This is a genomic window from Marinomonas sp. 63XJN7_9_ISO-PGPR-S23-217 (assembly GCF_056173515.1).
In genome coordinates this window covers 1,032,501-1,147,843 of the sequence record NZ_CM149678.1, presented here as the reverse complement: position 1 = coordinate 1,147,843, position 115,343 = coordinate 1,032,501, and the positions used below count along the sequence as shown (strand labels likewise).

Genomic DNA, 115,343 nt, shown 5'->3' with positions numbered 1-115,343 from the left:
AGCTGGTGGCAGCGGCTGCCACCAGCCCTGAAATCACCCCAGCCAAACAGGCCGCGACGGTAGCCGCTAGAGCAACACCTATAGTATAGGGGGTGCCAGCTAAAACCCGACTAAACATATCCCGTCCCAAATAATCTGTCCCAAAAAAGTGCTTCATACTCATCGGGCCAAACACCGTATTACTAACAAAATCATTAGGGGGATAAGGCGAAAGCATCGGACCAATAACCGAAATCACTAACCAGAACCCGACTAAGATCAGGCCGATCAAACCACTGATCGAACGAACATGAAAACGTGAGGAAAAAGAGGCTTTCTGTGTCGGTTCAGCTGCCGTAACAGAAGAAGTATGTGTATTCATTTTCGTAACCTCGGATTGGAAACAATTTCGCTAATATCCGCCATCAGCACCATGACCAGATACCCAAAACAGAACAACATGGCACAGGCTTGAATCAATGGCATATCCCTTGAGCTCACAGCATTGAGCATCAGAGTGGCAATACCAGGGTAATTAAAAATGGACTCAACAATGATAACGCCACCTAAAAGGTAGGACAGACTCAAGGCGATAGCATTTGCAATGGGTCCAATGGCATTAGGCAAGGCATGCCGTAGTACCATACGAATGGGACTCGCCCCCTTTAACAATGCCATTTCAACATATGACGAACTTAACTGATCAATTACTGCTGCACGGGTCATACGTGCCATCTGAGCAACCAAGACACTGCACAGAGTCAACACAGGCATGGCAAAGACTTTCAGCATTTCACCAAAGGTATGCGCATTCTCTATATGAGACAAAGCCGATAACCAGCCAAGTTTTACCGCAAAAATAAGCACTGCGATGGTCGCAATTAAAAACTCGGGCACAGAGACAGCACATACCGCCAGAATATTGATATAACGATCAAACCACGAGCCGCGATACATGGCAGAAACAATACCAATGAACATGGCGACAGGCACAGATACCAAGGTTACAAAGGCCGCTAAAAGAAGCGTATTGGGTAAACGAGACCAAATTAACTGCGAGATAGGAATACCGTTGACCATTGATGTCCCCGCATCCCCTACCAGCATCCCGCCTAACCAGTGAAAATAACGCACGTAGAGGGGGAGATCTAACCCCAATTTGGCCCTTAAAGCATCCAGAGTCTGTACTGTCGATGCTTGACCTAATAGCTCTTGGGCGGCATCACCGGGTAATAAATTGGTAATAAAAAAGACCACTAATGAGACGATCCATAAGGTTAATATCCCCAATCCAATTCGATTAATGATAAGCCTTAAAACGGTTTTATTCATGGTTCACCTTTTGAGCAGAGCGTTGCGGCCTATTGCCGCAACGCTAGTGTGGTTAAGAAGGAATCGAAACTTACGCTTCCAGCCAAACATGCTCGGCAAACATGTACGCCATCAAGCCACCCAAAGGATGAGGTTTATAACCGCCTATCTTGCGGCTAGCCGCATCATTAATGCTGCTAAAGATTGGGATACCAATACCACTCTGATCATGGATGAGTGTCTCCATCTCACCGTACATTTGCTTACGCTTAGCATCATCAGTTTCACCACGTGCGGCCACCAGCAACTTATCAAACTGCGCATTTTTCCAACCCGATTCGTTCCAAGCGGCATTCGATTGAAAAAACAAAGTAAACATTAAATCTGCCGTTGGCCGAGGGTTAATATTCCCAAATCCTAAGGTGTCTTTCATCCAGTGATTTGACCAATAGCCATCTGCGGGCACGCGTTTCACTTGCAAATTAAGCCCCACGCCTTGCGCTGTTAATTGGATCAACTGAGCCATCTCAACCGAGTTATCGGCAGCAGAAGAGGCCACCATGGGAATACTGCTTCCCAGCACACCCGCCTTTTTGAAGTGATATTTGGCTTTATCTGGATCGTAAGTTGTCTGTGGCAGCGCGCTATTATAATAACGATGTCCTTTGGGAATGGGCTGATCGTTGCCAATTCGTCCAAAACCACGACAAGCCACATTAAGAATTTGCTCACGATTCATGATGTATTTCATGCCCTTCACAAAATCAGGGTTTTTCATTGGACCAAGCTGATCACGCATAATCAAGTCCGTATAACCCCCAGAGTCCGCGTGGTAAACCTTCACCAATGGACTGGCATTCAATGTGTCAATGGCCCGTGGGTTCACCGAATTAATAAGCTGCACATCCCCGGCTAACAAGGCATTCACACGAGCGGATTGATCTGGAATCGAAAAGAGTTCTACAGTGTCCAAATACGGAAGACCTTTTTTCCAATAATTTGGGTTGCGCGTAGCGATGGAATGAACGCCAGGTTGAAATACAGTACATAGGAAAGGTCCTGTCCCATTCCCTTTACTGAAATCTGTCGTGCCATCACGTACGATAAGAAAATGAACCACCCCCAAAATGGCAGGCAAATCCGCATTTTTAGCGGCTAGGGTAATATGTACTTCATGGGGACCTTTGGCGGTAATCTCGACCATTTGTTTGGCGACAGCCGCCACTTTAGAGCTGGTTTTTGGGTCTTTATGACGATTCAAAGTGAATAGAACATCAGCAGACGTAAAAGGCTTTCCATCATGAAACAGGACATCTTTACGGAGCTTTATCACCCAATATTGAGCATCTTTTGTCTCAAACGACTCAGCCAGTTCCATTTGCGGAGTAAGCGTTCTATCCAAAACGGTTAGACCGTTATAGAACATATATTGACGGGTATAATCTGAGGACCCTGAGCCATGGGCAGGATCTAATGTATCAGAAGTGGAACCCGATTGAGTGGCCACTTTAATATTGCCACCATATTTAGGCTCATCAGTATTTGCATATGCCAAAGAAGAGCCTGGTGTCAAAAGACCAGATCCTGCGGCAACGACCCCCGAGGTCACCATACCTCGCAGCACCTGACGCCGTGAAACCCCTTGTGTTAATATATTTGAACTCTGTTGATCCACTAACGAACGCTTTTTGTCTTCTTTCATTTTATGGTTCCTTTTGTGAGTTGTTCTGTCTTGGTTGTTTGCTCTTCTTGTTTTATAGGCTTGTATTACTTTTTTTTATTGCCATTTGAGTGTCTTTTAGCAGTATTTAAGACTCTCTTTGCGATACATTCATATCGGTTTTTCTCTATCCTTACGTTTGATTATTCTTTCCATGTTTCTTTGATCCCCAACTCTTAAAAAGCATCAGTGAATCAAATCCTGAAAACGGTAATAGGCGCCTACGAAGGGCAAGAACCAAGGTTTACCAAAGTGGCCCGGCACTGGCGCCCAATCCAGATCACGCCATGGATTGACGATCTCATTCCCCATCATCACTTGAGCCATTACATTCCCCATATGCGTTGACATCTGAACCCCATGTCCACTGTAGCCGAGCGAGTAATACATGCCCTTGTGTTGACCCGCTCTTGGTAAGCGGTCGGCCGTCATGTCCACCAAACCACCCCAGCAGTAGTCGATACGCACCTTGCTAAGCGCCGGAAATACTTGTGCCATTGACGCCTGTAAAATATGACCGCTTTTTTCATCTGAACGTGGATTAGACATTGCAAAACGAGCACGTCCACCAAAGAGCAAGCGATTATCGGGAGTGACTCGAAAGTAGTTACCGATGTTTTTTGAGGTCACATAACCACGTCGCTTGACTAAGAGACGCGCCAAAAGTTCTGGTGCTAACGGTTCCGTAACAATGATAAAACTGCCCACGGAAACCAAGCGTCGACGAAAATAACTAAAAGGTCCTTTAGCAGAACTTCCCGTCGCCAGTAATACTTTATCAGCAATGACCGTGCCACGACTGGAGGTCACTTGATAACGGTCGGCAGAAATGTGCTCAATCCCTGTTACTGCTGCGGATTCATAAAGTTTCGCGCCATATTTCACCGCAGTATCCGCTAGCCCTAGACCAAACTTTCCGATGTGCATTTGTGCACTGGTCGTTTGCAACAGACCACCATAAAACCGCTCAGAGCCGACTTCATCACGCACCTGATTCGCGCTCAGTAAGACAACGTTAGAGTCAACCTCGTTGACTAACCGTTCATGAGCCCGAACCAGCTTGTCATAATGCGCAGGTTTCGCCGCCAATTTCAGTCGACCATGGCGCGTAAAATCACAGTCAATCTCTTCCTCTTTCACCATCTCCGCAACCGTGTCCACCGCGTCCATATAGGAAAGGTAAAAAGCACGTGCTTTCTCCATACCAATACGCTGCGCCAGAGAGCCATAATCATGCGCTAGACCTGCATTACACTGACCACCGTTACGACCTGATGCTTCACCAACAACACGACCTGCTTCAAGCAACACAACTGAAAGCCCTTGCTTAGAAAGGGCAATGGCCGCCGACAAACCAGTAAAGCCACCGCCAACAATCGCCACATCATACTGACCTGATGCGTGGCCCTGCTCCCCTTTCGTAAAAGCGGATACAGTGTCTAGCCAATAGGACTCTAGCTTCATGATGATTCCTTCTAGTGAATAAAAAACTAAACGCCTAACAAATCCGCCAAACCAGCCAAACTGCTAACTTCATGATATTCGTAGTAAGGCGTTGAAGGTTCATGGCCACGGTTAATGAACACCTTATTTTTAATGCCCATATCGTGAGCGGACATCAAGTCATAACGCAGACTTGAGGAAACATGCAGAATGTCTTCTGGGCCACAGCCCAATTTCTCCAACATATACTCAAAGCCTTTTAAACGAGGTTTATAAGACTGAATTTCTTCTGCGGTGTAGACCGCATGAAAAGGCGCCCCTAATTTCTCGATGTTATGGGGAATTTGCTCATTCATGGCATTGGTCAATCCCACTAACTTAAATTTTGTAGCTAAACGCGCTAGCGCCTCTGGCACATCAGGATGAGGCCCCCAAGTCGGCACCGCGTTATAAAAAATCATGCCTTCATTATCACGGTACTCAATGCCCCAACGTTTACACGTACGTTTCACGGCGTTGCACAAGACTTGATCATAAGGCTTCCAATCACCAAGCACTTCATCAAAACGGTAGGCAGAAAAGTCTGCAATAAACTGATCCATGTCTTCTTCTGCGATACGGTCCTTAAATACACGACGCGCAGTCGGCGCCATTTCGAAATAAACTAAAGTGCCGTAGCAATCAAACGTAATGTACTTTGGGTTCAGGGTAGTCATATTGGTTTTCTCCATTTAGCGATACGGTGCTTCATTTTTTATTTCAATAAAACAGCGGTTATTTGTGCAAAAACTATTCAATAGATTTATTACAACACTAAAACGAAGCCTATTTGGCCCGATTTTGTTTTGCTGTAACGAATTTTCAACGGAATTGCCCCCCCACCTCGGCACAATCTACCGGATAAAAATAGAATGTCGTTAATGGGCAATTTTTTATTCTTCCCGCGCAATTAGGCTTCGTCATTGGTAAAATCGATTAACACACTTTTCACTTTTTGATTAGCTTCATAGGCATAGCGCCCAAGATCCTTACCGATACCAGAGCCTTTGAAACCTCCTGTGGGTATAGCAAAATCCCAACTACGGCCATAACGATTCACCCACACAGTCCCAGCTTCAAGCTCATTCACCATACGCATGGCACGATTTAAATCTGCAGTATGCACACCAGCGGATAGGCCATAAGAAGGGTGACAAGCTAACTGCAAAGCATCATCATCTGTTTCAAAGGTTTCCACACAAAGGACAGGACCAAAGATTTCATCTCGCACTCCTTCCATGCCCATATTGACCTTGGTTAAAATCGTCGGTTGATAGAAAGCGCTCTGATCTTGCTCAGGTAAGCGACAACCGCCCACTAAAATTTCACCGCCTTGCTGCACGGTACGCTTTACCACACCGTCAATGCGTTCCAATTCTCGCGTTGAAATAATCGGGGATAGTGTGGTGCTATCTTGCCAGGTTGGCCCCGAAACCAGCTCAGAAAAGAGCTCGGAAATGCGCGTCACTAACTGATCCGCAATCCCTTTTTGCACCAAGAGACGAGAACCTGCGACGCAGACCTGACCCGCATTGGTGGTAATGGCTCCGGCAATGCGGCGCGCCACTTTATCGATATTTTTTATATCGTCGAATACCAACTGCGGGCTTTTCCCCCCTAATTCTAGCGTGACAGGTTTCGTACCGGTTTGTGCACAAGCCGTCATAATGAGTGCACCGGTTTTGGTGGAACCAGTAAAGGTCACTTTCGAAATTCGAGGATGACGACAAATAGCATCCCCCACGCGACCATCCCCTTGAACGACATTAAAAATACCAGGGGGGATACCCGCTTCTATGGCTAACTCAGCCAAACGCACTACACTAAACGGCGTCATTTCCGATGGTTTCAATACCACAGCATTACCTGCTGCCATTGCTGGCGCTACTTTCCAGGACGCCATAACCAACGGAAAGTTCCAGGGTGCAATGGCACCAATAACCCCATAGGGTTCAGTAATCGTCATGCCTAAACTACCATTTGCCGTCGGGATCACCTCCCCACCGCACTTATCAGCATACTCGGCAAAAAAACGGATACCTTCGGCACAAAAGGGAATATCCCACTGCGCAGCGGCGGCAATCGGACGCGTCGACCCTACGGCTTCTAAGGGCGCCAAGGTATTCACATCCGCTTCAATCAAAGCCGCCCAACGCTTCATCGCTTTAGCCCTATCACGAGGTGACCGAGAGGCCCAGTCGCTTTGTTTGAACGCTTGCCATGCATTTTCTACGGCCTGATCGACCAAATTAGAATCCGCTATGGAAAGAGAGGCGTAAACCTGACCATCTGACGGACGCCAAACATCGATTGTTTCGCGACTGTTAATGGCTTTACCACCAATGAAATGACTATTAGGAATCCTCACATCCTTTGGATTAAACGAGGCCATACATTTATCTCCCAGTGTCTTCGTACCCAATTAAGGAACTGACCTTGCTATAATGCAGGTCTTCGTAAGCAGAAAATTGGCTGCTTTTTCTATTCTAAGCGCGGGAGAAAAGCGTTTTATGCTGATAAAAGAGAGGTGACGATATAAAGCAAGCTTTATATCAAGACGATTAGCTAATTGATGCCGAATCCGCTGCTCACGCCTTTCCTTATAGATATTAGGCAAGAACGTCCTAGTATTTAGAGGGATGCAATGACAAACTAATACAAGTATTGATAATCTGCGTTTTGTAGAAAAAATAGAGGTGGCAGACGTGCCTTGTGAGACATCAAAGCGATTAAAAACCTACGAGCTGACCATTAGGGCTATGACGCCTGATGACATAGACAAGCTTCATGAGCTTTCTATTACCGTGCTCTGGCCCCATCGCCCTTCCGATTGGCGCGTGTTATTAACCTTAGGTAAGGGCGTTGTTGGCTGCGACCCCATTGGCCGAGTAGTTGCTTCTGGTATGTGGTTCCCCATGGGAGAGCACTACGCTACCATCGGCATGGTGATCACCTCACCTCGACTGCAAGCATTAGGCGGTGGACGCTGGATCATGAAGCATATTATGGCGCAATGTGAAAATCGCGACATTTTGCTCACCTCCACCAGAGCGGGATACCGCCTTTATCAATCGTTAGATTTTCAAATGGTTGCCCCGGTTTTCCAACATCAGGGCATTGCCGCTGCCGTTGATCGATCCAAGCTTTCGGTCACCGAAGGTATTAGAGAACTCGACGCCAATGATTGGCAAAGTGTTCTACAACTGGATAAAAGTGCGTTTGGCATTGATAGAAAACACATCATCGAAACCGTATTAGGGAAATCCCAAGGCTCGGTATTGGTTCGTGACAATCGTATTATTGGCTTTGCCCTGTGTAGAAAGTTTGGTCGTGGCCACGTCATTGGCCCAGTTGTTGCTCAAAACGGTGACGATGCCATGGCGCTGATCGCCCCCCATATCAATCAACATACAGGGCATTTCCTGCGCATCGATACGGCCCAACAAGACAACACCTTTAAGGCCTTTTTGATCGCAGCTGGCATGCCTGAATTTGATACGGTCACCTCTATGAGAAGGCCATCGTTCAAAAAAGAAGACAGTGAGTTTCATAGCTTTGCTTTAGTCAGCCATACCCTTGCCTAATCCGTCACATTATTGCTTGGTTAGAGTGATGCAAACACAGTTTTGTATGGAATTATGTTTGCCACTCGCCATGCTTGAAGGCTGCCCATTTCGGTCTACTGTCATCTAATGCCGTCGTATTCATCCCATTTTTTTGATTGGTGGCTGTTCGCTACATCGCCCCATCACAATATTATGCTGTTATAAAATAGGCTTTCAGCAGATTTATCACCCTGATAAAGCATTATTAGCGCTTGCTGCCGTATTTAGATCAATTCTCATTTAACGGCAAGAATGTCCTAGTAATTACGCCTATCTCTCCCCAAAATATAGTCATTATTTTGAGGAGAACATGATGACTTTAACAAAAGAGCCCCTTCAGATTTGTTATCGCCCCATGACGGAAGATGACCTAACAGCCGCTTATTCATTATCTCAATTAGTCAAATGGCCACATCGTATTGACGACTGGAAACTGGTTCACCATCTCGGCACTGGGTTTATTGCCGAATATAACCAAGAATCCATAGGAACGGTTTTATGTTGGAATCATGGTGACCATTACGCCTCTCTTGGCATGGTGATTGTGTCACCAGAAAAACAAGGTAACGGCATTGGTAGAAAACTAATGGAGCGGGTCTTGGAGAAAATCGGTGATCACAAAAATGTGCTTTTATTCGCCACACCATCTGGTCAACCTTTATATGAAAGCTTCGGCTTTCGTGCCGCCAGCAAAGTCTACCAACACCAAGCCATAGTAGAAGCAAGCAACAGTGTTGATGCTAATCTCACAAAAATGCAACGTCAGATAGTCCAAGCAGATCATGCGAAAATAGTTGAACTCGCTGAAAAATCATGCGGTCTAGCAAGGGAAGCCGCTCTCAATGAAATACTGAAATCAGCGACAGGTATCGTAACGGAAAGCCAAGGTGAGATCACAGGTTTTGCCATCATACGTAAATTTGGCCGTGGTTACGCCATTGGCCCTGTCATCGCCTCCTCACAAGAACAAGCGAAGGCCATGATCCAATCCTTGATCAATCAGCATATCAATGAGTTTGTACGGATCGATGTGCCACAAAGCAGTCAGCTCAGTACTTGGCTAGAGGAAATAGGCTTGCCTCAAGTGGATACGGTGGTCGAAATGATACGTGGTGACATGCCACAAAGAGACAATACACTACGTCAATATGCATTAATCAACCAAGCACTTGGTTAGATAAGCAAAAGAGACCCATGAATAAGTCTCGAGCAAATGTCCCTAAGAATAACGATAGAAGTGGAGAAAGGCATGCAAAAAGTCAAAATCGCCGTCATTGCAGGTGATGGTATTGGAACAGAAGTCATTCCCGAAGGCATTCGTGCCTTAGAAGCTGCAGGACGACAGTGCCATCTAGAATACGAATGGACGCATTTTGATTGGTCATGCGAAACCTACCACAAAACTGGACGCATGATGCCAGAAGATGGCCTAGAGCAACTCAAGGCATTCGACGCGATTTATCTCGGTGCCGTTGGCTTTCCTGGGGTACCTGACCACATTTCGTTATGGGGATTATTGTTACCTATACGCCGCGCGTTTGATCAATATGTCAATCTGCGTCCTGTGCGTCTGTTTGATGGCGTCCCTTGCCCATTAGCAAACAAACACCCCGGCGACATTGACTTCTATGTAGTACGTGAAAACGTCGAAGGGGAATATTCCGCCATTGGTGGTATTCAATACGAAGGCACAGAACGAGAGATTGTTTCCCAACAAAGCATCTTCACCCGTCATGGGACAGATCGTATCTTAAAATACGCGTTCGAGTTAGCACAAAGTCGGGAGAAAAAACACCTTAGCTCCGCGACAAAATCTAACGGTGTCTATCACTCTATGCCGTACTGGGATAAGCGTGTCGCCCTAATGGCGCAACAATACCCTGAGGTCAAAGTAGATCAATACCATATTGACATTCTCACAGCGAATTTTGTCCGGATGCCAGAGCATTTCGATGTGGTGGTTGGCTCCAACTTGTTTGGTGACATTCTTTCCGACCTCGGCCCTGCCTGTACTGGCACCATCGCCATTGCACCATCGGCCAACATCAACCCTGAAAAAACCTTTCCTTCCATGTTTGAGCCCGTTCATGGTTCAGCCCCCGATATTGCTGGGAAAAATATTGCCAATCCACTGGGGACCATCTGGGCAGGCGCGATGATGATGCAACACCTTGGCTACCCAGAGATTCATGATACTCTGCTCAATGCAATGGAAAGTATATTACGCAATAAAAATAGTCTAACCCGTGACATGGGAGGGACAGCAAGCACTCAAGAACTGGGAACGGCCATTGTCGAACAAATAAACTCAATGGCACAGTGATAACCTAATAGTGTTCCCTCATTATGCCTTCTTCAGGTCATACTGATAGAAGGCATTTTTTTATTTCTTCTATTGATCAGAGGTTTGCTCACCCATCGAACTAAGCGCCTGGGTGAGTCTTCTAAACAGCAAATAAGTGGTAAGTTAAGAAGTAAATTAGTCGACTTATTTGTAAATCTCGGCAAGATCACTTAAGTCCCAATTCCCGCCCGTCAGTACCACACACACCTTTTCATCCGGCTTAACCTTGACTGCGCCAGAGAGCAAGGCACCAATACCAATGGAAGCCGCGGGTTCAGCAATTAATTTGGCATCTTTAGCAAGGCTACGCATCCCAGCGATAATATACTCATCCTCCACCAAAATAATTTCATCAACATATTTTTCAATAATCGGATAGGGATTTTGCCCTGGCACACTGATTCTTAGTCCATCAGCAATGGTATTTTTCAGCGGCAGCGACGTCCGTTGTTTGTTGATTCTACTGTGATAGTATTTCGGTGTTAACGCAGGCTCAGCACCGATAACCCGTACCGATGGTTTGATTTCTTTGAGCGCCGTCGCGATCCCTGAAATAAGGCCACCGCCCCCCATAGGGATAATAACAGTGTCCACATCCTCTAAATCCTGCAATATTTCACAGCCTATGGTTCCCTGACCCGCCATCACCAGAGGGTCTTCAAAGGCATGAACGGGGACATATTGGTTTTCTTCGGCAATTTCATACACTCTTTTCCATCTAGCCGCCGTATCCCCATCAAAAAGAACCACCTCAGCGCCGAGTGCTTTGGTATTCTCGATTTTAATTTTGGGCGTGGTAACGGGAAGCACCAATATTGCTTTTACTCCCAGCATTCTGGCTGCGTATGCCAGCCCTTGAGCATGATTTCCTGAAGAGGTTGCGATGATACCGTTGGCAATGTCTTCTTTCGGCAACGAGAGCGTCTTGTTGAGTGCGCCTCGAATTTTAAATGCCCCCGTGATTTGCAAATTTTCCGGCTTTAAATAAAGCTGGCACCCAAGGCCTAGCTCTATTTTTTCAGCACGTAACAAGGGGGTATGTTTGATATGAGGCTGCAGCCGTTTTTGGGCCTCTCGAATGTCCTCAATCGTTGGGTAATTGCGCATAGTGCTGATCTCCTTTGAACGTCTGACCCTAAATTCTTTAAAACAGTAAAATAAAGCTGTACCCATGGTTAATATTTAGGCCAATGTCCTATGCGTGAAGGCATATACATGCTAAGACCAAAGGACTTGTTCACACCTTTTTTAACCCGCTTTTTTAACTAAGTATCACTTAAAAAACTCAAAACTTGTGCCAATGTTTTGCTCTATTGCATTACGGTAAATTTTGCTTGCTGACGTATTGTCTTGTATTGCCATTCCGGTGGAGTCGAAAATAGTAATTTCGTGATCATTTTCTCTTCCAGTTTTGTTACCCAGCAATATCTCACCTATTTCTGCGTGAATGTCCGCTTTGGTAATAATATTTTGATTCAGCGGATGCCATGTTTCACCTTTCTCGGTGCACTGCTCCATGGAGTCATTCACTATTTTGGCATGCCTAAAGATTTCGGGGTCTAGCTCTTGTTTCCCCTGCTGATCACTGCCAATAGCGATAATATGCGTGCCAGGTTTTACCCAATCCGCTTCTACCAGAGAGCCCGTTCCCCGAGTGGTCGTAATTAAAATATCGGCTTGTTCAACCGCTTCTTTTTTAGAGTTCGCAATGATAACCGGAATACCGAATTCACGTTCGATATCAGCTTTATATTGGCGAAGAGCCTCCGGTGTTCTACTCCAAGCATGAATTTCTTCAATTTTGATGACTTCATTGATCGCTCGAATTTGCATTCTTGCTTGGTTGCCTGTGCCGATGGAGGTCACCTTTTGGGCATTTTTTCTTGCCAGAACTTTCACCGATACCGCGCCAGATGCGCCCGTTCTTAGGCCTGTCAGTAAACTACCGTCCATAACGCATATCAGCGCACACGTTTGTGCATCAAATAAAAGAATACTCCCCATGTTCTTAGGGAGTTTATGGTCGGTAGGGTTATTAATAAAGCCACCCGAAGAGGCTTTCATCGAGATCATTTCATCGGGCTCAAAATAGCTAAGCTTAAAGTCAATCTCACCACGAGGGGAAGGCAAATGTATTCCTATATAATCCGGTTGAACAACTTGATGACGGTTAAAAGCCTTATATGCCTCTTCCACCGTGACTATGACTTCCGGCATCGATATTAACGTGCTTACCTGCTCTTTGTTGAGCAATAGTGTTTTCATTTACCTTCCCTCTCTATTTTTGACATTCAGGGCAAAGCTGTGCTCGCTACCAAAGCGATCGATAAGCGACTTTTGCTTATCTAAACCACCAAACATTACCCTACTGAGACATAAATTTTCTTAACCGTTTCAATCGTACGCCACACGCCCTTATATCCAGGCTTTAATACAAAGCAATCGCCAGCTTTATAGATTACTGGGTCACCCCCTTCAGGGGTTAACTCAACAACACCTTCCAGTAAATAACAAAACTCGAAGCTATCGCCTTTTAGAGACCGACTTGTCCCTGGAGTGGCTTGCCATATACCTGTATTAACCTCTCCATCGCGGGACAAATCTGCAACCCAAGTTTTTAATAAAGGATTCCCCTCTATCAACCGCTCTGGCAGCACACGAGATTCTCTGGGTAACTCTACCGGATTCTGTTCAATGGTTTTAAGTAACGATGACATATACAGTCTCTTTGTTGTGGTGCAAATACTGAAAATAAGGACCAAGGCCATTATGGTGAGGTAACCATTATAAAAGACCCCGTAAGGTACGTTACCTTGAACCCTCACCACGATTTAGCACAAAATGCTGTAATCCTTTAGCCAACTTACTTAAAACGCTATGCATCTGATTGAAGCTCTATCTAAGTTAACAGGCACTCGCTCAACACCGTCCACCATGGTATAAGACGTGCTCGCGAACTAAATACATTAAGGGAAACTATTGTTGAATACAGGCAATAAGTCAGAGCAACAGGGTACAGGAAAGGGACAAAACGAGGCGATTCCCGCTATGCTATCTGGTAACAAAACGCACTTCGGCGCAGGCTTAAAAACCTTTCTAGCATTTTTACGGCCTTATCGCCTTCAGGTTATTTTTGCGCTTATCGCTTTAGTGATTACCGCTGGCGCCATGTTGAGTCTCGGTAAAGGCATACAGTTTTTAATTGATCGAGGCTTAGCCTCCGGTTCAGAAGCGGATTTGACCAAAGCCTTAGTGGTTTTTCTGAGTTTGGTACTGCTATTAGGCGTTGGCAGTTTCTGCCGATTCTTCCTTGTGTCATGGATTGGAGAACGAGTGGTTGCGGATATACGTAAAGCCGTCTTTGCTCATTTGCTGACCCTATCCCCTTCTTTTTTCGAGGATAACTCACCAAGCGAAATTCAATCACGCATTACCTCAGATACCACTCTCTTACAGAGTGTCATTGGCTCTTCTTTATCCATTGCCTTGCGCAGCAGCTTAATGCTGCTCGGCGGTATTATTTTTCTGTTGGTGATGCATTTTAAGTTAACCCTGATTTTACTCGTCTGTGTGCCTTTTGTCGTAGCGCCCGTGTTGTATTTTGGTCGACGAGTACGTCGATTATCTCGCAATAGCCAAGATGAAATCGCCAATGTTGGGCGCTATTTGTCACAGGCGTTACGCCATATCAAAGTGGTTCAAGCATATACCCATGAAAACCACGATGAACAACGCTTTGCTGGAGCAGTAGAACAAGCCTTCCGTGTCAGTGTAAAACGTATTTTACAGCGCTCTTGGCTCGCCTTGATGGCTATTTTACTCTCCATGGGCGGCATTGGTGTCATGCTTTGGTTTGGTGGCAAAGACGTTATTTCTGGTGCAATAAGCGCTGGCGACTTAGCCAGTTTCTTGTTCTACGCCATTATTGTTGCTGGCTCCATTACGGCATTATCTGAAGTCATGGGAGAATTGCAACGGGCCTCAGGAGCCGCCGAGCGCATTATGGAATTGCTCAACGAAAAGAGCGATATAATCAGTGGCAAACAACCTATTCCACCATTTTTTGAACAAAGCACTAGGCCTCAACATACCTCAGATCAACAGCAGGCCGCCATAAACAACACTCTATTAGCCTTAAAAGACATTACTTTTTGCTACCCAACGCGTCCAACAACGCCTGTCCTAAAACATCTTAGTTTTACCATTAAGCAAGGTGAAACCATTGCCCTCGTTGGCCCATCTGGCGCGGGGAAATCGACCATTTTTGAACTCTTGTTAAGGTTTTATGATCCTCAACAGGGGCAAATATGTTTTGCAGGTCACAATATCAAAGACTATGACTTGAGTGCTTGGCGTCACCAACTGGCCTTGGTGCCCCAAGAAACGGCCCTGTTTGATCAAAGCGTCGCGGATAACCTAGGTTATGCCAATCGCAATGCCACCGAACAAGCCATTCAAGAGGCCGCAAAAAAAGCCAATGCCGATGAGTTTATTCAACGCTTGGACAAAGCCTATGAGACTCGACTCGGGGAAGATGGTGTGCGCCTATCCGGCGGTCAACGACAACGAATTGCTATAGCTCGAGCCATCTTAAAAGACGCGCCAATATTGCTACTCGACGAAGCCACCAGTGCCCTCGATGCACAAAGTGAAAACAAGGTACAAGCAGCACTCTCATTATTGATGGCAGATAGAACCACCCTTGTCATCGCCCACCGGCTCGCCACTGTATTAAACGCAGACCGCATTATCGTCATGGATCAAGGGGAAATCATCGCCCAAGGCACCCACCCTGAACTACTAAAAAGCTGTACTTTATATAAGCGCTTGGCAGACTTACAATTTGGTGAACAGTAATCTTTCAGTCGTGCAATTACTTAATAAAAAGATAGGTTAATTAAGGTTGTTCTGGTTCATAGTAGAGATTAGTGCCTTGGATAACTACCACACAAAAAATTATCTCATGCACATGACTTAATCAAATATTTTCTTCGTGAAAAGAGAATGAATATTGATATTAGATACAATATACCGTATCTTAGCGATGATAAGACAAGTTCAAGATGAAAACTTAAGGATATAAGCATGGATCGCTCTGATAAGCTAGCTAAAGAAGAACTGAAAAAGTCGATTGAGAATAACAGTCAAACTCTATACATATTATCTGTAGACCAACTAACAGAACTATATAATAAATTATCCCTAGATGATGTAATTAATGTAACAAAAAATGTCTCTGGTTACGTACCAACAGTTATGGACATTAAAACTGTAACTAAAATAGCTCGTGACATAGGTGCTCTAGGAAGGGTTTATGAAAAAAACATAAAAGGAAAACAGTATGTTATTTTTAAAGGTCATGCAGGCCTTAGGTCAATATTTACTGGCACAAAATATTTAGACTCTAATGCCAAAGTGGTTGACATGGTGATAGGAAAAACAGCCTTAAGAAATTCAATTCGCTCTGGCGCAAGACTGACAATTTTTCTAACCGTACCTCTTATAATCCTTCAACATATTCTCAAAGATGAAGTATTACTTACTGATTTAGTAGCAGATTTAGCAGTATCCATGGTAAAGGTTGGCATTAGTAGTATTGTAGCAGCAATAGCAGGAACAGCTATAGGCTCATTAACAACTGTAGCAGCGGCTCCTTTAGTTGCAGCAATTTTCGTTGGAATTGCAGTCGGATATACTTTAAATAGTATTGATGAAAGGTTTTTTATTACTGACAAGCTAAGTCAAGTATTAAGCGAAATAGAAGATAATACTATTGGAGAACTCTCAAGGGGCATGTGGGAATTAGAAAAAAAGCTTCGCTGGCAAATAATAAATGGAATAAGCCCTGGAAAAGGGATTTTTTATCCATAGGGATATGGGAGTGTCAATTATGAAAATAAAAAATTCATCCATCACAGTTTTAATTTTATTCTTTGTATTTACCAGCACTGCATACTCAAAGAGCTTCCCTTTAAATAAAGTAGGTTGCTTTATTGTAAATGAAAACTTTTTCCCTAACCAACCTACTATACTAAAAAGCAATATTATCAATTTATCTAGAGATACAACAAAAACTCAATCACTATATCATAACAAAAATATCACTATGGAAATAAAATCTGCCACAGTAATTAATGCTGAATTGAAGCGTCCGTGGATAAGCTCATTTGAGCTAGTTTTGCTAAAGAACAACAGTCAAATTAATATAAGAAGTCAAGCAAGAAATAGCGAAAAAGACCCTATGAGCATCCATGTAACCATGAGTAAGGTTGTTCAATCAGAAAAAACTGGTAAACTAACTATAGAGTGTAATGCACGCGAGTAGTGTTAAATATGGAGAAAAAGGCATTTAAGATTCTATTTATAATAATAACTCTAACAGCATTAGCTCTTATTAGTCGAACAACGATTAATTTCATATTGACTATTATTGTTAGTTTATTAAATATTGCCTGTTATTATAGTATTTATTACCTTATCAGGACTCATCGAGAGCCATTAGCACAGCCTCCACCTAGTTTTTTGTTTAAAATATCAGCTTATTTTTTCTTATCTTTTATTGCTTTAATACTTGGGTATTTTTCTTATTGGACCTTTCGTTATAGCCCTTTGGATGTACTATGTCGGTATGAAAGCAGTCAGTGCGATATTGGTCCATATGGCTGGTCTGTTGCATTGCTTTGTTCTGGAGCATCTGTATTACTGATCGTAATCGTTTTTTTGCTTATGAAAAAATCTTCACTTAAAAACCACTTAAAAAAACCAAAATGATTCTATTTTAAATTAGACATTCTTAGCGACTCAAAGCTGGAACTTCATTAATATGCTATTTTGCTTTAACTAAATCGGTTATGACTCATTAGGCCCCAAATGTTCCGTTATTATTTGCCAGCACCCGTTTTCATTGATCAGTACAGTGGTACCTCTGCCACTTCCTGAGCAGTGCTCTCCCTCAATAATTCCTTTCCAGCTGAAACAATACAGACACACGGCTTCTGTTTCAGAAATGTGAGCCCAGTGTGCCTTTGATATTGAATACTGCTCGTCTTTTATAGAGGAAAAGTTTTCTTCAAAAACCGTCCGAACTTCTTCAATGCCTTTAAAAGTCCCGTTTGAAAATGTCACACAAACATTCTTATGCATTAAAGGTTCCACCAAACACCAATCTTGGCTAGCCAAAGCTAACTCATAGTTCTTCAATACTTGCTGTGGTTCCATTTCATTTACCTGAGAACATTTATAGAAGTAAAACAGACTTTAAATGACTAATATCATCTTATCCATCTGCATGTCACGGTATTATTGGAAGTTAGCCAGATATTTGCGTTAGTGACTTTGACAAGCGGCGAAGATAGGTAACGATCACACTTAACGCTTTCAAGCATGGCTGTTATCGTTGAAATCAAAGCAAAAAATCGCAGATTCAGTGTCGTGAAAAAACCGAACCAAGGATGACTCACCTTCTATTTTAGATTGACCTCCTAATGACATAGTTACACACTAGAGAAAAACAATAAGGAAGCATGAAGCATGATATTGTATTTACAGTTAGGGAGCGTATTGGGGCTTATAGCGATCTGCGTTATTAACTATTTACAAGACATTATGCCTTTACCCTATGCTCTTGTCGGTATACTACTTTGCTGTTTTCTTGTCTTATCAAAATTCTTATCGGCACCCCATAAGCATAAGAAAAAGCCCAATCAGCCCTCTCTTGTGAAAGAGGACTTAGGCTCCTCTCAAGTCAGTAAAACCGTGACCAGCGCCACATCAAAAATGGCTATGGGAGCTGCTGAAGTATCCCATTTCGTTGACACTCTCAGCAAAGACATCCACATTACCCGTGATGATAGTGAGCAAATTACTCAAGCGGTAGAAAGTCTCTCAGATACGGGCTTAACGCTTTCTAACAACCTGACTCAATTGACTCACACCATGATCGATACCGCTGAATCAAGCCGCATCGCTCAGCAGATGCTTACGCAAAGTTCCGAGCAAATAAATGAGTTAACGCAAAAGGTGCAAGCGGCCAGTGATCAATTAGCATTGTTAATTAAAAGTGCCGACGACATCGATACCATTACCACTGTTATCAAAGGGGTTTCTGAGCAGACCAATTTATTAGCTTTAAATGCCGCAATAGAAGCCGCACGTGCGGGGGAGCAAGGTCGAGGTTTTGCGGTGGTGGCTGATGAAGTCCGTGCGCTTGCTGCAAAAAGCGCGACGGCATCCGAGCAAATTTCTGGCTTACTGACAGATGTGCGCCGTAACAGTGAGGCCACAAATCACGAAATGTCCTCGCTAAAAGAGCTATCCGAAACCCTGTCTACTGCGCTCTTGGGGGAAACTCAGCGCTTTGTTTCTTTAACCAAAGAAGTACAAAACGCCTCCGTTGTTCTTTCTCAGGTGGAGAGTGCAGGGGAAGTATTAGGTTCCACCAGCAGTCAAATTAGCGGCTCTATTTCTCGCATTGGCACGTCATTAAACGATATATCCCAACGAAGTGACCGCTTAGCCCAAGAAGCGTCCGGCTTAAGTAATGGTGCTGAAGTGGTCTTTAGAGAGTTAGATAAAGTCGATAAATCCCTGTTTTTCTCAGATTTACTCAACACAGCACACACTTCGGCACAGGCCATTGCTAAGGTCTTTGAAGAGGCCATTGAAAAAGGTGAGCTCACCCAAGAAGCAGTTTTTTCTAGAGATTATCGACCCATTCCAGGGAGTAATCCGGAGAAATTTAACACGGCCTACGATTCATTTAGTGATCGGGCTTTTCCGCCTATTCAAGAAGTCGTGTTAGAAAAACATAGCGAAGTCATGTTTGCTGGCGCGGTAGATATCAATGGTTATTTCCCGACCCATAACAAAAAGTTCAGTCAGCCCTTAAGCGGTGACTATGAAAAAGACCTGATCAATAATCGCACCAAACGCATTTTTAACGATCCAACAGGACGTCGCTGTGGCGCACATACCGATACTTTTTTATTGCAAACCTATAAACGAGACACTGGTGAGATCTTACATGATCTCTCCGTGCCGATTTTTGTAAAGGGCAAGCACTGGGGTGGTTTCCGTATGGGCTTCCAATCAAACGCTTAGTTTTAGTTTTTTCATCATGCCTTTTAAACCATCCAGTCACTCGCACTAAACAGTAAGACCCGTTTAGTGCGAGTTAACTTCAAATCTAGCTCTGAGGCACACGCCATCACCCACAAACAGTATGAATCAAGACAATGAAAGAAGCCTAATAAGTCGAATTCGGCGCAATATCGGCATTCACTTCGCCATCCACTTCATCAGGGTCGATACCGTGAATAAGCAGAGCTTCCCTGACTGTTTCCACATGATTGAGCACCAACTGATATCGCTCACCGTATTCGTACTTGTTCACTTCTATCGCTTTTGGCATATAAGTGAACGCAATTTTTAACGCCTCTAATGCAGTTTGTTTGTCTTCCTCCGTCATAGGAATCTCCTCAATAAAACTAACTTATAAAAATACCACTTGGCTATTGCTACCAAATTGCGAGAAAAACGTTTTAACGATACCAACACCATTATTCACCATCTGTTAAGGGGTTAGCTTAGGCATAAAACGCGCTACAATCTTGGCCATATCAATGCCACTGTCTAAACAACCATATTGGTGAAAACCATGGTCACTGAAGCGTGCGGTTACAAAAGCATCCGCGATATCCTCATCGCCGTAGATCAGTAAGCTGGCGGCTTGCCAAAGCTGTGCTAAGGTCTCGATCACTCGTCTTGCCTGAACCTCTAAATGAGCTTTGTCTTCTAACAAGCGATAGGCTGAATCGAGTTTTTTTGCATACAAAGGGTTGGCCTGACGGGCAAGCTCAAGCTCTTCTAAAAAGACCTTCAATGTGTCAGGTTCTCGGTTGAAGACTCGTAACAAGTCGAGGCATTGCACATTACCAGAACCTTCCCATATCGCATTGACTGGCGCTTCTTTATATAAACGGCTTAAGACATTATCCTGTACATACCCCACACCGCCAACACACTCCATCGCTTCATAAGTATGCTGAACGGCACGTTTACAGATCCAATATTTACCGATCGCCGTGGCGCTGCGCACTAATGCGGCCTGCTTCTCATCGGCCATATTATCCAGGGCATGGGCAATGCGCATCGAAATAGCAAGCGCCGCTTCTGCTTCAAGAGCAAGGTCAGCAAGCACATTCAGCATCAATGGTTGTTGATGGAGATTTTTACCGAAAACGCTCCGTCCTGATGTATGCCAAATGGCTTCTTTAGCCGCTTGCATCATCAACGCCGATGATCCCAACATACAGTCATAACGAGTCAGCGCCACCATTTGAATAATGGTCGCAATGCCTCGGCCAGGTTCCCCTAGTAACCAACCTTGAGCCCCCCTAAATTCAATTTCAGAGCTAGCGTTTGATTGATTTCCTAATTTATCTTTTAAACGTTGAAGGTAAATAGCATTTTTTTGGCCATCCTCACACCAACGAGGCACTAAAAAACAAGACAACTTAGTGTCATCCGTCTTTGCCAGAACCAGAAAGGCATCGCTCATGGGGGCCGAACAAAACCATTTGTGCCCTACTAACGAATACAACTCACCTGGCCCACTTGCCTTGAGAAGTGTTGCAGTGGTGGTATTTGCCCGTACATCAGAACCACCCTGCTTTTCTGTCATAGCCATACCTATGGTCACCCCTTGTTTTTCAAACCAAGGTTTATTATCACCATCGTAATGATTGGCGAAAATTTTCGGCAACCAGTGTTTGGCGACACTTGGTTGAACAGAAATCGCAGGCACACTGGCAAATGTCATAGTAAGTGGGCAACCCGATCCAGGATCAGCATGGGTATGCAACACTGCCAAGGCGGCACGCACTACATGACTCCCAGCCTGCGGTTTTTGCCAAGGCAAAGAACAGTGCCCATGTTCGATAGCATGCTGCATTAATTGATGATAGCTTGGATGGTACTCAACCTGATCAATGCGCTCACCAAAACGATTGTGTGTATGCAGTTCCGGCAAATATTTATTGGCAAGAAAACCCGCTTGTTGCAAGTCACAGCCGACTCTAGCACCAAAATCTGTCAAAAGCTCAGTTCCCCAACCGCCATCAAAGCGCTTCTGCCAATACTGCAGCACCCTATCAGCAAGGTAAGCGTTATAGTGTTCAAGCGCTTTGGGTTGATTAAAAACCTGATGTGTTTCACCGTTCATGAATGTCATTTTCACACCCTATTCTTGTTTTTTCTCACTATAACAGCTCAAGTCTATTTGTCTAATACCTACCACACTTAGCATTTAGTAAGACTTTCCTCCTATTTGATAGGGTAATCTCTGTACATTGCATCCAAAAAGATATAAACAATTAGTGGAATAACGATTTTCAAGCTTTCACAAAGCAACAGGATAAAAATTATTTTAATAAAAGCTAAACACAATCGACATAGTATTCAGCTAACGATTTAACAGGAGTAATCAAATGCAAACGCAAGAAGTCGAAGTTTTTAATTTTAATTTCGGAGAGTCTGTTCATAATCATGTACCAGAAAATGGCAACTACTATAAGATGCCAGAATATATCGATTTTATGAAATCGATTGAAGAAGACAATTCATCAGTGGACACTGACACCAACCTGATGTTAACCAAATTTCGAAAAATTTATTACGACTCATTTGGTTGGAATAAACTCCTCATCCCCGAAACAGCAAACATCACGCCTTTCCCTGCCAGTGATTACACTCAAAAAATGCAACATAGCCATGAGGTTGTGCTGTCTAATAACGACCTATACGATGTCGCACATATCTTTGCCATTTTAGACGCTAACAACCATAATGGCCCACTCACCCCCGTACCAGAAAGCATTATTGAAAAGCCAGAAATTTGGGATAAGATAAAAGATATAGTGCCTGTTGTTGAAGACCGATTGATGGCCTCTGGATGGCTTGGTGATTTATCAGAAATCACCGGGGAGTTTTTACTACAACATAAAATAACGGATCACCTTCTATCAAAAGCCAAACAACATGAGAAAAAACAAGGCATCATTGATCAATTTGGTGCGTATTATAAAAACTTAGCCAATGTCGATGGTATGATCCTGGCAGGTAATGCCAGTAGTAATAAATATAATGGCCAGACTGTCTCTGACATATTTGAAAGTTTTTATGGTAATGGCACTCAACCTGGAGAGCGAGAACAACTAAAATCGTCAATTTATTTACGTTTTGGTGAATCGATTGGCCTAGAAGGTTGGGATGGTAGCACATTCAAAAACAGTGAAGATTGGCTGAATAAACAAACAAAGAACCTACAAACCTGTACCGCTTTCTATTTTATAAAAATGAAAGGGTTGAGTTTAGACATTCCTGCCATTACTCAAGAAAAACTGAAATCCGATCTAGAAAATTTTGTGACAAATTTAAAAGAAGACGATATCAGACAAGATTTCGCCACCTATGGTTTGAATATACTAAAAGACGAAAGTAAGTCTTTAGATCAAGATTTAAAAACGTTAATTACTTGCTTTTTAATCTGGAATGGCTGGTACAAAAACATATTATCCATAGATGCTGTACTTACCTCTTATCTAAATGGACTCTCTCAGGCCATTATTAAAACACAAACAAATTAGCCTAGTAACTTTGAGAAACTTTAATGGGTTTTATAAAGACATATTGCCTTTAGTAAAGCCCAACATTTTCTTTTAGATAAAAGCATGCTGATAAACCTGACAAACATCTATCTTTTTGGCAGGAATAGATTGATATAGCTGATCAAAATTAGTCTTAGTAGAATCGATTTCAATATCAGCTAATACTATGTGGTTGTTAAGAGAAATTTGCGTAAGGTGCGATAATAAAACAGTCTGCAAATAATCACTAGTTTTAATATCTGAATACAACCACCAGATGTTTAATGTCGAAGAAGTAACACAGCTAGCAACACAAGCCTTAATTGCCTTACCATCATGGATAACAAAACTAAAGTTTGGGTCAAATTTTGATAGTTGTTGTATCCATAACACACTATCGTTTGACACAGGTGTCGACCAATAATGATCACGAGTATAAGCGTTAATTAAAAACGCATTGGTATCCAACGATAATTCCAACGCTTTTTCAAAATCACAAAGATAAAACCCATTTTCTTCAAGCACTGAATAATCTGGTTGCTGCATTTGATCACAATCAAACACCATAGAATAACAATCAAGCCGTCTTTTAAAACCAACTGACTCGATAAAAGCTCTTAATCCAGTATTTTGCACATCGGCACCAAATTGAAAACCAAGCACATTGTTAGGCAATGGCTCTACAAGAAGTCGACGATAAAGCATTGAGCCAACAGCTTTTCGACGCTGGGCGTCAGCTACATAAACAAAAGGACGAGCCCAATGGGGATGAAAATTGTTAAAACCAACAAATGCAAGTCCAATAGGAACTTCATCAAAGCAAGCATAAAAAACCGTTTGCTCAAGTTCGAAAGCCTGCCTTATCTTTTTCTCCACAGACTCACACTGTAACAACCGCTCAACCTGAGCAATATCCTTAGCCACTTCAATTTGGCACATAAGATTCTGCATATAAGCAACTTATCCTTCTTGTTCCAGCGTTAGACAGTAATCATAAAAACCAACTGAACGCCAAAAACTTAGTCCTTTCAGGTTATTTATTAAAACATCTAAACGTAGTTTTTCTTGGCCCCAATAGCGCTTTTTCGCTAGCTCAAAGGCCTTTTTGCCGTTCCCTTTACCTCGAAATGATTGTGCAATAAAAAACTGTCTAATATAAATAAAGTCAGTGTCCTTGCGCCACAGTGTATAACCAATAACCTCATCGTTGATCTCGAAAAGTGCTGCTGAATATTCCGATACAAGCCAGCAAGCCATTCGAGCTCTTAACGCTTTGACTGACATTGGATTGCTATGTCCTTCGTCTTTTATAAGCTGGCAATTTAGTTCTGCCAGAATGTCTAAATCCTCTTCTTTTGATATACGAACCTTCATTTTTTGTCCTATTTACAATGTCTTTTATGAGGGATGTTATAGACTTGATGCTAGCGTGAAAACCAAGATGCTAATCAACGATACCCGTTCCCGACTTTACGCCTTATAAACATTAGGCAAATACCTATTGCTTCATGCTCTGACCCCCTCTTGGAATTACTTGATAATTGTCATTAACAAGCAAGTTTTTCATCATAGAGTTTGACTGCACTCGATGTGCTGAGTAGCTTGATTTAGTAGAGACCTTTGCTCGACTGCGGTGCGTTAAAAGGACTCTACTCATCTCTATTAGTCAAACACAAGGAAAGCAAAATGAAAGCTGCTCGTTTTTATGACAGAGGGGATATTCGCATTGAAGATATTCCTGAACCTAGTGTTGAGCCAGGTACAGTGGGCATTGATGTTGCGTGGTGTGGCATCTGCGGTACCGATTTACATGAATTTATGGAAGGGCCGATTTTTATTCCACCTTGCGGCCATCCACACCCTATTTCAGGAGAATCCGCCCCTGTTACCATGGGACACGAGTTTTCGGGTGTGGTTTACGCGGTGGGAGAAGGTGTTGACGATATTCAAGTCGGTCAACACGTTGTCGTTGAACCTTATATTATTGCCGATGAAGTACCAACTGGGCCGGGTGAAAATTATCACCTATCGAAGAATATGAACTTTATTGGTCTTGGTGGATGCGGTGGTGGGTTATCCGAAAAAATTGCCGTAAAACGCCGTTGGGTTCATCCTATTTCGAATGACATTCCTTTGGATCAAGCCGCCTTAGTTGAACCCTTAGCCGTCGGTTATCATGCATTTGTTCGCAGCGCGGCAAAAGCGGGTGATGTGGCGTTAGTCGGTGGCGGTGGCCCTATCGGTTTGTTATTGTCTGCCGTTTTAAAAGCTAAGGGCATCACGGTTATCCTGACTGAGCTAAGCGCTAAACGTAAAGAAAAGGCTCATGATACTGGTGTAGCAGATTATATTTTAGATCCAACCGAGGTCAACGTCACAGAAGAGGTGATGAAGATTACAAAAGACCGAGGTGTGGATGTAGCTTTCGAGTGCACCAGCAATAACAAGGTATTAGACACTTTAGTTGAAAGCACAAAAGCAAAAGGGGCAATCGTTATTGTCTCCATTTGGAGCCATCCGGCAACTGTGAACGTTCACAGTGTTGTCATGAAGGAATTGGACGTTCGCGGCACCATTGCTTATGTTAACAACCATAAAGAAACCATTAAACTCGTGGAGGAAGGCAAGGTTAATTTAGAGCCCTTTATCACCCAGCGAATCGAATTAGATGACCTGATTTCCCAAGGCTTTGATACATTAATTCACAATAATGAATCAGCTGTAAAAATTATTGTTCGTCCATCAAAAGCATAAATAACATCACTATAAAGCCAGCAAGGCCTCAACAAGGTTGATCCTTACTGGCTTTTTTATCAAAAAAACAACCTAAATTAAGTATAGAATACAGTATCTAATTTAAAAAATGCATCTATGCATTTGATTAATATGGATTTTCTATAAAGCATTCTCAATTTTCACTTCACAAAATACAACATCAGAATGTAAACAGTGTGTAATGTTCTGGCTTTTTATGACACGAACATTTTACCTATGCTAAATTTGCTCTACATCTCTCCCAATATCAATGACTAGAGCTCACAACCCTATTCATTAGGGAAATGAAACGATTAGACAGAACGTTATTATCTGACCTTTCAGCTTATTCTTGAGATAAACTTTTAGCATAGAGACAATTAATATTTAACAGTACGATCTAATGAACAATAAAACTAGAGTTTTTGCAGCTGTATCTCTTTCTTTTATCATGGTATACATAGATATATCAGGGATATCTGTAGCTTTACCGACATTAGAGAATGTATTTAACACCACACCCTCCACTATTATGTGGGTAGTTAATATTTATATATTAACTCGATCCGCACTTGTTTTTGCTTCGGGAAAAATTAGTGACATTTTTTCACACAAAAGATGTTTTTTATTTGGGTTGGCTTTATTCTGTATTGCTTCACTAATATGTGGTTCATCACCAAATAGCATTACACTTATTACTTTTAGATTATTCCAAGCTATTGGAGCAACATTTCTTTTCACCTCTGGAATGAGTATGGTGACATTAGCCTACTCTAAAGAGCAACGTGGAAAAATGATTGGCTTGTTATTAAGTACCTCTTTGATTAGCATGGCCTTCGCTCCCATTGTAGGAGGCTTATTTATAAAGTACTTAAGCTGGCGCTGGATTTTTTACATTAATCTCATTGTTGGTGTTATTGTTTACTTATTGTTAGCCCGGTCGACTAATATAGAAGCATCAGGCATTTCAAAAAAAGGCTTTGATTGGCAAGGATTTTTATCGATTTCGCTATCGACAACCTTATTGAGTTTAGTTTTTATCAATAGCTCAATATGGGGATGGAGATCATGGAGTTTTATTTTCTGTATCGCCTTTGCGATAGTTTTCTTATTTTTATTTATTTACTATGAAAAACGTTCTCTTCACCCAGTTATTGATCTTAGTATTTTTAAAATTACAAACTTTGCTTCTGGGTCATTAATTTCTACCATTAACCAAATCACTACTTGGCTTATTTTTTTCACAACTATTTTTCTACAAAAAGCCTTCCATTACTCTCCATTAACAACAGGACTCTTATTAATTCCATTATTTTTCTTTGGTATCATATCAGCAAACCTAGGTGGTTTTTTAGTTGATAAATTTAATGTTAAGCTCCCATTAACCCTTGGCTCTGGGGCAAGCCTTTTGGGTGTCATGATAACGTTAGTCTTATATCCTCATATCACCTATCTTAAAATGATCCCCATGTTAATATTGACTGGAATTGGTATGTTTATGATCAATGGTCCTGTTAGAACGTCGATACTCAATCAGATTACAAAGGATAAGTATGGAATGGTTAACTCAACACTAAATGGGTTACGTGCCATTGGAGGAACTGTCGGCTTTACCTTCTTAACGGCAGTTTTGATGAACACGGAGCTGTCTTCGGTAAGGTCGAAATTGGTTCAGATAATCCCTTCTATTTCTAGTGATGACATCCATAAATTAATTGGTCTACTTTCCAACACCCCTGAAAGCTTAAATATAGTAAGTAAATACGATTCAACGGCACAGCATACTATATATAATGCAGTTTCCTCTAGTTATTTGCATGGCTTCTATTGGATGTTAGTAGTGATACTGATAATCATGCTTATTAACTTTATTTTATCAATCTTTTTTATAAAATCTTCCTCAAAATAGAAGGACAATTCAAATATAAAAACTCATTGATACAATCAAATTCCCTAAAAAAGCGTCCCTATTAATATGAACGGCATGACGGCTAACGTCGCTCAGATAGAGCAAGCCCAATAGAAGGCCTAGCATTTGAATGCAGGCCCTCTCAAATCATATAATTAAGCTTTATCCAATGCTTGTGAAACGTCAGCAATAATATCGTCGATATGCTCAATACCCACCGAGATGCGCACTAGATCAGCACTCACACCAGCTTTTTTAAGCTCTTCGTCATTCAATTGACGGTGCGTAGTAGAAGCCGGATGACATGCCAATGATTTTGCATCGCCAATATTGACCAAACGTAAAATCATATCGAGCGAATCAATAAACTTAGCACAGGCATCAATCCCCCCAGTAATACCAAAACTCAAAATACCAGAAGCTTTGCCCTTAGTAATTTTTTGGCAGGTTTCATAATACGGACTATCCGGTAAGGCCGCGTAGTTCACCCACTCTACTTTCGGGTGTTGCTGTAAATATTCCGCAAGGCGCTGGGCGTTTTCACAATGGCGATCCATCCGCAAACCCAATGTCTCCAGACCTTGTAAAATTTGAAACGCATTCATCGGCGAAATGGCAGAACCTGTATTACGCAGTGGCACGACTCGACAACGCCCTATATACGCAGCGGCACCTAAGGCTTCCGTGTAAACTACGCCGTGGTAGGAAGGGTCTGGTTCGTTAAGAATCGGAAAGCGTTTTTTGTTGGCAACCCAATCAAACTTGCCAGAATCGACAATGATACCGCCAATTGTTGTACCGTGGCCGCCGATATATTTAGTGAGCGAATGCACAACAATATCGGCCCCCAGCTCAAACGGGCGACACAAATAAGGCGTAGCGACCATATTATCCACAATCAAAGGAACACCGTGCTTGTGCGCTATCTCCGCCAGACGCGCAATATCAACAATATTACCGGCTGGATTACCAATAGATTCGCAAAATAACGCTTTGGTATTTTCGTCAATCGCGTTTTCAAACCCCTCAAAATCATCATGCGACACCATACGCACGTCCACACCTTGGCGCGGCAGTGAGTGCGCAAACAAATTATACGAACCGCCATACAACTGGCTGGTACTGACAATATTGTCACCCACTTGCGTAATACACTGAATCGCATAGGTAATAGCCGCCATGCCAGACGCCACCGCCAGCGCCGCAATACCACCTTCCATCGCAGCCACACGTTTTTCCAACACATCAGTAGTTGGGTTCATAATGCGGGTGTAAATATTACCTTGTACGGCTAAATTAAACAGATCAGCACCGTGCTGAGTATCATCAAAGGTATACGATGTGGTTTGATAAATAGGAACAGCGGCCGCTTTGGTGGTTGCTTCAGACTTATAGCCTTCATGAAGTGCAATAGATTCGAGTTTCATAGTGTGTCTCGTTTAAAATTATTGTGGTTGTATGACTAAATAACAGCGGTATGTGTGATTAAAAACAACCGCCAAGATCGACAGAGTCTAGTGTAAACCTATCACAACAACCATAAAAACGTTAAGCCAAAAACAAACCTAATAAACTTTTCAGCATGTGCGGTTTGGAATGAAGACGTCACCGCAATACCGCTACCGCCGCAGTGGCTGGCCTTGTGAAGGTTGATGTCCAGAGGTTGCTAAGCCAGACCAAGCAGTTCACTGACTTCACCTTTTTTGTTAACGGCTACCATTCCTTGATCTCAAGGTTCGGCCACCTCTGCTTAAAGCTACGATTCATTGTGTCGTAGTTTTCTTTACTTATCGCCGTTTTATTTGGTCGAATTGTCATGTTGGCTTGGTCTTCTAAACCAAAGGGAGCAAAGACATCCAAAACATCATCGACTAAACGAATACCAACGGCAAAACAAGGAAGCCACATGCGTATTCCATCTTCAGATTCTTTCAGTGGCTCTATGTTATTTCCAAACTTTGCACCATACCATTGATGGACGTTAGCTTGGTTTTTTACATCAACAGGCATCAAGTGAGTTTTTCGAGAGTCGATTTCCGCTTCATATTCCTTCTCAGATCTCGACATTTTTTGATCAAAGTAAACCACATCAAGGTCTTTCACTTTATAAAGTGGATCATTCCCCAACTTTCGATTCCAGACGGCTTGCGTTACCGAGCCTCCTGCTAAATAATGATTTGGCAGCTTGATTTCATTTAGTATTGTTAACAATTCCATCATTTCTGGAATATTAGAAATGGTATCGACTAAGTACTTCTCTCTCATAGCCATTCCGTATTTTGTCTTTGTAAATTAATTTATTAGGCATTTGACTTTAAAAAGTCGCCATCAATGATCAACAAGTGAACACCATTCTCTGTTACCGAACGATGGGAGCTTAAATCATCTGACACAATATACGACATGCCTTTACGTAAAGTTGATCGGCTTCCATCTTGAAGCTCATTTACCACTTCACCTTCAAGACAGTACACTATGTGACCTTTTTCACACCAATGGTCTGCTTTATAATTTTTTGAATATTCTACGTATCTGACGCGTAAACCGTCGAATTGCATAGTTTGCCAATACGCAATTCCAGTTTCTCCCTTATGCTCTGTTCGAGGAACGTTTTTCCAGTCTATCGTTTGAAAAGGAATGCTTGAGTTTTCCATTATTACTCCGGTTTAAGGCTGCCTACAGCTTGTGGCATTGGAGAGGAACAAGCCTTGTATCCACACCAGTTTTATGCATTATCTAGTTGATTTGTTTGTAAAAGCCTAATAGGCTCGACCTTTTGCTTTACTAGGCTTTCCTTACCGCTAGTTTCACGATCAATGACGAAGATTGTTACTTCTGCCGATATTCTTACCTATTGATACTAAAAAGCGGATCATATGCTAGGGATGAAACCGCTTAAACACTTGGTATGCCTTGCCACTCGGTTGAAAGAACTGACATTAAAACCTTGTCAACGAACTCGCCGTTACGAAAGCCAGATTGACGCATTACACCTTCATGTTGGTAGCCAGCTTTTTCATACGCTTTTACCGCGCCAATATTTTGAGCACTTGCTGTCAGTTGCACTCGATGTAAACCTAGCGTCCGAATAGCATAATCAGTCACGACTTTTGTCACTAACGTTCCGATGCCTTTTCCCCAATACTCTTTTTCGCCGATAAGAATGAAGAATTCACCACTTCGGTTTAAGGAGCTTATGGCGGATATTCCTGCGTAACCAATGAGCTGATCACTCTTTTTACTACATAAACCAAATGAGACATTTTTAGCCGACGAATTAACGGTTGAAAGCCATTTTTCTATGTCTAATTTTGACTGTGGATACGCATAAGAAGAGAGGCTATATAACGTCACTTCACGGTCACAGGACCATTTGTAAAAAAACTCGCTGTCAGTTGGTTCAAGTGAACGTAAGTAATAATGTTCTAATTCTAACTTCATGATTTATCTTATAAGTTTCGACCAAGATATAACACCAAGCACACAGATAGCCTTTACAGAGAAGCAGCGTAAAGGCTATCTGTGTGCCGAAAGTTCAATGTACTATCTAGGTATATTGAACCTTTTGCTTAATGATCCGCAATAGCAACTATCGTTTTTTTCATTTTCGTCTTGGTCAAGACTCAGCACATTTTAGGTTTTGCTCTATGTTATGACACATTTTTAACCTCAATAAGGTTAGCGTCTTTCTTGGCAGCAGCATCAATTAATCCGTCAATTTTTCTCATGTTTTCGAGCTGGGCCTGGAGCTGCAATGAAAGCTCACTCAGTTCAGTGGCAGAGAGGGAAGTCTCTTCCGCAGACGCGGCCGTCGAGTGAATCACATCATCAATTTCTGACATCCCCTGATTGACCTGGCTCAATCCCATCGCCTGACTTTGCGATGCCCTATCTATTTCTTCGATGGTGTTGGAGATAGTTGATACGTGCTTAACAATCTCACTCAATGCACTCACACATTTTTGTGATATAGCATTTCCCTTTTCGACATTTTCTACTGATGACTGAATATACTGCGCCGACTCGCTAGCCGCGGTTGTACTACGCTCAGCAAGTTTTCTTACCTCATCCGCTACCACAGCAAAACCACGTCCCATTTCACCAGCTCGAGCCGCTTCAATGGAAGCATTAAGTGCCAGTAAATTCGTCTGAGAGGCAATATCATCAATGACATTAATAATGTCACTAATGGCTTCGCTTGAGCGATTAATTTCCTGCATCGCTTGCTCAAGTTCTCTTATTTCATCGGAGGCCGTGGTCGCAGCCCGCTGCGCTTCAGACGAAATGGCGCTGGCCTTTGAGGCACGCTCGGCATTGTCATTGGCCTGACTAAGAATCTCATTGAGCGAACTGCCGATTTGAGTAATTGACGCCGCTTGCTGAGTCGACCCGACGGTCAAAGCACGGCTGGCAACATTAAGGTCTTTTGCTCCTGCTGTGAGGTTTTCACTGATGGCATCCACATCTTTGTAAACGGCTTTTAGCGCAACCTTTTCTGATATTTCCTGTACATATTCAACATGACCTATCTTGTTGCCATCTAATCCATTGATGTAAAAAGTGTCGACACGAAAATATTTCCCCCACTGGTGAAAGGAAGTGACCGGCTTGTCTTTTCTTAAACAGTTCACTCCACAGTCTTCCGTATTACAGATGTTTGCTCCCCAATTTGAACAGTGTTGGCCGAGTACGTCCTCACGTTTGACACCCAGAGGATCGGTAGCCGCTCGATTGACAAACGTCCACTTCATATCCAGATCAGTGACTGAGAGTGGATTTGGTATCGTATCGAGAATTTGTACATAAAAGTTGAATCGCTCTTTTGCCAAACGCTCCATTTTTATCAGACATCCTAACACCCCCACCATAAGTACAACTACAATCAGCAGGTTTGTGTTTTCTATCGCAAATAGTAAGACAACAGCTATAGATACAATGTTAATACCTAGGGCTAGACGGTAATACTTGCTCATATATTTTCCTCTATTGACGGGTCTTATAATATTTACAGACCTATCTAATAGTAGGCTACATTTACGAGACTAATGAGTAATGATGAGTAATAATTAGTAATAGCTAGGTGAAAAGGTGCAATGCAATAGCGATTTAGCGAAGAATTTAAGAGGCCACTACGGACACGCCCTCGGGTTGGGTCGTTGGAAGTAGCTGTCAAAATAGCCTTAACATAGTCGTTACCTCATCTGCTCAGAGAGTTTGGAGGCAGATAAATAATCATTTTATTATGATCAAGCCCCTACATGCCCTTTAAGATATGAACCGCTTCATGTCTACAACGTCAAATGGTGAACCACTAGATAGCTCAGCTTTTTCCCTGCCAACTTCCTCGAATCCAAATTTTTTATAAAAAGGCAGGATATCTACACTAGGCTATCCAATTAAACAGGCCACAATATGTGGCCTTTGCAAAACTCAAAAACTTATTTTAACAGCTTTTCTAAAGCGGCGGTCAGCGCTGCCATTTCTGCGTCAGTGCCAATGGTAATCCTCAAGTGGTTACCAATTCTTGGCTTCTTACCAAAATAACGCACCAAAATCCCCTGCTCTTTTAATGACAGGTAAATCTCTTCTGCGTCTTTGTTTGGGTGAGTGGCAAACACAAAGTTGGTAGACGATGGCACGATTTCAAAGCCAAGGGCTTCTAGGTCTTTTACCGATTGCTCTCGGGTCGTGATGGTTTTCGCGCAAATTTCTTGCATATAGGCTTCGTCTTCCACCGAGGCGGTGGCACCAGCCAAGGCAATACGGTCAATGGGATAGGAGTTGAAGGAGTTCTTCAAACGTTCTAGCCCTTCGATCAAGTCTGGATGGCCCAACGCATAACCCACTCGAATCCCAGCCAAAGCACGAGATTTCGACAAGGTTTGCACGACTAACAGATTAGGATATTGGTTAATTAAGGTGGTCGCGCTTTGTGCCCCAAAGTCCACATAGGCCTCATCCACCAATACCACTACGTCTGTATTGGCTTTTAGAATATATTCAATATCCGATAGCGGCAGAGCCTTACCCGTTGGCGCATTGGGGTTGGTGACCACCACACCAGACACATCTAGATTGTCGTAATCTGCTGGGACAATATCAAATGTTTCGCTTAGAGGAATCAGTTTAGATTCGATGCCATATAAGCCCGCGTATACTTTGTAAAAACTGTAGGTAATATCCGCAAACGCTAAAGGTTTACCGTCTGCAAAGTAACCCATAAAGGCCAAGGCCAAGACCTCATCCGAACCGTTCCCAACAAACACTTGATTGGTATCAAGTTGGTAGTTTTTTGCTAAGGCATTTTTCAATGTCATGCAATTTGGGTCTGGGTAAAGACGTAAACGCTCACTGACTTCTATAGCCATGGCATCTAAGGCTTTTGGCGAGGGAGAGTATGGGCTCTCATTGGTGTTTAACTTGATGTACTTTTTGTCTTGCGGTTGTTCGCCTGGCACATAAGGGTCAAGAGAAGCAATTTTATCTGTCCAAAAACGACTCATATCAATAACTCTCCACTTCTTCTCATAAAGGGGTCAGAGCCCTTTAAAAGTAGATATTAGATAAGGCAAATCTTGTTATCAGTTAAAGGGCTCTGACATCTTCTAACCTCTAAGAATTCTTTAAGAGTTTTTTTAAGGGAACAGGGACATTCCCTCGCTCCTCTTCTTTGGAGTATATTTCACAAAGTCGACTTAGTTCGACTTCATACATATATTTGCATTCTTCATAGTCATCACTATCTGTCGTATCCGATTGAGCAAGCAAATCATAATACCGAATAGCGTCTTCTAAAGCCTGAATACAGACAAATATACTTCTAATATCAGCGTCTAACATTGCTCTGTACCTTTATTTTTATCTTAGCATTGATTGCTAGCTGATCTAGAGCAGACAGAAAACTAGATACAGTCATATCAAAGTTAGGGGATATTGAATAATGCCAACTCTTCTTTTTGGAAATATAATGATCTTTTGTGATAATAAGTTCATGAGGAACAACTGTACCTGCAGGAATGACGACATAATCCCAGTTTTTATGTCCAAAAAGGCCATTTTTGTCAGAAAGAGATGTCCCTCTACTCTCTTCAGACTTAACATACTCTATACCGTCTTTCATATATGTTGATACATCAGCTAACCGAATACGTCCGTTTGGTAAGATTTTTTCTTTTAAGTCAGGGTAAAGAGGATTTCCTACTTGAAGCTCTGATTTATTGACCGCTCTCCAAAGAGTAAGCGATACATCAGAACGATATATTTTTTCCAACTCACCTCGACCAATAATAATTTCTTACAAAGTAACCATATAAACTCCCTGTTTTGTTAAATATAAAAACCCTTAGTGAAACCAACCTTAATTTATGCAAAACCTCTGAGGAAAGTGTCCCGAGTATAATATAAAAAATAGCCAGTAACACAAGCTGCTATCGCTGGCTATTCAAACTTTCTTTGTGGCTGTTTAGATATATAACCTCGGATTAGTCCTGAGGCTTCATATGTGGGAACAACAATACATCACGGATAGAAGGTGCATCCGTGAACAACATGACTAAACGGTCGATACCAATCCCTTCACCAGCGGTGGGTGGCAAACCATATTCTAGTGCGTTGATGTAGTCCGCGTCGTAATGCATGGCTTCGTCATCACCGGCGTCTTTTTCCGCCACCTGACGCTTAAAGCGTTCTGCCTGATCTTCTGCGTCATTCAGCTCCGAGAAGCCGTTGGCGATTTCACGACCACCAACGAAGAATTCAAAACGGTCAGTAATAAACTCGTTATCATCGTTACGACGCGCCAGTGGAGAGACTTCCGCTGGGTATTCCGTGATGAAAGTTGGTTGATCCAATTTGTGTTCTGCGGTTTCTTCGAAGATTTCTGTCCAAAGTTTGCCTAAACCCCAAATAGGTTTCACATCGATTTTCAGTTTCTTCGCCACTTCTGTCGCTTTTTCAACGGTTTCCAGATCCGCAGCGGTTAGCTCTGGGTTGTAGTGAAGAATAGACTCAAGCATGGTCATACGAACAAATGGGGCTCCAAAGTCGTACTCAGCCCCCTGGTAGGTCACTTTTGTTGTACCCAAGACCTTCTCTGCCACGGTACGCAGCATGTCTTCCGTCAATCCATAAGATCTTTGTAGTCAGCGTACGCTTGATAGAATTCGATCATAGTGAATTCTGGGTTATGACGAGTCGACGTGCCTTCGTTACGGAAGTTACGGTTGATCTCAAACACACGTTCAAAGCCACCCACAACCAAACGCTTTAAGTAAAGCTCTGGAGCAATACGCAAGTACATGCTCATGTCCATCGCGTTATGATGGGTAATAAATGGACGAGCCGTTGCTCCACCAGGAATGGTTTGCAACATGGGCGTTTCCACTTCCATAAAACGACGATCTTCCAAGAAGCGACGAATGGTAGAAATGATTTTTGAACGCACTTGGAAAGTCTCACGGGACTCTTCGTTAACAATCAAATCCACATAACGCTGACGGTAGCGCATTTCCATATCAGACAAGCCATGATGCTTATCTGGTAATGGTCGTAGGGATTTGGTGAGTAATTGTGCTTCTTGCATATCGATATACAAATCACCTTTACCAGATTTGTGCACTGGGCCAGACACACCAATGATGTCACCCAAATCCCACGTTTTTTGCTCTGCTAAAAGCTCTGGACTGAGCGCCTTACGATTCACATAAGCTTGGATTTGACCTGTCATGTCTTGCAGCAACATAAAGGCACCACGGTTACGAACGATACGACCCGCGATGCTAACCTTATGATCCTTTTCTTCTAGATCTGCTTTTTCAAACTCGCCAAACTCTGCCTGAAGGTCAGCTGCGTAAGCATCGCGACGGAAAGAGTTAGGGAAAGCATTACGCTGTTCACGGATAGCCGCCAACTTGGCACGACGCTCCGCTACTAAACGGTTGTCATCAGTTGATGCGGTAGATTCTGTTGTCTTTTCGTTAGCCATGGTTTGATATTGCTCTTTATAAATGTTTAAAAATAAGTACTGGGCGCTTTATAGGCCTTGTTTTAAGCTTGCAACGATAAATTGATCTAGATTGCCATCTAGAACGGCACCTGTATTAGAGGTTTCCACCCCGGTACGCAAATCCTTAATACGTGACGCATCCAGTACATAAGAACGAATCTGACTGCCCCAGCCGATATCAGACTTACTGTCTTCTAGTGCTTGCGCCGCTTCGCTTCGCTTCATCATTTCCAACTCGTACAACTTCGCGCGCAATTGTTTCATCGCGAAGTCACGGTTAGCGTGCTGCGAACGTTGGTTTTGACACTGTACAACAATCCCCGTTGGCACGTGGGTAATACGCACCGCAGAATCAGTGGTGTTAACGTGCTGTCCACCCGCACCGGATGAACGGTAGGTATCGGTACGCAAGTCGGCTGGATTGATATCGATATCTACGTTATCGTCAATTTCAGGAGAGACGAACACAGACGCAAACGACGTATGGCGACGGTTACCCGAGTCAAACGGTGATTTACGCACCAGACGATGCACCCCCGTTTCTGTTCGCAACCAGCCAAAGGCGTATTCGCCTTCAAAACGAATTGTCGCGGATTTAATACCTGCAACATCGCCAGCGGAGACCTCCATTAACTCGACTTTGAAGCCTTTATCTTCGCCCCAGCGAAGATACATACGCAACAGCATATTTGCCCAATCTTGGGCCTCTGTACCGCCAGAACCAGCTTGAATGTCCAAAAAGGCACTGCTTTCATCCATTTCTTTGGAGAACATGCGGCGAAATTCCAACTTAGCCAGTAAAGTTTCTAACTCAGCCAGTTCTGATTGCACCGCGTCAACAGACTCGCTGTCGTCTTCTTCCACGGCGAGATCCAGAAGTTCTTTGGAATCGGCGATGCCACTTTCCATGTTATCAATGGTTTCCACCACGACTTCAAGGGCAGCACGCTCTTTACCGAGCTTTTGGGCATAATCTGGATCGTTCCAAACATTTGGATCTTCCAGTTCGCGGTTTACTTCTTCTAGTCGTTCTTTCTTTGACTCGTAGTCAAAGATACCCCCGAAGGGTTAAAGTACGTGCAGAAAGGTCTTTTATCTTAGAAAGTATTGGGTTGATTTCCATATTTGCGTCAATTTGCTATAAACAGAGTGGATAAATGTGATTCGCAATTGTAACGAATTTAACCGCAGCATAAAATGCCATTCGCTACCCAATGATGGAAAAACAGACCATTTTATGGTGGGCCTTGCTATCAAATGGAGTCAATATGGATAAACCAACGGTTTCAGTCAATATACTTGGGCAAACTTACAAAATAAATTGCCCAAAAGGACACGAAGCGGATCTGAAAGAAGCCGCTGAGTATCTCAATATGCAAATGCGCGAAATCAAAGCCAGCGGAAAAATCATTGGCCTTGAAAAAATTGCGGTGCTTGCTGCATTGAATATTACTCACGACATGCTTTCGGGCCGAAAATACGCACGCTCTAATGAGCAGCAGCTGCGAGAACTGACATCACAGCTTGATGCTGCGCTCACGCATCAAACGAAAGTAGGTTAAAGCGGCTTACTCTTTAATCAACTTTGCTTCATGCAAGAGCGAGAACACGAATTTTCCTCATACAGCCGAGGCAACAAGTGTGAGCATGGGATGATTTTCCTCATCGCTTACTCTATACTGCACTTGTTTCCTGGGTTGTTCGAGGCGGCTTAACGCCCTTGAGCCTATGAGTAATACCCCGGACGGAGACTGTGGGTTCGGTGAGCATGTCCGTGCGTCGGAAAGCCTAAAGAGCCTCAGATCCATCCACCTTGAACCACTGGGTTCAAGGCCAATAGTCGAAACGGCAACTTGGGAAACTCTTTTATGCCTTCAGCAGTAGATTTTAGACAAACGTTACGTCGTCAACTTCGTCAAGCACGAAGACATTTAAGCGCAACTGATCAGTCACTGGCCGCCGAGGCTTTAGTGGATGCTTATCAGGCGCTTTCTTCTGTTCTTAACATCAGCGGTGACAAACGCATTGCTTTGTACTTGACCAATGATGGTGAAATTTCCCCCCATTTATTATGCGAACATCTGTGGTCACTCGGTCATAACATTTACTTGCCCGTTGTCAAAGAGCAATCTCTGGATTTCGCTCACTATACCCAGCAACATATAGATGATAATACCCTGTGGCGTGAAAACCGTTTTGGCATTAAAGAGCCTGTTGACGTTTCTCAAAAATCTGGCTTTGAAATGGATTTAGTGTTTTTACCTTTGGTTGGCTTTGATGACCAAGGAGGTCGACTGGGTATGGGCGGTGGGTTTTACGATCGCACATTCGCCAATAAGTCAAAACAAGCGAAGCCCGTGTTAATAGGCCTCGCTCATGATTGTCAGCAAGTGGCGAGCTTGCCAATGGAAAGCTGGGATATTCCACTCGACGCCATCATGACTCCCACTCAATTAATTAGCATTACTAACCAGACACAGACAGATTAAAACGCCATATCGTAACCAATAGAAAAATAGGCACTTCGTGGTATGGAGTGCCCATTATATTCGGTTGTCCCCGTTGAAACAGCAACATCTAAATTTAAACGGCGAAAAAAGGTCAGGCCCCCTGTCACGTATTTTAATTGACTACCCGCGAGGTTCTCTCGATAACCCACTCGAAAACCTGGTGCGATCAGGTTATCGCTAAAGAAAGATAAAGACGCGACCGCCCAGCGATACTTATCGCCAACAGGATCTTTCACACTGTTTAAATCGTATGATCCTGCCAGTATCCACTGGCGATTTCGTGAGGTGATGGCACCATCAATAGTACTTTGTGTCTTCATTTGATAGGTTTCAGACAAATCCAACTTACCCTTTCCTGCAAACAACACAGCAGCATTACAACTCGTTAATGCCGAACCAGATAAATTGGCGCAGTCTCCAAGATCAGCATAATCAAATTTTGGTTGATTAATATTAGCAATAGTCGCCCCCAACTGATAATGGTCACTCACCCAGATAGCACCAACATCAATCCCCACATTGGAACTCGCATGTTGATCACTAAACAGAGAATCGGTAAATACTTTACTGGCATCGTCATTTTCATCAGTTAAAACAACCAATGAGCGACCTAAAGAAATTCTGTGTAGATTGGCTTTTACACCACCAATCAATTCACCGTAATTCGTTCTCAGTACACTCTGACTGTAACCCAAACCCAGTCTTAAATCCGTTGCTTTTTTGACATAAAACGAAGTGTCTGATTTGACCTTGTAAGTAGAGCCCGTTTGTTCAGCAACGATATCATCGGCTAACACATTTGCCCTGCCCAAAAAGGAGGCGCTGGCATCGACTATAAACGCACCACGGGTATTGGTTTTATAAATAAAGGGCATAAAAGGGATGTGGCTACTGCCCGCTACTTTTATGTAGGTTGTATTTGCTACGTCACTGACAATAGAGTTTGCTTTGGCTATTGCTGCATCAACCTCAGCTTGTGATTGATAGTCCGTACGATTTAACAGGCTCTCTAAGTCGTCGACTTTATCCGTCAAATTTCCGACTTCCCCCAGCTCGTAGGAAAGACCAACCGGACCAAGCAATCCCAAACGCACATTTTGCCCAGAGGACACACTGCCCATCAGATAAGGCGCAGCAGGATTTGATAACGACGTCGACAACGCACGAGGGTTGATCACCCCGCTCAAAGTATAACTTGACCCTACAGGTAAATAGACAGGCATAGCCGCTAATGTTAGCGAGCTAAACAAGGCCCCAAACATACTGATGTAAATTTTCATAGACCAACTCTTCTCAGACTAAATTCAAACAGACATGACAACAAGCAAAAAAAACAGCCTACCCCACTCTAAATATATACAATTTATTGACAATATAAGAGTTATTAGCTGGATTTCTATTTAATTTGTAAATAATACGCATTTATTAGTCATCGACACAAAACAGAGATGACTTTAGTAAGAAAATAAAAAAAGCCATCTAACGCATAGATAGCTTTCAAGGTGTCAATAAAATAGAGAGAACGAGTTCGTTACTTTCTAGAGGGAGACCTTTTAGAAAGTACGAATATAAGAGAAAGTCACTTAGAGGGAGGCAATATGCTTACGCAACGCATTAAGATCATCTTGCGTATCCACACCATGGGGCGGTAAGCCAGACGCTTGCGCCACTTGTACCTTGATCCCTTGATGAAGAAAGCGCAGCTGTTCCAGTTTTTCCCACTTTTCCAAAGGCGACATAGGCAAAGTAGCGTACTTCGCCAATAAGCTGGCACGGTACACATACAAGCCAATATGACGCATAGCAGGAAAGTCTTCCGCTAACGAACTTTCATTAGTAGCGTTATCCATAAAACCATTACGATCCCATGGCATAGGCGCGCGGCTAAAATATAAGGCTCGGCCTTGCTCATCACACACAACCTTTACCACATTGGGATTGAAAAAGTCTTCCCCATCATGAATTTTACACGCGATGGTGGCCATTTCAGACGCAGTGTCTTGTGCTAACGCAGCAACAGTCGAATGAATCAGCTCAACGGGTAATAGGGGCTCATCCCCTTGCACATTTACGATGATTTCATCTTGCTGCCAGCCCATTTTTTCCGCCACTTCCGCAAGACGTTCGGTACCATTTTCATGGTCATCCCGCGTCATCACAACAGGCGCGCCAAAGGACTGAGCCGCTTGATAAATCACTTCATGATCGGTGGCGATGGTGACGGTTCTTGCGCCAGCATTCAGGGCGAGCTCATATCCCCATTGTAAAACGGGCTTCCCTCCTAAATCCGCCATTAACTTTTTAGGGAACCGCTGAGACGCGTAACGGGCTGGAATCACGATATGAAATTCAGGTAACTCAGCGTGGCTCATTTTTTCTCAAACTCCGGTTGTTGTGCCCATTCATAGGCACTTTCTAACGACATTCGCGTAGCTAAAATCACGTCTGCTACTTCTCGCGCTACACCTTGACCAGCCGCTTTTGTCAGTACAAAGTCACTATGACGCTGAACAAGCACATGCGCATCCGCCGGACAAAACGCTACTCCCACTTTGGGCATGACTTGCAGATCGATCACATCATCCCCCACATAAGCCGCTTGCTCCGGTAACACACCAAGAGCTGAGGCAATCTCATCAAATGCCTCCGCCTTATTATGACAACCGGGGTAAAAGTGCGTCACACCAAGGTCGCTCATCCGCTTACGTAGGGGGGCTGAATCTTTCGCGGTAATCACCGCCACATCGATACCCCACTTAGGCAACAGCTTCATGGCCACGCCATCTTTGACATTAAAGCGTTTTACCTGCTCTCCAGCGTCTGCGTACCATAAGCCGCCATCGGTGAGGACCCCATCCACATCAAACACGACCAACTTCAGCCCTTGCAGCATATTCACAAGGGACTTGGCGTCCTGCAACGATGGATAACCTGCGAGAAAGTTCTCATCCATGATTAAGCGCTCGTATCTAACGTTTCAAAGGTTTTCACCAGCTCATCAAGCTGTTTCATTTGTTTTAAGAAGGGAGCCAATTTACCTAATAGCAAAGCACAAGGGCCGTCGCATTTTGCCTGATCTGGCGTAGGGTGAGTTTCTAGAAACAAGCTTGAAAGACCAAGCGACATACCCGCACGGGCCAGCTCGGTTACTTGAGCACGGCGACCATCAGCAGAGTCTTCACGACCACCAGGGCGCTGCAAAGCATGGGTCACATCGAACATCACGGGGTATTCGAATTTTTTCATCTCCCCAAAGCCCAACATATCCACAACTAGGTTGTTGTAACCCATCATAGTACCGCGTTCGCACAACATTAAATGACTGTTGCCCGCCTCTTCACATTTTTTCAGAATGTGCTTCATTTCATGAGGCGCCAGAAATTGCGCTTTCTTGATATTAATCACCGCGCCGGTTTGCGCCATGGCAACCACAAGATCTGTTTGACGAGATAAGAAAGCGGGCAGTTGAATGACATCCGCCACTTCCGCGACAGGTGCGCACTGGAAGGTTTCATGCACATCGGTAATCACAGGCACACCAAAGGTTTCTTTGATTTCTTGCAGAATTTTTAACCCTTCTTCCATACCTGGGCCACGGAAGGAATTGATGGAAGAACGGTTTGCCTTATCAAACGAGCCTTTGAACACATAAGGAATGCCCAAGGCCTCCGTTACCTTGACATGCTCTTCCGCAACACGCATGGCCATATCACGAGATTCCAGTACATTCATACCACTGAACAATACAAAAGGAAGATGGTTTGCGACTTCAATTTTGTCGCCGATTTTAATGATTTTGTTACCGTGAGACATAGTCATTTTCCTATAAATTCAATATGGACGTTCACATAAAACCGCTGCAAACACCAAACATTCATCAACAGCCACAAAGCTTATCGGTCGTAGATTTCCAACAACCCCGTCAAATTGCCCTGATCATTGACAACTACCAGCAAGGTGATTTTGTCACGCAGCATTTGTTCTTCTGCTTGGACAATCATAACGTTCTCATTAATGGTTTTCGGTTTTGCAGTCATCAATTCAGACATCGGCTTATGTATCATCCCTTCACTTTCTTTGAGCATAGCACGACGTAAATCCCCATCGGTGAAGATGCCGAGTAAATGGCCTTTGTCTTGAATAACCACCACCCCCATACGACCATGAGTCATCACCGAGATGGCTTCTTTTAACCTGGTCTCTGGCGCACAAACCGGCAAATTATCCTTGTGCATTAAGTCTTTTACACGGGTCAGTAATTTACGGCCTAAGCTGCCGCCTGGATGAAAACGTGCAAAATCTTGCGGCTGGAAGTTGCGACATTCCATCAAAGCCACCGCCAATGCATCCCCCATAGCGGTGGTCATGGTCGTCGACGTAGTTGGGGCAAGATTATTAGGGCAGGTTTCTCTGTCTACGGAAATATCCAGTACACAGTCACAATGTTTTGCCAACGTTGAGTCGAGATTACCCACCATCGCAATACATGGGTTACCAAAGTCTTTTAGGGAAGGCAGCAAGCGTATCAGTTCCTCAGTCTCCCCTGAAAAACTGATCAAGAGTAAGACATCTTGCGGCTGAATCATCCCTAAATCACCATGAAACGCTTCACTAGGATGAAGAAAAAAACTTGGGGTTCCGGTAGAAGCCAGAGTGGCCGCAATTTTTTTACCAATGTGACCGGATTTTCCCATACCACAAATGATGGCGCGCCCTTCGCTCGCAAGAATCATGCGAACGGCTTTGGCAAACTCCTCGGTCACTTGATTGGCAAGGTTTTGCAAGGATTGAGCTTGAGTCGATAAAGTGTGTCGAGCACTCTCGATGAGAGCGTCAGAGTGAATACTCTTAATAGAGGACGTATTGCTCATATGACTTCTCTGAATAATTAAGTGCATTGATTATACAGAGGTCAGAGTGAGTCGCCTACCATCGCAGACACTTTTCCCCAAGCACGGCGACAGCAGGCCAAGACGCCTAGAGCGATATCAAGAAATTCGTCTATTCATCGCCCCCCCAAGCCCCCTTTATTTAAGGCAACTTGAAAACTGATGACTCAGCGATTTTAAGAAATCAAAATAGGCATTTGGGCTTAATTTAATATCTGAACCCAGCGGATCCAACACTGCCGTATTAACCTTAGTACCACTTAGCAAGGTCTTCACAATCGCGGGGCTAAATTGTGGCTCACTGAACACACATTTCACCTTATGCTCGGTGATTTCTTCACGCAACTCCGCCACTTTTTTCGCGCCAGGCTGACGTTCAGGGCTAACCGTAATGGCGCCGGCATGATTCAATCCATAATGATGTTCAAAATACCCATAGCCATCGTGGAAAACGATGTAAGGCACGCCATGAACGGCTTGCATGGCTTTTTTAATTTGCGCATCCGTCGCCGCTAGCTTGGTTTCAAAGGCCTGTAAATTAGCCTGATAGTAACTGGCATTAGTGGCATCCAACTTAGACAAACGTTTTGTCACAGCTTCTGCTAACACTTTGGCATTATTGGGCGACATCCAGACATGAGGATTCACCCCTTCATGATGATGACCTTCATCGTGGTGGTGCTCCCCGTGGTCTTCATCATGATGATCGTCCTCATGGTGATCAACCTCTTCCATATGTTCATGATCTTCTTCGTCACCATGATCATGGTCTTTGGCAAAGTTCTCAAGCGTCATACCATTCAAGGTTAACCATTCAATGGAAGATTTTTCTTTACCTACATTTTCCAACGGTTTTTCCAGAAAACGTTCTAGAGACTCACCGACCCAAACCACCACATCCGCTTGACCTATTTTACGTAAATCAGAGGGGCGCATGGCAAAATCATGGGGGGAGGCGGTACTAGAGACAATTTGTTCAATATTCGCACGATCCCCAGCAATGGCTGCCACCACCATGGACACAGGCTTAATACTGGTCACGACCGTTGGTTTCGCCAACACCATAGGCGATAACATCGATACACTAAGCGCCATCAATAGCTTATTCATCACTTACCTCAGTCCTACTAGATATAAATTACGTTATAACGTAACAATATAGTAAAGAATGGTGATTTTCAAGTCACATCCATGTGCTATAACCTATTCCATCAAAATGACAAAAATAGTATTAGGAGGTTAATTCAAACGCTAAAGAATTAATAGCAATGGGACGCACAACCAAGCCAGCTCGTTGACCGATCGGCACCTTCGCATTCGGAAACACAATGGCATCACCTGTTTTCGCAATACGATAGCCACCAGCTGAAGAAGTCGCCAACTCATAGCCTTCATCAAAATCAGTGAAGTTTTCCTCATCTTCTGCAATGGTCAGCTGATAATCATCAGCATTTTTTACCAAAGCGTCTTGAACGGCAAAGACCTGAATCGACGATAAATCCCCCTGTGCTAACGTCGCGTTTTCTAGCAGGATGATTAGCGCCTTTTGTATTTGTGTAAAACTCGACAAGTCATTTTCACCAAAGGGATGCACTTTACCTAACTCAATCGTAAAGCTATTGGCACGGTGGGCGGCATAGGAATAATAAGAAAAGGTGGTGGTTGGCTGGTGCGACAAAAGGACCGCTTCAATCCCTGAGGCAACTAAGAATCCAAACTGAGCATGCTGATAGACGGGCTCTTCTAGAAAGGGATGCACTGCAAATTTTTCGTATTTAGAGGCACGGATGGCGGTGTGTAGATCGTAATGTAATCGTAATGTGCCATGAGAGTCTTGCCCATAAAAATCGCTCACGGCCTTTTCTAGTTGCTCTGCCCGGCGGGCTTCATTAAGTCCAAGCCCGGCTCCTTCATTCGTTAAATATGGTTGCCAAGCACCATTAAACAAACGGTTTAAATTCACTTCACAAAAGCGGGTAGCTTGATTAGCAGACACCGGATTACCAATCACCACCAATAGACGTATTGCTAAAGACAAATTACCCAACAAAATGTCTTTTACCAGTTGATTTACCAACTCTATCGGCCCCGTTTCATTGCCATGAATCCCTACTGACAAAACTAAGCTCACTGGATCATGAGATAACCGAGTAGACATCGGTTCAAAACGAAAAATCCCTGTATCCACAACAAACCCAACTCCTCCAGGAAAAGTAAATTCAAACGGATCGAGATGCGTTGGATTAGACAGCGTCAGGGCTAAAATATCGTTATCAGAAATCTGCACAGTATCATGTCCCATAATGATTAAAGGTTTCTAAGCACAATGCTTACATCGCTATGATAAGGCTTTCTTAATTCATGACTCAACCATTACAAGATCTGTACTGAGTCTTTCTCTCAAAAAGACACGTCTTTTTCCAACTTGAGATGATTATCCCGTTTCATTCCAGTACTTTTCCTGCAAATGCTTTTCTTTCACGTCAAATGCCGATACCCTTTAACGGGTGTGCTTTTTAATAGCCAATTCACTTTATTACCTGAGAGCCTTATGTCTGCCACCGATGAAATCATTACACTTGTTGATAAAAACAACACGGTTATTGGCGAAGTTGCGCGCCGTTTAATGAAATTTGGTGAAGATTACCACCGTGTTACCTATATCCTTGTTTTTAATACCAAGGGCAATTTACTCATTCAAAAACGCACAGATAATAAGGCCTTTTGCCCCGGTTTTTATGGTGTCGCAACAGGTGGAGTGGTCGAAACAGGGGAATCCTATATCGAGTCCGCTCATCGCGAACTAAAAGAAGAAATGGGCTTTGACGCTGACCTTACCTCCCATGGCATTTTTTACACGGAAGGCACAGGCTTCAAAATTTGGGGGAAAATTTACAGCTGTTGCTACGATGAAAGTATTCACGGTCCGCTGGTATTACAAGCCAAAGAAGTGGCTTCCGTGCACGAAATGAGTGTCGATGAGGTATTGAACAATCATAAGCAATTGCCCTTTACACCGGATTCATTGGACGCTTTATATCATTATGCCAATCAACTCACCGCCCCATCGTCGAGTGATCCAGAATAAATCCTTCCTAGGAAAAACACTCATTAAACACGCCTATTTGAGTGTTTTCTTAACTTTTTTTGGCCTGCCCGCCGTCGCTCAAGAACGCTGGCAAAATGACGCCTACATAACGCAGAGCTTTATCAAGATCGCCCTTGAGCGAGAATATAAGGAAACCAAACACCCTAAATTGGTGCGTTGGGAAAAACCGATTTCTGTTTATTTTGAAAGCGACACTGGCGATGCAAAGCTACAGCTTGACCTACTCACGGTTCAAATGCGCCACCTTGCCTATATTTCAGGCATGCCCATCTATTTTACCAAGCAAGCAAAGGGAGCGGGCATCCTTGTCATTTTTACTCGATACAAAAACATTGAAGACAAAGTCCGCCAATACATTGGTGATCCAGATAAAATACGCAAAGCGCTTAACGAAGCTGTCTGCTTAGGTAATTTTCGCATCAATCAACGCCATGAAATCACCAGCGGCATCATTATTATTCCCGTGGATTATGCCCGCGAGAAAGCACGCTTATTAGACTGCGTCGTCGAAGAAATTACTCAACTACTTGGTCTACCAAACGATTCCGATGAGGTTTTCCCCTCGGTCTTTAACGATCACAGTATCGATACCTATCTCAGTCCATTAGATTACATTCTGCTAAAAGCCCTTTATTCCCCTCATTTAAAACCTGGCATGACGGTAAAACAAGTCAAAGCCGTGTTTCCTAGCGTACTCAAAGACTTACATCAATCAGGTGATATTCAACACGCTTTACAGCGAGTACAAATCCACAGTTTGAGACGTTATGTAGGCGACTAATGCATGCGATAAATCAATGCAATTAGTCTTTATCCGACTATTTGGCATAAATTAGGTTTATTGAATCTGCTTTTCTAAATCAACTTAGGTAAAATGATACAACTTACAATTTCCAGTGGAGAGTCTGAATGTTTCCTGAGCTTAAAAATGATCGCTTTTTACGCGCCCTACTCAAACAGCCGGTCGATACCACCCCCGTTTGGATGATGCGCCAAGCTGGCCGCTATCTCCCAGAATACCGTGCAAGCAGGGCCACAGCAGGCGACTTTTTAAGTCTATGCAAAAATGACGCTTTTGCCTGCGAAGTGACATTACAGCCTTTGGAACGCTATGATCTAGACGCCGCGATTTTGTTTTCAGACATTTTAACCATTCCTGATGCCATGGGGTTAGGGCTATATTTTGAAACAGGTGAAGGCCCAAAATTCAAGCATACCGTTCGCTCTCAAGCGGACATGGAAGCGCTTCCCGTTACTTCAGCGGATGACCTAGATTACGTCATGAAAGCCGTCTCCACCATTCGTCACGCTTTAAATGGCCATGTGCCACTGATTGGCTTTTCTGGGAGCCCATGGACACTGGCAACCTATATGGTAGAAGGAGGCTCCAGCAAAGATTTTCGCCATATCAAAGGCATGATGTACCAAAACCCAGAGGTACTGCATGGCTTGCTGGACAAACTTGCCCAATCCGTGACCGCTTATTTGAATGGCCAGATCAAAGCGGGTGCACAAGCAGTACAAATTTTTGATACTTGGGGCGGCGCTCTAAGTGGCCCGATGTACCAACAGTTTTCTTTGCTTTACATGAAACAGATCTTAGACGGCTTGATTCGTGAACACGAAGGCAGACGCATTCCAGTGATCATGTTCACTAAAAATGGCGGACAATGGTTAGAAAACATGGCGGCAACCGGACCCGATGCGTTAGGCTTGGACTGGACAACCGATATCGCCGAAGCCCGTGCACGAGTGGGCGACAAAGTGGCGCTGCAAGGCAATATTGACCCTTGCGTTTTATACGCCGATAAAGATGTCATTGAACGGGAAGTGGAATTGGTATTATCTGGCTATGGTCACGGCACAGGCCATGTCTTTAACCTTGGCCATGGTATCCATCAATTTGTTCACCCAGATCATCCTAAGTATCTGATTGATGCGGTCCACGAATTAGGCAGAAAATATCACGAGCCGCTGTCTGAAGATTTGGATGCTCTGAATAATTTGGACTAACTTAGGCATTCTAACAAGTTAACGCCACTTATAAAAAATAGCCATCCTATTGAGCAACACGATGGCTATTTTATCTTATTGCTTTTCACTCAATTTCCTCTCGATCCACCCACTTACCCTTGTCCAATCAGGCGGCAAGCAGATCCAATAAGCGACGCGCACACAGATCATCAACCTTATGCTTTTGCTCACTCCATTTACCATTACGTTTACGTACAACACAGTGAAACGACTCATTCACATAACAGCAGACATGATCACAACCATTTTGATCCAGCCAAGATAAACGCCCTAAAGACTGATCATGGTCTACCGCTAGAACAACAAAACGCAACTGTAATGGACACTTACCCTGCTGCAAAAAAAGCGTAGCGAGATTTTGCGGTGTCGCGTGCTGGGACAATCGCACATTCGCTCGCTCATAAAGAACAGAGCGAATGTGCTTGATAAAGCCATCTATCCCCCTCTCAAACGCCATAACGCCCTCTAATTCATGCATACCTATCCCCTCTGATTCCAACTCCGCAAAATTAATATAGCGCATAATTCACGTGCAAGTGGCGACTTTTACAAGAGAGTGTTACTTTTAGCGTATAGAACCCGTTTTGTATGGAGAGAAAAATGAAGTTAATTACAGCGATTATTAAACCCTTCAAGTTAGATGAAGTACGTGAGGCCCTGTCTGAGATTGGCATTAGCGGTATAACGGTGACAGAAGTAAAAGGGTTTGGCCGCCAAAGAGGTCATACAGAACTATACCGTGGCGCAGAATACGTCGTCGACTTTCTACCAAAGGTGAAATTGGAATTGGCCGTTGATGACGGTGAGTTAGACAAAGCCATTGAAGCCATTAAAAACAGCGCCAACTCCGGTAAGATTGGGGATGGTAAAATATTTGTGTCTGAGCTTGAGCAAGTCATTCGAATCCGCACGGGCGAAACCGGCGCAGATGCCATTTAATACAAACTTTTGCTGGTAGCATCTTTCGCAACAGCGCCTTATTTAGGCGTTGTTTGTAGACTGTTGACGTTAAAAAAGAGGCCATATAAAGCCTCTTTTTATATTTTAAAACATCCTCCCCGTTGTATGTTAACCTTTATCTGGCACCTTAATCGACACCGTTCCAAGGTAACGGTTTTGACGTTTCTCTACCTGACGGAAGATGGCAATAATCACCATACTGATAACCAAATAAATCCCCCCCGCAGCGAGAAATATCTCAATCGGCGTATAAGTTCGAGCAATAATGGTTCTCGCCATCCCCGTTAAATCCAGTATCGTAATGGTACTCGCTAAGGCACTGCCTTTGAGCATTAAGATAATTTCATTACCATAAGCAGGCAAAACGATCCCAAATGCACGCGGCAATAGGACACGACGATACATCTGAGCCTTTGTCATCCCAACCACTTTACACGCTTCCACTTCTCCTTCAGGAATCGCTTGAATTGCGCCACGAAAGATTTCAGCGGTATACGCCGATGTATTCAAGGTAAAAGCGATAATGGCACACCAGTAAGGCTCACGAAGTATTGGCCATAAAATACTCTCACGAACCACATCGAATTGTGAAGCACCGTAGTAGACCAAAAAAATCTGTACCAACAGCGGTGTACCGCGAAAAAAGAAAATATAAGCGTAAGGGAACCCTTTAATCCACCAATTTTGAGAAATACGTGCCAGCGCGATCGGTAAGGCGACCAGCGCCCCCAACACAACAGACAATGCAACCAACTGCACACTGACCCAAGCACCTTCCAATAAACGAGGGAAATACTCGACTACCACAGAAAAATCCATCGTTTATCCTCTTCTCATGCCGCGACTCGCGCGTTTTTCTAACCATGTAACAACCACCATTGAAATAATGGTCAGTAGCAGATACATGACCGCTGCTGTGGCGTAAAACAAAAAAGGCTGCTTAGTACTGCTCACGGCAATATTGGCCTTCCGCATGATGTCATCCAAGCCAACAATCGATACCAGTGCCGTATCCTTTAACAAAACCAAAAACAAATTACCCAACCCAGGTAACGCAACGCGCCATACTTGCGGCAAGATAATTCGCTGGAACTTTCTAAACGCGCCCATACCTAGCGCCGTCGCCGCTTCGTGCTGACTTTTGGGAATCGACTGCAGAGCACCACGAAAGACTTCAGTAGCATAAGCCCCAAAGGTTAAACCTAAAGCGGTCACACCCGCCGCAAAGGGGCCAACTTCAATATAGTCGTCGTAACCAAACTGACTAGCGATAGCCATCAAAACAATGGTTGCCCCAAAGTAAATAATCAATACGGTGAGTAACTCTGGAATACCACGGACAATGGTGGTGTAAATGGTTGCAAGCCAACGTAATGGCGCAATGGATGACAGCTTGGCCGCTGCCCCTAACAAGCCCAAAACAAGGCCTACAGCCAAAGAAGCCATTGCCAGCTCCACGGTTATCAATGCACCTTGTAAAAGCTGATCACCGAATCCATGAAGATCAATCATATAAACATCTCAGAATAAGCTAGAAAATTAAAAACCTTTGGTGAAAACCACCAAAGGTTTTTTATCATCGCTATCTAGTTAGCTAACGCTTAGTAGATAGAGAACGGGAAGTACTTAGCATTGATTTTCTGGTAAGTACCGTTTTCGCGAATGTCTTTAATCGCTTTATTAAGCTGATCTTTCAACTTGGTATCACCTTTGCGAACCGCAATGCCGATTTGATCGGTTTTCAAGAAGGCTTTACCTTTAAATTCAAACTTACCGCCTTTTCCTGATGTTTTCAGCCAGTTGTAAGTAGGCAATTCATCAGACAATACGATGTCTAAACGACCAGATTCAAGGTCTAGATACACATTATCTTGGTTGTCGTATAGCTTAATATTAGCGGTTTTACCGTAATGATCTTCGAGGTACTGAGCCGCTACAGTCGCTCGCTGTGCACCGATGGTTTTACCCGATAGATCCTTAAGATCAAAGTTCTTACCAACTAACCCCATAAAACGCACACCACCAGAGTAATATTTATTCGTGAAAGCCACGACTTTCTCACGCTCTGGTGTAATCGACATGGAAGCAATGATGGCATCGTACTTATGGACTTTAAGGCCAGGAATCAAACCGTCCCAATCCTGAGTCACGATTACACATTTCGCTTTCAGGTCATTACATAGCGCATGAGCGATATCGACATCAAAACCAACTGGTTTGCCAGTGTTATCCATATAATTAAACGGAGCGAATGCCCCTTCTGTGGCAAAGCGAATGGTTTCTTGCGCTTGAACCATAACAGAAGACAGCAAGGCGCCAGTCACTAGCGCAGAACCCAATACGATTTTTTTAAATGTCATAATATTCCCCTTTTAAAACGCACAATGATTGCAGTACGCACAATGAATAGCGCGCCTACAACCGTCCTTTCACAACGAAAAAATAATTAATAGCAAGTACTTACTTCATATCTGCTAAGAGAGTCATCCCAAAGAGACAGATAAACTAATAAGTACTGGATAAGAACGCTCTACAGCGTTCAGAATCTGGCGAGTTAAACACCTTATCTGGTGTGCCTTTTTCCTCGACCACACCTTTATGCAGGAACACCACTTCACTAGAAACTTCTTTGGCGAAGCTCATTTCATGGGTGACGATAAGCATGGTTCGGCCCTCTTCAGCCAGTTTTCGCATGACACCCAATACTTCCCCAACTAACTCAGGGTCAAGGGCTGAAGTAGGCTCATCAAACAAAATGACCTGTGGATCCATGGCCAGGGTACGAGCAATAGCAACTCGTTGTTGCTGACCACCTGATAGTTGATTCGGATACATGTGTTTTTTATCCGCAATCCCAACTTTATTTAGTAAGTGTTCAGCATAGTCCATCACTTCCTGTTTCGGGCGCTTTAAGACATGAGCAGGCCCTTCCATAACATTCTGCAGCACTGTCATATGGGGCCATAAATTGAAGCTCTGAAAAACAAAACCAATCTGTTGACGCATTTTTGTCAACTGCTTCATATCGGCCGCTGCTAAATCACGACCACTTGATGCCAACTTTAATGACTCACCATTAAAGATAATTTCGCCTTTAGTTGGGTTCTCAAGCAGATTAATACAGCGCAAAAAGGTACTTTTACCTGAGCCACTGGAACCAAGAATGGATATAACATCCCCATCATAAGCTTTCAGACTAATGCCTTTGAGCACCTCTACATCCGTAAATGTCTTATGTATATCAATGAGCTCTAGCGCAGGGGCTTTTGACATTGTTTATTACCTTTTTAAATTTCCGCTTAACTTTTATTTTGGGTGTTAAAACACACACAGCGTCAACATCCAATTTTTACGCCATAGAAGAGCCATATAGGCAAGATCGAGGATCTCCAACATAACACCATGATGCAAAGGGGGCGTATTCTAAATTATTTTCGCCACAGTTGTCTTTTATTCCTGTCCGATTGAACAGGTGGATAAGCCTGAATCTGCAAATTTTTGCGTTCATCTCTGGGAGTGAGCCCAAAAAAGCCCTTATAAGTGGTACTAAAATGTGGCGCCGTGGTAAAACCGCATTCGAATCCCACCTCCATAATGGATTTGTCTGTTTTCATTAAAAGCTGCTTGGCGTGTTTAAGGCGTAACTCAAGATAGTAACGGGATGGCACAACGTCGAGGTTTTGTTTAAAAAGCCGTTCTAAATGGCGTCTCGAGACACCAACATGGTAGGCAATATCATCCGAAGAAAGAGGCTCACGAATATTCGCTTCCATCAACTGTACCGCTTCCACCAGTTTGGGTTGTCCGGTTCCAATTCTCGCCTGCAATGGGATTCTCTGTGGGTCGTCATGCATACGAATGCGCTCACAAACAAACTGTTCTGAAATACTACTGGCCAATGTCATTCCATGTTGCTTACCGATCAAAAACAGCATCATATCCATGGCGGCAGAGCCCCCACTACAGGTAAAGCGATCTCTATCAACCTCAAACAGGTGATTCGACACGATGATGTTAGGAAACTCATCGCGCAAATTCGCCATATCCCACCAATGAATGGTCGCACGATAATCACTTAACAGCCCCGATTTGGCTAATAAGTAACTTCCCGTACAAATTCCCCCGAGACTAACACCCTGCTTCGCTTGTTTCTTTAGCCAAATTTCTAAACTTTTACTTTCGTTTTGTGTCACAGGGGAAGCACCACACACAAAAATCGCATCTAAATCCCTTGGCGCGTCACTGGTTAAGTAGTCGGTAAGCGTGCTAATGCCCGTGTTAGAAGGAATTGACTGTTTCTCATGGCCAATCGTACAAAAGCCATAAAGCTCTTTTCCTGTCACCCAGTTCGCCATATGCAAGGTTTCAATGGCTGAAGAAAATCCCAGCATAGAATAGTTAGGCAACAGCAAAAAACCGTACTTTTGCGGTTTTTTGCTCGCCTGCATGATTTCTCGTGATGCGAATTCGTTCTTGTACAATTTATTATCCTGCGATAAGTAGATAAATTAGAGCATTATTTCGTTTAAAATGAATGTCGACATGATGATTTGCTAAAAACTCACTTTTTCTAGTGAATGATACCAGACACAGCAAACAAATGTCGCAATCACGAAATTAATATAGTTTTAATAGAGTATACTTTTATTAATAGACACTCGCATCAAAAACTAAAAGTTTCGTTATTTGCCAACTACAGCTAGCTTTATCAGAATCAGAACGCCAAATGAGGAAAAGTTCTAATGATCGACAACAAAAAAAGCGAAATAATAGATCGCATTGAAGCTGAAATCAGAGACAACTTTAGTGCGAGTGAAGCCCAATACATCAGCAATCTAACGCGCCTGTACTTTCGGGATGCTTTAGAAGAAGACATGATCAATGAGCCCATAGAGAATTTATACGGCACGATCATTTGCCTATGGGACTTCTTACAACTGCGCACCGGCCACCAACCTAAGGTTCGAGTTTATAACCCTAACTTCGAAGAGCACAGCTGGCAATCCACCCATACCGTTATCGAGATTTTAACCGATGACATGCCGTTTTTAGTGTCTTCCTTTAACATGGCATTGGTTCGCCTTGGACACACTATTCACTTAACGGCCCATCCTGTTATCCAGGTTAAACGAAATAAAAAAGGGGAATTGGAGGAAGTTGCCGAAAACATTCAAGGTGGCATCACCGAAGCCCTGATGCGCTTTGAAATTGATCGTCTGTCCGATACCAACCTGCTTGATGACATTAAAGAAGAGCTACTCAACAGTTTAGCCGACGTGAAAAAAACCGTCGAAGACTGGTCGATCATGCAAAAGAGACTCAACGAAGCCATTGCTGAGTCAGAAAAAATCTCACATTTAAAAGACAAAGATAATCATCAAGAAAATTTAGATTTTCTTCGCTGGGTCGGTAACAACCACTTCACTTTTATCGGCTTCCGCGCTTATGACTTGGTCAAAGAAAAAGAGGAAACACACCTTAAATTAGTCGATGGCTCCGGTCTTGGTACTTTCCGTGACACCAACGATAAGAAAGTGAAACGTGACATCGTCTTGAATGATGATCTCGCAGGGTTAGCTATAGACCCAGATAATATTCTGATCTTAACCAAATCAACCGCCATCTCCACGGTACACCGCCCGGTTCACCTTGATTACCTTGGCATTAAACGTTTTGACAAAAAAGGAGAAGTCATCGGCGAATGGCGTTTCTTCGGTTTGTACTCCTCTGCCGCTTACATCGCGCGCATGCAAGACGTTCCACTACTTCGCAAAAAATTGGCGCACATTATTGAAAAAGCCAATGTGGATCCAAACAGCCATAAAGGCAAAAATTTAAAACACATCCTCAACAGCTACCCACGTGACGAAATGCTACACGCCCCCGTGGAAGAGCTTTACGGTACCATTGAAAGAATTCTTGCGATTCAAGAGCGTCGTCAACTACGAGTATTTATCCGTAAAGACATTTATGGTCGTTTCTTAAACGCCTTAGTCTACGTACCGCGTGATCGTTACAACACTGAAATCCGCATCAAAATGCAAGATATCTTGATGACCGCTTGCAACGGCACCAGTGCTGAGTTCAATGTCCAATTCTCACAAATGGTATTGGCCCGTGTAAACTTCACCATCCAAATTGCCGACCCTAAAAACAGCCCAAATGTCGATGTAGACGACATTCAACGTAAAATGCAAGAAGCGATGAGCTCGTGGGATGATAAGTTGCTCACTGCATTACAAACCAGCAATGGAGAGGAAGGCGGTAATAAACTGTATGCTCAATACGCGCCTTACCTACCCGCTGCTTATCGCGAGGATTTCTCCCCCAATGCCGCCGTATTAGACATTGAACGGTTAAATTCATTGGCTGGCGAAGGCGATATTAGTACCCATCTATACCGCCAAGTAGGACAAAGCAAAAACCACTATTTCTTTAAAGTCTATGGCTCTGGCACCACACTAGTATTATCAGATGTACTCCCTATTTTAGAGTGCATGGGGCTACGCGTTTTAGAAGCACGTCCTTATGAGCTGGACAATCATGAAGAAAACATCAAAAACACATGGATTGTCGAATTCGCCATCAGTGTTGATGCCGATGTAAACCTTGAGAAAAACACACAACGTGAATCCTTCCAAGAAGCCTTTAGCCAAGTCTTCAGCCGCCGCGTTGAAAACGACCGCTTCAATGCCTTAGTGTTGGATGCTTCCCTATCATGGCGTCAAGTCACCATGTTACGTGCTTTAACTAAGTACTTGATGCAATTACAAGTCCCCTTCTCTGTGCAGTACATGCAACAAACGCTGGAAAAAAACGCCAACATTGCTCGTTTACTTGTGCAATTATTCGAACAGCGCTTTGATCCAAACCAAACCGCTAAGCGTGATGAGAAAGTTCAAAAACTGCTAGAGAAGATTGAAGCGGCCTTAGACCAAGTGGCCAACCTTGATGAAGACCGTATTTTGAAACATTACCTGTCTGTTGTGCAGGCGATGATTCGTACCAACTTCTACCAAGCCGATGAAAACGGCAACATCAAAGACTACGTGTCATTTAAGCTGGATCCATCCATGATTCCAGCGGTGCCACTACCGCGCCCTAAATTCGAAATCTTCGTTTATGCACCTTGGGTCGAAGGGGTCCATATGCGCGGGGGCAAAGTCGCTCGTGGGGGGTTACGCTGGTCTGACCGGATGGAAGACTTCCGCACCGAAGTGCTTGGTTTGGTCAAAGCACAAATGGTGAAAAACGCCGTAATCGTTCCGACGGGCGCAAAAGGTGGCTTCGTCGCCAAACAATTGAAGAAAAATGCCTCTCGTGAGGATATTCAGGCCGAAGTCGTCCGTTGTTACACCACCTTTATCAGTGGTTTACTCGATATCACCGACAATTTGGTTCAAAACGAATTAGTCCCACCCGCCTGCGTTGAACGTTATGACGAAGATGATCCATACCTAGTTGTTGCCGCTGATAAAGGCACCGCAACCTTCTCCGATTTGGCAAACAGCATTTCAGCAAAATACGGTTTCTGGTTAGGTGATGCCTTTGCTTCTGGTGGTTCTAACGGATACGACCATAAGAAAATGGGGATTACCGCCCGTGGTGCATGGGAATCCGTCAAACGTCAATTCAAAGAAATTGGCATCGATTGCCAGACCACCGACTTTACGGCTGTCGGCATTGGCGATATGGCAGGGGATGTATTTGGTAACGGTATGCTACTGTCCAAACACACCAAGTTAATAGCAGCCTTCAACCACATGCATATTTTCATTGACCCAACGCCGGACCCAGAAACCTCGTTCGCAGAACGTGAACGCATGTTCAAACTGCCACGGTCCTCTTGGGAAGATTATAATAAAGAGTTGATTTCTAAAGGCGGCGGCATTTTCAATCGTTCGGCAAAATCCATTCCAATCAATGCAGACATTCGTAAAGCCTTAGGAATCGAAGGCAACATGAAGTCCATGGCCCCTACGGATTTGATCAACGCTATTCTCAAAGCCCCTGTCGATTTGTTGTGGAACGGCGGCATCGGTACCTATGTAAAAGCGGAGAGTGAAACGCATGCGGATGTTGGCGATAGCGGAAACAACGCCCTCCGTGTCGATGGCAGAGAGCTTCGTTGTAAGATTGTTGGCGAAGGCGGTAACCTAGGGCTAACACAGCGTGGTCGTATTGAGTTTGCTCAGAATGGTGGTTTGATCAGCACAGACGCCATTGACAACTCTGCTGGTGTCGACAGCTCAGACCATGAAGTAAACATTAAGATTCTGCTAAACCGTGTGGTAGAAAACGGTGATATGACGGAGAAGCAACGTAACACCTTATTGGCCGAAATGACCGATGAAGTGGGCCGTTTGGTATTGCGCCATAACTTAGGGCAAAGCCATGTACTATCGCTTGCTAACTCGCAAGCAACGGAACGCTTAGCTGACCATTGGCGTCTAATTCAATCCTTAGTTCGCGAAGGTCGCCTAAATCGTGAAATCGAATTTTTACCAAGCGATGCGCAAATTAAGAAACGCATGAACAAAGGACAAGGCTTAACTCGCCCTGAAATTTCAGTGTTGCTGGCCTATTCTAAGATTAAGCTATCTGAGCAATTAGTTGAGGATGGTATTGGCGAAGACCCAGACTTGCTCACGCAAATCCACCAATACTTCCCTCCTCAATTGGGCAAACGCTTTGACAGTCAAATGGCATCTCACCCTTTGCTACAAGAGATCATTGCAGGTCATGTTACCAATAATATAGGCAACCGCATGGGCCCAACCTTCAGCACTTACGTGCAAGAAGAAACCAGTGCATCAGCCTTGAATTTAGTACGTGCCTACATGGCTGCAGAGGATATTTTTGGCATTCCAGCACTTTGGAATGCCATCAACAACCTTGATTTCAAAGTTGACAATAGCCTCTTAAATAAACTATTGATTCGTATTCAAAATTTGCTTGAACACGCAACGCTATGGTTACTGCGCAATACTCGAGAAAGCTTGTCTATTCAAAAACTGAAAGACACTTACAAGCCGGGTGTGGAAATCATTCGTGCCAATATGCAAGCCATTTTGACCGAGCCTAGCCAACAACACCTAACGGACATCACATTGGAACTGGTAGAACAAGAGATTCCTGAGGACATTGCCCATCAAATATCCTCGTTGCACTACCTGTTCTATGGATTGGACATTATTCGTGTTGCCGCTAACACTGATAAGGAAGTATTGGATGTAGCGCAAACCTACTTCGCCCTAGAAATGGACCTCGAACTACATTGGTTACGTCATAGTGTTAGCGAGCTGGTCGCAAGCGACATGTGGCAACGTCGTGCAAAAGCAGGCCTAGGGGATGAAGTTGATAATAGCTTAAGAACCCTCACTCAAGAAGTCATTCAATCCAGCCCTGATATCAAGGAACAGGAAGAAAGATTGGCCCATTGGCGCGAACAGAACAGCGATAACATTCAGCATTACAGAACGACCTTCGGAGAAATCAAATCCGAGTCGGATTTAACGCTTGCAATGATCACTGTTGCTATTCGTGAGCTGAGAAATCTGATATAAACCAAAGGGCGACTGGCCTAACAGTCGCCCATCTTAACGAGGTATATAAAAGTGACAGAACAAGTAACGAGAGCAACATTTGACGAAGTAATGTTTCCTAACTACGCCCCTTCTGCGATTATTCCAGTGCGCGGCGAAGGCTCTCGCGTATGGGATCAAGAAGGCAAAGAATATATCGATTTTGCAGGCGGTATTGCCGTTACTGCATTGGGTCATTCTCACCCAACATTGGTCAACGTCATGCGCGAACAAGCAGGGCAACTTTGGCATTTAGCCAATATCATGACTAATGAGCCAGCATTGCGATTAGCGAAAAAGCTAACCGAGAAAACCTTTGCTGATCGAGTATTCTTCTGCAACTCTGGGGCAGAAGCCAACGAAGCAGCGTTTAAATTGGCTCGTCGTTACGCGTTTGATCATTTTGGTCCAGAAAAGAACGAAATTATCTCTTTCTACCAATCTTTCCATGGACGTACCTTGTTTACCGTCTCTGTCGGTGGTCAACCTAAGTACAAAGAAGGCTTTGAACCAACACCAAAGGGCATCACTCACTGTCATTTCAACGATATTGAAGAACTCAAATCGCTGATTTCCGACAAGACCTGTGCCGTTGTCATGGAGCCTATTCAAGGGGAAGGAGGGATCATTCCTGCCGACAAAACCTTTGCCAAACAAGTACGCGAGTTGTGTGATCAACATAAAGCGCTACTAGTATACGATGAAGTACAATCTGGTGTAGGTCGTTCAGGTACTTTCTTCGCTTACGAGCAGCTTGGTGTCACGCCAGACATCCTAACCTCTGCAAAAGCGTTAGGTAACGGCTTCCCAGTTGCAGCAATGATTGCAAAAGACCATGTCGCACAAAGTTTTGTCTTTGGTACCCATGGTAGTACCTATGGCGGCAACCCAATGGCTTGCGCCATTGCCGAAGCAGTCATTGATATTATCACCACCCCAGAGGTGCTTGAAGGGGTTAAAAAACGCCACGACTTATTTGTTGAAGGCCTTAACGCCATCAATGAAAAGTACCATGTCTTCAAAGACATTCGTGGTATGGGCTTGTTAATGGGAGCGGAAGTTGTCGAGCAATTTGCGGGGAACGCTAAAGCCTTTTTAACCGCTGCGGCAGAAGAAGGTTTATTTGTACTGGTAGCAGGCCCCAACGTGATCCGTTTTGCCCCTTCTTTGATTATTCCCGAAGAAGACATCAAAGAAGGTTTGGCACGTCTTGAACGGGCAGTGGCGAAAGTACTCGAAGCCAATAAATAGCTTACTGGTTCTAAGGTTATCGCTCTCTAAAATCGGGCTAAGGCCCGATTTTTTTATTTAAAAAACCTTTAGCCAATATTGACTGTATACTCGCCTTTCAGATAAGCCATACCAGACACATGTACTTGCGCGATGTCGCCTTCCCTAAGACTTAATTCAGCCCAGAGGCGCGATGTTTTCCCAATTGCTCGTCCTTGCTCAAAGCTCATACGTGTCCAACCTAACTGTTTATACAAATAGCAGGCTAACGCCCCTGTCGCACTGCCTGTAGCAGACTCTTCGGCTATCCCAACCGCAGGCGCAAAATTACGACAATAAGCCGTCACCCCATCTTCTTCTGGATTTAATTCAAAAAGATGAAAGCCGATCACTTTTTCCTGTCGAGAAAAGTCCACTACCGCTTTTTCATCCATAACCACCTTGTCTAATTCACCTGTTGGTACGGGCACGATAATGTCCGGTAATCCAGTCGATAAGGCTTGAATCGGTAAAGCTAGCGAAGAAAGCGCCCTCTCTGACAAACCGAACAGCGGTGCGATAACGTCAGCAGAATAGACTTTCATCCAAGTTGGTGGAACCTGCTCCATGGTAACCAACCCTGTGGAATCTACTTCAACCGCTAACACACCCGCCTTTGTCTCTTGCATATAACGTCCCTCAGAGACAATACCTAGATGTTTTAACAGCCAAAAAGTCGCCACGGTAGCGTGCCCACAAAAATCCACTTCTTCCGTTGGCGTAAAAAACGCCACCGCAAAATTCGCTTTTTCACTTTGAGAAACAAACGCTGTTTCCGAGACGCCGACTTGTTTCGCTATGCTGAGACGATCCTCTCTAGACAAATTGTCTGCGTTCAACATCACCCCCGCCGTATTTCCACCCTTTTCAAGGTAGGAAAACGCCTCGACTAAATACACAGTGACAGGAGGCATGTTGTCTTCTACTTTTTCCATCGCTACTGAACCGACTTTCATGTTTATTCCAACCTCTCTTCATGACGAAGATTGTTCTTACAGTGCGACTAGTTTACTCTCTTAGAAAGCGTCGTTGGGCTAGTTTAGTAGATCAACGACTTATCTGTAAGTGAACTTTATAGAGAAACCAAATAGTGTTTTTATCCTTCTTTCCCAAACCCAAATTATTTTTTCTAAGTTTCGTCCTATGGGCCCTTGTTTGTGTCATTAGCTGGTATGCAAAAATTCAAGACCTAGGTCACCTATTAAGCTTAGGCTCGTTATTTGGCATGCACTTTCCTGATGCCTTAGCCAAAGGCGCAAACGCCGCCGCACAAGCCGCTTTCGCTAGTCAACAGCAAGACGCGTTAGATGTTTGGTTGTATCAATATATGACCGTTTGCTACGCTATTTTTATTGGTGGATGGATGGCGTTTGGTGGACAAAAATGGGCTAAATGGTCAGTGATAGGCTCGGGGTTAATTGTCTTTATTACTTGGTTCCAAGTGCAGATCAGCGTGATGATCAACCAATGGTACGGAAGCTTTTATGATCTGATTCAAAAAGCCTTAAGTGCCCCAGACAACATCACTGCAACGCAGTTCTATTCTCAACTTTCAACCTTTATTACCATTGCTTTGGTTGGCATTACTGTCGCTGTACTCAATAACTTTTTTGTTAGTCACTATGTCTTTCGTTGGCGTACAGCCATGACACAATACTACACATCTAAATGGCAACAAGTTCGCCATATAGAAGGGGCATCACAACGTATTCAAGAAGATACCATGCGTTTTGCCAGTATTATGGAGAGTCTAGGGGTGAGCTTTTTAAATTCTATTATGACGTTGTTAGCCTTTTTACCCGTGTTATGGATGTTATCTGCCCATGTTAAAGAGCTACCTCTTATTGGCGCTGTGCCACAATCCCTTATCTTTGTTGCGATATTATGGTCGATCATAGGAACCGCCTTATTAGCCATCGCAGGTATTCGTTTACCAGGCCTTGAGTTTAAAAATCAGCGAGTGGAGGCGGCTTATCGTAAGGAGCTGGTATATGGAGAAGACTATGAAGAAAGAGCTCAGCCTGTTACTTTGACAGAACTCTTCGCCAATGTGCGAAAAAACTATTTCCGCCTCTATGCAAACTACTTGTATTTCAACATCGTCCGATATGGTTATTTACAGGCAGGAGTCCTAGTGCCTCTTATTGCTTTAGGTCCTACCATTATTGCTGGCACAATTACTCTTGGTATCTTCCAGCGTATTAGCAATGCCTTTAACCAAGTAGAAAGTTCATTTCAGTTCTTAGTCGGCTCTTGGACAACGATTGTTGAATTGCTCTCTATTTACAAACGTCTAAAAGCCTTTGAAGCTGCCATAGATGATCAGCCTTTGCCCTCTATCGAAGAGACGCCAACCGCTTAATCGTCATTCATTTGTCTCTGTTGAGATAAAACAATTTCAGGACAGGACACAAAAACAAAAAAGCCAGCTAATTAAGCTGGCTTTTTTGGCATTGAGTTTTTGTTAATTACTTCGAAATTTTTGTAACCTAGAGCCTAACCTATTTTAGACATTAATATTAATATTCTGCCCAAGATTATCTGTTGTCATATGGCTGCCGCTGCTAGCGGCTGGCGTAGGATTGGCCTTTGGGTTACTGTCAGTGCTCGCTAACAGTTCAAGCGCCCGTTGACCCTGTTGCACTTGAGCATCCTGAGATAGCTTCGCAGTGTAGGCTTCTCTGGCATACGATGCGGTGGCACTTGCGCCACTGATACCATCCATAACAACCTCCCAAACGTCATTAAAAAAATACTTTCCGTTTCTTATATGACCATTATAGTCGAAAACTGTTCATTTTACGATCAATTTATTTTAACTAAGCGCTTTGCTTGTCTACTCGACTGATAATAAAAAGAAAATCTTCACTGAGTGACACTATAAACCAACGGCTCTATAAGCTCGCCTTGTTCACGAATTCATCCCAATGACGATTCACTAACGCCTGATTGCTCTCCAAGGTATCCCTTTGTACAACCCGCCCTTGCTTTTGAAGATTCAAACGATGGTTCAAAGCACGGTACAAAGTATACGTCTGCGTCATTTCTAGGGCCGTTTCATTGGCGATCAAACCGACATTGGCCGCCGCTTCTAGTTGGCGAACGTTATCCGAATAACGCATTAATTCTGGGTATTGATAGGACCAAGCCAGCACGAGATATTGCACCATAAACTCAATATCTATAATCCCACCGGCGCCTTGTTTCAAATCAAAGCCCTTCTCTTTCCCACCGGAATCCAGGTGAGCACGCATTTTTTCACGCATCTTGATGACTTCTTGTTTGAGCTCAACGCGATCTCGTTCACAGCCAATAATTAACTTACGACAAGCTTCGAACTTAGCCATCAAACCCTGATCACCCGCTAATGCTCTGGCACGGGTTAGTGCTTGATGTTCCCACACCCATGCCTCTTTTTGCTGATAGTCTTTAAAAGCTTCCAGGCTACTGACTAATAATCCCGAATTACCTGACGGACGTAAGCGCATATCCACTTCATACAATCGGCCTGCTGCGGTAAAGCTGGTCAGCATGTGAATAACACGCTGACAAAGCCGTGTGTAAAAGGTCAAATGATCGACACTTCTGTCGCCATTTGTGTAACCATTGGCTTGGGCATCGTGAACAAACACTAGATCTAAATCGGAATCATAACCTAGCTCCAAACCACCAGACTTCCCATAACCAATAATCGCCAATTGTGGTGAGCTGACCGGATCCCCATCCTGAACAGGAAAACCATGCTTGTGGGTCAAATGCCACCAGGATTGCTGCAATACTTGCTCTAACAGGACTTCTGCCAACCAAGTTAAGTGATCACTCACTTTCATAACAGGCAAGATTTCTGTGATATCACAGGCCGCAATCCGTAAAGTAATGGATCGTTTGAATCGTCTTAAAGCATCCATTTGTGCTTCTTCATCGTCTTCTGGAAGCCGCAGCAGAATTTGCTGTAACTCTTCTTTTAACATGGATTTGCTAGGAGGCGAGAATAAGGTATTTGCGTCTAGTAGTTCATCCAGTAACGCTGGGGAGCTGGAAATCACTTCACTAAACCAAGCACTTTCACGACATAAACGCATTAAATGGGTAATGGCCGTGGGATTTTCACACAATAGGACCAAATAGGCGGTACGGCGCAATACCGCATCCAGAATGGGGATAATCCGTTCTAAAATGATATCAAGAGCGCTTTCTTCTGCTAATGCCGATACAAAGGCGGCTAAAAAAACCGATAGACGCTCCTGCCCAATGGGCTGCATAAAGACCACGCCTTTTGAGCTTAAAAACACACTTAACCGATTCACGGCCGCTTCTCTATCCTGCCACTGTATATCAGCAATCGCATCAGCAATGGCTTCTTGATCCTTGGCATTTTTCAGCAACAAACGCCAGTTTTCTTGCTGTTTCACCTCTTCACTGCTTTCTTCGCCATCGTCAATCAGTTCAGAGAAAATTCCATTGACGAGATGGCGCAGGCGCCACAGTTCATCGTTTAATGCTTGCCAAGAATCAAAACCCACCATAATCGCTAGGCGAGTCCGTCCCATCTCATCCTCAGGTATAAGCTGTGTCTGCTCATCCCGATACGCTTGCAATGCATGTTCGGTACGACGCAATAAAAGATAGGCTTGTGTGAGCGTGGCAACATCGGTTGAGGAAAGATAACGATATTTTTCCAGATAAGGCAGAACAGACAATAAAGCAGGCTTTTGCAATCCATGATCTCGTCCACCATGGAGGATTTGCAAGGCTTGAGCAATAAACTCAACTTCTCGAATGCCGCCTTCTCCCAGCTTGATATTATGCTCAATCCCTTTGCGGCGCACTTCTTTGGCAATCATTTGCTTTAAATCACGCAAGGCACCAATCGCCCCAAAATCGAGATACTTTCGATACACAAACGGTTTGCGTAAGGCTTCGAACTCGGCAATATCTTGCTGGTCGCCAGCCATGACTCGCGCTTTGATCATGGCATAGCGTTCCCAATCACGCCCTTGATCTTGGTAATATTGCTCCAAGGAGTCCATATTTAGCACCAACGCCCCCGACTGACCAAATGGTCTCAAGCGCATATCGACACGAAAGACAAAACCATCAGCAGTGACCTGATCTAAGTGTTGAATTAACTTTTGCCCAAGTTTCGTGAAGTATTCCTGATGGGAGAGGCTCTTTTTCCCTCCTTGAGTCTCGCCGTGCTCACGAAAGGCAAAGATCAAATCAATGTCCGACGATAAATTAAGTTCATTACCTCCGAGTTTGCCCATGCCAATGACAATCATAGATTGTACTTTGCCTGTATGATCCAACGCGTGACCATAAAGTGCCTGATAATAGCCAACACTCCATGCTAAGCTGGTCTTGACCGTGGCATCGGCTAGAGCACTTAGCTTACTGGTTAAGTCCTTTAGAGAAATCTGCTGCTGAAGATCCAGCGCGATCAAACGCGTCATCCACCACTGTCGATAAAGGCGCAGGCGCTTCATTAACCCCGGCTCATCCAGCCCCGCTGACTCTTGTTCTTGCGGCAACGCCTCTTTAACCATGTCGGCATCGCGAGCAAAGTAGTCCTCTCCCGCCATCATGGCTTCATAGGATGGTTGCGGCAGGTACATTGTCTCGCATAAGTGATCGTCTAACCAATGAGGAAAGCGCACCCATTGCTGATGCAGATAGTCACTTAACAACCATAGCGGTTCTAAACGATCGATTTGCTCTTGATTAAGAAGAGTCAACCCGCGACGCTCTCTAGATTCTTGAATCGCCTCGTAAAGCGTCGATCGATTAGGATGTTGTTCACAATAAACAGGGTAAGCAGTGTTCTTCACAAGCGGGGTCAAAGGAGATTCCTTCTTTATGGTTTAAGCCTTTACACAATGTCTACGGGAGTACGTCATGTAAAAGTATCTATTTTTTATTATGGATAAAAGAATTAGCAAGCACTCTGCTGGATCAGCTGCATAGCAATCTAATGGACCGATACCTGATTGAGCCATTGACCTACTTTTAACATGACAATGCCAGTTTGCTTCATACCTCCAAAATGAGGGAGCAGATCCTCCTCATATTCCGAGGACGCTGCCAATAATACTTTCTCTAATTGCAGCACCTCTTGCTTCAATTCTGACGACAGATAATAAGCCAGTTGAACCAACGAATGACGAATGGGCTGAATCAATATGTCATCTTTCATATAAAACATGGCTTCCCAATAAACTAACCAGCATTCGTACCAATATACGGCTAAATCCAATTCCGTCATTGTACTGTTTGGCTTATCGGGAAATTGAATCTGTCCATGCTTAAGACGAACCCCTTTCTGTGCTTTTGACACTGTACTCACTTGCACAGGAACCTGTTGGGCTAACTTATTAGCGAATTCGTATAAGCCATTATCATCACCTGACTTTAATTCAAGCTCTAATTCGCAGATAGGTGCTTCACCAAAGGGGGAGGTGACAACCCCTTGATCGCACACCACTTCCATTTGCGTGCCTTGCTCTTCTATCAACCAGACTTGGCGCTCAAAATCCGTTCGATAGACCTCAATTAGATCTTTTCCCCAAGATAAGTCCACTAACGACTCTGGTAAAGGAACGGCTTTTAGCAAAGATAAATCTAACTGCCCATTAGGAACACGCCATTCCCATTCGCCACGGGCGTGCATGCCAATTCGGCTACTGCCTCGGGTTTTCAATGTCTGAATATATTCTTGATTCACTGACCGAATACGCAATGCCACCCCCGCTTCCATTAGGGTCTCCTCGGTCGTATCAAAATAGCCATTCATCAAAGAGAGTGTAGGTTGACGAGAGCTTGTCTCACTAGCGTGTTTGCAAATCTCATCAAGAAACTCACTCGCAGACTGGAGATACTCGGACTGAACCATTAGCTTAAGTTCTAGCTCGGTAGCCATATTTTCTTAACCTCATCTACTTCTGACGCCCCATCACATCAGAGACAACTTAATTTTTGTCTAAGTGTATCAGATGCCCAGCCTACAGTAGTAATATTAGCGTTATCACTTTGATCGAGGATAGTTTGTGAACACTCCACCGCCACTCATCACCATGATGTCTCAACTGATTGCATCGCCCTCTATCAGTTCTAGTCAAGCCAGCTGGGATCAGTCAAATAAAAAAGTTATTGAGCTGCTAGAAAGCTGGCTTTCTTCTTTGGGATTCTCTTGTGAGGTCATGGCAATTCCAAACCGGCCCAATAATGTCAACTTAATTGCCACCATTGGTCATGGCGAAGGCGGCTTAGTATTGTCAGGTCATACTGATACCGTTCCCTATGACCAAGGCCGCTGGCAATCCGATCCTTTTTCATTAGAAGAAAGGGATAACAAACTGTATGGGTTAGGCAGTTGCGATATGAAAGGCTTTTTTGCCGTGGTCATCGACACCCTTCGCGATATGGATTTGCGCCAATTGAAAGAGCCATTAATTATCCTCGCCACTGCGGATGAAGAATCCTCTATGTCCGGTGCTCGTGCGTTAGTCAACCAGCAGAAAATCAAAGCCCGTTATGCGGTGATCGGTGAGCCCACCCAGCTCAAACCCATTTATGCCCACAAAGGCATTATGATGGAACGTATTCAAATTAAAGGACAGTCTGGTCATTCATCCAATCCTGCTCTTGGTAATAACGCCATGGATGCCATGCATCTGGTCATGTCTGAACTGATGACCTTTCGTCAGCAATTGAAGAAAAAATATCGCGACGCCAGTTTTGTCATTGATTACCCAACCATGAACTTTGGCTGTATACATGGCGGCGACAGTGCAAATCGTATCTGTGGAAAATGTGAACTGGACTTTGACCTACGCGCTTTACCTGGAATGAGTAACCAATCCTTGATGGAAGAGATTCAAGCGATATTACCCAAAATCGAAGAAACAACGGGCACTACAATCGAAATGCACAGCTTGTTTGAAGACATTCCTTCGTTCTTAACGTCTACAGACTCAGATATTTTAAAAACCTGTGAAGCACTGACTCAACAAACAGGTGATAGTGTCGCTTTTTGTACCGAGGGCCCCTTTTTAAATCAACTTGGCATCGAGACCTTAATATTGGGTCCGGGCTCCATTGACCAAGCGCACCAGCCAAACGAGTTTATGGCGCTAGATCAGATAAAACCCATGCAACATATTCTAAAAGGATTAATTCATCGCTATTGCCTACAAACAGTCGATAACAAACTGGTTAAAGCAAACACACCACCTATCGACAAACACCATAAGCAAACTAAGATAGACCCATTTAACAACGTAGACGAGGAAGACCGTGTCTGAAGAACTCAATTACGTGGACTGGTTTCGCCACTCCTCTCCTTATATTAATGCCCATAGGGGAAAAACATTCGTTATTTTAATTCCAGGAGAAGCATTGGAATGTGATCATTTTTCCAGCATCATTCATGATTTAGCGCTGCTGGATTCATTAGGCATTCGCCTCGTACTCGTTCAAGGCGCTCGCCCCCAAATTGATAAAGCTTTAGCGCAAAAAAATGCAGTTAGCGTCTTTGAAGATGGCTATCGTATTACCCCACAAGAACAGTTGTTAGACATTATCCAAGCCTCAGCCGCCGTTCGTGTGCAGTTAGAAGCCCAATTGTCCATGGGCTTATCTAATACGCCTATGGCAGGGGCTCGTTTGAAAGTGTGCAGTGGCAATTATGTCATCGCACGTCCACTGGGCGTGGTAAACGGTATTGACCATGGCCATTCCGGAGAAGTACGCCGCATTGACTCCGACGCCATTTTTCGTCTGCTTGAAGACGATAACATGGTGCTGTTGCCTCACCTTGGTTTTTCACCAACAGGTGAAGTCTTTAATCTAAAAGCCGAAGACGTTGCCGTACAAGCAGCGATACAACTTAAAGCCGACAAGCTCATCATCTATTCGGAAGAAGAAGGGGTTTTCGACCTTGAGGGAGCACTCTACTCTGAATTAGTCGCCCATGATGCTGAAATCATTTTACAAAACAATACCCTACCACACTTCACTCAAGTCGCTTTAGAGGCCTGTGTCGCCGCCGTTCGTCAACATGTCCCAAGAGCCCACATGATCTCTTACAACGAAAACGGTGCCTTACTCAGAGAACTGTTCACCCGTGAAGGAGCAGGCACCATGATAGACGAAGACAGTTATGAGCAACTTCGTCCCGCTCACATTGATGATGTGGGTGGCATGATGGCTCTACTTGCCCCATTGGAAGAGAAAGGCGTTTTGGTTCGCCGTTCACGGGAATTACTGGAAAATGAAATTGATCGTTTTATCGTCATCGAACGAGATGGTGCCATTGTGGCTTGCGCGGCGCTCTATCCATTTGAGCAAGAAAATGCGGGGGAACTGGCCTGCCTAGCAGTATCGCCCGATTACCGTGGATTAAATCGCGGGGAGCGACTATTAAAAGGCATTGAACAGGCTGCAAAGCAACAAAACTTGAGCACCTTGTTTCTCTTAACGACACGAACCGCCCATTGGTTTATCGAGCGTGGCTTTAGTGAAACCTCAATAACGACATTACCAGCTAAAAAACAAGCACTGTATAATTACCAACGAAACTCAAAAATATTTGTGAAAACTATTCGTTAAGGAAAACGCTGATCGCAAAAGCAAAAAAACCGCTCTGATGATTCAGAGCGGTTTTTTTAGATCCTATTTTCGCGAATAGGGACTGGCTATTCGTTAGATAAATCGCCCAATTCGAGCTTACTTTTTCTGAGTCGCCTGAACAGGCCATGCCTTATCATCTAAATTTAACTCAGGAGATCCGCTGCAGAAAAAACAGGGCTCTCTACACCTTTTTTCAATTGATCCTCATAGTGTTTCAGAATGCGTAAGCCTTTTTTGAATAGCATAATCAATGCCGTCAAGTTGGCAACCGCAAGCAGCCCCATGGTTAAATCAGAAAAAGCAAAGACAGAGTTTAAGTCGGCCACCGCACCAAGACCACACAGTAAGATAACCGCTAAACGGAAGATCATGACAGCCAATGTCCCTTTTCCCCTACGGAATAAGAAGGCTAAGCTGTTTTCACCCAAATAGTAGTTATACAAAATCGTACTAAAGCCAAATAACAACAGCGCGATACTGACAAAAATACGGCCTGACTCGCCAAGATGGGTCGCTAAAGACGCCTGAGTTAACGCGACACCGCCAGCCCCAATATTAGTGCTAGAAGGATCGTAATTGGTGCCCAGTAGAATAATCAATGCCGTACAAGTACAAAGCAAAATGGTATCAATAAAGACAGAAAAGGACTGTACAATACCTTGGTTTACAGGATGAGGAACAAAAGCCGTCGCCGCCACGTTTGGCGCACTGCCTAAACCCGCTTCATTAGAAAACAAGCCACGTTTCATTCCCATCATTATGGCGGCGCCCATACCACCGCCGACAGCTGGGCCTAAACCAAACGCGCTTTGCACGATAAGTTCTAGAGCATGGGGAATAGCCGTCGCGTTCATTACTAAAACAATCAATGCCAACAATAAGTAACCAATGGCCATCACAGGCACAAGGATTTCAGCAATACGCGCAATACGCTTTACCCCACCAAAGATAATCAAAGCAATCACAACGGCTAAAGCCAATCCACTCACCTTTAGAGGAATATGAAAGGCATCTTGTAACGACGTAGCAACGGCATAGGATTGAACACCAGTAAAGGCCACACCAAATGTAATCAATAACAAGATAGAGTACACAATGGACAATGGACGCCAGTTCGCCCCAATACCGCGAGAAATGTATTGCGCTGGACCACCACGGAAAGAGCCGTCAGGTTCTGCCGTTTTATAAGCTTGTGCTAGGGTACATTCAAAAAAGCTGGTAGCCATTCCCATTAACCCCACCAGCCACATCCAGAAAATTGCTCCTGGACCTCCGATGGTAATAGCGACCGCCACACCCGCTATATTACCGCCACCTACTCGCCCAGCAACAGACAGAACGAGAGCTTGAAAAGACGTCAGCTGACCATTCTTAGCTGCTTCTTTTTTACTGAATAAGACAGAAAACATGCGGCCAAAAAAGCGGAATTGAACAAATCGGGACGACAGAGTAAAACCAAGGCCAACAGCAATGAGCAATGCGATCAGAACATAGCTCCACAGTAAATCAGTTATTTGTACAAGCAAAACAAAACTCCTAGAAATGGATAAAATTGCTGGCGAGGCGTTTATTGCCAGTTCAAGGGACGGTATTGAACCAAATAGGAAAGGCAAGTAGCAAGAAAAAATGCACTCAAATAGACGTTAAAATCAAAAAAACGCACTATTTTAGTTCATTTTTTAAGCAAAATAACACAGATACGGCTTATCACCTCTCGTTACAAGGGGCAAATCCTCTCTATTGGTGCTGACATCAAAAAGTGCCCCAGTGTACAACACACCATTTTTGAGCCTAAAAAAAACCCTCATATTGAATCAATATGAGGGCTTTTCTGTGAAAGCTATTCGCTTAAATAAGAACCTAATTAACGATTAGCCAAGCCTTTATTTGCCAATTTTAAATGGAATAAACATTGGATAACCTTGGCGAATCACACGCATTGGAACCGGACGATTATCTGGTATATTCTTCACAATGTCAGAGAAGCTTTGAGCATCTTTAATCTGTTTACCATCTAACATAGTGATCACATCACCTTGCTCTAACCCATTACGAGAAGCAGCACCGCCGATCACTTGTTCGACAACTACACCTTGCTTGATATCAAGCTTTTTCTCTAGATCTGTAGATAGATTACCAACCACCATGCCTAAACGGTTTTGTTCAGCAACAGACTCTGCTGTTTTGTGCTTATCGGCAGGACGTGACTCAAGCGTTAAAGAAATGGTTTTATTTTTTCCATCACGGAAAATCTCCATCGTCACTTTTTCACCCGCTTTTAGCTGACCAACCATGTAAGGCAGTGCACTGGAGTGATTAATTTCTTTGCCGTTGAAGGACAAAATAATATCGCCGGATTGTAGCCCTGCTTTTTCAGCAGGCGATTTTGGCATAACACGACTAATCAACGCACCATGTGGACGATCCAAACCAAAGGATTGTGCTAAATCCGAATTCACATCTTGAATCAATACACCCAACCAAGCACGAGACACTTTACCGTGCTCTTTTAATTGTTTAACAACAGACATGGCCACATTAGATGGGATCGCAAAGGACATCCCCATGAAACCACCAGAACGGGTATAAATTTGTGAGTTAATCCCCACAACTTGTCCATCTAAGTTGAACAGTGGACCACCTGAGTTACCTGGGTTAATGGCCACATCGGTTTGGATAAAGGGGACATAATTATCATCGGGGAGATTACGGCCTGTCGCACTCACAATACCAGCGGTAACAGTGTGATCAAAACCAAATGGTGAACCAATCGCCAGTACCCATTGACCTGCTTTTAAAGTATCAGAATTGCCCATTTTAACAGTTGGCAAATCTTTCGCATTAATTTTCAACAGGGCCAAATCAGTACGCGCATCGACACCAATCAATTTGGCTTTATACTCACGACGATCACTCAAGGTCACATGAATTACATCGGCGCCTTTCACAACATGATCGTTAGTTAAAATATAGCCATCAGGCGAAATAATGAACCCTGACCCTAGAGAGCTACGCTCTTCTTGTCTAGGAGCCTGTGGATCACCAGGTTGACCGGGGAAAGGTTGCTGGCCAAAAAAACGATGGAAAAACTCGTTCAGTGCTTGATTATTTGGATCAAGCTGCGGCCCATCTTGCGACGCAACGTTTGTCGATATCATCTGTTCAGTACTGATGTTAACGACAGCCGGAGCCGCCTTTTCCACTAGTTTCGTAAAATCAGGCAGCTCAGCAGCTTTGGCGAACATGGAAAACATCATCATAAACATGACGACACCGATGCTCGTTTGTTTAAGCAATCTGTTCATTGATTGGTCTCCTTAAGACATATCAAGTTGATTACAGTGCCAGGTGAAGAAGGTTCTACACTTAAGGCGTAAAAATTAATGGAATATGTTCGTCCTGTAAGGGTCTTTCTATCCGTAAAACGGTCGGGTAAAAATTAGGGTTATTTATTTCAGAGAGCGATTTTCTCTTTGCTAGCAATAACCCAAAAACAAACCCCATGATAGAACAAATTACCGATACATCATTGCTTGCCTGCCATAAAGAGGGAATCATGGCGCCACCCACTAATCCCAACAAAGGCATTAAGTACATCCAAAAAGACGCTTGCAACAAGGTATCTTCAGGAATACCAACCACAACGCGTTGCCCCACCTCAACTTCAAATGGGGCAGTCGCACGCATACGCATACGATTACTGGCAGACACCTGCGCAATCGCGTGGTGTCCACAACCGTGACGCGCTCGACAAGAGGTACAGCTGCTAGTACGAATGGTCTCCACCTCCGCATAACCCTCTTCAACGGACAGTACGGTTCCCGTTTCTTCTATCATTCTTTTACCTTTGGTTTATCTTTTGTCTTTGGTCTAAAAACGGACATGAGTTTCTCTATGGTTATACTTGGCACTTCACCAACCATCGTCACCAAATAAAGCTGATTGCCTACTTTGATTGTTTTTTCTCCTGCCATAGTCGCCCCCATACTCATCATCGTTGCTTTCTTGGGCTTATTCACAGCATCCACAAACACCGAAATGCTCGCCATTCCATCGGACAAGAGAAGCATCGTAGAGCCCTGATGAATGGCCCTAGCATTAGGCCAAACCAGAGCAAAGCCAGGAGGCAACCAATCAAATGTCCACTGACTTTTCACGGCGCGATACATGGGTTCTGTCAACTTTTCCGAGTATTCTCCTTTTTTAGGGATAAAATCAGACCTTTTCAAGTTTGGATGAAAGTTCACTGCGGTGAACTGTATCCGGTCTAATAATTTTCCACTAGCATCCGTAATATCATGTTTCAGAAGAAAATGATTTTTATTATCCAGCCAAAGCTCATGACCATATCGATAGTCATCTTTGGGTACCAATTTCAACACACGCGCATCTCGACCGGCAATCCGCCCCATTTTATCGCTCAGTTCTAATCGATAACCCTGTTTTAACCGATCAACATCCAACTGCTTAAAACGATCAAACGGTGCCTTCCCAAGGGTTAACTTATTAGAGTACGACTCATTGGGGTAAACACAAATTACTGTATCACCGATGCGCAGAACTTTGATCTTCTGACCATCAAGATCGACAAGACTTTCGTATTCTTTACCTTCTTTACGTTCGTGTTTCACCCGCATACTGTTCATTTGATTCTCTTCAGAATGCACAAAAATGCCATCATAACTGAGTTCTGAGAACGACTTAGACATGTCAATAAACAACTGAGCAGCATCAGGCTGAGTCACTTCTGCCTGAGCAAAAACGGGTACAAAACACACTAACAGTAGATAAACACGCCACATCCGTAATTGCTTCATGTTTACTCTTCCGTTGGATAGCTAACAAGACGCGCCATAGGAATGATACCTTGACCCGCACTGATCGTGGCTTGTTCTGCATGTTGACGTAGATAACTCTGCAAGCGCTGATTATCTGCATCAAGAGGCTGCTTATTTAGCTCAGACAAGGTCGTCACTGGCAGCGTCACATTGGTTTGCGGAGTCTCTACGGTTGCCACCTGCGTAGGAATATTATCGGGTGCCATGAAATAATTGCCAGTAAACACCACCACAACCGCCACACTGGCCGCTGTCGCCAAGGAAGACCATAAGGACCAAACGCTTTTTATCTTTGATGTGCTTTCATCTTCGATGGCGTCAGACGATGCCCCCTTCACAAGGGTCTGTTGCGATACCAAACTCCCCTGCTCAATCGAGGTAACAGTAGAGGTTTGCACGTTATAATCCAGCGTTGCTTGCTGATCTTCCTGTTCTATTTGCGCCCTTACTCGACTGACTAAGTTAACACTGACATCCGCACTAATCGCCAATTCTTGATGCAAAGATTGCTGAATCAAATGAAACGCTTGCATTGGTTTATCAAGGCTTTCATCCGCCTCAAGAAGGCGTTTTAAATCCTGCTCACTGGCTTCATCATCAAACATAGCCGAAAGACTGTCTAACATCACAGGATCAGTCTCTTTTGATGTCGTCATAAAGTGTCTCCTCCATTTAAAAATGGACGTATGTGTTTTTCTAGCACCTCGCGAGCACGAAATATTCTGGACCGCACCGTTCCAACAGGACATTCCATTATTTGTGCTATGTCTTCGTAGCTTAGTCCATCAAACTCCCTTAGGGTTAACGCGCTTCTCAGTTCTTCAGGCAAGGTCTTTAATGTTTCTCTAATAACCCTTTCTAATCGATCGCGATTGAGCACGGCCTCGGGAGTATCCGTATCCAATAATGCATCATGATGATGCTCAGTCTCGTCATCATCGAGTTCCATATCATAGTTTGGTGGACGGCGCGTCCGATTAACTAAATAATTCTTGGCCGTATTCACCGCAATTCGATAAAGCCATGTATAAAAAGCACTTTCGCCACGGAACGAATCGATCGCTCTATAGGCTTTCACAAAACTCTCTTGGGCAATATCTAACACGTCATTTTTATCTTGTACATAACGACCAATCAGCCCTATTACCTTGTATTGATATTTAGCGACTAATAAATCGAAGGCGCGTTTATCACCTTGCTGCACTTTTTCCACCAACGCCTGATCAGAGGACGTTTCACTCAGCATAGGCACCCCTAATTAATACTTCACATCTGTGCCTGTATACACATAAGAGACAACGCAACATGTTATGAGTTCCCATAAAAATTAGACTCGCCCCAAGCATTTTTAAAATGTGTATATTTTTGGAGAATAAAGCGCATTCTTAGAAAGTATTCACTATTTATGTTTAACAATAGTAACATTAAAACTTCAGACACTATTTTAGTAGAAGCCTACAATGAGTCGACACTTTAAACACGATATCGTTATCGTCGGTGCAGGTGCTGCAGGATTAACCTTGGCACTTGAACTGGCTAACACTCATAAAGTCGCCATTTTGACCAAAGCCGATATTCGCGAAGGGTCAACACTTTACGCACAGGGCGGTGTGGCTGCCGTATTATCCGAAAAAGACACCATAGAGTCCCATATTGCCGATACCATTGACGCTGGCGCGGAATTGGGCGACCCAGACGCCATTCGCTTTACCGTTGAACATTCCAAAGAAAGCATCGCTTGGTTGATTGACCAAGGTGTGCCTTTTACCCGCTATGGCAATAATGAAGAATACCACCTAACAAGAGAAGGTGGACACAGCCATCGACGTATTATTCACAGTGCCGATGCAACAGGTTTAGCCATTTCGCAAACGCTGATCAAAAATGCGACGAACCATCCCAACATCGAATTTTTCCCTGACCGTGTCGCGATTGATGTTATCACCACTAAAAAATTGGGGTTAGCAGGAGAGAGCCGTGCCATCGGCGTTTACGCACTGAACCTAGACGACGATGTCATCGAAGTATTCCATGGTAAATACGTTTCTCTCGCCTGTGGCGGCAGTAGTAAAGTCTATCTTTATACCAGCAACCCAGATACCGCCTCTGGCGATGGGATCGCGATGGCATGGCGCGCGGGGTGCCGTGTTGGTAATATGGAATTCAATCAGTTTCACCCTACTTGCCTGTACGACGCCAAAGCCAAAACCTTTCTGATTTCAGAGGCTGTTCGTGGTGAAGGTGGCCGGTTATTGCTGCCTGATGGGTCGCGCTTTATGCCGTCATTTGATGAGCGTGCTGAATTAGCCCCCAGAGACATCGTTGCTAGAGCAATCGATCATGAGATGAAACGTCTGGGGATTGATCATGTGTTACTGGATATTTCTCACAAAGACGAAAGCTTTATCAAAGAGCACTTCCCCACCATTTATCAACGCTGCTTAGAATATGGTCATGACATGACCAAAGCCCCGATTCCCGTGGTGCCGGCAGCACATTATACCTGTGGCGGCGTGGTCGTTGATCAAAATGGCGCAACCGATGTTAGTCATCTTTACGCCATTGGCGAAACCGCTTATACCGGCCTCCATGGAGCGAATCGCTTAGCAAGCAACTCGTTATTGGAATGTATTGTCTTTGCCCGTTCAGCGGCTAAACATATTATTAGCCACCCACTCGAAGACGAAAACTTAACCATTCCAGATTGGGACGAATCAAAGGTCACCAATTCAGACGAAGATGTCGTCATCACCCATAACTGGCAAGAGTTACGTCGCTTTATGTGGGATTATGTGGGCATTGTCAGAACCAATAAACGCTTACTGCGCGCTAAACATCGTGTGGATTTGCTAAAATCAGAGATCCAAGAGTTTTATAAAAACTACAAGGTCTCTAGCGGCTTATTAGAGTTACGTAATTTGGCTGTGGTGGCGGATCTAATTATTCAATCCGCCATGTTGCGAAAAGAAAGTCGAGGCTTGCACTTCACGCTGGATTATCCTAACAAACTGGAAAACAGCAAACCAACCATCCTTTCCCCCAATAAGACGCCTTAAGAAGCCACCTCTTCACACCCAAAAAATCAAGCAAACGTTCACTAATCAGTGGACGTTTGCTCTGTCGGCTGATCCTGCGCTTTCTTGGTATGCTGGCGCAGCATTTGCTGCGCACCATAGGAGCGCAGAAAACGATAGGCTTCATAAGGAACACTGTCTCGATAAATCACACGATAACTTGGCCAAAAGAATCGCCTTAGCTTAGTTTCTTGGGACGCAAGTGTTGCAATCAGCTGAACCCCATTCACTCGCACAAAAGTTAAGCGTTCTATACGCTGCTCTTCCTGCCAGAAAGCACCAAATTCATCAATCCCAACGTAAATAGGGCCGCGTGCTCGGCGGTAAACTATTAGACCTAAGAAGCCAAATACAAAGACAATCAAAAGCCCCCACCAAAACCACGGAGGAAACCAAAAAACACGAAGGAGAAGGGCACAACACCCAGCAAACAAAAGCCAAAGTGCTATGCCGATTTTAGAAGGGTTAAGCCTTGTAGTTTTCAGGCTGAACACGGGTCAAAATAATATTAACAATACGGGCATGATCTGGATCTGGTGCCACTTCTCTTTGCATAAACCAGAGAAACAGCTCTTGATCTTCACAAGCAAGTAGCTTAGTAAAACGCTGCTGATCTTCCTCGTCCAAGGTTAAATACACTTCATCAAGAAAAGGTTCAAGAAGAACATCCAGCTCTAACATGCCTCGACGGCACTGCATTTTAAGACGTTTAAATTCAATGGAATCGGCGGTGATTTCAGTCATTCAATGTTCCCCTAAATAGAATCGGGCTCATTATAGCCATTTGCCGCAAAACAGAAAATAGCTAACACGGATTCCCTGATATAGATCTTAAAACCACTTAATTGTTCAAGAACGGTGGTAGTCCCTAAAAAATTAAACGTACTTTTTTGACTCATTTTTCCAGACAAAAGTAAAAACAAAGCAAAATAGTACCAACATTGGTGTTTTCTGTATTAGAGAGTCAATAGCACTAGGAATATATTTGAACAACTTGGTAACCATCATTACTAAGCCTAGGTTAACGAGATAAAAATAATAACGACTCCAGAAGGGAGAGACCTACTATGAAATACTTCGCGAAAACCGCGCTTGTCATAGCGACCTCTTGTGCAGCAACTATGCTGGCTACAGATGCCCTCGCCGACACCGTTCTAACCGTTGCGACGGTTAATAATGGTCAAATGATCCAAATGCAAAAACTCACCCCTGAGTTTGAAAAAGCCAATCCAGGCATCAAAATCAAATGGGTTACGCTTCCAGAGACCCAACTACGTCAAAACCTTACCCAAGATATTGCCAACAAAAGTGGCTTGTACGACATCATGACCATAGGCATGTATAACACGCCTATTTGGGCCAAACGCGGCTGGTTATCCCCAATCAATACCAGTGGCAAATATGATGTAAAAGACCTGATTCCTTCCATTCGCCAGGGGCTGTCTTATAAGGACAAACTCTACGGAGCGCCTTTCTACGGGGAAAGCTCCATGGTGATGTACCGCAAGGATCTAGTTGAAAAAGCAGGCATGAAAATCACTGATCGAGATAAGTGGACGCATATCGAAAAAGTGGCCAAAGCCATAAACGATCCCAAAAAAGGCATATATGGTATCTGTCTACGTGGTAAAGCTGGCTGGGGAGCCAATGTGGCCCTTGTGACCACCATTGTAAACTCCTTCGGTGGACGTTGGTTTGACATGAAATGGCATCCACAAATTGACACACCTGAATGGAAAAAAGCCGTTACCTTCTACGTCAATATGCTGAGAAAATACGGACCACCAGGGGCCACTTCGGATAACTTCAATCAGGACCTTGCCTTATTCGAACAAGGTAAATGCGGTATCTGGGTGGATGCAACCATTGCAGCCTCTTTTGTCTCGAACCCAACAGAGAGTAAAGTCGCTGACAAAGTCGCCTTCGCTCAAGCGCCCTATGAAGTCACCAAAAAAGGCTCTAATTGGCTGTGGTCATGGGCGCTCGCTATCCCTGTTACCAGTAAACATCAAGCCGATGCACAAAAATTTGTCCGTTGGGCAACCTCTAAAGGCTACATCAAATTGGTTGCGAAGCATTATGGTTGGGCGTCCGTTCCTACTGGTACAAGAGAAAGCACTTATGCCAACCCTAACTTCCAAAAAGCTGCAGTCTTTGCAAAAGCGGAATTTACCGCCATCAAATCTGCCAACCCAGATGATAGTACTTTAAAACCTGTTCCATACAAGGGTGTACAGTTCGTTTCTATTCCTGAATTCCAGTCAATCGGAACGATCACAGGACAAATGATTTCCGCCGCTCTGGCCGGAAAAATGTCTGTGGATCAGGCTCTGGAAAATGCCCAGAAAATTGCAGAACGTCAAATGCGAGCATCGGGTTACTACTAACCTTGCTGTTTAGGAACAAAGGAATAACCCTCCTTTGTTCCTGACTTTCTGACCTACTACTGGCCTTTATAACAATAATAAGAGAGAGATTCCCCATGAAGCGTACTATCACTCGCTTGTTAATGGCTCCGTCTGTCATCATGCTGTTTTTGTGGATGATCGTGCCCTTGTCCATGACCATCTACTTCTCAACCATTCACTACAACCTCTTGTATCCAGGTCCTACTCGGTTCGTTGGTTGGTTAAACTACGATTTCTTCATAACAGATCCTGCCTTTCTTACCGCAATAGGCAATACCACTCTTCTGGTTGGGTCCGTATTGATTATCACCGTCGTGCTTGGGGTCGCTCTGTCTGCCCTAATTGACAAACCTTTTTTTGGCCGTGGCATTGTGCGAGTGCTACTTATCTCGCCCTTCTTTGTTATGCCGACGGTGAATGCCTTGGTTTGGAAAAACATGATGATGAATCCGGTCTATGGCATTTTTGCTTGGATATGGCAAAGCCTCGGACTGACTCCCATTGACTGGCTTTCTACCTACCCGCTGTTTTCGATTATTGTCATGGTCAGTTGGCAATGGCTGCCTTTTGCCATTTTGGTCTTTGTTACCGCCCTACAGTCACAAGATCACGAACAAAAAGAAGCCGCGCAAATGGATGGTGCCACTAGCTGGCATATTTTCCGCTATCTGACCATTCCGCACTTATCTCGACCTATTACCGTGGTTGTCATGATAGAGGCAATCTTTCTATTGTCGGTGTTCGCGCAGATTTATGTCTCCACCAACGGTGGTCCAGGCTACTCCAGCACCAACTTGGCTTACATGATTTACAACCAAGCACTGCTGCAATTTAACGTAGGCACAGCCTCGGCAGGCGGCTTAATCGCTGTGGTCTTGGCGAACATTGTGGCCTTCTTCTTAATCCGTGCCGTCGGCAAAAACTTAACGGTGTGAGGTGATTGTGATGACTCTTACTCAACAAAAAAAGCTCAAAACCGTCCTGATTGGCTCTTTGGCTTGGATAATCGCCTTAGTACTGTTTTTCCCAATCTTTTGGATGTTTCTTACCTCCTTTAAAACAGAAGCTCAGGCCATTGCCTTTCCTCCAGAGCTGTTTTTCAAACCCACCCTAGAGAATTTCGCTATTGTGCAGGAGCGTAGCGATTATCTGTACCATGCCATGAACTCGGTTGTGATTTCCTTTGGAGCCACCATCATTGCTCTGATCATTGCTATTCCAGCCGCTTACTCTATGGCATTTTTCCCAGGCAAGCGGACCAAAGATATCCTGTTATGGATGTTGTCCACCAAAATGCTGCCATCGGTTGGGGTATTGGTGCCAATTTATCTTTTAGGTCGAGATTATGGACTGCTCGATACACGAACTGGACTGATCATCATCTTTACTCTGATGAATCTGCCCATCATCGTCTGGATGCTGTTTTCCTACTTCAAGGATTTGCCTAAAGAAATTCTCGAAGCCGCACGAATGGACGGGGCGACGCCCTGGACGGAAGTTACCAAGGTGGTGATGCCTTTGTCCGTTGGCGGCATCATCTCAACGGGGTTGCTATCCATCATTTTGTGTTGGAACGAAGCGTTTTGGTCCATCAACCTGACGGCCACCAATGCGGCACCACTAACCGCCATGATTGCCTCTTATTCAAGTCCTGAGGGCTTATTCTGGGCCAAGCTATCAGCCGCCTCCACCCTAGCCTGTGCCCCCATCATCATCTTCGGCTGGTTCTGTCAGAAACAGTTGGTCCAAGGCCTGACATTTGGTGCCGTCAAATAATAGGAATTTAAGCCATGAGTTATTTAACAATTAATCAATTACAAAAACATTATGATAACTACCATGCTCTGCGCGGCATCAACCTGTCCATTGAGGAAGGTGAATTTATCGTCTTTGTTGGCCCATCTGGCTGTGGTAAATCTACCCTATTGCGCACCATCGCAGGTCTTGAAACCAGTAGCAGCGGGGAGATCAATCTTGATGGTCAGGAAATTAGCGAACTGGCACCGGCCAAACGGGATCTAGCCATGGTATTCCAGTCCTATGCGCTTTATCCACATATGACAGTGAAAGAGAATTTGTCGTTCGCTCTGCGACTAGCCAAAGCACCACAAACAGAAATAGATGAAAAAGTCCGCATTGCTTCCACCTCCCTGCAACTGGACACCCTGTTGGAACGAAAACCCAAAGAACTCTCCGGTGGCCAACGCCAGCGGGTAGCCATTGGTCGAGCCATCGTGCGCCAGCCAAAAGTGTTTTTATTTGATGAGCCGCTTTCTAACCTAGATGCCGCCCTTCGAGTACAGATGCGCCTAGAACTGGCTCGTCTGCACAAACAACTGGGCACCACCATGATTTATGTCACCCATGATCAGGTGGAAGCCATGACCTTGGCGGATCGTGTTGTCATTCTCAACGCGGGACAAATCGAGCAAGTCGGCACGCCACTAGAACTTTACCGTCAACCTAAAAGTCGTTTTGTGGCCGAATTCATCGGTACACCAAAAATGAACCTAATACCTATCGATCAGATAGACAATCAAGGTGACCGTCTAGCGCTGATTGTCGGCGGTGGTAAAACCAGCTTCCCTGTCTCTCGCCTTCAAGAAGACATCAATACCAATAGCACATTAGGGATTCGCCCAGAACATCTCACTCTAGTAGACAGTGATGGGGATTTATCCGGCCATGTAGAACTGATTGAACACCTAGGCTCTGAAGCCTACGCCCACGTGCGCCTCAGCAATCAGCAGAGAATCATCGTTAAGGCCGCCGCACGTAGCAGAATCAAGGACGAACAACAGGTTCACATCAACATCGATACCGACGAAATTATTCTACTCAACGACAGTGATCGCGTTATTTCCATGATCGCTGAGGAGACAGTTTATGACTAATTACCTCAATCCCAGCAAACATCAGGCCCAATTGTCTAGCCAGCCTTATCAAAGGGATGAGATTCAGCCAGGCATAGTACACATTGGAGTGGGAGCATTTCACCGTGCTCACCAAGCCGTTTACCTTGACCGTTTACTGGCTGAGCCTGAAGGCAAACAATGGGGTCTTATTGGCGTCAATATTCGTCCTCAGGACAGTGCCAGTTTCGCCCGTTTTATGCAGCAAAAGGGCGAGTATGTTCTGAAGACGATGGATCCTAAAGGCGGCACCGAATACCGACATATCCGCTCCATCGTGCACCAGATTGACGGTGCGCAAGTACCACAGGAAGTCGACAAGGCTATTGCCGATGCCAGCATCCAAATTGTCAGCTCTACGGTGACAGAAGGCGGGTATTATCTGGATGAAAACCAAGTCCTGCTAAAAGATCATCCAGCCATCCAAGCAGACATCGAAGGGGGCAGAAATACTCTCTACGCTTTCTTATATGCTGGGCTTAAAAAACGCAGCGAAACCTCAAAAGCCAAAATTACCCTCTTGTGCTGCGATAATCTGCGTCATAACGGTAAACATTTGCAGACAGGTTTGATGCAATTTTTAGCCGCTAAACAAGACCAGGCTTTGGCCCAATGGATCAAAGACAATGTGACCTTCCCTTGTGCTATGGTGGATCGCATCACCCCTAAGCCCAGTCAAATTCATGTGAAAGACGTACAAGAGCGCTTTGGCATGAACGATCAAATGACCGTAATGGGGGAAGATTTTATTCAATGGGTGATTGAAGACAATTTTGCCGGTGAACGTCCTCTTTTGGAAAAAGTTGGCGTACAAATGGTCGATAAAGTCGATCCCTATGAAGAGGCAAAGATTCGTATTCTCAATGCTGGCCACACCTGCGTCACCTATCAAGCGGCGCTGAAAGGGTTAACCTATTTTGATGAAGCCATGCGGGACGCTGAGTTAAAACAATATTTCACTGATTTTGCCAATCAGGATGCCATTCCAGCCATCGGTGACTCTATTGTCGATCTGCCTAACTACTTCAACATCATTGCTGCCCGCTTCAGTAACGCCAATATTGGCGACACGGTGGAACGCATCTGTACAGATGGTTATGCCAAATACCCTATTTTTGTCTATCCGTCTTTGGCGGGTATCTACAAACTGAATCGTGTTCCTCATAAAACCCTACAGGGGATTGCAGGTTGGTTTGTGTTTTTCCAAAAAGCCGCCGCAGGCCAAATAGAGACGCCTTATCACGAGCCCAATCTCGATGCCATGAAGGCATTCACCAATGACGAAGCAGGCATTAAAGCCTTCACCCATGATCGGTTTCTATGGGGCAACCTCCCTGAGGACTACCCAGACTTCCCAGAACACTTGGCTCAGGCAATCCGAGAAATGCAAGCAACATACGCTTGATTACCATTAATAAACACTAGGTATATTGCCCTAGCGCCCTATGCCTAGGTTAAAAACAACCATACAAGGAGATGTCAACATGGCCACCAGCAACCATGATCTTACCAACAAAATTGCCCTCATAACTGGCGCCGCCGGAGGTATTGGTCTCGCTATTGCACAAACCTATCTAGAGAATGGCGCCAAAGTGATCCTCAGTGATTACCCTAAATCTGAACCAGAACCCATTGCACAAGTGCTGACAAAATACCCAAATCAATCCCGTTATATTGGGGCAGATGTGAGCAACCTAGAAGCAATTGATCAACTCATCGACAGCTGCATCAGCACATTCGGGCAAATCGATATCTTGGTCAATAATGCCGCCGTGTTTGACTTAGCACCGATGCTAGAAGCCTCAGAAAAAAGCTTTGACCGTATTTTCACGATCAACGTCAAAGGCATGTTTTTCATGATGCAAAAAATCGCCCAAATCATGGTAGAAAAGAAAATTCCAGGTAAGATTATTAATCTGGCCTCTCAAGCTGGACGGCGGGGCGAAGCGCTGGTCAGCCATTACTGCGCCAGCAAAGCCGCCGTGATCAGCTACACCCAGTCAGCCGCGTTGGCTTTAGCGCCCCATAAAATCAATGTTAACGCCATTTCCCCCGGCGTAATCGACACGCCCATGTGGAAAGAGGTCGACAAACTGTTTGCAAAATACGAAGATCTAGAAATAGGTGAAAAGAAAATTGCCGTCGGTAAAGCCGTCCCCTTAGGTTACATGGGCAAACCCGAAGAAGTGGCGTCTCTAGCTTTGTTTTTGGCCTCATCCGGAGCCGATTATATTACCGCACAAACCTATAATGTTGATGGTGGCAATGTAATGAGCTAATCGCTAAGCATTAAGTTTGTTAGGAGTTTTTTATGACTAAAACAATAAAGCGAAATACTCCCGAATATGAATTAGTCGAAGGTGAAATCGAAACCATACGTTATCTGGAACATGGCTACCCCAGCGATTTAATTCGCTGGCACGCCCATGATGACTATGAGCTGCACTTTATTATCGCCACGTCTGGCAAGGTCTTCGTCGGTGACTACATTGGCAACTACAAACCAGGCCAGTTAATTCTCACTGGCCCCCGCTTGCCCCATAATTGGATCTGCCAAAGTAACGAACCACCGACCGACACAAGGGACATGGTGATACGCTTTGACCATGAATCCTTTGCTCAAGGTATGAAAATTATCCCAGAGCTGTCTGAAGTACTTCCCATGTTACTACGGGCCAAATCCGGCCTGGAGTTTCTGGGAGAGGATCCTGATTACTTGAAGACAACCTTTGCTGCCATCCGTGATTCCAGTGGCTTGGAACGCCTCACCTTAACACTCCCTCTATTGAAAAAACTTTCCCAGAGCCAGAACTATCGCCTGCTTTCTACGGTACAGATAGACTTAAAATCCAATGAAAATCTACAACGTAAAATCAATACAGTGGTGGATTATGTCACCCAACATTACAATCAGGATATTTGCCTGTCAGATGCCTCTAACTTAGTCAGCATGTCTGACAGCCACTTTTCGCGTTTCTTTCGCAAAGCAACCGGAAACCGCTTTACGGAATTTTTAAATCGGGTACGCATCAGCCGAGCATGCAATTTACTCACAGAAACCGATCAACAAATTGTCGACATTTGCTTTCAGGTGGGCTTTAAGAATGTCGCCAATTTCAACCGTCGATTTCACGAGTTAAAAGGCGTTACCCCTAGGGACTTTCGCAGCCAAAGCAGCAACCGTTTGGGACAGTATAGCGAGACAGTATTTTAGTTCTGGCTATAAGTCCCAAACTCTCGTTATAAACTATAAAGCCGCTAGAGCGTGATTTAGCTCTTTAGTCGCCGCGAAGAACGCCTGATACAAAGCGTATTTGTCCTGATAATAATCGGACAGTTGAGTGTTTGGCTGATGGCTAGCCAACACCTCGGGCAAAGCACAATATTGAGAGATAAGCGCCTCAATCTCCCCACCTGCCTGTCGTTTTTCCCCCAACAAAGCCAATCTTGCAGCGCCGAGCCCAGGCCCAACATCGCCACCATCTCGGTAAATCACCCGTTTGTTCAATACATTTGCCAATATTTGTCGCCATAAAGAAGAACGAGCGCCGCCACCAATTAACGACAAATCATCCACCTCACTCCCAGCGCGAGACAAAGCATTTTGGCAATCCAATAGAGAAAAAGCGACGCCTTCGAGCACCGCTAGGGTCATATCCGGTAGATCAGTACTATTACGTAAACCAATAAATTGCCCCTGAGCATCCGGATCATTGTGGGGCGTGCGTTCGCCACTTAGATAAGGCAGGAAGATCACCGATGTTTGTTTCTTACCAGACCGTTCAAGCGCCTCAAGCAAAGAGGACACGGAATCATCTACCAACTTAGCCAACCAAGAGAGAGAATTAGCTGCACTCAAGGTAACCCCCATTTGATGCCAACGATTTGGCAGAGCATGACAGAATGCATGCACCGTATTGTCAGGGTTGGCTTTATGGCTCTCGCTCACCACAAAATACACACCAGAAGTGCCCAAAGATAACAACCCTTGACCAGCATGGGTCACCCCCATGCCCACAGCTCCGGCGGCATTATCACCGCCACCCGCGACAACAGGAAGCTTAGGCAATCCTAATTGCTTACTCGCCTTATCGGACACATGACCAATTACATCGCATCCTTCAAAAACGGTAGGCATATTCGCTTGCGTTAAGCCCGTTGCCGCCAATAACTCATCATCCCATTGCCGTGTAGCAGGGTTCAACCAAAGGGTCCCCGCCGCATCAGAGCAATCCGTCGATAAGACTCCTGTAAGCCGATAAACGAGATAATCTTTCGGCAGTAAAACATAGGCGATTTGGGCAAAAATCTCAGGTTCATGTTCTCTCACCCACTGCACTTTAGGGGCGGTAAAACCAGGCATTGCCAAATTACCTGAACGCTCAGTTAATGAGGGATAATTCGCCATTAGCGCGCTACATTGGGCCTGACTGCGGCCATCGTTCCACAATATACAAGAACGCAAGACGTCACCCTGTTTATCCAACAAGGTCGCGCCATGCATTTGTCCGGATATACCAATGGCTTTTAATTGCCCGAGATCGACCCGTTGTCCCAGCAGGCCCAACACATCAATACAGGCTTGCCACCATGACAATGGATCTTGTTCGGACCATGTTGGGTATGGGCTGTTGACCGATAAAGAGACGGATTCTTGTGCGACGACATCGCCTTTATCGTCAATCATCACGCCTTTTAAACCTGACGTACCAAGATCAAGACCTAAATACATAGTTTTCTTTCTCATTTATCAACGCGACTTGCGTCTTTGTTGTTGTTATTTCGCTTAAGACCTTTTCACACAATCATGAGAAAAGCCAAGGGAAGCAGCGTACAAAAATCTCATATTGAAAACTCTGCCCCCTGACGTCAATAGTATTTCGCTAACTTGCGGCTTTCGTATCAAAACTCAATAAAAATCATCAACTAATGACCTATCCTCTAGATGCTCACTCACCATTTACAATGCAATAAATCTTATTTATAACAGACTTCCCTATTGAAAAACGCCACCATTAGCGCCATGTTAGAAGCATCAAACAGCGACGTTAGACACCGTTGCCGATCGTCACCGCCAACTATCATGGAAAAACGTGTATGACAGCTTTATCCTCCTTTGCCGACACCATGCTCTCTCAAGACGTTATTGCGCATCAGCGACAAATTGGTGTGCTTCAAGTCAGCGGAGTCGATAGCAAAAAATTTCTACAGGGGCAAATCACCTGTGATATGAACAAGCTGACACCATCACACAGTCTCTACGGAGCAGTTTGCAGTATCAAAGGCCGCATCATTGCGAATTTTTTGGTGATTCAACAGGATGAACAAATTTTTTTATTAATGTCGAAGGATTTGCTAGAAAAGACACTCACGCATCTGAAAAAATACGCAGTCTTTTTTAAAGTGGAATTAGCGGATGCTTCTGAAGCTTACTGCGTCACTAGCATTCAAACACAAGCAACCAGCGCACAGCCAACGCAATTAACCGAGACACTTCCGACCCAAGCAGACAATAATATTATTCGTCTTACCTTGAGTGAGTACCCTGTGCGTACCGATTGGCTGTTAGAACCAGCACAAAATGCTTCTCTAGAAGAGCAAAACCACCAGTATGCAGATGTTTTGAACCTCTTAATAGCGCGGCCATTAATTCGTGCTGAGCACAGTGAAGATATTCTCCCTCAATGGCTCAATATGCAGCGCACTGGTGGAATCAGCTTTACCAAAGGCTGTTACACGGGACAAGAGATTGTCGCGCGCATGCAATACCGTGGGAAGTCCAAAAAGCAACTTGCCCTCTTTCGCTGGCAAGGGGGACCGACCGCTGAGTCAAACCTGACCGATCTTGGTGACAAAGTAGTGGGACAGCTTTTTGCCCAAGCAAGCAGTGACGATTGGTCTGTTGCTCAAGTCATTCTCAACATTGAGCCAGAAGAATTGTCCGCCCCAAAACTGGGAGACACGTCAGTAGAGCCGCTAGCGCTCCCCTATACATTAGATAAACGCTAGCCTACACGTTTCTTAGATAATCACACAGACAGCTCGTCTTACACCGGATCCAGTGCCCAGTTAATGGGCGCTTTTCCGATCTGTGTTAAATAGTGATTGGCCTGTGAGAAATGGCGACAGCCTAAAAAGCCACGGTGGGCAGATAAAGGCGATGGATGAACACTTTCCAGAACACAGTGTTTTTGCCTGTCTATATAGCGCCCTTTCTTTTGCGCATAGGCCCCCCACAGCAAAAATACGACCCCTTGATGTTCATGGTTGATCATTTCGATGATCTTATCGGTAAAACGCTCCCAGCCTTTATTTTGATGAGAACCGGCTTTACCTGCCTCAACGGTCAATACGCTATTAAGCAACAAGACACCTTGCTGTGCCCATTGACTTAAATAGCCATGACCCGCGGGGGCAATCCCTAAATCCGCTTGCAACTCTTTGTATATGTTCAAGAGGGAAGGCGGAATTCTCACGCCGGGTTTCACTGAGAAAGACAAACCATGAGCTTGCCCCTCTCCGTGGTAAGGATCTTGCCCTAAAATCACCACTTTAATCTGTTCGAACGGCGTTTCATTGAGCGCATTAAAGCAATCGTTCGAATGCGGATAGATAATTTTTCTCTGTTGCTTTTCGCTTTTAAGAAAATCACGCAGAACCTGCATGTAATCCTGCTCGAATTCATTAGCTAATCGGGCATGCCAAGCGGGGGTTAAATTCATATAAACTACTCTGTGGCTATCGTATTGACATCGCCATGTTGATCGATAAAAGGATTCAAGGATGGCATGGCTTTAAACTCGTAATAATACGCTAAAGATTGCACATCGTCCCGAGAGGACACATGTTTTAATAACAACCAAGCCATTTCTCGCAAAGAATACGCTTTACTGTAAAGGCCGAGCTTACCAAGCGTTTCTTCCTCATCCAAATTATTGTCATAACTGCGAATAAGTAATCTCTGCTGTGTCTCATCGAGATTATGTGATTTTGCCACTACCGCCAAATCAAATAAAGGCTCGCCCATGCCCGTATATTCCCAGTCAATCAACCAAATTTTTTCATCATTTATTAATACATTTTTGGGATTCAAGTCATTATGGCACACCACAGGCTCACTACTTGAGGCAACACGGGGTAAACTGGAAAAGAGCGTCTGCAAGTACTCCCACTCTGCCTTCAGTTCAGAGTCTGGTGATATAAAAGAATCGATGGATTGCAGGTATTGCTCAATCAAACGATAAATACAGAAAACGTGGCCTACGCTAGGTAAACAATGAGCTTGGGTCAAAGCTTGGGCAATTCTCACTACATTATTTGAGGAGTGCGTCACATCCCAGCCTAATGAAGGCTGCACAACAAACTGACAAGCAAAAGCACCATCGGCGTCATGCCACAACACGGGAGGCGATACACCCATCTGTGACGCCGCAAGTAAAACGGCTATTTCGCTTTGTCGATCAATACCAAAAACCCTTCCATCCAGTTCCGGTACCCGCAGCACAATACGAGGCGCCTTATTCCAATCTAAGCGATACACTTTATTGGAAAAACCCTCCTCAAACTCCACGACTTTAATTTTATTAAATTCAGGGAGAATATTAGCCATTTTATCGAAATAGTCTGTTAAATAGACCATTTTAAATCCTTTTTATTGCCAGAATTGGAAGTCGCTGTCAGAATGAGTTATTAAACTATCCGAGTCAATAGACAACTTTGAAGCAGAATTAATGAATAAACACGAAGACATTATTCGTAAGATCCAAGAACGACTAAGCACTTTAAGTAAATCCGAAAGGAAAGTTGCCGAAGCCATTCTTGCTGATCCGAAAACGACCATCCATTCGAGTATTGCAAAATTAGCCGCCAGAGCAGAAGTCAGTGAGCCAACAGTAAACCGCTTCTGTCGTAGCTTAATCGGTAGCGGTTTCCCAGACTTTAAAGTCTCACTCGCTCAAAGTTTGGCAACCGGTACCCCTTATGTGAACCTGAACGTTGAGCCAGACGATGCGCCAGGTGCGGTGACAACGAAAATTTTTGAAGCGGCAAAAAACAACCTGACGCGTGCCCAAGAGATTTTGCCAGAAAGCCTAATCAGCCGAGCCGTCGATGTTCTGGCCCAAGCAAGACGCATTGAGTTTTACGGATTGGGAGCATCCGGTCCTGTGGCCAAAGACGCTCACCATAAGTTCTTCCGCTTAAATATGCCCGTTGTCGCCTACACAGACATTCTCGTGCAACGTATGGCAGCGGCTGGAGCCCATTCTGGAGACGCCATTGTGGTGATCTCCTACACTGGACGGACGCTTCCTTTGATCGAAACCGCACGAGTGGCAAGAGCAACAGGGGCATCCGTTATCGGTATCACCAACCCAGGCTCACCGTTAACAGAACACTGTTCAATCGTTTTGCCTATTGAAGAGACAGAAGATACCGACATTTATACTCCTATGAGTTCCCGTATAGTCTATCTCACATTGATCGATGCCTTAGCGACAGGCGTGCTACTTAAACGTGGGCCTGAATTCAATGCTCACCTTAAAAAGCTCAAGCAGAGTGTGCAAGATACTCGTCTGCCAAAAACAGACAAAAATAAGTAACCTGTCACAACCTGCGTCACTAAGATAGAGCGTCATAAGTCGATGGCGCTTTATCCATTTCATACGACACACCGTAAACCACGCTTAACCACACATTCTTCCAACGCACAAAACAGACACTCTTCACATACACAAAATAGACAGAGTACTGACAAAATAAAGTTACCTTTCTCACCACAAAACGAGTTTGTTGCAATTTTGCCGGATTTTTTTGAAAGATTATCAAAGAGCACCCACCTAGAATCACTGGTCAACCTTTGAAACATGGTAGAAATCGTCATTAAGAGACATTTTTAAGTGGCTTTTTTTACATTACTCAAAGACGGTTCATTCTAATAAATACATAAACAATGATAACGAGGTGATGCTTTCGAATGAGTTTTCACTCATCAGAAACGGCTTTTGGCATAACGACTAACGCGAAGCGTTGTCGGGAACAGCACTGATTTAAAAGCACATCACAACGACTTATCAAAACTGGGGACAACAATGATTGAGAATAGTAGCTACGCGATAGGCTTTACCTTTTTAGCTTATCTTATCGTCATGCTAGCCATCGGGCTTTACGCTTACAAACTGACATCAAGTTCTGAAGATTACTTTCTAGGTGGTCGCTCGTTAGGCCCTTGGCCGACCGCTCTTTCCGCTGGCGCCTCCGACATGAGTGGTTGGTTGCTGTTAGGTTTGCCCGGCTATGCATTTGCATCCGGTATGGAATCCATTTGGCTTGCCGCTGGTTTATTTGTTGGTACATGGCTAAATTGGTTAATCTGTGCAAAGCGTCTGCGAACCTACAGCATTCAAGCGGACAACGCCCTTACACTGCCGGACTTTCTTGCCAAACGCTTCCAAGATAAATCCAGATTGATCCAGTCTATCTCAGCGATCTTTATCTTACTCTTCTTCTTGTTCTACACCAGCTCTGGCTTAGTGGCTGGCGGTAAATTATTCGAAACCGTATTTGGTGTAGACTACCGTTATGCGGTCATCATTGGCACCATCTGTGTAGTATCTTATACGCTGTTTGGTGGCTTCCTAGCCGTCGCTTGGACAGACTTAGTTCAAGGTCTGATGATGTCTGCTGCCTTGGTAATTGTTCCGATTGTCGCCATTCAAGGTGGTGTTTCTGAGCTAACATCCACACTCGAAGCCAAAAACCCAGAGCTTCTAACGATTTGGCATAATGTGAGTGGCGAACCCTTAACGGCCATCGGTATTATTTCCCTACTGGCTTGGGGTCTTGGCTACTTCGGTCAACCTCACATCTTGGCACGTTTCAAAGCATCCCGTTCTAATAAAGACATCAAAACAGCACGTCGCATTGCTGTTACTTGGACGGCTCTGTCAATGGCGGGCGCGTTAGCCATCGGTTTAACTGGCATCGTCTATGTGGATAACAACTTAGGTGGCCAGTTAGCCGATCCTGAGAAAATTTTCATGATTCTAGTCCACGCCGTCTTCCACCCTGTGGTGGCGGGTATTCTGTTGGCCGCCATCCTAGCCGCTATCATGAGTACGGCGGACTCCCAACTATTAGTGTCCTCTTCCGCTTTAGCAGAAGATTTCTATAAACAGCTGTTAAATAAAGACGCCACACAGAAACAAATTGTGAATGTGGGCCGTTTTGCTGTTCTGTTGATTTCTATTATCGCAATGGTGTTGGCATTAAATCCTAATAGCTCTGTACTCGGTCTAGTGTCTTATGCCTGGGCAGGCTTTGGTGCGGCATTCGGGCCAGCCATTCTATTGAGCCTATTCTGGCGTAACATGAACCGCAACGGCGCCTTGGCAGGCATCATTGTTGGGGGGCTAACCATCGTTGTTTGGAAACAATTACACGGTGGCATTTTCGATCTTTACGAAATCGTACCTGGTTTCCTATTTTCGACCATCGCCATTGTTGTCTTTAGTTTAATAGGTGGTGCTCCAGAGAAGAAAGTGACCGACACCTTCGACGAGTACGAAAAATCTCTAGAAACCATGGCTTGATGATTGATCCAATCGCCATCACTAGGCTTAAAGTCAAAAATCCAGATCAACTTAGTTGATCTGTTTTTTTTATGTGATGCTGCCGCCACTCCCTTATCTAAACGCAAACAATGACGTAGTTCATAGGTGTCCGATACCGATTATTGTTCCTCTATACCTCTGGTGTTAGCTTTTTTAGGATAAAAAAAGGGCTTGCAAAGCAAGCCCTAAACACCATTACTAACAAACGTTAGTAGTCAGAGGAAACGCGAATGATCAACTCTCAGCTGATCATTTAAAATAAAGCATTATTCATTAAAAAGCGTACAAGCCCCTTGCTCCGCACCACTTACCAGTAGACGGTGAGCACTGAACAATTCACGCCCCATGCCTTGATGAGAGTCAGACAGATCGAAGTGTTCAGGCTCTCGTGCATTCAGCTCTTCATCGCTAATCAAGACCGACAACGTACCTTCTACCGCATCTAAGCGAATAAGGTCGCCCTCTTTAATCTTCGCAATCAGCCCACCCGCTAACGCTTCAGGTGTCAGATGGATCGCCGCTGGTACCTTACCAGACGCCCCAGACATACGACCGTCTGTCACCAATGCCACTTTGTAGCCTTGATCCTGAAGATTACTTAAGAAAGGCGTTAATTTGTGCAACTCAGGCATGCCAATGGCTTTTGGCCCTTGAAAACGCACCACAGCAACACAGTCACGTTTTAGCTTACCGCTGGAAATGGCATCGGCTAATTCATATTGACTGTGGAAAACCGCTGCTGGCGCTTCAATAATACGGTTCTCTTCTTTTACCGCAGACACCTTGATCACAGCACGGCCCAGATTTCCTTTAAGCAGAGACAAACCACCTTCTTTGCTGAATGGGTCTTCAATAGGACGAATGACATTTAAATCCAAACTTGCTTCTGGGCCATCGCGCCAAACCAATTGACCATTATCGATAAATGGTTCTTTGGTGTAATGCTGCAAACCTTTCCCAACGATGGTATTCACCTCTTCATGCAGCAATCCACCTTTCAGCAACTGTTTCACCAAATACGCCATACCACCAGCGGCGTGAAAATGGTTAATATCGGCTTGACCATTTGGGTAAATACGCGTCAATAATGGCACCACTTTAGACAGGGCAGAAAAATCATCCCAAGTAACGATAATGCCAGCAGCACGAGCGTAGGCAACGATGTGCATAGTGTGGTTAGTGGAGCCGCCCGTCGCTAATAGCCCCACAATGGCATTAACAATGCTGCGTTCATCGACAATCTCGTAAAGAGGACGGTAGTCGCGCCCCAACGCTGTGGATTTTGTTGCCAACTGAGCAGTATATTTGGTTAATTCAGCACGTAGTGGCTCATCAGGATTCACAAAAGAGGAACCAGGCAGTTGCAGCCCCATCATTTCGACCAACAACTGGTTAGAGTTAGCCGTACCATAAAAAGTACAAGTACCAGCACTGTGATAAGACGCGGATTCGGCTTCAAGCAACTCTTTACGAGTCGCCTCACCTTGAGCGTAACGCTGACGTACTGCCGATTTTTCCGCATTGGTGATACCCGAGCGCATTGGACCCGCAGGTACAAACAAAGCAGGAAGATGACCGAAGCGCAGCGCGGCAATTAATAGCCCTGGAACAATTTTGTCACAAATACCAAGGTACAAAGCCGCATCGAACATATTATGAGACAAGGCAATCGCCGCCCCTTGTGCGATGTTATCACGGCTGAAAAGACTCAGCTCCATGCCATCTTGGCCCTGTGTCACACCATCACACATGGCGGGGACACCACCAGCGACTTGGGCAACACAACCCATTTCTTGAACGGCTTTACGTATTTGATCTGGATAGCTTTCGTATGGCTGATGAGCAGACAACATGTCGTTATAAGACGTCACGATGCCAATATTTGCTTCTTCCATTAACGTTAGCTTTTGCTTATCAGTAGGTTGGCATGCGGCAAAACCATGAGCCAAGTTACCACAAGACAATTTACCTCGATGAGGTCCTTGCTCTTGTGCTTTTTTCATGTCGGATAAGTATTGTGAACGCAATGCTTTACTGCGCTCAATGATGGTCTCAGTTACTTTCGTAACGATAGAATTCATGCTTCTCTCCGGTTTTGCAACAGTCTTTGTCCAACTGACGTGAAAATATTTTATGTAATATTACTACATTTTTAAAAGATTTCATCTAAAATTTGCGACGAAATCGAGCAAAAAACCAAAAATTATGTAATTTTTTTACCAAAAAAGCTCACACAAAGCCAGATTTTGTTTTAAAATAGCCGTCCTTGGTAACATTTTTAATATACGCTTTGTGATATAACATGACCAATGTTTATTTTTTGAGCAAAATACAGGACTAACGCAGCACTGTCCTTGCTTCAAAATCCTGTTGTGTAGTATTTTTACGTAAAACAACGCATTCCTCCATGTATTCTTAACTATAATCTAGTAAGGATGCGAATGGACTTCCACTATATTTAGAGGTGAGTATGACAATTAAAGTAGCGATTAACGGATATGGACGTATTGGACGCAACACACTGCGAGCTTTATACGAATCAGGTAAGCGCGAGCACATTCAAGTCGTCGCGATTAATGACCTTGGCGACTCAAAAACCAACGCTCACCTAACTAAATACGACACGGTACACGGTCGTTTCAGTGAAGAAGTAACCTTTGATGAGGAAGCGCTCTACGTCAACCAAGACAAAATCCGCACGTTTTCTGAACGTAACCCAGCGGATCTTCCATGGGCAGAGCTCGAAGTAGACGTTGTCTTTGAATGTACAGGCTTCTTCACAACCAAAGAAAAAGCCAGTGCTCACCTTACTGCAGGTGCGAAAAAGGTCATCATTTCTGCGCCAGGCAAGGAAGTTGATGCGACCGTTGTCTATGGCGTTAACCAAGATGTTCTGACTAGCGACATGACCGTTATCTCAAACGCGTCTTGCACCACAAACTGCTTGGCTCCAATTGCCAAACCTCTGAGCGACAAATTAGGTATTGAAAGTGGCTTGATGACCACAATCCACTCTTATACAAACGATCAGCGTTTATCTGATGTGTACCACTCTGATTTGTATCGTGCTCGTGCCGCAGCAATGAACATGATCCCAAGTAAAACAGGGGCCGCTGCCGCTGTGGGTCTCGTTATACCTGAATTGGCGGGCAAATTCGACGGCATGGCCGTTCGTGTACCCACCATTAACGTATCACTAGTCGACCTTTCTTTCTTAGCGCCTCGCGAAACCAGCGTGGAAGAGGTCAACCAAATCATCGAAGATGCGGTTAAAGCCGACCCAATCTTGGCTCAGGTTCTGCACGTTAACCACGATCCTCTGGTGTCTTCTGATTTCAACCACAATGCCTTCACATCTAACTTTGATGCGACACAAACTCGTGTTCAAGGCAAATTGGTCAAAGTCATGTCTTGGTACGATAACGAATGGGGCTTTTCTAACCGCATGTTAGACAATACCATTGCACTAATGAACGCAAAATAATCAATATTAGCAAAGGCTGCTGACGCAGCCTTTGTCCTACCTTATACTCTCTATACGCTTTCAAATGTTTGGTAATCTATCATGACTCGTAGAACGAAAATTGTTGCAACACTTGGTCCAGCCTCTAGCTCCCCAGAAATGATCGAAAAACTGATCCTAGCTGGCGCAAATGTGTTTCGCCTTAACTTTTCCCATGGACAGCCAGAAGACCATATCAATCGTGCCAACGTGGTACGTGACATGGCGAAAAAAAATGGTCGTCATGTCGCTATTCTGGGCGATCTACAAGGACCTAAAATCCGTATTGCTCGCTTTAAAAATACCAAAGTTGAGCTAAAAGATGGGGCAACCTTCATTCTTGACGTCGGCTTCGACAAAAACAGCGGTGACGAAACCCGTGTTGGTATTGATTACCCGCAACTGGCTAAAGACTCTCAGCCAGGCAACATTCTACTATTGGATGATGGCCGTGTGGTTCTAGAAGTGACCGAGGTAAAAGGTCAAGAAGTGATCACCAAGGTCATTGTCGGTGGTGATTTGTCTAATAACAAAGGCATCAACCGTCAAGGCGGTGGACTCTCTGCCGCCGCACTAACAGACAAAGACAAAGAAGACATCAAAACAGCGGCAGCTTTGCAAGCGGATTACCTTGCCGTTTCATTCCCGCGCAGTGCGGATGACCTAAACGAAGCTCGTGCTCTGGCAGAAGCGGCGGGCCTGAAAGCAGGCATCGTCTCTAAGGTAGAACGTGCCGAAGCCGTAGCAGACAACGAAACATTAGACGCCATTATTATGGCATCCGATGCCGTCATGGTAGCCCGTGGTGATTTAGGCGTAGAAATCGGTGATGCCGAATTGATTGGCGTACAAAAACACATGATCAAACGTTGCCGTCAATTGAACCGCCCTGTTATCACGGCAACGCAAATGATGGAAACCATGATCACCAGCGCCATGCCAACCCGTGCGGAAGTGTTCGACGTAGCCAACGCCGTGCTAGACGGTACCGATGCGGTTATGTTGTCAGCAGAAACCGCTGCCGGTGCTTACCCTGAAGAAGTCATCAAAACCATGAACCGTGTTTGTTTAGGCGCGGAAAAACAGCCTGCTATTAACCGCTCTAAACACCGTATTGACGTGACCTTCACCGGTATTGATGAAACCATCGCCATGTCGGCTATGTATGCGGCTAACCATCTACAAGGGGTGAAAGCCATCATCAGTTTAACGGAATCGGGTACGACACCGCTTCTGATGTCGCGTATCAGCTCAGGCTTACCAATTTATGCCTTGTCGCCAAACCAAGCTACATTAAACAAAGTCAACCTTTATCGTGGCGTAACCCCCGTGGCTTTCTCTTCGCAAGAGTTCAATGTGGATACGATTGTGACGGGTCTTGTCGATCATGTTAAATCCCTTGGTCTGATTAAAAACGGCGACCTTGTTATTGTGACCAAAGGCGATCATTTAGTAAGCTACGGCACAACTAACATGATGAAAGTCGTCAAAGTTGGCGATACAGCGGAATAACCCAACATGGGGACTCTCTTGATAAAGAAAACCATCACCACACCAGAGCGTAAAAACGTCGCACTGGTTGCCCATGACAATATGAAGCCTGAGCTTATTGAGTGGGCAAAAAAGCACAAAGAAAAGCTGATCAGACACAATTTGATGGCAACGGGGACGACGGGCAATTTAATGCAAAAGCATTTGGATGTGCCAGTCAAATCCCTTATCAGTGGCCCACTGGGCGGTGATCAACAACTTGGTGGCTTGATTGCGGAAGGCAAAATCGACGTTTTGATCTTTTTCTGGGACCCGTTTGAGCCCATGCCCCATGACCCTGACATCAAAGCACTGCTTCGTGTTGCAGCGGTATGGAACATTCCCATAGCCTGTAGCGTATCCTCGGCGAATTTCCTCGTCACTTCGCCACTATTTGATAGCGAATTCGAGCGAAAAATCCCTGATTACGAGCAATACCTAAAAGAGCGACTTTAAGTCGCTCTTTGTTTATTCCGGCATTACCCTTCTAGTAAAATGAATTCCCCCTTCAACCCTCGCGGTTTTTGGCAAAATCGGCTATATTAACGCGCAATTAAAACCACTCTTTTAAAACCTATTAGGCTGAAAACATCCGCATGAGCGAGGGTGTTCTCAAGGTTTTGTCAGAGCCATCGTATATTGTTCAACATATTCATCCCTGAACGCCACGTTGAACCCTTATCAGGAGAAAGATTTTGCAAGCAAAAGTAGCCCTTATTATGGGATCGAAAAGTGACTGGGCCACCATGGAAGGTGCCGCTGAAATCATGGACACACTGGGCGTTAGCTACCATGTGGAAGTCGTTTCCGCTCACCGAACCCCAGTGAAACTTGCTGAGTTTGCAGAAAGCGCAGTTGAAAAGGGCTTCCAAGTTATCATTGGTGGTGCAGGCGGTGCGGCACATCTGCCAGGCATGGTTGCCGCCCACACACGACTCCCCGTGCTCGGAGTACCAGTACAAAGTAAAGCACTAAACGGTATGGACAGCCTGCTTTCTATCGCGCAAATGCCAAAAGGTGTTGCGGTTGGCACATTAGCCATTGGTACCGCTGGGGCATTTAACGCAGGCCTATTAGCTTGCCAGATCCTAGCCAATAACGACCCTGAACTGGCGAAAAAAATTGACGCGTTTCGCGCCAAACAAACCGAAACAGTGCTCGCTAACCCAGATCCTCGGGAGGCCTAATGTCAACATTATGGGTATTAGGTGCGGGTCAACTGGGCGCCATGTTAAAACAAGCCGGCACCCCATTGGGAATCGATGTGCGCCCTGTGGATATTGAGGCAACAGACGAACTGCCACTGCAAGCAAATGACATCGTTACTGCCGAGCGAGAAGAATGGCCAGAAACCGTTGCCACCAAACAGTTAGCCACACATAACAACTTTGTTAACCTTGCGACCTTCCCTCAACTGGCGGATCGTCTGACGCAAAAGCAATGGCTAGACCGCCTTGGGCTTGCCACGGCACCTTGGTTTCCTGTAGAAGCCGACTCTAGCGCACAACACGCCTACGACACTTTAGGCGAACGCGTTCTTATGAAACGTCGTCGTGGTGGTTACGATGGCAAAGGTCAATATTGGTTAAAAAAAGCGGAAAACACCGAGATTCCTGAAGAATGGAAAGATCAAGCCATTGCCGAACAAGCCATTAACTTCGACGAAGAAGTCTCCCTTGTTGGTGTACGAGGCAAAGATGGTGAAAAGTATTTTTACCCGCTCACCCTCAACCTACACATCAATGGTATTTTGTACGCATCAATATCGCCACTTAAACGCCTCGATCAATACCAAAGCAAAGCAGAGACGATGCTTGGTAAGTTGATGGATGCATTAGACTATGTTGGCGTTATGGCTATGGAATGCTTCCGTGTGGGTGATGACTTACTGATTAACGAGCTCGCCCCTCGCGTGCACAACAGTGGCCATTGGACACAAGCAGGCAGCAACGTTTGCCAATTTGAAAATCACGTCCGTGCCGTTATGGGCTTACCACTGGTGAGCGCTGAGATCAAAAATCAAAGTATGATGGTGAACTTGATCGGCGTTGATCTGGATTACCAATGGCTCAGCATTCCAAGTTTAGAACTCTACTGGTATCAAAAAGACGTTAGACCTGGCCGCAAAGTGGGTCACCTGAACTTCTGCACAGGCAACCTAACGGTTCTGAATACATCGTTAGACAGGCTCAATATGCCAGCGCCTTATCCACAAGCCATTGAGTGGTTAAAAGCGAACCTACCCGCCTAATCCTCCATAGCGAACAGGCAATAGAAAGGCCCATTGAGCACCGTACTAAATAGTAACGAGTGCTAAATGGGCCTTCTTTTTCTTTAGTAGCATCAAACGGTTAGATCAGCAAACCATCAGACCGTTCTAACTTATACTTCTGGTAAGCGCAGCGCCATCAAAACACCCACAATCGCCATACCTGAAAAGACAAGAATTAACCCTTCTAACGAGATAAATTGCGTTAGCGCGCCTATAAAACTCATCAACAATAGGATAAAACCAATCATCGTATTACTAACGGCCACATAACTGGTTCGCTTATTGCCATCGGCTAAATTCACTAAATAGGTTTTCCGCCCTACCCGCACTCCTTGATGGGCAATCGTCAGCAAGAAATACAAAACCGGTAACAGCAAGACGCTGTCTAACAGTGAAGGTGCCAACCAAGAGACCGCAAACAAGACCAAACCAATCAGAGAACTGAACAAACAGGCCGCCATCATCACTTTTCGACTGGAACGATCAGAGAACTTTCCCCAAAAAGGCGCAGAAACAAGCGAGGCTAAACCACTAGCACCAATAAACATCGCCAGTACCCACATATTATTCCCTAGGGTATGCTGAGCCAGTACAACATAGAAAGGCGCACTCAAAGCGGTACATAAAAATAGCGAACGAGTAATCACAAACTGACGAAAGGCTTTATCCGTTTTTAGCAAACTCAGCTGTTTAAGCGCCTCTTTAAAGCCGTTCTTACCGCCATCTACTTCGCCAGAAAACTCCACAACGCGGGAGTAAACCAACGCCCCCAACAGCCAAAAAATAGCCGCTCCCATTAAGCAAACGCCATACACATAGGCGTTGCCTTCAAAGGACGTTAACGCACTCAATAACATGACGATGGCAATCCCGACGGTTACTAGCCCTGCGACACTCGCCGACCAACCTGTCACTTGTCCGCGCTGCGTTTTTGGAATCGTCTTACCTAACACATCCTTCGACGCCACCGAGCTAAGCCCACGGGCAAGACTAAACACCACCAAACAGGCAATCACCAGCCAACCCGCCACAGCCCCCTGCATCGTCATGGCTATCAGCCCAATCAGCACAACACTGATCGACTGCAAAATACTCCCAACAATCCAAACCCATTTACGGAGCGGTAACTTACGTATAAAACTCGCAATGGCTAATTGCGGCAACAAAGACCCAGACTCACGAATCGGCACTAACCAACTCAGCAAATACACTGGCGCTCCAATGCTATTTAATATCCAAGGCAAGGTGATTTTTGGGTTAATCATGGCATCGCCCAAATTGGTAAAAAACTGAGCGATAATCAGCTTGATAAAATTACCAGGCACTTCCTTACAAGCCGATTCATCAATGGCTTTACAGGCTCTGGCATCTTCTTCATTGGTTATTTTTTCGTACATCGACTCCAACACATCTTTGCTGGCCATAAATTCCCATACTCCAAAAAACAGTCTCAGCTTGTTTGAGATAATAGCGTAAAATTCTAGCACTTTAGATAATGAATTTCTGTGAATGGATGTGAACAACAAGGAAAAACAACCCAGAGAGATAGGCTACTTTGTTGAATCAATCAATACATCAACCTAAGACAGAACGGCTAAACTACTCCTATAGATAGCGAAGACGTCCCCATCAACTATTAATAGGCTGAGATAATTAACCTGCGTCTAATTGCGAGCGAACCACCGACATACGTTCTTCAGATTTTCGCCTACGTCTATCTCGGTTACCCAAGTACGCCAAAGGCAAAATGATAAACAGAGCCCCAATCACAAAGAAGAAGTCGATCGACTCGTTAAAAATAATCCAACCCAATATCACAGCAAACAGCAAGCCGGAATATTCCGCACTGCTCACCTGGCTCGACGCTACATAGCGGTAACCTTGCAAGCACGCTAAGCTATAAACAATCGAACACATCGCCGATGCACCAGCGTATAACAAGCCATCCATATTCCAAGGCGCCCCTTCCCACAACGCCAAACAAGCCGTTAAAGGCAACGCCGATAGATGGGTTATCAAAAGCCCAAAGAACAGGTTTTGATTTTTTGGCAACTTGCGAATCAGCAAACTATTGGTCGCCAATACCACGGAAAATAGCACCGCGCTGATCATCCCCCAACTGATGTCAGAAGGCCGTAAAATGATTAATACCCCGACAAAGCCAGATACAGCCGCAATCACAATGCCCATAGTAATTTTCTCTTTAAAGAAAATCCCCGCAAACAACACAATCAGAATCGGCGCGATATAAAACACCGCATTGGCCGTGGCAAGCGGCAACGCCGTCAACGAGATAATCAATAAAACACTCGCCAATACCCATAGGTTGCCTCTTAACAAATGCAGTTTAAGACCAATGTCCCCTTTAAAATCAATGTGTTTATAGGCCAATGGCAATAACACAAGACAAATCATCACAAGACGCATAAAGGTAAACTGATAAACGGCCACTCTGCTGCCCGCCATTTTGATAAACACATCGCAAAACGTCGCGAAGAAGTTACCTATCACTAGGATCAAAATAGCGCTACCGATAGTTTTTCCAGACATAGCCGCTCCTTGAGTACAATATATAAAGAACCGCATTCTAGCCTCGACTTCACCATCAATAAAATGATATATCCTCACTTAGTATTCGTTTTTTGGATAATAAAATGCTACCTCCACTGAAAGCTCTACCTGTCTTTGAAGCCGTTGCCAGATTAAACAGCTTTTCCCTTGCCGCCCAGGAGCTCAACCTAAGCCAAAGCGCTGTCTCTCATCAGATTCGCGCCTTAGAAAATCACTTGGGTGAAAGCCTTTTCCAACGCCAAGGTCGCTATCTCAGCTTAACAACAGAGGGAAAACACTATTTAGACGCCATTAGCAGCTCCTTGTCGCAAATTGCCCGTGCTAGCAACCTGATACGAGGAGAAAGTGAAACCAAGGTAAGAATCGCCGTCTACAGCTCCTTTGCCGTGTGTTGGTTAATGCCACGCCTACCCGACCTGATGCGACGACATCCCAACCTAGATATCAGCATTACCATGACCCACAGCTCACCCGAGCTTTCTGACAAAGCCGCCGATTGCTTTATTACCACAGACAAAGACAAACGCGGCTTCACATTTACCCCCATCTATCGGGAAAGGATCTTCCCCGTTTGCAGCCCAGCGTTTTATGAAGCCATGAAAAACACTCTCAATATTCGTTCCGACACAGATATGGCCAACTTACTTGCAAAACAGCCCGAGAGATTGGGCGACTTCCCCTTGGTCACTTCCTTTGGCATCTATAACGAATACACAGAAGACTGGCGCCGCTGGTTTTCTGAGAAAGGAAAAATCCTACCGGACGAACTACAACTGCATAAATTTAGTCATCTACTGCTCACCTACGAAGCCGCTAAATACTCTCTCGGCATTGCCCTGATCAACGACTATATGTTCAATGAAGACAAAACCAAAGACGACCTAATCCGCCTGCCCACCCACCATATCGAAACCGACGATGAATTCTACTTTGCTTACAAATATTCAAGACGCAACGAACCTGGAATTGCCGAAGTAAAACGATGGTTGATTAATGAGTCTGCGGGGTTGGGATTGGGGGAATGATATATGGTGAGATGATTGTGGGGGCGGGGGAAACACCGCGTTAAAGGACTGCAACGTACTGCCGCCAAACTTCAATTTACCGCCGTAAACACAAATACCAAGATTGGAGCAAAATTCGCCACGTGTTGCCTGTTCCTCTTGAACGCTTTGTCAGCAACAAATTGGCCCAATAAAAAGGGACGACTTGTACTTAAACTCGACTTGGCCATGTAAAGAAAACTGGTTAAATACCACCTCTAACTCTTTCACAAGACGCGAGTATTCCGCTGTACCTGGCAGTGGACAGTATGACGATGACCTCATTCTGCCCAGTAACCCTTCATAGTCAAAAAATTGTTCATTATTGTATGTATATGTCTCCATTCGATTGGAGTCGAAAAATTGAGGCACTTCATTGTCCTTAAGATTCTTATGATTAATCGAATCATAGTCTTTTGAATATGTGCCTAAGATTTTATCGTACGCAATCTGAAAATCTTGTTCGATGCACCTTTGGTTCCATACCAAAGCAAGAACACCATTTGGTTTAAGTATGCGTTTAAATTCAGGAATTGTTTTGTCTTTATTAAACCAGTGAAAGGATTGTGCTGCTGTGATTACATCAACACTGCTATCCTTCAAACAAGTCGATTCTGCTGTCGCATTTAAACTCGTAAAGTTTACTTTATGGCCAAGCTTGTTTTCTGCAGAATGTCTCATTGCATCATTGGGTTCTATCCCTATAACTTTTACGCCTTGATTAACAAGTAACTCACTGAATATCCCTGTTCCAGAACCGATATCTGCAATAACCGAACGCTGATTTAAGTTGGACAGCTCCAAGAGCTTATTGATCAAGTCTAATGGGTAACTAGGTCGGTATTTGTCGTAATCAGCAACACGACTAGAAAATCTATCTACTGGATTGGACATATATCCTCCTTTGTTACTAACACTTAATAGTGCTCATACCCGTTTATACGGCTGCGTTCCCCTAACTATCCTATCTGTCATAATTGAAATTTAACACCCTTTCTAAAACGACAAATCAAGTGTACTCGTTCTTCTATCTCTCTTTTGGGAAAGGTACAGCGTATTATTTATGTTATGAGTTTTTTAAAAAATTGATTTTATTGAAGTTTTTTTCTTATTACCAAGAGAAACGCATCGAAAAACGCACAAAAAAAGAGACAGAAGATTCTATTCACCTCGGTATTGAATTCACGTCGACGCGTTGAGCCTGAAAAACTGGCTCAAATGAATACAATGACAGGGTGGTCTACAAAAGCAATTGGAGTTATTTGACTGAGCATTAAGGACATGGCCTCCTGCCTTCGCAGAATGACAAGAATGGAGGCCTTACTAGGGTACACTTAAGCAGGCCGTCTAAATCTACCACTCATTCTAAGACCGTCTCTCATATTCATTCCCATCAAGATGAGATTGGTTGCACCAGCAAGCAATTCGACGCCTTGAACCATGTAGAAATCAGTATCAAAAACACCTACGGATGCCCAATGATCAAGCAATACGGCGCATGGAATGAGCACTAATATCCCATTGATTGCGATAAAGGGCATTCTCTTTTTCTTTTGTTGTACGAGCTTTCCATTTCTAGATTTTGCTAAGGCGAAACCACTAGCACCCGTTAGGGCAATGGAGGGAACAAGAATAAATAAACCTGGCCATACAATAAGACTTTTCAGGGTTGCTATGGATTCTGCTGTCCCAAAAAGCTCGACAAAAATGGTTGCCGAGAAAAATGTGGCAATGCACAAGACGGCTGCGGATGCAGCAACTCGATGAAGTATGGACAACATGATTCCCTCCTAGGGAAATAATTGGTAACATATTGTCATTATGAAAATATCAAACCGAATTGTCAACATGTTGTCAAACTATCAAAAGGATTGCAGATGAACACTCCTCAAAAAGGTACGGTATTTACCGACATTGCTCTTGAAGTATTCAAACTCGGCGGGCTCCTGGTTAGTGAAGGTGACCATATGGGATCGGAATATGGCATTACGAGTGCTCGATGGAAGATTTTAGGGGCTCTTTCTCTAGCTGGTGCTCCACAAACTGTACCGCAAATAGCCAGAAGCATGGGACTGACACGACAAGCAGTACAACGACTTGTTGATGCCATGAGAGAGGATGAACTTCTGCTGTTCCAAGACAATCCCGACCATAAACGCGCAAAGCTGATAAACCTCTCGGCGCTTGGAGAAACGGTATATTTGAAGCTGTATGAAAAGCAAGCGGAGTGGGCAATGAAGTGCTCCATAGGTATCACCAAGACAGAACTTGAGACAACCCTGTCTGTTCTTAAGCGAATCTCGGAGTCTATTGACCGCTAACCGTTAAAATAATATCGACGACTTGGCGCGTTTCTTTGCGAAAAAGGAGCGGCAGAGTTAGGGGGAATCTTTCAGACAATATCGTTTGGCTAACATTAAGCTAACCCCCTCCTTGTTTCGTATTTCTCAACACGGCATCAGCAATCACTTCAAAAAGATGATTAGATCGCAATTGATGGGACGGCTGGTCACGTAGCCAAGCTAAGGCGGCTATCAGGTCAAACAACTCATCACCATCAAGATCGGGACAGGCTTTTCCTTCTGACTGGGCACGGTTAAGTAGCCTTGCTCCCGCTGCTCGCAGATCATGGCAGGATACATAAAGCGCAGAATCCATGTCTTCGATCGCCCCCATCATCACAGAAATAATACCTTGGTAGTCGTGTGTAAAGGCAATGACTTCCTGCACCCATAACACCAATGCTTCATCGGAAGCGCTCGCGTTTTCTAGGTTATCGGCTTTTTGAGTTAAGCTGTCGAAATGTTCCCGAAGAATGGGTTCGAGTAAGGCTTCTCTGTTCGGAAAATGGCGATAAAGGGTTCCCATACCAATGCCAGCTCTTCGAGCAACTTCCCGTAAAGAGGCATTCGCACCCTGCTCAGTAAACACCTCCCATGCTATGGAAAGTATATGGTCATAATTTTTTTTAGCGTCTGCTCGCATAAATCCTCTTGACAAGTGGAGCGGTGATCCGTTTAAAATGATCACTGTTCCGTTTATTATAATCCAGTCTTAACCAAGGAGAAAGAAATAATGATAACTAACACCATGAAGGCAGTGCAGCAACATACCTTTGGCGGACCTGAAGTATTGCACTATGAAGACGCACCAATACCTGAGCTTAAATTGGGCGAAATACAAATTAGAGTTCGGGCGGTGGGCATTAATCCCCCCGACTGGTATCTGCGTGAAGGCTACAAGACATTACCGCCAGAATGGCAGCCACAAGTGAGTTTCCCGCTCATTCTCGGAACGGATGTGTCCGGCGTAGTTGAAGCAGTTGCGGACGACGTGACAGAGTTTAATGTTGGGGATGAAGTCTATTCAATGGTGCATTTTCCTGAGGGTATCGCTGGAAACAGCAGAGGCTATGCCCAATATGTCAATGTATCGGCTTCTGAAGCCGCGATCAAACCCGCTAATATAGATCATGCCCATGCAGCGGCAGCTCCAATGTCACTGTTAACAGCCTGGCAATTCATGGTCGAACTGGGACACGACACCCCCAACCCACTTCAACAGAAACCACACAAGCCTATTGAACTTGAAGGTAAGACAGTACTGGTCAATGGTGCCGCTGGAGGTGTAGGCCACTTTGCAGTGCAAATTGCCAAATGGAAGGGGGCAAAAGTGATCGCAGTAGCCTCTGGTATCCATGAAGCGTTCCTGCGTGATCTAGGCGCAGACATATTCATCGACTACAACCAGACAACGCCAGAAAACGAAGTTGATAATATTGATTTAGTCATTGATTGCGTTGGCGGTCCAAAAACAGGGAGATTCCTGCCAGTACTTAAACCAGGCGGCGCACTTTTCCCTGTCTATCCCCTAGGTTTTACTGGTAGTGAAGACGCAGAAAAAATGGGCCTTACAGTCTCAGCTACCCAAGTCAGCTCAAGTGGAGCTCAGCTAGCAGAATTGGCTGCATTGTTGAATGATGGAACCATTCGTGTCGGTATCGATAGTACCTATGTATTACAAGCTGCCGATAAAGCCCATGAACGCGCTACACAAGGACATATTCAAGGCAAAATAGTCTTAATGGTCGAATGAAAATGGGTACTCTTAAAGACGCCATCGAGGATTTGCTCAACAATCAAAAACTGACGGTAAACGAAGCGGCCAACATGCACTTTGCCCCTGACTTCCAACAACGCATCAACGGAAATTGGATTGATCGTACAACCTTTATTACTCAAATCGAAGCACTTCGCCAGACAGTCAAGGAAGTAACGATTACAGTATTAGATGAACTCGACAATACTAAAAGTTATGCAGAACGACATGTTATTAAACTTATGATGCATGATGGTCAGAGGATTTGCCAAGAAGTATACGTATTTGCCAAACGTGACCATAACAAGCTCTTTACCAAGATTGAAGAGACAACACTAAAACTTAGTACTTAATACTCAGGAACCATTGGGGCTGTCGCTAAAGGTAGTGAGCAAAGATAAGGCAAGGCAAAAATCACCGAAAAGTGGAGTTTATACCTATAAACGAGCATTTTGAGGCGGTTTTTTAACGCAGAATTACCAAGCACATTAGTTTTGCGGCATCCCCCTTTGCAGGAATGAGAATTTTGGAACCCTATTGCTTTAACCTCTTATTGTGGATAAGAAACAGTCAAATTTAGTAGGTTTTCAGTCATATTTGATGACTGACTGATCTTTTTTTAACCAAATTCACTCTTGTAATTCAAACTTACCCCCCTCAAAATATATCTTCTTTTTTTAACTCAAAAGGATCATATAAGGATCAAAAAATGAAAGTTAAACAGAAAAAACGCAATCCCTATGCGTTTGACCCAATCATGCGTAAAGGTGGGGTTCACGAAAAAACCAACAAAGCAAAACGACGTAAACACAAACTGCAAATGCAGAAAGAGGCTGCCAACTGGCAGCCTCAGGTTACTGATAAACCCCAGTTTTTTGCTGGGGTTTTATTTTTCTGAGTCTTTTGCTCACATTCCTTCCTAAGTGACTCAAGATATCTCATTAGTTACTTAGAGCTCTTTGAGGCCTTTTATTAAGGCTCTGACTATCGATTTCGTCATTTTTTTGAACAAATAAAAGCCTCTAGCTAAGCATTAAGGCTATCTTTTTCATATTTTGGGCGGCTGCCGTTAATAGACATTGAGAAGCTACTTTATCTGTTCCTCGAAATCGTGCATATCGATAGCCATGCAGCTCTTTTGCGTCGGCAAAACTTCGTTCCACGGTTTCCTTTCGTCTGGCATAAATGACTTTGCCTAATGGGGTTAGCCGATGGGCATTGATGCGTTCTTTGCTATCTTCCCAAACATGACGCGTAATGGTTTTGACCGATTTTTTGTTTGTGGTGCAGCGGTGCTTTTCTGGGCAGTTCGCGCAGATCAGGCTATCTGAGTCGTAGTGACGGTAACCTTCTCGAGAAGTGGTTTTGTAAATGAGTTTTTCACCTTGCGGACAGAAGTAGACATCTTGTTCCCTGTCGTACTTGTATTCGCGTTTATAGAAGAAGCCTTTCTTGTGATTAGGACGACGATAGCCCATCACGGCATAGATATGTCGTTCTTCTAACCCATGACAAACTGCCGAGGTAAAGTACCCCGCATCGACTCCGACCGATGTGATGAAAAGCTTAAAGCGTTCTTTGATTCGGTCCAATCGCTCTAAATAAGGGACAGCATCGTGGACATTGCCTGCGGTGACGTGTACGTCAGTAATAATGTTGCAACGTGCATCAACCGTTCGGTGATCTAAGTAGAAGAACCCTTTGGGCTTAGTATCTCGTACCATATAGCCACTCTCTGGATCCGTCGTACTCTGCTTGATTTCACGACTCTCCACCTTGTTTTTTTCAGGTGGTAAAGGCTTTTTTCCATGAACGAGTCGATCCTCCTCAACGGCCTTATCGAGCTCATCCATATACGCCTGTCGGGACTGTTCAACCACTACTTTTTCAAAATGCTTTTTGTTCGCATTGGCTTTAAGGTGTGTGGAGTCCGTATAAAAGGTGTTTCCGCCAACTAACTTGTGTTTTATAGCCTGGAGTACGATCTCATCAAAGATCTTTTGATAGATATCGGATTCCTTAAAACGACGTGTGCGGTTTGCACTCAAAGTGGAAGCATCGGGAATTTTGTCAGTCAGGCCTAAACCTAAGAACCAACGATAAGCGACATTAACTTGAACCTCTCTAATCAACTGACGTTCACTACGAATACCAAAAAGGTAGCCAATAAATAGCAACTTAAACATGAGAGTAGGATCGAGAGCGGGACGACCGTTATCCGCGCAATAAAAATCCTTCACAAGATCATGTAGAAAGGAAAAATCAATAATTCGATCAATCTTGCGAAGCAAGTGATCACTGGGGACGAGCTCGTCGATGGAAACAAACTCTAAAGTAGACTGGGTTTGAGGGCGTTCTTTAAGCATGCCGTTATTATAAAAAATCCCCGCCGAATGGCGAGGACTTTATCAGCAGTCTGAGGCTGCCAACTGGCAGCCTTATTTGTTTCTAGCACTTCTAAAAAAGTACTTCTCAGCAAAAATGTTTCTTGAGACGAAAAAAAGCCCCAACAGCATAAGCTATCAGGGCCTTCTAAATATAAAGCTTGACGACGACCTACTCTCACATGCTTGTCTGTTATAGAGAGCCCAACACGACCATCGGCGATGGCAAGCGCCTGCGGCGAAAAAGAGTCACTTCTGAGTACCGAGATGGGATCAGGTGGTTCAACCCGGCTGATGGTTTAAAACGTTTCTTGAAACGAAAAAAAGCCCTGACAGCATAGCTATCAGGGCTTTCTCAAATTAAATCTTGATAACGACCTACTCTCACATGGGATCTCCCACACTACCATCGGCGATGGCACTTTTCACTTCTGAGTTCGGGATGGGATCAGGTGGTTCAATGCCTCTATGATCATCAAGAAAACTGGTGTGCGCAATGCGCAAATTCGTTCACTTGTCTCTTTTAACAATTCATTTTGAAATAGCGATAACCAAGGTCAAACCAGTGTCTATCGTAATCTGTGTCTTACGACCTCCATGGATGGAGGAAGTGCTGGAATGGTCAGGAACCATCTCCAGTAAAACCACTTTGGTGTTATATGGTCAAGCCTCACGAGCAATTAGTATTGGTTAGCTCAATGCCTCACAGCACTTACACACCCAACCTATCAACGTCCTCGTCTCGAACGGCTCTTTAGGGAACTTATGTTCCAGTGAGATCTTATCTTAAGGGAGGCTTCCCGCTTAGATGCTTTCAGCGGTTATCCCGTCCGAACATAGCTACCCGGCAATGCCACTGGCGTGACAACCGGAACACCAGAGGTTCGTCCACTCCGGTCCTCTCGTACTAGGAGCAGCTCCTCTCAAATCTCAAACGTCCACGGCAGATAGGGACCGAACTGTCTCACGACGTTCTAAACCCAGCTCGCGTACCACTTTAAATGGCGAACAGCCATACCCTTGGGACCGGCTTCAGCCCCAGGATGTGATGAGCCGACATCGAGGTGCCAAACACCGCCGTCGATGTGAACTCTTGGGCGGTATCAGCCTGTTATCCCCGGAGTACCTTTTATCCGTTGAGCGATGGCCCTTCCATACAGAACCACCGGATCACTAAGACCTACTTTCGTACCTGCTCGACGTGTCTGTCTCGCAGTTAAGCGTGCTTTTGCCTTTACACTCTATGCATGATTTCCGACCATGCTGAGCACACCTTCGTGCTCCTCCGTTACTCTTTGGGAGGAGACCGCCCCAGTCAAACTACCCACCACACAGTGTCCTCGATCCGGATTACGGACCTGAGTTAGAACCTCAAACATACCAGGGTGGTATTTCAAGATTGGCTCCAATAGAACTGGCGTCCTATCTTCAAAGCCTCCCACCTATCCTACACAAGTAGGTTCAAAGTTCACTGTGAAGCTATAGTAAAGGTTCACGGGGTCTTTCCGTCTAGCCGCGGATACACAGCATCTTCACTGCGATTTCAATTTCACTGAGTCTCGGGTGGAGACAGTGCCGCCATCATTACGCCATTCGTGCAGGTCGGAACTTACCCGACAAGGAATTTCGCTACCTTAGGACCGTTATAGTTACGGCCGCCGTTTACTTGGGCTTCGATCAAGAGCTTCGCTTACGCTAACCCCATCAATTAACCTTCAAGCACCGGGCAGGCGTCACACCCTATACGTCCACTTTCGTGTTTGCAGAGTGCTGTGTTTTTAATAAACAGTTGCAGCGGCCTGGTATCTTCGACCGACTAGTGCTTACGGAGCAAGTCCTTCACACCGGCCGGCGTACCTTCTCCCGAAGTTACGGTACCATTTTGCCTAGTTCCTTCACCCGAGTTCTCTCAAGCGCCTTGGTATTCTCTACCTGACCACCTGTGTCGGTTTGGGGTACGGTTCATGTATATCTGAAGCTTAGAAGTTTTTCCTGGAAGCATGGCATCAACCACTTCACCCAAAAGAGGGCTCGTCATCAATTCTCGGCATTCTCTCTTAAAGAGTGACCCGGATTTGCCTAAGTCACTTGCCTACTACCTTAAACACAGACAACCATCGCTGTGCTGGCCTAGCCTTCTCCGTCTCTCCATCGCAATATACATAAGTACAGGAATATTAACCTGTTTCCCATCGACTACGCATTTCTGCCTCGCCTTAGGGGCCGACTCACCCTGCCCTGATTAACATGGGACAGGAAACCTTGGTCTTCCGGCGGGGGAGGTTTTCACTCCCCTTATCGTTACTCATGTCAACATTCGCACTTCTGATACCTCCAGCCTGCCTTACAGCTTGACCTTCAACGGCTTACAGAACGCTCCTCTACCGCTCATCCTAAGATGAACCCGTAGCTTCGGTGTACAGTTTGAGCCCCGTTATATCTTCCGCGCAGGCCGACTCGACTAGTGAGCTATTACGCTTTCTTTAAAGGATGGCTGCTTCTAAGCCAACCTCCTAGCTGTCTAAGCCTTCCCACATCGTTTCCCACTTAACTGTAACTTTGGGACCTTAGCTGACGGTCTGGGTTGTTTCCCTTTTCACGACGGACGTTAGCACCCGCCGTGTGTCTCCCGTGCTCATACTCATTGGTATTCGGAGTTTGCATGGGGTTGGTAAGTCGGGATGACCCCCTAGCCCAAACAGTGCTCTACCCCCAATGGCAATACACGAGGCGCTACCTAAATAGCTTTCGAGGAGAACCAGCTATCTCCGAGCTTGATTAGCCTTTCACTCCTATCCACAAGTCATCCCCAGCCTTTTCAACGGATGTGGGTTCGGTCCTCCAGTTAGTGTTACCCAACCTTCAACCTGCTCATGGATAGATCGCCCGGTTTCGGGTCTATTCCCAGCAACTATACGCCCTATTAAGACTCGGTTTCCCTACGCCTACCCTATGCGGTTAAGCTTGCTACTGAAAATAAGTCGTTGACCCATTATACAAAAGGTACGCAGTCACGGAACAAGTCCGCTCCCACTGCTTGTACGTACACGGTTTCAGGATCTATTTCACTCCCCTCACAGGGGTTCTTTTCGCCTTTCCCTCACGGTACTGGTTCACTATCGGTCAGTCAGGAGTATTTAGCCTTGGAGGATGGTCCCCCCATCTTCAGACAGAATAACACGTGTTCCGTCCTACTCGTTTTCATGACTAAGGCATTTTCGTATACGGGGCTATCACCCTTTACAGCGATCCTTTCCAGAATCTTCTACTAACACCAAAGCCACTTAAGGGCTAATCCCCTTTCGCTCGCCGCTACTCAGGGAATCTCAATTGATTTCTTTTCCTAAGGGTACTTAGATGTTTCAGT

98 protein-coding genes, 2 rRNA genes, 1 other RNA gene and 3 pseudogenes (2 of these 104 cut by a window edge) are annotated in these 115,343 nt (G+C 44.5%); 43 read left to right on the top strand and 61 right to left on the bottom strand.

Annotated features, from left to right (window positions below):
* From AC0VYI_RS05400 to AC0VYI_RS05375, 6 genes are all read right to left on the bottom strand, one after another.
* Positions 1 to 361, bottom strand: the 5' end (the start) of a protein-coding gene (locus tag AC0VYI_RS05400) for an ABC transporter permease (protein WP_199478616.1). The gene continues 509 nt to the left of window position 1, outside the view; the window shows 361 of its 870 coding nt (coding positions 1-361); its start codon is at positions 359 to 361; the stop codon falls past the left edge of the window.
* Positions 358 to 1,311, bottom strand: a complete 954-nt coding sequence (locus tag AC0VYI_RS05395; protein WP_199478615.1) for an ABC transporter permease — start codon at positions 1,309 to 1,311, stop codon at positions 358 to 360. The genes AC0VYI_RS05400 and AC0VYI_RS05395 overlap by 4 nt, the downstream gene beginning before the upstream one ends.
* Positions 1,312 to 1,381: 70 nt before the next feature.
* Positions 1,382 to 2,992: an ABC transporter substrate-binding protein gene (locus AC0VYI_RS05390; protein ID WP_475447817.1), complete on the bottom strand. Its 1,611-nt coding sequence runs from the start codon at positions 2,990 to 2,992 to the stop codon at positions 1,382 to 1,384.
* 204 nt (positions 2,993 to 3,196) lie between these two features.
* The gene (locus tag AC0VYI_RS05385; protein WP_475447815.1) at positions 3,197 to 4,474 is read right to left on the bottom strand and encodes an NAD(P)/FAD-dependent oxidoreductase; all 1,278 of its coding nucleotides are present in this window, start codon (positions 4,472 to 4,474) and stop codon (positions 3,197 to 3,199) included.
* A 26-nt stretch (positions 4,475 to 4,500) separates the two neighbouring features.
* On the bottom strand, positions 4,501 to 5,169 hold the full coding sequence (locus AC0VYI_RS05380) for a haloacid dehalogenase type II (RefSeq protein WP_199478612.1): 669 nt from the start codon (positions 5,167 to 5,169) through the stop codon (positions 4,501 to 4,503).
* 233 nt (positions 5,170 to 5,402) lie between these two features.
* Positions 5,403 to 6,884 (bottom strand): aldehyde dehydrogenase family protein, encoded by a 1,482-nt coding sequence (locus tag AC0VYI_RS05375; protein WP_475447814.1) that lies wholly within the window; start codon positions 6,882 to 6,884, stop codon positions 5,403 to 5,405.
* 313 nt (positions 6,885 to 7,197) lie between these two features.
* Between AC0VYI_RS05375 and AC0VYI_RS05370 the strand changes: the two genes are divergently transcribed.
* The 3 genes from AC0VYI_RS05370 to AC0VYI_RS05360 all read left to right on the top strand — a co-directional run bounded on the left by AC0VYI_RS05370 (position 7,198) and on the right by AC0VYI_RS05360 (position 10,420).
* Complete coding sequence (locus tag AC0VYI_RS05370) at positions 7,198 to 8,076, top strand: GNAT family N-acetyltransferase (protein ID WP_475447812.1); 879 nt, start codon at positions 7,198 to 7,200, stop codon at positions 8,074 to 8,076.
* Positions 8,077 to 8,407: 331 nt separating this feature from the next.
* Positions 8,408 to 9,274 carry a GNAT family N-acetyltransferase gene (locus tag AC0VYI_RS05365; protein WP_475447810.1) on the top strand — a complete coding sequence of 289 codons (867 nt, stop codon included), beginning with the start codon at positions 8,408 to 8,410 and terminating at the stop codon, positions 9,272 to 9,274.
* Between the two features lie 72 nt (positions 9,275 to 9,346).
* The gene (locus tag AC0VYI_RS05360; protein ID WP_475447808.1) at positions 9,347 to 10,420 is read left to right on the top strand and encodes a tartrate dehydrogenase; all 1,074 of its coding nucleotides are present in this window, start codon (positions 9,347 to 9,349) and stop codon (positions 10,418 to 10,420) included.
* Positions 10,421 to 10,585: 165 nt separating this feature from the next.
* On the opposite strand, the gene AC0VYI_RS05355 is transcribed toward AC0VYI_RS05360, so the two are convergent.
* From AC0VYI_RS05355 to AC0VYI_RS05345, 3 genes are all read right to left on the bottom strand, one after another.
* A complete protein-coding gene (locus tag AC0VYI_RS05355; RefSeq protein WP_475447806.1) occupies positions 10,586 to 11,548 on the bottom strand; it encodes a threonine ammonia-lyase in 963 nt (320 codons plus the stop codon).
* Between the two features lie 165 nt (positions 11,549 to 11,713).
* Positions 11,714 to 12,706: an ornithine cyclodeaminase family protein gene (locus AC0VYI_RS05350; RefSeq protein WP_475447804.1), complete on the bottom strand. Its 993-nt coding sequence runs from the start codon at positions 12,704 to 12,706 to the stop codon at positions 11,714 to 11,716.
* Positions 12,707 to 12,801: 95 nt separating this feature from the next.
* A complete protein-coding gene (locus AC0VYI_RS05345; RefSeq protein ID WP_199478606.1) occupies positions 12,802 to 13,158 on the bottom strand; it encodes a cupin domain-containing protein in 357 nt (118 codons plus the stop codon).
* A gap of 331 nt (positions 13,159 to 13,489) precedes the next feature.
* Between AC0VYI_RS05345 and AC0VYI_RS05340 the strand changes: the two genes are divergently transcribed.
* The 3 genes from AC0VYI_RS05340 to AC0VYI_RS05330 all read left to right on the top strand — a co-directional run bounded on the left by AC0VYI_RS05340 (position 13,490) and on the right by AC0VYI_RS05330 (position 16,766).
* Positions 13,490 to 15,298 carry an ABC transporter transmembrane domain-containing protein gene (locus tag AC0VYI_RS05340; RefSeq protein WP_475449792.1) on the top strand — a complete coding sequence of 603 codons (1,809 nt, stop codon included), beginning with the start codon at positions 13,490 to 13,492 and terminating at the stop codon, positions 15,296 to 15,298.
* Positions 15,299 to 15,526: 228 nt separating this feature from the next.
* Positions 15,527 to 16,312 (top strand): hypothetical protein, encoded by a 786-nt coding sequence (locus AC0VYI_RS05335; RefSeq protein WP_475447802.1) that lies wholly within the window; start codon positions 15,527 to 15,529, stop codon positions 16,310 to 16,312.
* Positions 16,313 to 16,331: 19 nt separating this feature from the next.
* The gene (locus AC0VYI_RS05330; protein WP_475447800.1) at positions 16,332 to 16,766 is read left to right on the top strand and encodes a hypothetical protein; all 435 of its coding nucleotides are present in this window, start codon (positions 16,332 to 16,334) and stop codon (positions 16,764 to 16,766) included.
* Positions 16,767 to 17,290: 524 nt separating this feature from the next.
* Here AC0VYI_RS05330 and AC0VYI_RS05325 read toward each other — a convergent pair.
* Complete coding sequence (locus AC0VYI_RS05325; RefSeq protein ID WP_475447798.1) at positions 17,291 to 17,659, bottom strand: nuclear transport factor 2 family protein; 369 nt, start codon at positions 17,657 to 17,659, stop codon at positions 17,291 to 17,293.
* Between the two features lie 312 nt (positions 17,660 to 17,971).
* Between AC0VYI_RS05325 and AC0VYI_RS05320 the strand changes: the two genes are divergently transcribed.
* Positions 17,972 to 19,540, top strand: a complete 1,569-nt coding sequence (locus tag AC0VYI_RS05320; RefSeq protein WP_475447796.1) for a methyl-accepting chemotaxis protein — start codon at positions 17,972 to 17,974, stop codon at positions 19,538 to 19,540.
* 145 nt (positions 19,541 to 19,685) lie between these two features.
* Here AC0VYI_RS05320 and AC0VYI_RS05315 read toward each other — a convergent pair whose 3' ends face one another.
* Positions 19,686 to 19,907, bottom strand: a complete 222-nt coding sequence (locus AC0VYI_RS05315) for a hypothetical protein (protein WP_199477820.1) — start codon at positions 19,905 to 19,907, stop codon at positions 19,686 to 19,688.
* Positions 19,908 to 20,012: 105 nt separating this feature from the next.
* Entirely contained in the window at positions 20,013 to 21,671 is a 1,659-nt protein-coding gene (locus AC0VYI_RS05310; protein WP_475447794.1) for an acyl-CoA dehydrogenase family protein, read from the bottom strand.
* Positions 21,672 to 21,927: 256 nt separating this feature from the next.
* Between AC0VYI_RS05310 and AC0VYI_RS05305 the strand changes: the two genes are divergently transcribed.
* Positions 21,928 to 23,085, top strand: a complete 1,158-nt coding sequence (locus tag AC0VYI_RS05305; RefSeq protein ID WP_475447792.1) for a hypothetical protein — start codon at positions 21,928 to 21,930, stop codon at positions 23,083 to 23,085.
* A gap of 72 nt (positions 23,086 to 23,157) precedes the next feature.
* Here AC0VYI_RS05305 and AC0VYI_RS05300 read toward each other — a convergent pair whose 3' ends face one another.
* Together AC0VYI_RS05300 and AC0VYI_RS05295 are read right to left on the bottom strand one after the other, a co-directional pair.
* Complete coding sequence (locus AC0VYI_RS05300) at positions 23,158 to 24,036, bottom strand: N-acetyltransferase family protein (RefSeq protein ID WP_475447790.1); 879 nt, start codon at positions 24,034 to 24,036, stop codon at positions 23,158 to 23,160.
* A 9-nt stretch (positions 24,037 to 24,045) separates the two neighbouring features.
* Positions 24,046 to 24,459 (bottom strand): GNAT family N-acetyltransferase, encoded by a 414-nt coding sequence (locus AC0VYI_RS05295; protein ID WP_475447788.1) that lies wholly within the window; start codon positions 24,457 to 24,459, stop codon positions 24,046 to 24,048.
* A 312-nt stretch (positions 24,460 to 24,771) separates the two neighbouring features.
* Between AC0VYI_RS05295 and AC0VYI_RS05290 the strand changes: the two genes are divergently transcribed.
* Both AC0VYI_RS05290 and AC0VYI_RS05285 read left to right on the top strand, forming a co-directional pair.
* Positions 24,772 to 25,839, top strand: a complete 1,068-nt coding sequence (locus AC0VYI_RS05290) for a 2,3-butanediol dehydrogenase (protein ID WP_475447786.1) — start codon at positions 24,772 to 24,774, stop codon at positions 25,837 to 25,839.
* Between the two features lie 403 nt (positions 25,840 to 26,242).
* The gene (locus AC0VYI_RS05285) at positions 26,243 to 27,748 is read left to right on the top strand and encodes an MFS transporter (RefSeq protein ID WP_475447784.1); all 1,506 of its coding nucleotides are present in this window, start codon (positions 26,243 to 26,245) and stop codon (positions 27,746 to 27,748) included.
* A gap of 155 nt (positions 27,749 to 27,903) precedes the next feature.
* Here AC0VYI_RS05285 and AC0VYI_RS05280 read toward each other — a convergent pair whose 3' ends face one another.
* The 10 genes and pseudogenes from AC0VYI_RS05280 to prfB all read right to left on the bottom strand — a co-directional run bounded on the left by AC0VYI_RS05280 (position 27,904) and on the right by prfB (position 37,875).
* Positions 27,904 to 29,175, bottom strand: coding sequence for an O-acetylhomoserine aminocarboxypropyltransferase/cysteine synthase family protein (locus AC0VYI_RS05280; protein ID WP_475447782.1), 1,272 nt, complete (start codon positions 29,173 to 29,175; stop codon positions 27,904 to 27,906).
* A gap of 286 nt (positions 29,176 to 29,461) precedes the next feature.
* Complete coding sequence (locus AC0VYI_RS05275; RefSeq protein WP_475447780.1) at positions 29,462 to 30,013, bottom strand: nucleotidyltransferase family protein; 552 nt, start codon at positions 30,011 to 30,013, stop codon at positions 29,462 to 29,464.
* 35 nt (positions 30,014 to 30,048) lie between these two features.
* Positions 30,049 to 30,402 carry a DHCW motif cupin fold protein gene (locus AC0VYI_RS05270; protein WP_199477812.1) on the bottom strand — a complete coding sequence of 118 codons (354 nt, stop codon included), beginning with the start codon at positions 30,400 to 30,402 and terminating at the stop codon, positions 30,049 to 30,051.
* 241 nt (positions 30,403 to 30,643) lie between these two features.
* The gene (locus AC0VYI_RS05265) at positions 30,644 to 31,189 is read right to left on the bottom strand and encodes a GNAT family N-acetyltransferase (protein ID WP_475431201.1); all 546 of its coding nucleotides are present in this window, start codon (positions 31,187 to 31,189) and stop codon (positions 30,644 to 30,646) included.
* 440 nt (positions 31,190 to 31,629) lie between these two features.
* Positions 31,630 to 32,721, bottom strand: a pseudogene (locus AC0VYI_RS05260) (methyl-accepting chemotaxis protein); the annotation flags it as partial.
* Positions 32,722 to 33,186: 465 nt separating this feature from the next.
* Positions 33,187 to 34,251: a histidinol-phosphate transaminase gene (gene hisC / locus AC0VYI_RS05255; protein WP_475447777.1), complete on the bottom strand. Its 1,065-nt coding sequence runs from the start codon at positions 34,249 to 34,251 to the stop codon at positions 33,187 to 33,189.
* Positions 34,252 to 34,360: 109 nt separating this feature from the next.
* Positions 34,361 to 34,588 (bottom strand): hypothetical protein, encoded by a 228-nt coding sequence (locus tag AC0VYI_RS05250; protein WP_067016774.1) that lies wholly within the window; start codon positions 34,586 to 34,588, stop codon positions 34,361 to 34,363.
* Complete coding sequence (locus AC0VYI_RS05245; RefSeq protein ID WP_475447775.1) at positions 34,575 to 35,018, bottom strand: Tse2 family ADP-ribosyltransferase toxin; 444 nt, start codon at positions 35,016 to 35,018, stop codon at positions 34,575 to 34,577. Before AC0VYI_RS05245 ends, AC0VYI_RS05250 begins: the two co-directional genes overlap by 14 nt.
* 211 nt (positions 35,019 to 35,229) lie before the next feature.
* Positions 35,230 to 36,731 (bottom strand): annotated as a pseudogene (lysS, locus tag AC0VYI_RS05240) (lysine--tRNA ligase).
* Between the two features lie 48 nt (positions 36,732 to 36,779).
* Positions 36,780 to 37,875 (bottom strand): peptide chain release factor 2 gene (gene prfB / locus AC0VYI_RS05235; protein WP_199477808.1). Its coding sequence is split into 2 segments (ribosomal slippage): positions 36,780 to 37,802 and positions 37,804 to 37,875, totalling 1,095 coding nucleotides; the frame shifts between segments, so codons are not numbered across the junction.
* A 145-nt stretch (positions 37,876 to 38,020) separates the two neighbouring features.
* On the opposite strand from prfB, the gene AC0VYI_RS05230 reads away from it, so the two are divergent.
* From AC0VYI_RS05230 to AC0VYI_RS05220, 3 genes are all read left to right on the top strand, one after another.
* Positions 38,021 to 38,314, top strand: coding sequence for a cell division protein ZapA (locus AC0VYI_RS05230; RefSeq protein ID WP_199477807.1), 294 nt, complete (start codon positions 38,021 to 38,023; stop codon positions 38,312 to 38,314).
* 124 nt (positions 38,315 to 38,438) lie between these two features.
* Positions 38,439 to 38,616: non-coding RNA, 6S RNA (gene ssrS / locus AC0VYI_RS05225), on the top strand.
* Between the two features lie 4 nt (positions 38,617 to 38,620).
* Positions 38,621 to 39,241, top strand: coding sequence for a 5-formyltetrahydrofolate cyclo-ligase (locus tag AC0VYI_RS05220; RefSeq protein WP_475447773.1), 621 nt, complete (start codon positions 38,621 to 38,623; stop codon positions 39,239 to 39,241).
* Here AC0VYI_RS05220 and traF read toward each other — a convergent pair.
* The 7 genes from traF to astE all read right to left on the bottom strand — a co-directional run bounded on the left by traF (position 39,238) and on the right by astE (position 46,453).
* Positions 39,238 to 40,542, bottom strand: coding sequence for a conjugal transfer protein TraF (gene traF, locus AC0VYI_RS05215; RefSeq protein ID WP_475447771.1), 1,305 nt, complete (start codon positions 40,540 to 40,542; stop codon positions 39,238 to 39,240). The genes AC0VYI_RS05220 and traF overlap by 4 nt on opposite strands.
* A gap of 303 nt (positions 40,543 to 40,845) precedes the next feature.
* Positions 40,846 to 41,634: a 3-deoxy-manno-octulosonate cytidylyltransferase gene (gene kdsB / locus AC0VYI_RS05210; protein WP_475447769.1), complete on the bottom strand. Its 789-nt coding sequence runs from the start codon at positions 41,632 to 41,634 to the stop codon at positions 40,846 to 40,848.
* The gene (locus AC0VYI_RS05205; protein ID WP_475447767.1) at positions 41,631 to 42,215 is read right to left on the bottom strand and encodes a KdsC family phosphatase; all 585 of its coding nucleotides are present in this window, start codon (positions 42,213 to 42,215) and stop codon (positions 41,631 to 41,633) included. The genes kdsB and AC0VYI_RS05205 overlap by 4 nt, the downstream gene beginning before the upstream one ends.
* A 2-nt stretch (positions 42,216 to 42,217) precedes the next feature.
* On the bottom strand, positions 42,218 to 43,075 hold the full coding sequence (gene kdsA, locus AC0VYI_RS05200) for a 3-deoxy-8-phosphooctulonate synthase (RefSeq protein WP_475447765.1): 858 nt from the start codon (positions 43,073 to 43,075) through the stop codon (positions 42,218 to 42,220).
* An 80-nt stretch (positions 43,076 to 43,155) separates the two neighbouring features.
* On the bottom strand, positions 43,156 to 44,133 hold the full coding sequence (locus tag AC0VYI_RS05195) for a KpsF/GutQ family sugar-phosphate isomerase (RefSeq protein WP_475447763.1): 978 nt from the start codon (positions 44,131 to 44,133) through the stop codon (positions 43,156 to 43,158).
* A 156-nt stretch (positions 44,134 to 44,289) separates the two neighbouring features.
* Entirely contained in the window at positions 44,290 to 45,261 is a 972-nt protein-coding gene (znuA, locus tag AC0VYI_RS05190) for a zinc ABC transporter substrate-binding protein ZnuA (RefSeq protein ID WP_475449791.1), read from the bottom strand.
* Between the two features lie 121 nt (positions 45,262 to 45,382).
* The gene (astE, locus tag AC0VYI_RS05185; RefSeq protein WP_475447761.1) at positions 45,383 to 46,453 is read right to left on the bottom strand and encodes a succinylglutamate desuccinylase; all 1,071 of its coding nucleotides are present in this window, start codon (positions 46,451 to 46,453) and stop codon (positions 45,383 to 45,385) included.
* Positions 46,454 to 46,702: 249 nt separating this feature from the next.
* Here astE and AC0VYI_RS05180 point away from each other — a divergent pair, with 249 nt between their 5' ends.
* From AC0VYI_RS05180 to hemE, 3 genes are all read left to right on the top strand, one after another.
* Positions 46,703 to 47,239 (top strand): NUDIX hydrolase, encoded by a 537-nt coding sequence (locus AC0VYI_RS05180; RefSeq protein ID WP_199477798.1) that lies wholly within the window; start codon positions 46,703 to 46,705, stop codon positions 47,237 to 47,239.
* Positions 47,196 to 48,041, top strand: coding sequence for a DUF2927 domain-containing protein (locus tag AC0VYI_RS05175; protein WP_475447759.1), 846 nt, complete (start codon positions 47,196 to 47,198; stop codon positions 48,039 to 48,041). The genes AC0VYI_RS05180 and AC0VYI_RS05175 overlap by 44 nt, the downstream gene beginning before the upstream one ends.
* A gap of 128 nt (positions 48,042 to 48,169) precedes the next feature.
* Entirely contained in the window at positions 48,170 to 49,273 is a 1,104-nt protein-coding gene (gene hemE / locus AC0VYI_RS05170; RefSeq protein WP_475447757.1) for a uroporphyrinogen decarboxylase, read from the top strand.
* 127 nt (positions 49,274 to 49,400) lie between these two features.
* On the opposite strand, the gene AC0VYI_RS05165 is transcribed toward hemE, so the two are convergent.
* Entirely contained in the window at positions 49,401 to 49,772 is a 372-nt protein-coding gene (locus AC0VYI_RS05165; RefSeq protein ID WP_199477795.1) for a hypothetical protein, read from the bottom strand.
* Positions 49,773 to 49,894: 122 nt separating this feature from the next.
* Here AC0VYI_RS05165 and AC0VYI_RS05160 point away from each other — a divergent pair, with 122 nt between their 5' ends.
* On the top strand, positions 49,895 to 50,233 hold the full coding sequence (locus AC0VYI_RS05160) for a P-II family nitrogen regulator (RefSeq protein WP_067016747.1): 339 nt from the start codon (positions 49,895 to 49,897) through the stop codon (positions 50,231 to 50,233).
* Between the two features lie 129 nt (positions 50,234 to 50,362).
* Here AC0VYI_RS05160 and AC0VYI_RS05155 read toward each other — a convergent pair whose 3' ends face one another.
* The 5 genes from AC0VYI_RS05155 to AC0VYI_RS05135 form a co-directional block, all read right to left on the bottom strand.
* A complete protein-coding gene (locus AC0VYI_RS05155) occupies positions 50,363 to 51,073 on the bottom strand; it encodes an ABC transporter permease (protein ID WP_199477794.1) in 711 nt (236 codons plus the stop codon).
* 3 nt (positions 51,074 to 51,076) lie between these two features.
* Positions 51,077 to 51,766, bottom strand: a complete 690-nt coding sequence (locus AC0VYI_RS05150; protein WP_475447754.1) for an ABC transporter permease — start codon at positions 51,764 to 51,766, stop codon at positions 51,077 to 51,079.
* An 89-nt stretch (positions 51,767 to 51,855) separates the two neighbouring features.
* Complete coding sequence (locus AC0VYI_RS05145) at positions 51,856 to 52,614, bottom strand: transporter substrate-binding domain-containing protein (RefSeq protein ID WP_475447752.1); 759 nt, start codon at positions 52,612 to 52,614, stop codon at positions 51,856 to 51,858.
* A 145-nt stretch (positions 52,615 to 52,759) separates the two neighbouring features.
* Positions 52,760 to 53,527 (bottom strand): ABC transporter ATP-binding protein, encoded by a 768-nt coding sequence (locus AC0VYI_RS05140; protein ID WP_199477791.1) that lies wholly within the window; start codon positions 53,525 to 53,527, stop codon positions 52,760 to 52,762.
* Positions 53,528 to 53,682: 155 nt separating this feature from the next.
* Positions 53,683 to 54,702, bottom strand: coding sequence for a GlxA family transcriptional regulator (locus tag AC0VYI_RS05135; RefSeq protein WP_475447750.1), 1,020 nt, complete (start codon positions 54,700 to 54,702; stop codon positions 53,683 to 53,685).
* 294 nt (positions 54,703 to 54,996) lie between these two features.
* Between AC0VYI_RS05135 and AC0VYI_RS05130 the strand changes: the two genes are divergently transcribed.
* Both AC0VYI_RS05130 and AC0VYI_RS05125 read left to right on the top strand, forming a co-directional pair.
* Positions 54,997 to 59,820 (top strand): NAD-glutamate dehydrogenase, encoded by a 4,824-nt coding sequence (locus AC0VYI_RS05130; protein WP_199477789.1) that lies wholly within the window; start codon positions 54,997 to 54,999, stop codon positions 59,818 to 59,820.
* A gap of 51 nt (positions 59,821 to 59,871) precedes the next feature.
* A complete protein-coding gene (locus AC0VYI_RS05125; RefSeq protein WP_199477788.1) occupies positions 59,872 to 61,089 on the top strand; it encodes an aspartate aminotransferase family protein in 1,218 nt (405 codons plus the stop codon).
* Positions 61,090 to 61,157: 68 nt separating this feature from the next.
* On the opposite strand, the gene AC0VYI_RS05120 is transcribed toward AC0VYI_RS05125, so the two are convergent.
* Entirely contained in the window at positions 61,158 to 62,063 is a 906-nt protein-coding gene (locus tag AC0VYI_RS05120) for a PhzF family phenazine biosynthesis protein (protein ID WP_475447747.1), read from the bottom strand.
* A gap of 134 nt (positions 62,064 to 62,197) precedes the next feature.
* Here AC0VYI_RS05120 and sbmA point away from each other — a divergent pair, with 134 nt between their 5' ends.
* Complete coding sequence (gene sbmA, locus AC0VYI_RS05115; RefSeq protein WP_475447745.1) at positions 62,198 to 63,469, top strand: peptide antibiotic transporter SbmA; 1,272 nt, start codon at positions 62,198 to 62,200, stop codon at positions 63,467 to 63,469.
* A gap of 144 nt (positions 63,470 to 63,613) precedes the next feature.
* Here the strand turns inward: sbmA and AC0VYI_RS05110 are convergent, their stop codons facing one another.
* From AC0VYI_RS05110 to AC0VYI_RS05100, 3 genes are all read right to left on the bottom strand, one after another.
* Positions 63,614 to 63,832, bottom strand: coding sequence for a hypothetical protein (locus AC0VYI_RS05110; RefSeq protein ID WP_475447743.1), 219 nt, complete (start codon positions 63,830 to 63,832; stop codon positions 63,614 to 63,616).
* A 169-nt stretch (positions 63,833 to 64,001) separates the two neighbouring features.
* Complete coding sequence (glnE, locus tag AC0VYI_RS05105; protein ID WP_475447740.1) at positions 64,002 to 66,947, bottom strand: bifunctional [glutamate--ammonia ligase]-adenylyl-L-tyrosine phosphorylase/[glutamate--ammonia-ligase] adenylyltransferase; 2,946 nt, start codon at positions 66,945 to 66,947, stop codon at positions 64,002 to 64,004.
* Between the two features lie 128 nt (positions 66,948 to 67,075).
* Entirely contained in the window at positions 67,076 to 68,023 is a 948-nt protein-coding gene (locus tag AC0VYI_RS05100) for a CYTH domain-containing protein (RefSeq protein WP_475447738.1), read from the bottom strand.
* Positions 68,024 to 68,150: 127 nt separating this feature from the next.
* Here AC0VYI_RS05100 and argE point away from each other — a divergent pair, with 127 nt between their 5' ends.
* Together argE and argA are read left to right on the top strand one after the other, a co-directional pair.
* Entirely contained in the window at positions 68,151 to 69,407 is a 1,257-nt protein-coding gene (gene argE, locus AC0VYI_RS05095) for an acetylornithine deacetylase (RefSeq protein ID WP_475447736.1), read from the top strand.
* Complete coding sequence (argA, locus tag AC0VYI_RS05090; RefSeq protein ID WP_199477782.1) at positions 69,400 to 70,713, top strand: amino-acid N-acetyltransferase; 1,314 nt, start codon at positions 69,400 to 69,402, stop codon at positions 70,711 to 70,713. The genes argE and argA overlap by 8 nt, the downstream gene beginning before the upstream one ends.
* Before the next feature lie 117 nt (positions 70,714 to 70,830).
* On the opposite strand, the pseudogene AC0VYI_RS05085 reads toward argA, so the two are convergent.
* The 6 genes and pseudogenes from AC0VYI_RS05085 to rpoE form a co-directional block, all read right to left on the bottom strand.
* Positions 70,831 to 72,260: pseudogene (locus tag AC0VYI_RS05085) on the bottom strand (alanine/glycine:cation symporter family protein).
* Between the two features lie 357 nt (positions 72,261 to 72,617).
* The gene (locus AC0VYI_RS05080; protein WP_475447733.1) at positions 72,618 to 74,039 is read right to left on the bottom strand and encodes a DegQ family serine endoprotease; all 1,422 of its coding nucleotides are present in this window, start codon (positions 74,037 to 74,039) and stop codon (positions 72,618 to 72,620) included.
* A gap of 61 nt (positions 74,040 to 74,100) precedes the next feature.
* A complete protein-coding gene (locus tag AC0VYI_RS05075; RefSeq protein ID WP_199477779.1) occupies positions 74,101 to 74,571 on the bottom strand; it encodes a SoxR reducing system RseC family protein in 471 nt (156 codons plus the stop codon).
* Positions 74,568 to 75,551, bottom strand: coding sequence for a MucB/RseB C-terminal domain-containing protein (locus tag AC0VYI_RS05070; protein WP_475447731.1), 984 nt, complete (start codon positions 75,549 to 75,551; stop codon positions 74,568 to 74,570). The genes AC0VYI_RS05075 and AC0VYI_RS05070 overlap by 4 nt, the downstream gene beginning before the upstream one ends.
* A 2-nt stretch (positions 75,552 to 75,553) precedes the next feature.
* Positions 75,554 to 76,228, bottom strand: a complete 675-nt coding sequence (locus tag AC0VYI_RS05065) for a sigma-E factor negative regulatory protein (RefSeq protein WP_475447729.1) — start codon at positions 76,226 to 76,228, stop codon at positions 75,554 to 75,556.
* Positions 76,225 to 76,818: an RNA polymerase sigma factor RpoE gene (rpoE, locus tag AC0VYI_RS05060; protein ID WP_475447728.1), complete on the bottom strand. Its 594-nt coding sequence runs from the start codon at positions 76,816 to 76,818 to the stop codon at positions 76,225 to 76,227. The genes AC0VYI_RS05065 and rpoE overlap by 4 nt, the downstream gene beginning before the upstream one ends.
* 214 nt (positions 76,819 to 77,032) lie before the next feature.
* Here rpoE and nadB point away from each other — a divergent pair, with 214 nt between their 5' ends.
* The gene (gene nadB / locus AC0VYI_RS05055) at positions 77,033 to 78,628 is read left to right on the top strand and encodes an L-aspartate oxidase (protein ID WP_475447726.1); all 1,596 of its coding nucleotides are present in this window, start codon (positions 77,033 to 77,035) and stop codon (positions 78,626 to 78,628) included.
* Positions 78,629 to 78,669: 41 nt separating this feature from the next.
* Here nadB and AC0VYI_RS05050 read toward each other — a convergent pair whose 3' ends face one another.
* Positions 78,670 to 79,140 carry a protein YgfX gene (locus AC0VYI_RS05050; RefSeq protein WP_475447724.1) on the bottom strand — a complete coding sequence of 157 codons (471 nt, stop codon included), beginning with the start codon at positions 79,138 to 79,140 and terminating at the stop codon, positions 78,670 to 78,672.
* Positions 79,112 to 79,390 carry an FAD assembly factor SdhE gene (locus AC0VYI_RS05045; RefSeq protein ID WP_199477774.1) on the bottom strand — a complete coding sequence of 93 codons (279 nt, stop codon included), beginning with the start codon at positions 79,388 to 79,390 and terminating at the stop codon, positions 79,112 to 79,114. The genes AC0VYI_RS05050 and AC0VYI_RS05045 overlap by 29 nt, the downstream gene beginning before the upstream one ends.
* Before the next feature lie 323 nt (positions 79,391 to 79,713).
* Between AC0VYI_RS05045 and AC0VYI_RS05040 the strand changes: the two genes are divergently transcribed.
* The 7 genes from AC0VYI_RS05040 (at position 79,714) to AC0VYI_RS05010 (ending at position 87,180) form a co-directional block, all read left to right on the top strand.
* Entirely contained in the window at positions 79,714 to 81,033 is a 1,320-nt protein-coding gene (locus tag AC0VYI_RS05040) for an ABC transporter substrate-binding protein (protein ID WP_199477773.1), read from the top strand.
* 95 nt (positions 81,034 to 81,128) lie between these two features.
* Positions 81,129 to 81,989, top strand: coding sequence for a carbohydrate ABC transporter permease (locus AC0VYI_RS05035; RefSeq protein WP_475447721.1), 861 nt, complete (start codon positions 81,129 to 81,131; stop codon positions 81,987 to 81,989).
* 10 nt (positions 81,990 to 81,999) lie between these two features.
* A complete protein-coding gene (locus AC0VYI_RS05030) occupies positions 82,000 to 82,830 on the top strand; it encodes a carbohydrate ABC transporter permease (protein ID WP_139063137.1) in 831 nt (276 codons plus the stop codon).
* 14 nt (positions 82,831 to 82,844) lie between these two features.
* A complete protein-coding gene (locus tag AC0VYI_RS05025; protein WP_475447719.1) occupies positions 82,845 to 83,948 on the top strand; it encodes an ABC transporter ATP-binding protein in 1,104 nt (367 codons plus the stop codon).
* Positions 83,941 to 85,371 carry a mannitol dehydrogenase family protein gene (locus tag AC0VYI_RS05020; protein WP_475447717.1) on the top strand — a complete coding sequence of 477 codons (1,431 nt, stop codon included), beginning with the start codon at positions 83,941 to 83,943 and terminating at the stop codon, positions 85,369 to 85,371. Before AC0VYI_RS05025 ends, AC0VYI_RS05020 begins: the two co-directional genes overlap by 8 nt.
* Before the next feature lie 79 nt (positions 85,372 to 85,450).
* Positions 85,451 to 86,245, top strand: a complete 795-nt coding sequence (locus AC0VYI_RS05015; RefSeq protein WP_475447715.1) for an L-iditol 2-dehydrogenase — start codon at positions 85,451 to 85,453, stop codon at positions 86,243 to 86,245.
* 32 nt (positions 86,246 to 86,277) lie between these two features.
* A complete protein-coding gene (locus tag AC0VYI_RS05010) occupies positions 86,278 to 87,180 on the top strand; it encodes a helix-turn-helix domain-containing protein (RefSeq protein ID WP_199477767.1) in 903 nt (300 codons plus the stop codon).
* Between the two features lie 33 nt (positions 87,181 to 87,213).
* Here the strand turns inward: AC0VYI_RS05010 and xylB are convergent, their stop codons facing one another.
* Positions 87,214 to 88,713, bottom strand: a complete 1,500-nt coding sequence (gene xylB / locus AC0VYI_RS05005) for a xylulokinase (RefSeq protein WP_475447712.1) — start codon at positions 88,711 to 88,713, stop codon at positions 87,214 to 87,216.
* Between the two features lie 350 nt (positions 88,714 to 89,063).
* Here xylB and ygfZ point away from each other — a divergent pair, with 350 nt between their 5' ends.
* Complete coding sequence (ygfZ, locus tag AC0VYI_RS05000; RefSeq protein WP_475447710.1) at positions 89,064 to 89,975, top strand: CAF17-like 4Fe-4S cluster assembly/insertion protein YgfZ; 912 nt, start codon at positions 89,064 to 89,066, stop codon at positions 89,973 to 89,975.
* 38 nt (positions 89,976 to 90,013) lie between these two features.
* Here the strand turns inward: ygfZ and ung are convergent, their stop codons facing one another.
* Positions 90,014 to 90,688 (bottom strand): uracil-DNA glycosylase, encoded by a 675-nt coding sequence (gene ung, locus AC0VYI_RS04995; RefSeq protein ID WP_475447708.1) that lies wholly within the window; start codon positions 90,686 to 90,688, stop codon positions 90,014 to 90,016.
* A 5-nt stretch (positions 90,689 to 90,693) separates the two neighbouring features.
* Positions 90,694 to 91,605, bottom strand: coding sequence for a choline/ethanolamine kinase family protein (locus AC0VYI_RS04990; RefSeq protein WP_475447706.1), 912 nt, complete (start codon positions 91,603 to 91,605; stop codon positions 90,694 to 90,696).
* 91 nt (positions 91,606 to 91,696) lie between these two features.
* On the opposite strand from AC0VYI_RS04990, the gene hexR reads away from it, so the two are divergent.
* Together hexR and putP are read left to right on the top strand one after the other, a co-directional pair.
* The gene (gene hexR, locus AC0VYI_RS04985; protein ID WP_199477763.1) at positions 91,697 to 92,566 is read left to right on the top strand and encodes a transcriptional regulator HexR; all 870 of its coding nucleotides are present in this window, start codon (positions 91,697 to 91,699) and stop codon (positions 92,564 to 92,566) included.
* 489 nt (positions 92,567 to 93,055) lie between these two features.
* Complete coding sequence (gene putP / locus AC0VYI_RS04980; protein WP_199477762.1) at positions 93,056 to 94,555, top strand: sodium/proline symporter PutP; 1,500 nt, start codon at positions 93,056 to 93,058, stop codon at positions 94,553 to 94,555.
* Positions 94,556 to 94,842: 287 nt separating this feature from the next.
* Here the strand turns inward: putP and edd are convergent, their stop codons facing one another.
* A complete protein-coding gene (gene edd, locus AC0VYI_RS04975; RefSeq protein ID WP_475447704.1) occupies positions 94,843 to 96,657 on the bottom strand; it encodes a phosphogluconate dehydratase in 1,815 nt (604 codons plus the stop codon).
* Positions 96,658 to 97,046: 389 nt separating this feature from the next.
* On the opposite strand from edd, the gene gap reads away from it, so the two are divergent.
* From gap to purK, 5 genes are all read left to right on the top strand, one after another.
* Positions 97,047 to 98,060, top strand: coding sequence for a type I glyceraldehyde-3-phosphate dehydrogenase (gene gap / locus AC0VYI_RS04970; RefSeq protein WP_199477760.1), 1,014 nt, complete (start codon positions 97,047 to 97,049; stop codon positions 98,058 to 98,060).
* Positions 98,061 to 98,141: 81 nt separating this feature from the next.
* Positions 98,142 to 99,590 carry a pyruvate kinase gene (gene pyk / locus AC0VYI_RS04965; protein WP_475447703.1) on the top strand — a complete coding sequence of 483 codons (1,449 nt, stop codon included), beginning with the start codon at positions 98,142 to 98,144 and terminating at the stop codon, positions 99,588 to 99,590.
* Positions 99,591 to 99,608: 18 nt separating this feature from the next.
* Positions 99,609 to 100,064 (top strand): methylglyoxal synthase, encoded by a 456-nt coding sequence (locus AC0VYI_RS04960; RefSeq protein WP_267905989.1) that lies wholly within the window; start codon positions 99,609 to 99,611, stop codon positions 100,062 to 100,064.
* 239 nt (positions 100,065 to 100,303) lie between these two features.
* Positions 100,304 to 100,795 carry a 5-(carboxyamino)imidazole ribonucleotide mutase gene (gene purE / locus AC0VYI_RS04955; protein ID WP_267905988.1) on the top strand — a complete coding sequence of 164 codons (492 nt, stop codon included), beginning with the start codon at positions 100,304 to 100,306 and terminating at the stop codon, positions 100,793 to 100,795.
* Entirely contained in the window at positions 100,795 to 101,859 is a 1,065-nt protein-coding gene (gene purK, locus AC0VYI_RS04950) for a 5-(carboxyamino)imidazole ribonucleotide synthase (RefSeq protein WP_475447702.1), read from the top strand. Before purE ends, purK begins: the two co-directional genes overlap by 1 nt.
* 131 nt (positions 101,860 to 101,990) lie before the next feature.
* On the opposite strand, the gene AC0VYI_RS04945 is transcribed toward purK, so the two are convergent.
* Positions 101,991 to 103,304 carry an MFS transporter gene (locus AC0VYI_RS04945; RefSeq protein ID WP_475447700.1) on the bottom strand — a complete coding sequence of 438 codons (1,314 nt, stop codon included), beginning with the start codon at positions 103,302 to 103,304 and terminating at the stop codon, positions 101,991 to 101,993.
* 229 nt (positions 103,305 to 103,533) lie between these two features.
* Positions 103,534 to 104,430, bottom strand: a complete 897-nt coding sequence (locus AC0VYI_RS04940; protein ID WP_475447698.1) for a DMT family transporter — start codon at positions 104,428 to 104,430, stop codon at positions 103,534 to 103,536.
* A gap of 104 nt (positions 104,431 to 104,534) precedes the next feature.
* Between AC0VYI_RS04940 and AC0VYI_RS04935 the strand changes: the two genes are divergently transcribed.
* A complete protein-coding gene (locus AC0VYI_RS04935; RefSeq protein WP_475447697.1) occupies positions 104,535 to 105,476 on the top strand; it encodes a LysR family transcriptional regulator in 942 nt (313 codons plus the stop codon).
* A gap of 150 nt (positions 105,477 to 105,626) precedes the next feature.
* On the opposite strand, the gene AC0VYI_RS04930 is transcribed toward AC0VYI_RS04935, so the two are convergent.
* Together AC0VYI_RS04930 and AC0VYI_RS04925 are read right to left on the bottom strand one after the other, a co-directional pair.
* On the bottom strand, positions 105,627 to 106,388 hold the full coding sequence (locus tag AC0VYI_RS04930; RefSeq protein ID WP_475447695.1) for a class I SAM-dependent methyltransferase: 762 nt from the start codon (positions 106,386 to 106,388) through the stop codon (positions 105,627 to 105,629).
* A gap of 440 nt (positions 106,389 to 106,828) precedes the next feature.
* Positions 106,829 to 107,275: a hypothetical protein gene (locus AC0VYI_RS04925; protein ID WP_475447694.1), complete on the bottom strand. Its 447-nt coding sequence runs from the start codon at positions 107,273 to 107,275 to the stop codon at positions 106,829 to 106,831.
* A 96-nt stretch (positions 107,276 to 107,371) separates the two neighbouring features.
* Here AC0VYI_RS04925 and AC0VYI_RS04920 point away from each other — a divergent pair, with 96 nt between their 5' ends.
* Positions 107,372 to 107,815 (top strand): MarR family winged helix-turn-helix transcriptional regulator, encoded by a 444-nt coding sequence (locus AC0VYI_RS04920; RefSeq protein WP_475447693.1) that lies wholly within the window; start codon positions 107,372 to 107,374, stop codon positions 107,813 to 107,815.
* Positions 107,816 to 107,915: 100 nt separating this feature from the next.
* Here AC0VYI_RS04920 and AC0VYI_RS04915 read toward each other — a convergent pair whose 3' ends face one another.
* The gene (locus AC0VYI_RS04915) at positions 107,916 to 108,479 is read right to left on the bottom strand and encodes a TetR/AcrR family transcriptional regulator (protein WP_475447692.1); all 564 of its coding nucleotides are present in this window, start codon (positions 108,477 to 108,479) and stop codon (positions 107,916 to 107,918) included.
* Between the two features lie 90 nt (positions 108,480 to 108,569).
* On the opposite strand from AC0VYI_RS04915, the gene AC0VYI_RS04910 reads away from it, so the two are divergent.
* From AC0VYI_RS04910 to AC0VYI_RS04900, 3 genes are all read left to right on the top strand, one after another.
* Positions 108,570 to 109,589, top strand: a complete 1,020-nt coding sequence (locus AC0VYI_RS04910; RefSeq protein WP_475447691.1) for an NADP-dependent oxidoreductase — start codon at positions 108,570 to 108,572, stop codon at positions 109,587 to 109,589.
* A gap of 2 nt (positions 109,590 to 109,591) precedes the next feature.
* Positions 109,592 to 109,945: a hypothetical protein gene (locus tag AC0VYI_RS04905; RefSeq protein WP_475447690.1), complete on the top strand. Its 354-nt coding sequence runs from the start codon at positions 109,592 to 109,594 to the stop codon at positions 109,943 to 109,945.
* 356 nt (positions 109,946 to 110,301) lie between these two features.
* Positions 110,302 to 110,490, top strand: coding sequence for a hypothetical protein (locus AC0VYI_RS04900; protein WP_475447688.1), 189 nt, complete (start codon positions 110,302 to 110,304; stop codon positions 110,488 to 110,490).
* A gap of 124 nt (positions 110,491 to 110,614) precedes the next feature.
* Here AC0VYI_RS04900 and AC0VYI_RS04895 read toward each other — a convergent pair whose 3' ends face one another.
* From AC0VYI_RS04895 to AC0VYI_RS04885, 3 genes are all read right to left on the bottom strand, one after another.
* Positions 110,615 to 111,958, bottom strand: a complete 1,344-nt coding sequence (locus AC0VYI_RS04895; protein ID WP_475443365.1) for an IS1182 family transposase — start codon at positions 111,956 to 111,958, stop codon at positions 110,615 to 110,617.
* 383 nt (positions 111,959 to 112,341) lie between these two features.
* Positions 112,342 to 112,456, bottom strand: a 5S ribosomal RNA gene (gene rrf / locus AC0VYI_RS04890).
* A 179-nt stretch (positions 112,457 to 112,635) separates the two neighbouring features.
* Positions 112,636 to 115,343: ribosomal RNA gene (locus AC0VYI_RS04885) — 23S ribosomal RNA — on the bottom strand; it runs 186 nt beyond the window's last position.

What these genes read in the sequence shown, in the direction of transcription:
- AC0VYI_RS05395 (WP_199478615.1), bottom strand. Translation starts at nt 1,311, where the DNA reads ATGAATAAAACCGTTTTAAGGCTTATCATTAATCGAATTGGATTGGGG.
- AC0VYI_RS05390 (WP_475447817.1), bottom strand. Translation starts at nt 2,992, where the DNA reads ATGAAAGAAGACAAAAAGCGTTCGTTAGTGGATCAACAGAGTTCAAAT.
- AC0VYI_RS05385 (WP_475447815.1), bottom strand. Translation starts at nt 4,474, where the DNA reads ATGAAGCTAGAGTCCTATTGGCTAGACACTGTATCCGCTTTTACGAAA.
- AC0VYI_RS05380 (WP_199478612.1), bottom strand. Translation starts at nt 5,169, where the DNA reads ATGACTACCCTGAACCCAAAGTACATTACGTTTGATTGCTACGGCACT.
- AC0VYI_RS05375 (WP_475447814.1), bottom strand. Translation starts at nt 6,884, where the DNA reads ATGGCCTCGTTTAATCCAAAGGATGTGAGGATTCCTAATAGTCATTTC.
- AC0VYI_RS05365 (WP_475447810.1), top strand. Translation starts at nt 8,408, where the DNA reads ATGATGACTTTAACAAAAGAGCCCCTTCAGATTTGTTATCGCCCCATG.
- AC0VYI_RS05360 (WP_475447808.1), top strand. Translation starts at nt 9,347, where the DNA reads ATGCAAAAAGTCAAAATCGCCGTCATTGCAGGTGATGGTATTGGAACA.
- AC0VYI_RS05355 (WP_475447806.1), bottom strand. Translation starts at nt 11,548, where the DNA reads ATGCGCAATTACCCAACGATTGAGGACATTCGAGAGGCCCAAAAACGG.
- AC0VYI_RS05350 (WP_475447804.1), bottom strand. Translation starts at nt 12,706, where the DNA reads ATGAAAACACTATTGCTCAACAAAGAGCAGGTAAGCACGTTAATATCG.
- AC0VYI_RS05345 (WP_199478606.1), bottom strand. Translation starts at nt 13,158, where the DNA reads ATGTCATCGTTACTTAAAACCATTGAACAGAATCCGGTAGAGTTACCC.
- AC0VYI_RS05340 (WP_475449792.1), top strand. Translation starts at nt 13,490, where the DNA reads ATGCTATCTGGTAACAAAACGCACTTCGGCGCAGGCTTAAAAACCTTT.
- AC0VYI_RS05335 (WP_475447802.1), top strand. Translation starts at nt 15,527, where the DNA reads ATGGATCGCTCTGATAAGCTAGCTAAAGAAGAACTGAAAAAGTCGATT.
- AC0VYI_RS05330 (WP_475447800.1), top strand. Translation starts at nt 16,332, where the DNA reads ATGAAAATAAAAAATTCATCCATCACAGTTTTAATTTTATTCTTTGTA.
- AC0VYI_RS05325 (WP_475447798.1), bottom strand. Translation starts at nt 17,659, where the DNA reads ATGGAACCACAGCAAGTATTGAAGAACTATGAGTTAGCTTTGGCTAGC.
- AC0VYI_RS05320 (WP_475447796.1), top strand. Translation starts at nt 17,972, where the DNA reads ATGATATTGTATTTACAGTTAGGGAGCGTATTGGGGCTTATAGCGATC.
- AC0VYI_RS05315 (WP_199477820.1), bottom strand. Translation starts at nt 19,907, where the DNA reads ATGACGGAGGAAGACAAACAAACTGCATTAGAGGCGTTAAAAATTGCG.
- AC0VYI_RS05310 (WP_475447794.1), bottom strand. Translation starts at nt 21,671, where the DNA reads ATGACATTCATGAACGGTGAAACACATCAGGTTTTTAATCAACCCAAA.
- AC0VYI_RS05305 (WP_475447792.1), top strand. Translation starts at nt 21,928, where the DNA reads ATGCAAACGCAAGAAGTCGAAGTTTTTAATTTTAATTTCGGAGAGTCT.
- AC0VYI_RS05300 (WP_475447790.1), bottom strand. Translation starts at nt 24,036, where the DNA reads ATGCAGAATCTTATGTGCCAAATTGAAGTGGCTAAGGATATTGCTCAG.
- AC0VYI_RS05295 (WP_475447788.1), bottom strand. Translation starts at nt 24,459, where the DNA reads ATGAAGGTTCGTATATCAAAAGAAGAGGATTTAGACATTCTGGCAGAA.
- AC0VYI_RS05290 (WP_475447786.1), top strand. Translation starts at nt 24,772, where the DNA reads ATGAAAGCTGCTCGTTTTTATGACAGAGGGGATATTCGCATTGAAGAT.
- AC0VYI_RS05285 (WP_475447784.1), top strand. Translation starts at nt 26,243, where the DNA reads ATGAACAATAAAACTAGAGTTTTTGCAGCTGTATCTCTTTCTTTTATC.
- AC0VYI_RS05280 (WP_475447782.1), bottom strand. Translation starts at nt 29,175, where the DNA reads ATGAAACTCGAATCTATTGCACTTCATGAAGGCTATAAGTCTGAAGCA.
- AC0VYI_RS05275 (WP_475447780.1), bottom strand. Translation starts at nt 30,013, where the DNA reads ATGAGAGAGAAGTACTTAGTCGATACCATTTCTAATATTCCAGAAATG.
- AC0VYI_RS05270 (WP_199477812.1), bottom strand. Translation starts at nt 30,402, where the DNA reads ATGGAAAACTCAAGCATTCCTTTTCAAACGATAGACTGGAAAAACGTT.
- AC0VYI_RS05265 (WP_475431201.1), bottom strand. Translation starts at nt 31,189, where the DNA reads ATGAAGTTAGAATTAGAACATTATTACTTACGTTCACTTGAACCAACT.
- hisC (WP_475447777.1), bottom strand. Translation starts at nt 34,251, where the DNA reads ATGAGTCGTTTTTGGACAGATAAAATTGCTTCTCTTGACCCTTATGTG.
- AC0VYI_RS05250 (WP_067016774.1), bottom strand. Translation starts at nt 34,588, where the DNA reads ATGTTAGACGCTGATATTAGAAGTATATTTGTCTGTATTCAGGCTTTA.
- AC0VYI_RS05230 (WP_199477807.1), top strand. Translation starts at nt 38,021, where the DNA reads ATGGATAAACCAACGGTTTCAGTCAATATACTTGGGCAAACTTACAAA.
- AC0VYI_RS05220 (WP_475447773.1), top strand. Translation starts at nt 38,621, where the DNA reads ATGCCTTCAGCAGTAGATTTTAGACAAACGTTACGTCGTCAACTTCGT.
- traF (WP_475447771.1), bottom strand. Translation starts at nt 40,542, where the DNA reads ATGAAAATTTACATCAGTATGTTTGGGGCCTTGTTTAGCTCGCTAACA.
- kdsB (WP_475447769.1), bottom strand. Translation starts at nt 41,634, where the DNA reads ATGAGCCACGCTGAGTTACCTGAATTTCATATCGTGATTCCAGCCCGT.
- AC0VYI_RS05205 (WP_475447767.1), bottom strand. Translation starts at nt 42,215, where the DNA reads ATGGATGAGAACTTTCTCGCAGGTTATCCATCGTTGCAGGACGCCAAG.
- kdsA (WP_475447765.1), bottom strand. Translation starts at nt 43,075, where the DNA reads ATGTCTCACGGTAACAAAATCATTAAAATCGGCGACAAAATTGAAGTC.
- AC0VYI_RS05195 (WP_475447763.1), bottom strand. Translation starts at nt 44,133, where the DNA reads ATGAGCAATACGTCCTCTATTAAGAGTATTCACTCTGACGCTCTCATC.
- znuA (WP_475449791.1), bottom strand. Translation starts at nt 45,261, where the DNA reads ATGAATAAGCTATTGATGGCGCTTAGTGTATCGATGTTATCGCCTATG.
- astE (WP_475447761.1), bottom strand. Translation starts at nt 46,453, where the DNA reads ATGGGACATGATACTGTGCAGATTTCTGATAACGATATTTTAGCCCTG.
- AC0VYI_RS05180 (WP_199477798.1), top strand. Translation starts at nt 46,703, where the DNA reads ATGTCTGCCACCGATGAAATCATTACACTTGTTGATAAAAACAACACG.
- AC0VYI_RS05175 (WP_475447759.1), top strand. Translation starts at nt 47,196, where the DNA reads ATGCCAATCAACTCACCGCCCCATCGTCGAGTGATCCAGAATAAATCC.
- hemE (WP_475447757.1), top strand. Translation starts at nt 48,170, where the DNA reads ATGTTTCCTGAGCTTAAAAATGATCGCTTTTTACGCGCCCTACTCAAA.
- AC0VYI_RS05165 (WP_199477795.1), bottom strand. Translation starts at nt 49,772, where the DNA reads ATGCATGAATTAGAGGGCGTTATGGCGTTTGAGAGGGGGATAGATGGC.
- AC0VYI_RS05160 (WP_067016747.1), top strand. Translation starts at nt 49,895, where the DNA reads ATGAAGTTAATTACAGCGATTATTAAACCCTTCAAGTTAGATGAAGTA.
- AC0VYI_RS05155 (WP_199477794.1), bottom strand. Translation starts at nt 51,073, where the DNA reads ATGGATTTTTCTGTGGTAGTCGAGTATTTCCCTCGTTTATTGGAAGGT.
- AC0VYI_RS05150 (WP_475447754.1), bottom strand. Translation starts at nt 51,766, where the DNA reads ATGATTGATCTTCATGGATTCGGTGATCAGCTTTTACAAGGTGCATTG.
- AC0VYI_RS05145 (WP_475447752.1), bottom strand. Translation starts at nt 52,614, where the DNA reads ATGACATTTAAAAAAATCGTATTGGGTTCTGCGCTAGTGACTGGCGCC.
- AC0VYI_RS05140 (WP_199477791.1), bottom strand. Translation starts at nt 53,527, where the DNA reads ATGTCAAAAGCCCCTGCGCTAGAGCTCATTGATATACATAAGACATTT.
- AC0VYI_RS05135 (WP_475447750.1), bottom strand. Translation starts at nt 54,702, where the DNA reads ATGCAGGCGAGCAAAAAACCGCAAAAGTACGGTTTTTTGCTGTTGCCT.
- AC0VYI_RS05130 (WP_199477789.1), top strand. Translation starts at nt 54,997, where the DNA reads ATGATCGACAACAAAAAAAGCGAAATAATAGATCGCATTGAAGCTGAA.
- AC0VYI_RS05120 (WP_475447747.1), bottom strand. Translation starts at nt 62,063, where the DNA reads ATGAAAGTCGGTTCAGTAGCGATGGAAAAAGTAGAAGACAACATGCCT.
- AC0VYI_RS05110 (WP_475447743.1), bottom strand. Translation starts at nt 63,832, where the DNA reads ATGGATGGTATCAGTGGCGCAAGTGCCACCGCATCGTATGCCAGAGAA.
- AC0VYI_RS05100 (WP_475447738.1), bottom strand. Translation starts at nt 68,023, where the DNA reads ATGGCTACCGAGCTAGAACTTAAGCTAATGGTTCAGTCCGAGTATCTC.
- AC0VYI_RS05080 (WP_475447733.1), bottom strand. Translation starts at nt 74,039, where the DNA reads ATGAACAGATTGCTTAAACAAACGAGCATCGGTGTCGTCATGTTTATG.
- AC0VYI_RS05075 (WP_199477779.1), bottom strand. Translation starts at nt 74,571, where the DNA reads ATGATAGAAGAAACGGGAACCGTACTGTCCGTTGAAGAGGGTTATGCG.
- AC0VYI_RS05070 (WP_475447731.1), bottom strand. Translation starts at nt 75,551, where the DNA reads ATGAAGCAATTACGGATGTGGCGTGTTTATCTACTGTTAGTGTGTTTT.
- AC0VYI_RS05065 (WP_475447729.1), bottom strand. Translation starts at nt 76,228, where the DNA reads ATGACGACATCAAAAGAGACTGATCCTGTGATGTTAGACAGTCTTTCG.
- rpoE (WP_475447728.1), bottom strand. Translation starts at nt 76,818, where the DNA reads ATGCTGAGTGAAACGTCCTCTGATCAGGCGTTGGTGGAAAAAGTGCAG.
- nadB (WP_475447726.1), top strand. Translation starts at nt 77,033, where the DNA reads ATGAGTCGACACTTTAAACACGATATCGTTATCGTCGGTGCAGGTGCT.
- AC0VYI_RS05045 (WP_199477774.1), bottom strand. Translation starts at nt 79,390, where the DNA reads ATGACTGAAATCACCGCCGATTCCATTGAATTTAAACGTCTTAAAATG.
- AC0VYI_RS05040 (WP_199477773.1), top strand. Translation starts at nt 79,714, where the DNA reads ATGAAATACTTCGCGAAAACCGCGCTTGTCATAGCGACCTCTTGTGCA.
- AC0VYI_RS05035 (WP_475447721.1), top strand. Translation starts at nt 81,129, where the DNA reads ATGAAGCGTACTATCACTCGCTTGTTAATGGCTCCGTCTGTCATCATG.
- AC0VYI_RS05030 (WP_139063137.1), top strand. Translation starts at nt 82,000, where the DNA reads ATGACTCTTACTCAACAAAAAAAGCTCAAAACCGTCCTGATTGGCTCT.
- AC0VYI_RS05025 (WP_475447719.1), top strand. Translation starts at nt 82,845, where the DNA reads ATGAGTTATTTAACAATTAATCAATTACAAAAACATTATGATAACTAC.
- AC0VYI_RS05020 (WP_475447717.1), top strand. Translation starts at nt 83,941, where the DNA reads ATGACTAATTACCTCAATCCCAGCAAACATCAGGCCCAATTGTCTAGC.
- AC0VYI_RS05015 (WP_475447715.1), top strand. Translation starts at nt 85,451, where the DNA reads ATGGCCACCAGCAACCATGATCTTACCAACAAAATTGCCCTCATAACT.
- AC0VYI_RS05010 (WP_199477767.1), top strand. Translation starts at nt 86,278, where the DNA reads ATGACTAAAACAATAAAGCGAAATACTCCCGAATATGAATTAGTCGAA.
- xylB (WP_475447712.1), bottom strand. Translation starts at nt 88,713, where the DNA reads ATGAGAAAGAAAACTATGTATTTAGGTCTTGATCTTGGTACGTCAGGT.
- ygfZ (WP_475447710.1), top strand. Translation starts at nt 89,064, where the DNA reads ATGACAGCTTTATCCTCCTTTGCCGACACCATGCTCTCTCAAGACGTT.
- ung (WP_475447708.1), bottom strand. Translation starts at nt 90,688, where the DNA reads ATGAATTTAACCCCCGCTTGGCATGCCCGATTAGCTAATGAATTCGAG.
- AC0VYI_RS04990 (WP_475447706.1), bottom strand. Translation starts at nt 91,605, where the DNA reads ATGGTCTATTTAACAGACTATTTCGATAAAATGGCTAATATTCTCCCT.
- hexR (WP_199477763.1), top strand. Translation starts at nt 91,697, where the DNA reads ATGAATAAACACGAAGACATTATTCGTAAGATCCAAGAACGACTAAGC.
- putP (WP_199477762.1), top strand. Translation starts at nt 93,056, where the DNA reads ATGATTGAGAATAGTAGCTACGCGATAGGCTTTACCTTTTTAGCTTAT.
- edd (WP_475447704.1), bottom strand. Translation starts at nt 96,657, where the DNA reads ATGAATTCTATCGTTACGAAAGTAACTGAGACCATCATTGAGCGCAGT.
- gap (WP_199477760.1), top strand. Translation starts at nt 97,047, where the DNA reads ATGACAATTAAAGTAGCGATTAACGGATATGGACGTATTGGACGCAAC.
- pyk (WP_475447703.1), top strand. Translation starts at nt 98,142, where the DNA reads ATGACTCGTAGAACGAAAATTGTTGCAACACTTGGTCCAGCCTCTAGC.
- purK (WP_475447702.1), top strand. Translation starts at nt 100,795, where the DNA reads ATGTCAACATTATGGGTATTAGGTGCGGGTCAACTGGGCGCCATGTTA.
- AC0VYI_RS04945 (WP_475447700.1), bottom strand. Translation starts at nt 103,304, where the DNA reads ATGGCCAGCAAAGATGTGTTGGAGTCGATGTACGAAAAAATAACCAAT.
- AC0VYI_RS04940 (WP_475447698.1), bottom strand. Translation starts at nt 104,430, where the DNA reads ATGTCTGGAAAAACTATCGGTAGCGCTATTTTGATCCTAGTGATAGGT.
- AC0VYI_RS04935 (WP_475447697.1), top strand. Translation starts at nt 104,535, where the DNA reads ATGCTACCTCCACTGAAAGCTCTACCTGTCTTTGAAGCCGTTGCCAGA.
- AC0VYI_RS04930 (WP_475447695.1), bottom strand. Translation starts at nt 106,388, where the DNA reads ATGTCCAATCCAGTAGATAGATTTTCTAGTCGTGTTGCTGATTACGAC.
- AC0VYI_RS04925 (WP_475447694.1), bottom strand. Translation starts at nt 107,275, where the DNA reads ATGTTGTCCATACTTCATCGAGTTGCTGCATCCGCAGCCGTCTTGTGC.
- AC0VYI_RS04920 (WP_475447693.1), top strand. Translation starts at nt 107,372, where the DNA reads ATGAACACTCCTCAAAAAGGTACGGTATTTACCGACATTGCTCTTGAA.
- AC0VYI_RS04915 (WP_475447692.1), bottom strand. Translation starts at nt 108,479, where the DNA reads ATGCGAGCAGACGCTAAAAAAAATTATGACCATATACTTTCCATAGCA.
- AC0VYI_RS04910 (WP_475447691.1), top strand. Translation starts at nt 108,570, where the DNA reads ATGATAACTAACACCATGAAGGCAGTGCAGCAACATACCTTTGGCGGA.
- AC0VYI_RS04905 (WP_475447690.1), top strand. Translation starts at nt 109,592, where the DNA reads ATGGGTACTCTTAAAGACGCCATCGAGGATTTGCTCAACAATCAAAAA.
- AC0VYI_RS04900 (WP_475447688.1), top strand. Translation starts at nt 110,302, where the DNA reads ATGAAAGTTAAACAGAAAAAACGCAATCCCTATGCGTTTGACCCAATC.
- AC0VYI_RS04895 (WP_475443365.1), bottom strand. Translation starts at nt 111,958, where the DNA reads ATGCTTAAAGAACGCCCTCAAACCCAGTCTACTTTAGAGTTTGTTTCC.